This window comes from Microbacterium psychrotolerans (assembly GCF_031085295.1).
Lineage (GTDB): Bacteria > Actinomycetota > Actinomycetes > Actinomycetales > Microbacteriaceae > Microbacterium > Microbacterium psychrotolerans.
The window spans coordinates 228,744-343,710 of record NZ_JAVFWO010000003.1 but is presented as its reverse complement, the minus strand read 5'-3'; the positions used below and the strand labels follow the sequence as shown (position 1 = coordinate 343,710).

General features: G+C 69.2%; 101 protein-coding genes (2 of these 101 only partly in view). 50 read left to right on the top strand and 51 right to left on the bottom strand.

Translation table 11 applies throughout. The features are described 5' to 3' along the window. Positions 1–45, top strand: partial view of a helix-turn-helix domain-containing protein gene (locus Q9R08_RS10695; RefSeq protein ID WP_308867989.1) — the 3' portion only. It extends 291 nt beyond the left edge of the window; only the last 45 of its 336 coding nucleotides appear in the window; the start codon falls outside the window, past its left edge; it ends in the stop codon at positions 43–45. A gap of 52 nt (positions 46–97) precedes the next feature. Continuing rightward, positions 98–1,336 (top strand): non-homologous end-joining DNA ligase, encoded by a 1,239-nt coding sequence (gene ligD / locus Q9R08_RS10690; protein ID WP_308867988.1) that lies wholly within the window; start codon positions 98–100, stop codon positions 1,334–1,336. 10 nt (positions 1,337–1,346) lie between these two features. Here ligD and Q9R08_RS10685 read toward each other — a convergent pair whose 3' ends face one another. From Q9R08_RS10685 to Q9R08_RS10640, 10 genes are all read right to left on the bottom strand, one after another. Then, the gene (locus Q9R08_RS10685; RefSeq protein ID WP_308867987.1) at positions 1,347–1,940 is read right to left on the bottom strand and encodes a ClpP family protease; all 594 of its coding nucleotides are present in this window, start codon (positions 1,938–1,940) and stop codon (positions 1,347–1,349) included. Next, a complete protein-coding gene (locus Q9R08_RS10680; RefSeq protein WP_308867986.1) occupies positions 1,937–2,581 on the bottom strand; it encodes a ClpP family protease in 645 nt (214 codons plus the stop codon). Before Q9R08_RS10680 ends, Q9R08_RS10685 begins: the two co-directional genes overlap by 4 nt. Positions 2,582–2,739: 158 nt before the next feature. After that, on the bottom strand, positions 2,740–4,158 hold the full coding sequence (locus Q9R08_RS10675; RefSeq protein WP_308867985.1) for a glycosyltransferase: 1,419 nt from the start codon (positions 4,156–4,158) through the stop codon (positions 2,740–2,742). Positions 4,159–4,255: 97 nt separating this feature from the next. Then, positions 4,256–5,875, bottom strand: a complete 1,620-nt coding sequence (gene guaA, locus Q9R08_RS10670) for a glutamine-hydrolyzing GMP synthase (protein WP_308868480.1) — start codon at positions 5,873–5,875, stop codon at positions 4,256–4,258. 5 nt (positions 5,876–5,880) lie between these two features. Next, a complete protein-coding gene (locus tag Q9R08_RS10665; RefSeq protein ID WP_308867984.1) occupies positions 5,881–6,381 on the bottom strand; it encodes a DUF3817 domain-containing protein in 501 nt (166 codons plus the stop codon). 83 nt (positions 6,382–6,464) lie between these two features. Next, positions 6,465–7,271 carry an SURF1 family protein gene (locus Q9R08_RS10660; RefSeq protein ID WP_308868479.1) on the bottom strand — a complete coding sequence of 269 codons (807 nt, stop codon included), beginning with the start codon at positions 7,269–7,271 and terminating at the stop codon, positions 6,465–6,467. Positions 7,272–7,375: 104 nt separating this feature from the next. After that, positions 7,376–8,494, bottom strand: a complete 1,119-nt coding sequence (locus tag Q9R08_RS10655) for a GuaB3 family IMP dehydrogenase-related protein (protein WP_308868478.1) — start codon at positions 8,492–8,494, stop codon at positions 7,376–7,378. Positions 8,495–8,690: 196 nt separating this feature from the next. Continuing rightward, positions 8,691–10,379, bottom strand: coding sequence for an ABC-F family ATP-binding cassette domain-containing protein (locus tag Q9R08_RS10650; RefSeq protein ID WP_308867983.1), 1,689 nt, complete (start codon positions 10,377–10,379; stop codon positions 8,691–8,693). Positions 10,380–10,473: 94 nt separating this feature from the next. Then, entirely contained in the window at positions 10,474–10,758 is a 285-nt protein-coding gene (locus tag Q9R08_RS10645; RefSeq protein ID WP_308867982.1) for a DUF2277 domain-containing protein, read from the bottom strand. A gap of 59 nt (positions 10,759–10,817) precedes the next feature. After that, positions 10,818–11,474 (bottom strand): TetR/AcrR family transcriptional regulator, encoded by a 657-nt coding sequence (locus Q9R08_RS10640; protein WP_308867981.1) that lies wholly within the window; start codon positions 11,472–11,474, stop codon positions 10,818–10,820. An 87-nt stretch (positions 11,475–11,561) separates the two neighbouring features. On the opposite strand from Q9R08_RS10640, the gene Q9R08_RS10635 reads away from it, so the two are divergent. Next, on the top strand, positions 11,562–13,037 hold the full coding sequence (locus Q9R08_RS10635; protein WP_308867980.1) for an MFS transporter: 1,476 nt from the start codon (positions 11,562–11,564) through the stop codon (positions 13,035–13,037). A 130-nt stretch (positions 13,038–13,167) separates the two neighbouring features. Here Q9R08_RS10635 and Q9R08_RS10630 read toward each other — a convergent pair whose 3' ends face one another. Further along, positions 13,168–13,791 carry a TMEM175 family protein gene (locus tag Q9R08_RS10630; protein WP_308867979.1) on the bottom strand — a complete coding sequence of 208 codons (624 nt, stop codon included), beginning with the start codon at positions 13,789–13,791 and terminating at the stop codon, positions 13,168–13,170. A gap of 178 nt (positions 13,792–13,969) precedes the next feature. On the opposite strand from Q9R08_RS10630, the gene Q9R08_RS10625 reads away from it, so the two are divergent. Next, a complete protein-coding gene (locus tag Q9R08_RS10625) occupies positions 13,970–15,076 on the top strand; it encodes an FAD-dependent oxidoreductase (protein WP_308867978.1) in 1,107 nt (368 codons plus the stop codon). Positions 15,077–15,375: 299 nt separating this feature from the next. Here Q9R08_RS10625 and Q9R08_RS10620 read toward each other — a convergent pair whose 3' ends face one another. Together Q9R08_RS10620 and guaB are read right to left on the bottom strand one after the other, a co-directional pair. Then, positions 15,376–16,245, bottom strand: a complete 870-nt coding sequence (locus Q9R08_RS10620) for an endonuclease domain-containing protein (protein ID WP_308867977.1) — start codon at positions 16,243–16,245, stop codon at positions 15,376–15,378. 253 nt (positions 16,246–16,498) lie between these two features. Then, positions 16,499–18,001 carry an IMP dehydrogenase gene (gene guaB, locus Q9R08_RS10615; protein WP_308867976.1) on the bottom strand — a complete coding sequence of 501 codons (1,503 nt, stop codon included), beginning with the start codon at positions 17,999–18,001 and terminating at the stop codon, positions 16,499–16,501. A 360-nt stretch (positions 18,002–18,361) separates the two neighbouring features. Here guaB and Q9R08_RS10610 point away from each other — a divergent pair, with 360 nt between their 5' ends. From Q9R08_RS10610 to Q9R08_RS10595, 4 genes are read left to right on the top strand one after another with little or no spacing between them, the layout of a single operon-like run. Beyond that, a complete protein-coding gene (locus Q9R08_RS10610) occupies positions 18,362–19,609 on the top strand; it encodes a branched-chain amino acid ABC transporter permease (RefSeq protein ID WP_418001342.1) in 1,248 nt (415 codons plus the stop codon). Positions 19,610–19,619: 10 nt separating this feature from the next. After that, positions 19,620–20,600 carry a branched-chain amino acid ABC transporter permease gene (locus tag Q9R08_RS10605; protein WP_308867974.1) on the top strand — a complete coding sequence of 327 codons (981 nt, stop codon included), beginning with the start codon at positions 19,620–19,622 and terminating at the stop codon, positions 20,598–20,600. Next, the gene (locus Q9R08_RS10600) at positions 20,590–21,600 is read left to right on the top strand and encodes an ABC transporter ATP-binding protein (RefSeq protein WP_308867973.1); all 1,011 of its coding nucleotides are present in this window, start codon (positions 20,590–20,592) and stop codon (positions 21,598–21,600) included. The genes Q9R08_RS10605 and Q9R08_RS10600 overlap by 11 nt, the downstream gene beginning before the upstream one ends. Continuing rightward, a complete protein-coding gene (locus Q9R08_RS10595; protein WP_308867972.1) occupies positions 21,597–22,337 on the top strand; it encodes an ABC transporter ATP-binding protein in 741 nt (246 codons plus the stop codon). Before Q9R08_RS10600 ends, Q9R08_RS10595 begins: the two co-directional genes overlap by 4 nt. A 173-nt stretch (positions 22,338–22,510) precedes the next feature. Here Q9R08_RS10595 and Q9R08_RS10590 read toward each other — a convergent pair whose 3' ends face one another. Continuing rightward, positions 22,511–23,788 (bottom strand): ABC transporter substrate-binding protein, encoded by a 1,278-nt coding sequence (locus tag Q9R08_RS10590; protein WP_308867971.1) that lies wholly within the window; start codon positions 23,786–23,788, stop codon positions 22,511–22,513. A gap of 311 nt (positions 23,789–24,099) precedes the next feature. Here Q9R08_RS10590 and Q9R08_RS10585 point away from each other — a divergent pair, with 311 nt between their 5' ends. The 3 genes from Q9R08_RS10585 to Q9R08_RS10575 all read left to right on the top strand — a co-directional run bounded on the left by Q9R08_RS10585 (position 24,100) and on the right by Q9R08_RS10575 (position 27,057). After that, complete coding sequence (locus Q9R08_RS10585; protein ID WP_308867970.1) at positions 24,100–24,309, top strand: heavy-metal-associated domain-containing protein; 210 nt, start codon at positions 24,100–24,102, stop codon at positions 24,307–24,309. Beyond that, positions 24,309–26,639, top strand: a complete 2,331-nt coding sequence (locus Q9R08_RS10580) for a heavy metal translocating P-type ATPase (protein WP_308867969.1) — start codon at positions 24,309–24,311, stop codon at positions 26,637–26,639. The genes Q9R08_RS10585 and Q9R08_RS10580 overlap by 1 nt, the downstream gene beginning before the upstream one ends. Before the next feature lie 73 nt (positions 26,640–26,712). Further along, entirely contained in the window at positions 26,713–27,057 is a 345-nt protein-coding gene (locus Q9R08_RS10575; RefSeq protein ID WP_308867968.1) for a metal-sensitive transcriptional regulator, read from the top strand. Between the two features lie 2 nt (positions 27,058–27,059). Here the strand turns inward: Q9R08_RS10575 and rarD are convergent, their stop codons facing one another. Beyond that, positions 27,060–27,998: an EamA family transporter RarD gene (rarD, locus tag Q9R08_RS10570; protein WP_308868477.1), complete on the bottom strand. Its 939-nt coding sequence runs from the start codon at positions 27,996–27,998 to the stop codon at positions 27,060–27,062. A 257-nt stretch (positions 27,999–28,255) separates the two neighbouring features. After that, positions 28,256–28,552 carry a co-chaperone GroES gene (gene groES, locus Q9R08_RS10565; RefSeq protein ID WP_308867967.1) on the bottom strand — a complete coding sequence of 99 codons (297 nt, stop codon included), beginning with the start codon at positions 28,550–28,552 and terminating at the stop codon, positions 28,256–28,258. 412 nt (positions 28,553–28,964) lie between these two features. Between groES and Q9R08_RS10560 the strand changes: the two genes are divergently transcribed. The 4 genes from Q9R08_RS10560 to Q9R08_RS10545 all read left to right on the top strand — a co-directional run bounded on the left by Q9R08_RS10560 (position 28,965) and on the right by Q9R08_RS10545 (position 34,952). Beyond that, positions 28,965–30,716, top strand: a complete 1,752-nt coding sequence (locus Q9R08_RS10560) for an Hsp70 family protein (RefSeq protein ID WP_308867966.1) — start codon at positions 28,965–28,967, stop codon at positions 30,714–30,716. Between the two features lie 24 nt (positions 30,717–30,740). Then, on the top strand, positions 30,741–33,290 hold the full coding sequence (locus tag Q9R08_RS10555) for a LuxR C-terminal-related transcriptional regulator (protein WP_308867965.1): 2,550 nt from the start codon (positions 30,741–30,743) through the stop codon (positions 33,288–33,290). 124 nt (positions 33,291–33,414) lie between these two features. After that, on the top strand, positions 33,415–34,158 hold the full coding sequence (locus Q9R08_RS10550) for an IniB N-terminal domain-containing protein (protein ID WP_308867964.1): 744 nt from the start codon (positions 33,415–33,417) through the stop codon (positions 34,156–34,158). A 287-nt stretch (positions 34,159–34,445) separates the two neighbouring features. Beyond that, complete coding sequence (locus Q9R08_RS10545) at positions 34,446–34,952, top strand: hypothetical protein (RefSeq protein ID WP_308867963.1); 507 nt, start codon at positions 34,446–34,448, stop codon at positions 34,950–34,952. On the opposite strand, the gene Q9R08_RS10540 is transcribed toward Q9R08_RS10545, so the two are convergent. The 3 genes from Q9R08_RS10540 to Q9R08_RS10530 all read right to left on the bottom strand — a co-directional run bounded on the left by Q9R08_RS10540 (position 34,848) and on the right by Q9R08_RS10530 (position 39,612). Next, positions 34,848–36,404, bottom strand: a complete 1,557-nt coding sequence (locus tag Q9R08_RS10540; protein WP_308867962.1) for a dynamin family protein — start codon at positions 36,402–36,404, stop codon at positions 34,848–34,850. The genes Q9R08_RS10545 and Q9R08_RS10540 overlap by 105 nt on opposite strands. Further along, entirely contained in the window at positions 36,401–38,296 is a 1,896-nt protein-coding gene (locus Q9R08_RS10535; RefSeq protein ID WP_308867961.1) for a dynamin family protein, read from the bottom strand. Before Q9R08_RS10535 ends, Q9R08_RS10540 begins: the two co-directional genes overlap by 4 nt. A gap of 146 nt (positions 38,297–38,442) precedes the next feature. Further along, the gene (locus Q9R08_RS10530) at positions 38,443–39,612 is read right to left on the bottom strand and encodes a hypothetical protein (RefSeq protein WP_308867960.1); all 1,170 of its coding nucleotides are present in this window, start codon (positions 39,610–39,612) and stop codon (positions 38,443–38,445) included. A gap of 163 nt (positions 39,613–39,775) precedes the next feature. On the opposite strand from Q9R08_RS10530, the gene Q9R08_RS10525 reads away from it, so the two are divergent. Further along, a complete protein-coding gene (locus Q9R08_RS10525; protein WP_308867959.1) occupies positions 39,776–40,963 on the top strand; it encodes a THUMP-like domain-containing protein in 1,188 nt (395 codons plus the stop codon). Between the two features lie 18 nt (positions 40,964–40,981). Here Q9R08_RS10525 and Q9R08_RS10520 read toward each other — a convergent pair whose 3' ends face one another. From Q9R08_RS10520 to coaA, 9 genes are all read right to left on the bottom strand, one after another. Continuing rightward, entirely contained in the window at positions 40,982–41,587 is a 606-nt protein-coding gene (locus tag Q9R08_RS10520) for a DUF4190 domain-containing protein (protein WP_308867958.1), read from the bottom strand. Beyond that, positions 41,584–42,651 (bottom strand): tRNA (adenosine(37)-N6)-threonylcarbamoyltransferase complex transferase subunit TsaD, encoded by a 1,068-nt coding sequence (tsaD, locus tag Q9R08_RS10515; protein ID WP_308867956.1) that lies wholly within the window; start codon positions 42,649–42,651, stop codon positions 41,584–41,586. Before tsaD ends, Q9R08_RS10520 begins: the two co-directional genes overlap by 4 nt. After that, on the bottom strand, positions 42,648–43,235 hold the full coding sequence (gene rimI, locus Q9R08_RS10510) for a ribosomal protein S18-alanine N-acetyltransferase (protein WP_308867955.1): 588 nt from the start codon (positions 43,233–43,235) through the stop codon (positions 42,648–42,650). The genes tsaD and rimI overlap by 4 nt, the downstream gene beginning before the upstream one ends. Beyond that, positions 43,232–43,969 carry a tRNA (adenosine(37)-N6)-threonylcarbamoyltransferase complex dimerization subunit type 1 TsaB gene (tsaB, locus tag Q9R08_RS10505; RefSeq protein WP_308867954.1) on the bottom strand — a complete coding sequence of 246 codons (738 nt, stop codon included), beginning with the start codon at positions 43,967–43,969 and terminating at the stop codon, positions 43,232–43,234. Before tsaB ends, rimI begins: the two co-directional genes overlap by 4 nt. Continuing rightward, on the bottom strand, positions 43,966–44,433 hold the full coding sequence (tsaE, locus tag Q9R08_RS10500; protein WP_308868476.1) for a tRNA (adenosine(37)-N6)-threonylcarbamoyltransferase complex ATPase subunit type 1 TsaE: 468 nt from the start codon (positions 44,431–44,433) through the stop codon (positions 43,966–43,968). The genes tsaB and tsaE overlap by 4 nt, the downstream gene beginning before the upstream one ends. Positions 44,434–44,552: 119 nt before the next feature. Continuing rightward, positions 44,553–45,677, bottom strand: a complete 1,125-nt coding sequence (alr, locus tag Q9R08_RS10495) for an alanine racemase (RefSeq protein WP_308867953.1) — start codon at positions 45,675–45,677, stop codon at positions 44,553–44,555. Then, positions 45,674–46,087, bottom strand: a complete 414-nt coding sequence (locus Q9R08_RS10490) for a holo-ACP synthase (RefSeq protein WP_308867952.1) — start codon at positions 46,085–46,087, stop codon at positions 45,674–45,676. The genes alr and Q9R08_RS10490 overlap by 4 nt, the downstream gene beginning before the upstream one ends. Positions 46,088–46,144: 57 nt before the next feature. Next, a complete protein-coding gene (gene glmS, locus Q9R08_RS10485) occupies positions 46,145–47,995 on the bottom strand; it encodes a glutamine--fructose-6-phosphate transaminase (isomerizing) (RefSeq protein WP_308867951.1) in 1,851 nt (616 codons plus the stop codon). Positions 47,996–48,056: 61 nt separating this feature from the next. Then, complete coding sequence (coaA, locus tag Q9R08_RS10480; protein WP_308867950.1) at positions 48,057–49,025, bottom strand: type I pantothenate kinase; 969 nt, start codon at positions 49,023–49,025, stop codon at positions 48,057–48,059. A 41-nt stretch (positions 49,026–49,066) separates the two neighbouring features. Here coaA and Q9R08_RS10475 point away from each other — a divergent pair, with 41 nt between their 5' ends. The 3 genes from Q9R08_RS10475 to Q9R08_RS10465 all read left to right on the top strand — a co-directional run bounded on the left by Q9R08_RS10475 (position 49,067) and on the right by Q9R08_RS10465 (position 53,559). Then, a complete protein-coding gene (locus Q9R08_RS10475; protein ID WP_308867949.1) occupies positions 49,067–50,011 on the top strand; it encodes a Ppx/GppA phosphatase family protein in 945 nt (314 codons plus the stop codon). Positions 50,012–50,117: 106 nt separating this feature from the next. Then, complete coding sequence (locus tag Q9R08_RS10470; protein WP_308867948.1) at positions 50,118–52,703, top strand: ATP-binding protein; 2,586 nt, start codon at positions 50,118–50,120, stop codon at positions 52,701–52,703. Continuing rightward, complete coding sequence (locus Q9R08_RS10465; RefSeq protein ID WP_308867947.1) at positions 52,687–53,559, top strand: hypothetical protein; 873 nt, start codon at positions 52,687–52,689, stop codon at positions 53,557–53,559. Before Q9R08_RS10470 ends, Q9R08_RS10465 begins: the two co-directional genes overlap by 17 nt. A 26-nt stretch (positions 53,560–53,585) precedes the next feature. On the opposite strand, the gene Q9R08_RS10460 is transcribed toward Q9R08_RS10465, so the two are convergent. The 8 genes from Q9R08_RS10460 to Q9R08_RS10425 all read right to left on the bottom strand — a co-directional run bounded on the left by Q9R08_RS10460 (position 53,586) and on the right by Q9R08_RS10425 (position 63,051). Next, positions 53,586–54,356, bottom strand: coding sequence for a TetR/AcrR family transcriptional regulator (locus Q9R08_RS10460; RefSeq protein ID WP_308867946.1), 771 nt, complete (start codon positions 54,354–54,356; stop codon positions 53,586–53,588). A gap of 203 nt (positions 54,357–54,559) precedes the next feature. Next, entirely contained in the window at positions 54,560–56,590 is a 2,031-nt protein-coding gene (locus Q9R08_RS10455; protein ID WP_308867945.1) for a glycoside hydrolase family 32 protein, read from the bottom strand. Positions 56,591–56,669: 79 nt separating this feature from the next. Next, positions 56,670–57,638, bottom strand: a complete 969-nt coding sequence (locus Q9R08_RS10450; RefSeq protein ID WP_308867944.1) for a glycoside hydrolase family protein — start codon at positions 57,636–57,638, stop codon at positions 56,670–56,672. A gap of 101 nt (positions 57,639–57,739) precedes the next feature. Then, the gene (locus Q9R08_RS10445) at positions 57,740–58,684 is read right to left on the bottom strand and encodes a PfkB family carbohydrate kinase (protein ID WP_308867943.1); all 945 of its coding nucleotides are present in this window, start codon (positions 58,682–58,684) and stop codon (positions 57,740–57,742) included. Next, on the bottom strand, positions 58,681–59,634 hold the full coding sequence (locus tag Q9R08_RS10440) for a carbohydrate ABC transporter permease (protein WP_308867941.1): 954 nt from the start codon (positions 59,632–59,634) through the stop codon (positions 58,681–58,683). Before Q9R08_RS10440 ends, Q9R08_RS10445 begins: the two co-directional genes overlap by 4 nt. A gap of 1 nt (position 59,635) precedes the next feature. Further along, entirely contained in the window at positions 59,636–60,577 is a 942-nt protein-coding gene (locus Q9R08_RS10435) for a carbohydrate ABC transporter permease (protein ID WP_308867940.1), read from the bottom strand. 57 nt (positions 60,578–60,634) lie between these two features. Then, positions 60,635–61,924: a sugar ABC transporter substrate-binding protein gene (locus Q9R08_RS10430; protein WP_308867939.1), complete on the bottom strand. Its 1,290-nt coding sequence runs from the start codon at positions 61,922–61,924 to the stop codon at positions 60,635–60,637. A 41-nt stretch (positions 61,925–61,965) separates the two neighbouring features. After that, positions 61,966–63,051 carry a LacI family DNA-binding transcriptional regulator gene (locus tag Q9R08_RS10425; protein WP_308867938.1) on the bottom strand — a complete coding sequence of 362 codons (1,086 nt, stop codon included), beginning with the start codon at positions 63,049–63,051 and terminating at the stop codon, positions 61,966–61,968. A 195-nt stretch (positions 63,052–63,246) separates the two neighbouring features. Here Q9R08_RS10425 and Q9R08_RS10420 point away from each other — a divergent pair, with 195 nt between their 5' ends. Then, on the top strand, positions 63,247–64,863 hold the full coding sequence (locus Q9R08_RS10420; RefSeq protein WP_308867937.1) for a glycoside hydrolase family 68 protein: 1,617 nt from the start codon (positions 63,247–63,249) through the stop codon (positions 64,861–64,863). Between the two features lie 112 nt (positions 64,864–64,975). Next, positions 64,976–66,634 carry a glycoside hydrolase family 32 protein gene (locus Q9R08_RS10415; protein ID WP_308867936.1) on the top strand — a complete coding sequence of 553 codons (1,659 nt, stop codon included), beginning with the start codon at positions 64,976–64,978 and terminating at the stop codon, positions 66,632–66,634. Between the two features lie 12 nt (positions 66,635–66,646). On the opposite strand, the gene Q9R08_RS10410 is transcribed toward Q9R08_RS10415, so the two are convergent. The 6 genes from Q9R08_RS10410 to rplM form a co-directional block, all read right to left on the bottom strand. Further along, a complete protein-coding gene (locus tag Q9R08_RS10410; protein ID WP_308867935.1) occupies positions 66,647–67,696 on the bottom strand; it encodes a LacI family DNA-binding transcriptional regulator in 1,050 nt (349 codons plus the stop codon). A 51-nt stretch (positions 67,697–67,747) separates the two neighbouring features. Continuing rightward, positions 67,748–68,584, bottom strand: a complete 837-nt coding sequence (locus tag Q9R08_RS10405) for a universal stress protein (RefSeq protein WP_308867934.1) — start codon at positions 68,582–68,584, stop codon at positions 67,748–67,750. A 62-nt stretch (positions 68,585–68,646) separates the two neighbouring features. Further along, positions 68,647–70,293, bottom strand: a complete 1,647-nt coding sequence (locus Q9R08_RS10400; protein WP_308867933.1) for a coiled-coil domain-containing protein — start codon at positions 70,291–70,293, stop codon at positions 68,647–68,649. Between the two features lie 173 nt (positions 70,294–70,466). Next, entirely contained in the window at positions 70,467–71,825 is a 1,359-nt protein-coding gene (glmM, locus tag Q9R08_RS10395) for a phosphoglucosamine mutase (protein ID WP_308867932.1), read from the bottom strand. 16 nt (positions 71,826–71,841) lie between these two features. After that, positions 71,842–72,318, bottom strand: coding sequence for a 30S ribosomal protein S9 (gene rpsI, locus Q9R08_RS10390; protein WP_163617016.1), 477 nt, complete (start codon positions 72,316–72,318; stop codon positions 71,842–71,844). A 25-nt stretch (positions 72,319–72,343) separates the two neighbouring features. Further along, a complete protein-coding gene (gene rplM, locus Q9R08_RS10385) occupies positions 72,344–72,790 on the bottom strand; it encodes a 50S ribosomal protein L13 (protein WP_308867931.1) in 447 nt (148 codons plus the stop codon). A 304-nt stretch (positions 72,791–73,094) separates the two neighbouring features. Here rplM and galU point away from each other — a divergent pair, with 304 nt between their 5' ends. Beyond that, entirely contained in the window at positions 73,095–73,988 is an 894-nt protein-coding gene (gene galU, locus Q9R08_RS10380; RefSeq protein WP_308867930.1) for a UTP--glucose-1-phosphate uridylyltransferase GalU, read from the top strand. 165 nt (positions 73,989–74,153) lie between these two features. Here the strand turns inward: galU and Q9R08_RS10375 are convergent, their stop codons facing one another. The 3 genes from Q9R08_RS10375 to Q9R08_RS10365 all read right to left on the bottom strand — a co-directional run bounded on the left by Q9R08_RS10375 (position 74,154) and on the right by Q9R08_RS10365 (position 76,660). After that, complete coding sequence (locus Q9R08_RS10375) at positions 74,154–74,894, bottom strand: CPBP family intramembrane glutamic endopeptidase (protein ID WP_308867929.1); 741 nt, start codon at positions 74,892–74,894, stop codon at positions 74,154–74,156. A 69-nt stretch (positions 74,895–74,963) separates the two neighbouring features. Further along, positions 74,964–75,488, bottom strand: coding sequence for an LPXTG cell wall anchor domain-containing protein (locus Q9R08_RS10370; protein ID WP_308867928.1), 525 nt, complete (start codon positions 75,486–75,488; stop codon positions 74,964–74,966). A gap of 317 nt (positions 75,489–75,805) precedes the next feature. Continuing rightward, the gene (locus Q9R08_RS10365; protein WP_308867927.1) at positions 75,806–76,660 is read right to left on the bottom strand and encodes a CPBP family intramembrane glutamic endopeptidase; all 855 of its coding nucleotides are present in this window, start codon (positions 76,658–76,660) and stop codon (positions 75,806–75,808) included. 34 nt (positions 76,661–76,694) lie between these two features. Between Q9R08_RS10365 and Q9R08_RS10360 the strand changes: the two genes are divergently transcribed. The 19 genes from Q9R08_RS10360 (at position 76,695) to Q9R08_RS10270 (ending at position 99,218) form a co-directional block, all read left to right on the top strand. After that, positions 76,695–77,285, top strand: a complete 591-nt coding sequence (locus Q9R08_RS10360; RefSeq protein ID WP_308867926.1) for an arsenate reductase/protein-tyrosine-phosphatase family protein — start codon at positions 76,695–76,697, stop codon at positions 77,283–77,285. Between the two features lie 70 nt (positions 77,286–77,355). Beyond that, complete coding sequence (locus tag Q9R08_RS10355) at positions 77,356–79,032, top strand: tyrosine-protein kinase domain-containing protein (protein ID WP_308867924.1); 1,677 nt, start codon at positions 77,356–77,358, stop codon at positions 79,030–79,032. Positions 79,033–79,044: 12 nt separating this feature from the next. Then, a complete protein-coding gene (locus Q9R08_RS10350) occupies positions 79,045–79,926 on the top strand; it encodes a hypothetical protein (protein ID WP_308867923.1) in 882 nt (293 codons plus the stop codon). A 323-nt stretch (positions 79,927–80,249) separates the two neighbouring features. Beyond that, the gene (locus Q9R08_RS10345) at positions 80,250–83,165 is read left to right on the top strand and encodes a VWA domain-containing protein (protein ID WP_308867922.1); all 2,916 of its coding nucleotides are present in this window, start codon (positions 80,250–80,252) and stop codon (positions 83,163–83,165) included. A gap of 79 nt (positions 83,166–83,244) precedes the next feature. After that, positions 83,245–84,717, top strand: coding sequence for a SpaH/EbpB family LPXTG-anchored major pilin (locus tag Q9R08_RS10340; RefSeq protein ID WP_308867921.1), 1,473 nt, complete (start codon positions 83,245–83,247; stop codon positions 84,715–84,717). A 97-nt stretch (positions 84,718–84,814) separates the two neighbouring features. Continuing rightward, entirely contained in the window at positions 84,815–85,729 is a 915-nt protein-coding gene (locus Q9R08_RS10335; RefSeq protein ID WP_308867920.1) for a class C sortase, read from the top strand. Between the two features lie 563 nt (positions 85,730–86,292). Beyond that, positions 86,293–87,816 carry a sugar transferase gene (locus Q9R08_RS10330; protein WP_308867918.1) on the top strand — a complete coding sequence of 508 codons (1,524 nt, stop codon included), beginning with the start codon at positions 86,293–86,295 and terminating at the stop codon, positions 87,814–87,816. Between the two features lie 251 nt (positions 87,817–88,067). Continuing rightward, a complete protein-coding gene (locus tag Q9R08_RS10325) occupies positions 88,068–88,793 on the top strand; it encodes a WecB/TagA/CpsF family glycosyltransferase (protein ID WP_308867917.1) in 726 nt (241 codons plus the stop codon). Beyond that, positions 88,790–89,698 (top strand): glycosyltransferase family 2 protein, encoded by a 909-nt coding sequence (locus Q9R08_RS10320; RefSeq protein ID WP_308867916.1) that lies wholly within the window; start codon positions 88,790–88,792, stop codon positions 89,696–89,698. The genes Q9R08_RS10325 and Q9R08_RS10320 overlap by 4 nt, the downstream gene beginning before the upstream one ends. A 37-nt stretch (positions 89,699–89,735) precedes the next feature. Then, complete coding sequence (locus Q9R08_RS10315) at positions 89,736–91,070, top strand: flippase (protein WP_308867915.1); 1,335 nt, start codon at positions 89,736–89,738, stop codon at positions 91,068–91,070. A 176-nt stretch (positions 91,071–91,246) separates the two neighbouring features. Then, positions 91,247–92,074 (top strand): nitroreductase family protein, encoded by an 828-nt coding sequence (locus tag Q9R08_RS10310; RefSeq protein WP_308867914.1) that lies wholly within the window; start codon positions 91,247–91,249, stop codon positions 92,072–92,074. Further along, positions 92,071–93,210 (top strand): polysaccharide pyruvyl transferase family protein, encoded by a 1,140-nt coding sequence (locus Q9R08_RS10305; RefSeq protein WP_308867913.1) that lies wholly within the window; start codon positions 92,071–92,073, stop codon positions 93,208–93,210. The genes Q9R08_RS10310 and Q9R08_RS10305 overlap by 4 nt, the downstream gene beginning before the upstream one ends. 131 nt (positions 93,211–93,341) lie before the next feature. Next, entirely contained in the window at positions 93,342–93,659 is a 318-nt protein-coding gene (locus Q9R08_RS10300; protein WP_308867912.1) for a serine O-acetyltransferase, read from the top strand. A gap of 2 nt (positions 93,660–93,661) precedes the next feature. After that, the gene (locus Q9R08_RS10295; protein WP_308867911.1) at positions 93,662–94,498 is read left to right on the top strand and encodes a glycosyltransferase family 2 protein; all 837 of its coding nucleotides are present in this window, start codon (positions 93,662–93,664) and stop codon (positions 94,496–94,498) included. Further along, positions 94,495–95,628: a glycosyltransferase gene (locus Q9R08_RS10290; RefSeq protein ID WP_308867910.1), complete on the top strand. Its 1,134-nt coding sequence runs from the start codon at positions 94,495–94,497 to the stop codon at positions 95,626–95,628. The genes Q9R08_RS10295 and Q9R08_RS10290 overlap by 4 nt, the downstream gene beginning before the upstream one ends. Further along, positions 95,628–96,899 (top strand): O-antigen ligase family protein, encoded by a 1,272-nt coding sequence (locus tag Q9R08_RS10285; RefSeq protein ID WP_308867909.1) that lies wholly within the window; start codon positions 95,628–95,630, stop codon positions 96,897–96,899. The genes Q9R08_RS10290 and Q9R08_RS10285 overlap by 1 nt, the downstream gene beginning before the upstream one ends. Further along, positions 96,892–97,938 (top strand): GDP-mannose 4,6-dehydratase, encoded by a 1,047-nt coding sequence (gmd, locus tag Q9R08_RS10280; protein ID WP_308867908.1) that lies wholly within the window; start codon positions 96,892–96,894, stop codon positions 97,936–97,938. The genes Q9R08_RS10285 and gmd overlap by 8 nt, the downstream gene beginning before the upstream one ends. Beyond that, positions 97,935–98,918, top strand: coding sequence for a GDP-L-fucose synthase family protein (locus tag Q9R08_RS10275; RefSeq protein WP_308867907.1), 984 nt, complete (start codon positions 97,935–97,937; stop codon positions 98,916–98,918). Before gmd ends, Q9R08_RS10275 begins: the two co-directional genes overlap by 4 nt. A gap of 3 nt (positions 98,919–98,921) precedes the next feature. After that, positions 98,922–99,218 carry a Dabb family protein gene (locus Q9R08_RS10270; RefSeq protein ID WP_308867906.1) on the top strand — a complete coding sequence of 99 codons (297 nt, stop codon included), beginning with the start codon at positions 98,922–98,924 and terminating at the stop codon, positions 99,216–99,218. Here the strand turns inward: Q9R08_RS10270 and Q9R08_RS10265 are convergent. Continuing rightward, complete coding sequence (locus Q9R08_RS10265; RefSeq protein ID WP_308867905.1) at positions 99,199–99,837, bottom strand: DUF4916 domain-containing protein; 639 nt, start codon at positions 99,835–99,837, stop codon at positions 99,199–99,201. The two genes, Q9R08_RS10270 and Q9R08_RS10265, sit on opposite strands and share 20 nt — an antisense overlap. A 67-nt stretch (positions 99,838–99,904) precedes the next feature. Between Q9R08_RS10265 and Q9R08_RS10260 the strand changes: the two genes are divergently transcribed. The 5 genes from Q9R08_RS10260 to Q9R08_RS10240 all read left to right on the top strand — a co-directional run bounded on the left by Q9R08_RS10260 (position 99,905) and on the right by Q9R08_RS10240 (position 104,815). Then, on the top strand, positions 99,905–100,063 hold the full coding sequence (locus tag Q9R08_RS10260) for a hypothetical protein (protein WP_308867904.1): 159 nt from the start codon (positions 99,905–99,907) through the stop codon (positions 100,061–100,063). Between the two features lie 127 nt (positions 100,064–100,190). Next, positions 100,191–100,901 carry a hypothetical protein gene (locus Q9R08_RS10255; protein WP_308867903.1) on the top strand — a complete coding sequence of 237 codons (711 nt, stop codon included), beginning with the start codon at positions 100,191–100,193 and terminating at the stop codon, positions 100,899–100,901. A gap of 22 nt (positions 100,902–100,923) precedes the next feature. Continuing rightward, positions 100,924–101,970 carry an acyltransferase family protein gene (locus tag Q9R08_RS10250; RefSeq protein WP_308867902.1) on the top strand — a complete coding sequence of 349 codons (1,047 nt, stop codon included), beginning with the start codon at positions 100,924–100,926 and terminating at the stop codon, positions 101,968–101,970. Beyond that, complete coding sequence (locus Q9R08_RS10245) at positions 101,967–103,244, top strand: hypothetical protein (RefSeq protein WP_308867901.1); 1,278 nt, start codon at positions 101,967–101,969, stop codon at positions 103,242–103,244. The genes Q9R08_RS10250 and Q9R08_RS10245 overlap by 4 nt, the downstream gene beginning before the upstream one ends. Continuing rightward, positions 103,241–104,815, top strand: a complete 1,575-nt coding sequence (locus tag Q9R08_RS10240) for a lipopolysaccharide biosynthesis protein (protein ID WP_308867900.1) — start codon at positions 103,241–103,243, stop codon at positions 104,813–104,815. Before Q9R08_RS10245 ends, Q9R08_RS10240 begins: the two co-directional genes overlap by 4 nt. A gap of 84 nt (positions 104,816–104,899) precedes the next feature. On the opposite strand, the gene Q9R08_RS10235 is transcribed toward Q9R08_RS10240, so the two are convergent. From Q9R08_RS10235 to Q9R08_RS10215, 5 genes are read right to left on the bottom strand one after another with little or no spacing between them, the layout of a single operon-like run. Continuing rightward, on the bottom strand, positions 104,900–106,564 hold the full coding sequence (locus tag Q9R08_RS10235; protein WP_308867899.1) for a S8 family serine peptidase: 1,665 nt from the start codon (positions 106,562–106,564) through the stop codon (positions 104,900–104,902). A 43-nt stretch (positions 106,565–106,607) separates the two neighbouring features. After that, complete coding sequence (locus Q9R08_RS10230) at positions 106,608–107,171, bottom strand: acyltransferase (RefSeq protein WP_308867898.1); 564 nt, start codon at positions 107,169–107,171, stop codon at positions 106,608–106,610. Next, positions 107,171–108,550, bottom strand: a complete 1,380-nt coding sequence (locus tag Q9R08_RS10225; RefSeq protein WP_308867897.1) for a wax ester/triacylglycerol synthase domain-containing protein — start codon at positions 108,548–108,550, stop codon at positions 107,171–107,173. Before Q9R08_RS10225 ends, Q9R08_RS10230 begins: the two co-directional genes overlap by 1 nt. Next, on the bottom strand, positions 108,547–109,479 hold the full coding sequence (locus Q9R08_RS10220) for a glycosyltransferase family 2 protein (RefSeq protein WP_308867896.1): 933 nt from the start codon (positions 109,477–109,479) through the stop codon (positions 108,547–108,549). Before Q9R08_RS10220 ends, Q9R08_RS10225 begins: the two co-directional genes overlap by 4 nt. Continuing rightward, on the bottom strand, positions 109,466–110,737 hold the full coding sequence (locus Q9R08_RS10215; protein WP_308867895.1) for a glycosyltransferase family 4 protein: 1,272 nt from the start codon (positions 110,735–110,737) through the stop codon (positions 109,466–109,468). The genes Q9R08_RS10220 and Q9R08_RS10215 overlap by 14 nt, the downstream gene beginning before the upstream one ends. A 202-nt stretch (positions 110,738–110,939) precedes the next feature. On the opposite strand from Q9R08_RS10215, the gene Q9R08_RS10210 reads away from it, so the two are divergent. The 4 genes in view from Q9R08_RS10210 to Q9R08_RS10195 are tightly spaced (at most 27 nt apart) and all read left to right on the top strand, a layout consistent with a single transcriptional unit that may run on beyond the window. Continuing rightward, entirely contained in the window at positions 110,940–111,833 is an 894-nt protein-coding gene (locus tag Q9R08_RS10210) for a hypothetical protein (protein ID WP_308867894.1), read from the top strand. A 27-nt stretch (positions 111,834–111,860) separates the two neighbouring features. After that, entirely contained in the window at positions 111,861–113,435 is a 1,575-nt protein-coding gene (locus Q9R08_RS10205; RefSeq protein WP_308867893.1) for an O-antigen ligase family protein, read from the top strand. Continuing rightward, positions 113,432–114,289 (top strand): glycosyltransferase family 2 protein, encoded by an 858-nt coding sequence (locus Q9R08_RS10200; RefSeq protein ID WP_308867892.1) that lies wholly within the window; start codon positions 113,432–113,434, stop codon positions 114,287–114,289. The genes Q9R08_RS10205 and Q9R08_RS10200 overlap by 4 nt, the downstream gene beginning before the upstream one ends. Beyond that, positions 114,286–114,967, top strand: partial view of an SGNH/GDSL hydrolase family protein gene (locus Q9R08_RS10195; RefSeq protein WP_308867891.1) — the 5' portion only. 182 nt of this gene lie beyond the right edge of the window; 682 of the gene's 864 nt are visible here — the first part of the coding sequence; it begins with the start codon at positions 114,286–114,288; its stop codon lies off the right edge, out of view. Before Q9R08_RS10200 ends, Q9R08_RS10195 begins: the two co-directional genes overlap by 4 nt.

Here is a 114,967-nt window from a genome sequence, read left to right as displayed (position 1 = left end):
CGTGCGGTGGTCGGATGCCGCGCCACCTACGCCCTCGCCGCCTGAGTCGTCCCCCTCTCCCCTGGCCGATGTCCCGGGGCGTCGCTAGCCTGGCCGGGTGACGCCCGCGAAGTCCGAAGCCGAGACCCTCGAGATCGAGGGGCACGAGGTGCGCATCTCGAGTCCGGCCAAGATCGTCTTTCCCGCGCAGGGGATCACCAAGCTCGACATCGTCCGGTACTACCTGGCCGTGGCCGAGGGTGCGCTCCGTGGCGCGGGCGGCCGGCCGATGGTGCTCAAACGCTTCCCCAAGGGGATCGACGCCGAGCCGTTCTTCCAGAAGCGCGTCCCCGACAACCACCCCGACTTCATCGACACCGCGACCCTCCAGTACGCGCGGGGCACCTCCGCTGAAGAGGCCGTGATCCGGGATGCCGCGGGCCTCGCGTGGGTGATCAACCTCGGGTGCCTCGACCTCAACCCGCACCCCATCCGGGCCGAGGATCTCGACCACCCCGACGAGCTGCGCATCGACCTCGACCCGATGCCGGGCGTGGACTGGTCGCAGATCGTCGACGTCGCGTTCGTCGCCCGCGAGGTGCTCGACGACGTGGGACTCGTCGGCTGGCCGAAGACGAGCGGATCCCGTGGCATGCACATCCTGGTGCGCATCGCGCCGCAGTGGGACTACAAGCAGGTGCGGACCGCGGCCGAGACGCTCGCGCGCGAGGTCGAGAATCGCGCACCCGGGCTGGCGACCGCGCGCTGGTGGAAGGAGGAGCGCGGCGAGAGCGTCTTCGTGGACTTCAACCAGAACGCCAAGGACCGCACGGTGGCCTCCGCGTATTCGATCCGTCCGCTGCCCGACGCGCGGGTGTCGACGCCACTCGACTGGGACGAGGTCCGAGAGCGCCGGCCCGACGAGTTCACCGTGCTCACGGTGCCGCAGCGGTTCGCCGATCTCGGCGACCCGCACGCCGGCATCGACGACGCCGTCGGGACCCTCGACGGACTGCTGCGCCTCGCCGACGAACTAGGTCCCGCCGAGAAGCCCCCGCGCGGCGGCGACGGCTCGGGCCGGCGCCAGTCCACGATGCCGCTCATCGAGATCGCCCGCACGAAGGCGAAGTCGGAGTCGATCGCCGCCCTCGATGAGTGGACCAAGCGGTACCCCACTGTCGCCGCGCAGCTGCATCCCGCCGATGTGCTCATCGACGGGATGCGCGGCTCGAGCTCGCTCTGGTACCGCGTGCGGGTGAACCTTCAGCACGTACCCGAGGCCGAGCGCCCACCTCAGGAGGACCTGATCGCCGACTACGACCCGTGGGAGGGAAAGGTCTGGCCCGGCTTGCAGTGACGGCGCATGCTCACCTGCCGACCCGCTCGAGCACGTGGTCGGCGAGACCGTAGGCGACGGCATCCGTCGCCGTGAAGACACGGTCGCGATCGGTGTCGACCCGCAGTCTGGCGGCATCCTGTCCGGTGTGGCGGGCCAGGATCTCCTCGACCTCGCCGCGCACGCGCACGAGCTCGTCGGCCTGGAGGATGAGGTCGGGTATCGCGCCCCTCCCCTGCCCCGCCGGCTGGTGCAGCACGATGCGCGCGTGCGGCAGCACCGAGCGCTTCCCCGGCGCGCCCGCGGCCAGCATCACGGCGCCGACGCCGATGGCCTGCCCGACGACCGTGGTCGCGACATCGGGCCGCACGTGCTGCATCGTGTCGTACACCGCCAGCATGGCGGCAGGGTCACCGCCTTCGCAGTTGATGTAGAGCTGGATGTCGCGCTCGGGACTGTCGGCGTCGAGGTGCAGCAGCTGCGCGATCAGGGCGTTCGCGACGCCGGCGTCGATTCCGGTGCCGAGGTAGACGACGCGCTCGGTGAGCAGCTGCGAGTAGACGTCCATGATGCGATCGCCGCGCGGATGCTGGGCGACCACGTTCGGGATCGTGTACGAGCTCATGCCGCCACCTCCCTCGTCGCCGTCGCCTCTGCTCCCACGCCGAGGCCCGCGGGCCGACGGCGTCGCGGGACGACCTGGGCGAAGTCCTCGACGATCCCGTCGATGAACCCGTAGTCCTGCGCCTCGGCGGCCGTGTACCACCGGTCGTGCAACGAGTCGTCGAAGATGCGGTCGATGCTCTGCCCGGTGTCCTGTGCGATCAGGCCGAGCACGGTGTCGCGCATGTGCCGCAGGTCATCTGCCTGCACCTCGACCTCGACGGCCGACCCGCCGATGCCGGCGGAGCCCTGATGCATGAGGATGCGGGCATGGGGCAGCGCGCGCCGCTTGCCCTTGGCGCCTGCCGACAGCAGGAACTGCCCCGCGCTGCACGCGAGTCCGAGCGCGAGGGTCGCGACGTCGTTGGGGATCAGGTTCATGACGTCGCGGATGGCGAGCATCGAAGGCACCGAGCCTCCTGGTGAATGGATCCACAGGGCGATATCGGATGCCTCGTCCTCGGCCGCGAGCGCAAGCAGCTGCGTCGCGATCAGGGTGCCGTTGTCGTCGTCGAGGGGACCGTCGAGCACGAGCACGCGCTGGTGGAACAGCTCGCGACGCGCCTCGGCCCCGAACTGGGGAATCTTGCCTTCGTCTGCCATGACCCCAGCCTGCGCGGCCGCGTGAGCGCCGGCATCCGTTTCCGCTCGCGGCGGCTCTGCCGTCAGCGGAGCGCGTGGGGGCCCAGTAGTCCCTGAGCCATCGTCGACGTGGGCTGGATGCAGGCGGCGCGCCGGGCGTGCCGCACGTAGAGCGCACGTCAGCCGGGGTGGGATGACCCTCTGGTGCGACGGGACGGCCTCTCCACCGCCGAACGCAGCGCGGCGACCAGCGCCGGCCGCACCGCGTCCGCGGTGAAGGCAGCGGCCGCGGCACGCGCCCGCGACGACAGTTCGGCGCGGCGTGCGTCGTCCTGTAGGAGCGCGATCACTGCCTCAGCCAACGCGTCGACGTCCGCGGGGGGCACAAGGATCCCGGCGTCGCCGACCGCCTCCCTCGGTCCGTACCGGACGTCGGTCGACACCACCGGCAGCCCGCGCGCGAGCGCCTCGGCGATCGACAGGCCCTGTCCTTCGAACGCGGTCGAGGTGGCGAAGAGCGCGGCGCGGTCGAAGATCGCGTCGCGGTCGGCCGTCGCGCCGTGGAGGGTCACCGACGCCGCGAGACTCAGCTCCTCGATCAGCCCCTGCAGCTCCTCCCGCAGCGGACCGTCGCCGTAGACGTCGAGGCGGGCGTCGGGCAGCGCCGCCGCCACCCGCGCCCAGGCGCGGATCGCGAGGTCGACGCGCTTCTGCGGTGCCAGGCGGTTGAGCATCACGACCCGGCGCGGATCGCGGGACGCCGCAGCGGGAGGTTCCGTGCCGAGCTCGATCGTGTTCGGGACGACGTGGAAGGTGCCCGGGTCGCCGAACCGCTCGGCGACCTCGTCGCGCTGCGCGGCCGTCGGGAACAGGACGGCGTCATAGCGGTCGACCGTCGAGAGCCAGCGCTGCCACATGCCGGTCACCGGTGCGTCGGGGTCGTCGTGGGGGGCCGGCAGGTGGGAGTTGTGGACGGTGTGCACGAGCCGGACGCGCGGGTCGTCCCACTCGGTCATCGCCTCGCCGATCTGACGCGACTCGAAGATCACGACCAGCATCCGCTCGGGATCCCCGGCGGCCGTGCGCCGCTCCTCGGCGAGGTGGGTCAGCCACGCGGCGTACAGGCTGCGGAACCCGCGGAGGACGCGCTCGCCGCTCGGCGCGTGCGCGATGATCGCGGCATCCGAGAGATGCCATGTCGGGTCGTCCCGGAACACCGGCAGCGACACGATCGGCCCGCATGAGGGTGAGGTCACCTCTCGATACTCGACGCCCGGCTCGCGAGCGCCGTCTTCGGCGGGCTCACCGGCCGCGAAGAGCCAGGAGGGATCCGCGACGATGTCGTCGAAGAGGTTGCGGGCCGACGCGGTGCGCTCGAGCAGACCCGCGTCGACGAACGCCTGCCGCTGGGCGGCGTGCACCTCCGGTGAGGCCCCGTCGACGCTCAGCTGAAGCGGGTCCCGCGCCCCTGCGGATGCCAGCAGCCGCAGCCGGGTCGGGACGGCGACGGCGAAGCCGCCGTCCAGCCCCAGCGCGACGCGGCTGCCGACCAGCACGTAGTCGGCATCGGGCAGCGTGTCGTCGGGGGCGGCAGTCACGCGTCCATCCTCGCGCACGTGTCCGAAGAGCCGGCGCCCGTACGGCCGGGAGAATGCAGTGACGCCCCGGACCCGAAGGTCCGAGGCGCCCGCTGGATCACTCCCACTCGATGGTCCCCGGCGGCTTCGAGGTCACATCGAGAACGACACGGTTGATCTCCCGCACCTCGTTGGTGATGCGGTTCGAGATCTTCGAGAGCACGTCGTAGGGCAGACGCGTCCAATCCGCCGTCATCGCGTCTTCGGACGACACCGGACGCAGCACGATCGGGTGGCCGTACGTGCGGCCGTCGCCCTGGACGCCGACCGAGCGCACGTCGGCGAGCAGCACGACGGGGCACTGCCAGATCTCGCCGTCGAGGCCCGCCTTGGTCAGCTCTTCCCGGGCGATGGCGTCGGCATCGCGCAGAATCTCGAGACGGTCAGCGGTGACCTCACCCACGATCCGGATGCCGAGGCCGGGGCCCGGAAACGGCTGGCGGGCCACGATCGCCTCGGGAAGGCCGAGCTCGCGGCCGATGGCGCGCACCTCGTCCTTGAACAGGGTGCGCAGCGGCTCGACGAGCTCGAACTGCAGGTCTTCGGGGAGGCCGCCGACGTTGTGGTGCGACTTGATGTTCGCGGTGCCGGTGCCGCCGCCCGACTCGACCACGTCGGGGTACAGCGTGCCCTGCACGAGGAAGCGGATGGGCTCGCCGTCGGCAGCCGCCTCGGCGACGAGGTCGCGCTCGGCCGCCTCGAACGCACGGATGAACTCGCGGCCGATGATCTTGCGCTTCTGCTCGGGGTCGCTCACGCCCTCGAGTGCCGACAGGAACTGCTCGCGCGCGTCGATCGTGATGAGGCGCACGCCGGTCGATGCGACGTAGTCGTTCTCGACCTGCTCCCGCTCGCCCTTACGCAGCAGACCGTGGTCGACGAAGATCGCCGTCAGCTGGTCGCCGACGGCCTCGTGGACGAGCGCGGTCGACACAGCGGAATCCACGCCGCCCGAGAGGGCCGAGATCACGCGGCCCGAGCCGATCTGCGCGCGGATGCGCTCGACCTGCTCGGCGATGACGTTGCCGCTGTTCCAGTCGGCGGCGAGGCCCGCGGCCTTGTGGAGGAAGTTCTCGATGACGTTCTGCCCGTAGTCGGAGTGCTTCACCTCGGGATGCCATTGCACGCCGTAGAGGCGGCGCTCGTCGCTGCCGAACGCCGCCACCGGGGTGGCGCTCGTCGATGCGAGGACGTCGAAGCCCTCCGGCGCCTTGGCGACCTGGTCGCCGTGGCTCATCCACACGTTCTGCTCGACCGGCTGGCCGCCCAGCAGCACGCCGCCGTCGCCGGTGACCGCGGCATCCGTCGCCCCGTACTCGCGGAGTCCGGTGTGGGCGACCTCGCCGCCCAGCGCCTGTGCCATCACCTGGAAGCCGTAGCAGATGCCCAGTGTCGGCAGCCCGAGGTCGAAGACGCCCGTGTCGAGCGCCGGTGCCCCCTCTTCGTACACCGACGAGGGACCGCCCGACAGGATGATGCCGACCGGGTTCTTCGCGGCGATGTCGGCCGCGCTCGCGGTGTGGGGAACGATCTCGCTGTAGACGCCCGCCTCGCGCACGCGGCGTGCGATCAGCTGCGCGTACTGAGCGCCGAAGTCGACGACGAGGACGGGACGCTGCTCGGTGGCCGCAGCCGGCTCAGAGGAGGTCTGGGCCTCGGCCGCGGCAGAGGATGGCAGTTCGGTCAACGCTTGTTCTCCGTCGGGATCGCTTGAGTGAGGGACGAGTGCTCGGCGCGCGAGTGCAGCTCAGCGGCTTCGCGCTCGTACAGGTAGGTCTTCACCTCGCGCGCGACGCGTGCCTCCATGAAGAAGGACAGCAGCGGCACGATGCCGCCGGCGGCCAGCATGGCCAGGCGGCCGAGGTTCCAGCGCATGAGGCTCCACACGCGGAAGCACGAGACCAGGTAGACGACATAGAACCAGCCGTGGGCGACGAGGATGCCGAGCGACAGGTTGAAGCCGTCGCCCGTCGACTCGAGGCCCGAGGCGGTCTCGACGACCGGCGCGAACCACAGGAACCCGCCGGAGCCACCCAGGAAGAGCTCGTAGCCGACCGCGTACTTGGCGATCATCTCGGCCACCAGCAGGAGCAGCATCGTGCCCGTGATGATGGAGCAGACCTGGTAGAACTTCAGGGCTCCGCGGATCGCCGGAAAGGAAGCGAGCTTCGGGGCGCGGGGCATGACCCCAGTCTACCCGCGGGATTCCGCCGCGACCGTCGGGGCCGGGAGCCGCCCGGGCGCGCGCGGACCGGGCAGCTGTGAAGTCAGGATGCCGAGGGCTCCGGCTCGTCGCCCGGCTCGCGGCGAGCATCCTCGAAGTCCTCGATCTCCTTCTCCCAGGCATCCTTCGCCAGGCGGTACCAGAGATAGAACGCGAATCCGGCGAACACCGCCCACTCGAGCGCGTAGAAGATGTTGAGCCAGTTGATGCCCGACCCGTCCGCGGGCGCCGGAGAGGAGATCGCGTCGAGGCCGGCGGGGGCGTCCACGGACGCCAGGTACGGTCGGTACACGAAGAGCCCCGAGACGTCGTGCCACTGCCCCAGCAGCGCGGCGGGCGACATCCGTGTCAGCGTCTGCGGGTCGGCGCCGCGCGGCGGCAGCACCGGTCCCTCGTCCGAGATCAGGCGTCCCGTCACCTCGATGGTGTCACCCGCGGCCGCCCCGGTCTCGAGATTCTCGATGGCCGCGCGGGCGTCTTCCTCGGTGGCGGCCCACCCCAGCGCCACCGCGATCGATGTCGGGGCGGAGGTCTCGGTGCGCGTCGGGTCGATGCGCAGCTGACCGGTCACCCAGTAGCCCTCGACGCCGTCGTTGAACCGGGACGTGACGATGACGAAATCCTCGGGCACCCATCGCCCCGCGGTCTCGACCCGCTGACCCACGAGCGGCTCGGGGAGGTACTCGCCGGGTGCTGCGACGTCGGCGAGCTCCTGGACCTCTTCGGTCGCACCGGGCGGCAGCGGATTCGTCTGCACCGCCCGACCCAGCTGCCACTGCCCGAGCCACGCGAACACGGCCGCGACGACCAGGCACAGCAGCAGCATCCCGATCCATCGCGGGCGCAGCATCACCTCGCGCAGCGTCGGCGGGAAGACCTCGGGCGCGAGGTCCGCCGCACCGTCCGGGCCCTGGCCGCCGTCGCGAGATTCGGGCCGCTCGGTCATGGCATCCGTCATCCCGCGGCGTACGGCGCGACGACGACCTCGACGCGCTGGAACTCCTTGAGGTCGGAGTATCCCGTCGTGGCCATCGACTTGCGCAGCGCGCCGATGAGGTTCGCGGTGCCGTCCGCGACCGGTGCGGGCCCGTACAGGACCTCCTCCAGCGAGGCCACCTGGTCGACCTTCACGCGGCGCCCGCGGGGCAGCTTGGCGTGATGCGCCTCGGGGCCCCAGTGGAAGCCCCGGCCCGGGGCGTCCGTGGCGCGCGCGAGCGCGACGCCCAGCATGACGGCATCAGCGCCCATCGCGATCGCCTTGACGATGTCGCCCGAGGTTCCCACGCCGCCGTCCGCGATGACGTGCACGTAGCGTCCGCCCGACTCGTCGAGGTAGTCGCGGCGCGCTCCGGCGACATCGGCGACCGCGGTGGCCATGGGGGCGTGCAGGCCCAGGGTGGCACGCGTGGTCGACGCCGCTCCCCCGCCGAAGCCGACCAGCACGCCGGCGGCGCCGGTGCGCATCAGGTGCAGCGCGGCGGTGTAGGTCGACGCCCCGCCGACGATGACCGGCACATCGAGGTCGTAGATGAACTTCTTGAGGTTGAGCGGCTGATCGACGCTCGACACGTGCTCCGCCGACACCGTCGTGCCGCGGATGACGAACAGGTCGACGCCGGCAGCGACGACCGTCTCGTACAGCTCCTGCGTGCGCTGCGGCGTGAGCGCGCCGGCCACGGTCACGCCGGCGGCGCGGATCTCGGCCAGGCGGTCGCGCACGAGCTCTGGCTTGACCGGCTCGGCGTAGAGCTCCTGCATGCGGCGGGTCGCGGCGGTCTTGTCGAGCCCGGCGATCTCGGCCAGCAGCGGCTCCGGGTCGTCGTAGCGCGTCCAGAGACCTTCGAGGTCGAGCACGCCGAGCCCGCCGAGCTGACCCAGCATGATCGCCGTGCGCGGGCTGACGACCGAGTCCATGGGTGCGCCCAGCACCGGGATGTCGAAGCTGAACGCGTCGATCGTCCACGTGGTCGAGACGTCCTCAGGGTTGCGCGTGCGCCGCGAGGGCACCACCGCGATGTCGTCGAACGTGTAGGCGCGACGCGCGCGCTTGGCCCGGCCGAGCTCGATGTCCATGCTCACCCGACCAGCCTACCCGGCGGGCTTCGCGCGGCCGGATCCCACCAGATGCGTACGGTTTCCGGGGTTTTGGCGTACCGCGTTCGTCTGGGGCGCATGCGATGCGCCCCAACCGGGCCCGATGCGCCCCGAACGCGGCAGAGGGAGAGACGGGGTGGGGACGGATGCCGCGGGCCGGCGGCATCCGCCACCCCTAGCGCGCCCGCGCGACGCGGGTCTCGTCCCAGACCGGCTCGCCGGACTCGAACACCCGGCCGTCGGAGCCGAACACCAGGAAGCGGTCGAAGGACTTCGCGAGCCACCGGTCGTGGGTGACGGCGAGCACGGTCCCCTCGAAGCGGGCGAGCGCGTCCTGCAGCGCCTCCGCAGAGACGAGGTCGAGGTTGTCGGTCGGCTCGTCCAGGAGCAGCAGGGTCGCGCCCGAGAGCTCGAGCAGCAGGATCTGGAACCGCGCCTGCTGGCCGCCCGACAGGCTGTCGAACGTCTGCTCGGCCTGGCCGACGAGGCCGTAGCGATCGAGCGCGCTGCTCGCCGCCTCGCGCGGCAAGCCGGAGCGTGCGTCCTCGCCGCGGTGCAGGATGTCGAGCAGCGTCTTGCCGTCGAACTCGGGATGGCGGTGGGTCTGCGCGAACCAGCCGGGCACCACACGCGCGCCGAGGATCGCCCGCCCGGTGTGCGCGACCGGATCGAGCCCCGCACCCGTCGTCGTCAGGTGCCCCAGCCGACCGTCCGGATCGGTGCCGCCGCGCGCGAGCAGCCGCAGGAAGTGCGACTTGCCGGAGCCGTTGGAGCCGAGCACCGCCACCCGGTCGCCGAACCACACCTCGACGTCGAAGGGCCGCATCAGGCCGGTGAGCTCGAGCTGCTCGGCGACGACCGCGCGCCGCCCGGTGCGCGCGCCGCGCAGGCGCACGTCGAGGTCCTGCTCCCTCGGCCGCTCCTGCGGCGGGCCCGCCTCCTCGAACTTGCGCAGGCGCGTCTGGGCCGCGCGATAGCGCGACGTGAACGTGTCGTTCGCGGTGGCCTTCACCTTGAGCGTCGCAACGAGCTCTTTGAGCTTGACATGCTGCTCGTCCCAGCGCCGGCGCAGCTCGTCGAGTCGCGCCATGCGGTCGTCACGAGCACGGTGATAGGTGCCGAACCCGCCGCCGTGCACCCACGCGGTGCTGCCTGCGCCGCCGACCTCGAGCGTCACGATGCGGTCGGCGGCGCGCGCCAGCAGCTCGCGGTCGTGCGACACGAGCAGCACGGTCTTCTGCGTCTCGCGCAGGCGCTCCTCCAGCCACCGCTTGCCCGGCACGTCGAGGTAGTTGTCGGGCTCGTCCAGCAGCAGCACCTGGTCGGGTCCGCGCAGCAGCGCCTCGAGCGCGAGCCGCTTCTGCTCCCCACCCGACAGCGTCGTCAGCTCGCGGAACCGGGCACGCGAGAACGGGATGCCGAGCGCCGCCGTGGTGCAGGTGTCCCAGACGGTCTCGTACTCGTAGCCGCCCGCCTCGGCGTAGTCGGCGAGCGCCCCGGCGTACCGCATCTGCGTGTCGAGGTCGTCGCGCTCGATGATGGCCGCCTCGGCGTCCTCCAGCTCGCGCGCGGCGCGGCGCACGCGATCGGGTGCGACGGCGATCAGCAGATCGTGGACGGTCTGTCCCGGCCCGCCGTGGCCCACGAACTGGTCCATGACCCCGAGTCCGCCGTCGATCTGCACGACTCCGCCGTGCGCCGAGATCTCGTCGCGGATGATCCGCAGCAGGGTGGTCTTGCCGGCCCCGTTCTGCCCGATCAGCGCGGTCGTCGAGCCCTCGCCGACGCGGAACGAGACCTCGTCGAGGAGCGGCCGGCCGTCCGGCAGCGCATACGAGACGGCGGCGATGTCGATATAGCCCACGGTGTTCCCTGTCTGCTCCGGTGCGGCATCCGTCGCCGATCAGGGAGCCGACCAGCCTATCTCAACCCAGGCGCAGGGAAGACGGGTGACGCGCTCAGGCGGCCGGGGCGGCGTACCGGCCCGACCTGATCGCCCGCTCCCGCGCCTTCGCCGCCTCGACCTCGCGGTTCTTGGGCGGCGCCGTCGCGACGAGGTCGTCGAGCAGGTGCTGCGTGATGTGGGCGATCTCGTGGACGGCGCGGTCGAACGCCTCCTGGTTCGCCTTCGAGGGCTTCGTGGTGCCCGCGATCTTGCGCACGTACTGGAGGGCGGCCGCGTGCACCTCGTCGGAGCTCGCCGCGGGCTCGAAGTTGTGGAGCGTGTGGATGTTCCGGCACATGCCCCCGACGATACGCCGCGGCTCTGACGGCGGCCAGATGCGGCATCCGTCCCCCGCTGTCACCAGCGTTCGTCGCCCCGGGGGAGGACATCGAGCACGTGCGGAAGCTCGCTGGGGAAGCAGGAGCGGAAGAGCTCGGTGATCTGCGGGTCCGATCCGTAGTCGTCGACGATGCGCAGCCCGATCATCGTGCTGATCAGCATGCCCTCGGCCATGAAGGCGCGGGCCTCGTCGGCGTCGATCCCCATCTCCTCGCGGAAGAACCGCCACACCGCCGCGAACCCGCGGCGCGCGGCTGCGCCGATCACCGGGTTGCTGCCCAGGAGGTACGCGTGCGCGAGGGTCTGGTGCAGACCCCGCACCTCGATGAGGTCGACGTAGGCCTGGCCGATGCGCTTGGCGGCCGTGAGGCCGTCGTCCTCTTCCGCGGCGAGCGCGGCCCGGAACGCCGCGAGCAGCCGCGTCAGGGCGTCCTCGATCGTCGCGAGGAAGAGGTTCTCCTTGGAGCCGAACAGCCGGACGACGTACGGCTGGCTGACGCCGGCGGCGCGGGCGACCTCATCGGTCGTCGCGCCCTCGTATCCGCGGGTGCCGAAGACGGCGAGCGCGGCCACCAGGATCTGCCGGCGCCGCTCGTCGGACGACAGGCGCTTGCCGGTCTCGGCCGGTTCGTCGAGGGCGGTGGCGCCGCTGCCGTCCCGCTGCACAGAAGTCATGCCACGAGGTTATCAGCGAATGACTTGACTTTGTAATCAGTCGATTACTACATTGTGGTAATCATTCGATTACAACCGGAGCTTCTCATGACCGACACCTCCCTCGCCCCGCGCACGCGGCGACCTCGCCCGTTCGCGCTCGTGGTGGCCGCGGCATCCCTTCCGATGTTCATGGCCACGCTCGACAACCTCGTCATGACCAACGCCCTGCCCGTCCTGCACAGCGAGATGGGGGCGAGCGTCGAAGAGCTGCAGTGGTTCGTGAACGCGTACACGCTCGCGTTCGCCGGTGCGATCCTCATCGCCTCGGCACTCGGCGACCGCTTCGGCCGCCGCACGCTGTTCGCCATCGGCATCGCCGTCTTCGGCGCAGGCTCGGTGCTGGCCGCGCTCAGCACCGACCCCGGCCAGCTCATCGCCGCCCGCGCCGTGCAGGGCCTCGGGGCGGCGGGCGTGATGCCGCTGTCGCTGGCGCTCCTGAGCGGTGCTGTCCCGCCATCCCGACGGCCGCTCGCCATCGGGATCTGGGGCGGCGTCTCAGGCCTCGGCGTGGCCGTCGGTCCCCTTGTCGGAGGCGCGATCATGGAGGGCTGGAACTGGCAGGCGATCTTCTGGATCAATGTGCCCGTCGCCCTCATCGCGATTCCGCTCGCACTGGTCGTGCTCAACAACGACTTCGGCGCGCGCGCCCGCATCGACGTTCCCGGAGCCCTGCTCGCAGCGGCGGGCGTGCTGGCGCTCGTCCACGCGATCGTGCGCGGAAACGACGACGGCTGGGACTCGCCCGGCGTCATCGTCGAGATCGTCGCCGGCGCACTCCTGATCGCCGCGTTCCTGGTGTGGCAGATGCGGGCCAAGGCGCCGCTGATGCCGCTGCGGCTGTTCCGCGACCGCTCATTCTCGATCACGAACATCGTCGGCTTCGCGTTCAGCTTCGGCACCTTCGGCTCGGTGTTCATCCTCATCCAGTACCTGCAGCTCGTGCAGGGCTCCACCCCGCTCGAGGCCGCGGTGCAGACCACGCCGTGGACGCTCGCGCCGATGATCGTGGCGCCGATCGCCGGCATCCTCGCCCCCCGCGTCGGCACCCGGGTGCTGCTGGTGCTCGGCCTCGCCCTTCAGGGCGTCGCACTCACCTGGATCGCAGCGATCATGTCGACCGACCTCGACTACCCGGCGCTCATCGTCCCGTTCGTGATGGCAGGCGTCGGCATGGCGCTCGTGTTCGCCCCGTCGGCGACCGCCCTGCTCGCCACGCTCGGGCTCGTCGACCACGCGAAGGCGTCCGGCGTGAACTCCACCGTCCGCGAACTGGGCGTCGCACTCGGCACCGCCGTCATGACCGCCATCTTCGTGAGCGCCGGCGGCGAGCTCATGCCCGATCTCTACGTCGACGCGGCGCGTCCGGCGGTGTTCACGGGCGCGGCAGTGCTGTTCGCCGCGACCGTCGTGGCGCTGTGGCTCCCGTCCGGCAGGGCGACGGATGCCGTCACCGCCGGCACCGCGGACGATGGCGCCGCCGAGACCGACGCGGACGTGCTCGAGCCGGCCGTCGCTCGCTGAAGCCACGTGCCCGTCCACGTCGTGTGCTCTCGCCGAAACCACATGCTCCGCGCGTCGCAGACATGTGCACTCGGCGAGAGCACACGATCTCGTCTCCGGCGGGGCACCCCGGCCGACGGCATCCGCCCGCTCAGGCGCCCTTGCCGCGCAGCGCGCGCGTGAAGACGCCGTCGAACAGGAACAGCACGAACGCGATCGACCCGATCCACGGCGACAGGATGACCACGACGCCGCTGATCAGCAGGGCGCTGAGTGAGCCGCGACCATACGCGGCGGCATCCGCGGCACTCATGTCGGGCAGCATGGTCTCGCGATGGCGGACCGCCCACTGCCACTGCACCCAGCTGAACAGGATGGCGAGGAAGAACGTCACCGGCATCGCGAGCCGGCCCGCGTAGTACTCCTGGTACTCCGTCATCAGGCCGGTGGCGAACGGCACCAGCACGATGAACAGCAGCCGCGCGTTGTTGAGCCACATCATCATCGCGTCCACCCGGGCGATGTGCTCGAACTGCTGCACATGCACCATCCACAGGATGCACAGCAGCACGAAGCTGAGCACGAAGTTGATGAACAGCTCGTACATGCCGCCGAACGCCGCCCACATGCTCGCGTCGGAGTCCACCTTGCCGAACGTGTGCGTCGTCAGGTCGAGCACCAGAAGTGTCGCCGCGATCGCGAACACGCCGTCGGTGAACGCCTCGAGGCGCGTGGTGCGCTGTGTCGCCGCAGGATGCTGGCGCTGCCTGATCATGGCGCCAGGGTAGCGACACACGGCCGCCCATGCGGGGATCGCCGGACGTCATACTCCGACTCCCTGCCGGGCCTCCCCGTGCGCTGCGCGAGGATGGAGGACGGATGCCGCTGCCCGCGCCTGCGACCCGCTCCGCGTGGGGCCGCCGGCCGGGCCCGAGACCCGTGGAGGACCGCCCGTGACCGAGCACGTTCCGTATGTCGTCGTCGGCGCGGGCGCCATGGGGCTCGCGACGACCTGGCAGCTCGCCCGACGCGGTCACCGGGTGCTCGCCCTCGAGCGGTTCGCGCGCGGCCACTCGCACGGGGCGTCGCACGGCGCGACCCGCAACTTCAACAACGCCTACACCGCTGCGCACTACCTGGACCTCCTGGCCCTCGCACGCGCCGAGTGGGACGAGCTCTCGCGCACGACCGGAGAGCCGCTGCTGCGGCTGCACGGGCTGCTCACCCACGGCGACGATGCGGTGGTCGCGCAGGTGCACGACGCATTGGTCGCACGCGGCGAGCGCGCCGAGGTGCTCGGGGCGGTGGAGGCCGCGCGCCGCTGGAGCGGGATGCGGTTCGGCGGCGACGTGCTGTTCACCCCGGACGCGGGCGTGGTGCGGGCCGCGGCGGCCCTCGATGCCCTCGAGGTCGGCGCGCGACGCCACGGCGCCGACGTCCGTTACGGCCAGCGCGTCGTCGCCCTCGAAGAGCGCGGCGACGGCGTCTCGCTCACGATCGACGACGGCGAGCGCCGCTACGACGTCGTGGCCGACACGGCGGTGGTCACGTCGGGCGCCTGGACCCCCGGCATCCTGCCCCCGTCGTTCCCGCTCCCCCGGCTGACGGTGACCGAAGAGAGCCCGGCGCACTTCTCCCCGGTCTCACCCGACGCCCGGTGGCCGTCGTTCAACCATCTCGTGGCTCGCGGGACCTACCCGGGTCCGACGTACGGCATGCCGACGCCGGGCGAGGGCGTGAAGGTGGGCTTCCACCACGTCGGACCGGTCGTCGACCCCGACCACCGGACCTTCCGACCGGTGCCCGAGCTCGCAGCGGCGCTGCACGACTACGTCGCCGAGTGGTTCCCCGGGCTCGAGCCGGATTCGGCCGAGCCGATCAGCTGCACGTACACGTCGACGGATTCCGAGGACTTCGTGCTCGATCGCCGCGGCCGCATCGTCGTCGGAGCCGGCTTCTCCGGCCACGGGTTCAAGTTCACCCCGGCGGTCGGCTCGGTGCTCGCCGACCTCGCGACCGACGACACCGCCCGAGCCGCCGAGGCGTTCTGGATCCGCTGACCCTGCGCCGCGGGGTGTCCCGGCGACGGGCAGCCTGCTGGTCGGCGACGGCAGCCGGTGTGTCACGCTCGCAGAATCGCGCGAGCTTCGCAGGATCGGGGGCGGATGCTGCGAAATCGACGCGATGCTGCGAATCCTGTGAACCCGAGTCGCCGGGCTCTTCTCCATGCCGTGCGCGTGTCCGGCGCGAGCCGGCCCGCCCACGAACGTCGCAGAATCGCGCCAACCTCGCAGGATCCGGGGGCGGATGCTGCGAGATCGACGCGATGCTGCGAATCCTGTGAGCCGAGACCTGCCCGTCAACCCGCGCAGTGAAGTCCAGCGCCCACGGCCCTCCGAACGGTGCGCTCCACGAAGGGCCATTCGTGCACGATCTGCGCGTAGCTGAAACGCAGCACCGTATAGCCGCGCAGCCGCAGCTCGGCGTCGTGGGCGATGTCCTTCGCGCGCTGCGCGCTCGAGGAGTGGAATTCGTACCCGTCGATCTGGACGACGAGGCGGTCTCCGACGAGCACGTCGACGAGGTGCCCGGCGATGTTGACCTGCTGCCGCACCCGCAGACCCCACCGTCGCAGGGGCGTCACCATGAGCGTCTCGAGACCGGAGTCGGACAGGCCGGTGACCGCGTGAGCGAGCTCGCGTGCGACACGCGACGTCCAGCGGATCGCGCGGAGGGTCTCCGGAGCGATGCGCTCTGTGCGGGCCGCCGATTCCCAGAGCACGAGCGCGGTGTCGCGGTCGAGGCACGCCGCGATATGGAGCAATGCGTCCTCGACCGTTCCGATGAGTGAGCGCCCGGCCGGCACGAGGGGTTTCGTCCAATGCGTCACGCCGTTCCAGGCATTGTCGAGTCCCGTGGGCGCAGACCCCGGCCGGAGATGGAGGTGCAGCTGGGTGCCGACGACCTCTGGCATCCACCACCCCCGACGTCGTGCGAGCGAGGTGCAGCTGATCCGACCGCCGGCAAGCGCCGCGGTGCGGAGGTCTCGCGGGCCGTCAGGGAGGGCGAGCCACACGCGACGAACGAGCTCGGCATGGCCTTCCCGCACGAAGGTGCGGATGAGCGCGATCCCGAATCCGGAGCGCAGGGCCTCATCCCTGTGGGCGATCTCGCCCTGCGCGATGAGCCATTCCCGCAGTTGCTCGAGGGTCCTTTTCGTCACTGCCATCGCGCCAGCGTGCTGAGCTGACGGGTTCGCCAGATGCACGCGGGGCGCGAATGTGGACAGCCTGGGTACGCGCCGCACTGTGGAGGACTCGCATCCGGCACAGGCTTCGCAGACCTGTGTGAAGCTCGCAGGGAAGCGGCCAGACTCTGCGAACTTGACGCGGGTCTGCGAACTCTGGAGGAACGAAGCGGATGCCGCCACCCTCGCTCGCGCGTAGGGTGCGGCATCCGCTCGCGGGGCCTGACGGGGAGGGCTACTTCTTGTAGTTGGGCGCCTCGACGACGATCTGGACGTCGTGCGGGTGCGATTCCTTGAGACCGGCGGCGGTGATGCGCACGAACTTGCCCTTGGCCTTGAGCTCGTCGATCGTGCGGGCGCCGACGTAGAACATCGACTGGCGCAGGCCGCCGACGAGCTGGTACGCGACTGCCGAGACGGGGCCGCGGTACGCGACCTGTCCCTCGATGCCCTCGGGGATGAGCTTGTCGTCGCTCGGGACGTCGGCCTGGAAGTAGCGGTCCTTGGAGTAGGACGTCTTCTTGCCGCGCGTCTGCAGGGCGCCGAGCGAGCCCATGCCGCGGTACTGCTTGAACTGCTTGCCGCCCTGGAAGACGATCTCGCCCGGCGACTCGTCGGTGCCGGCGAGGAGCGAGCCGAGCATGACGGTGTCGGCACCCGCGACGAGCGCCTTGGCGATGTCGCCCGAGTACTGCAGGCCGCCGTCGGCGATCACGGGCACACCCGCTTCGCGAGCGGCCAGGTACGCCTCGTACACCGCGGTCACCTGCGGCACGCCGACACCCGCGACGACGCGGGTGGTGCAGATCGAGCCCGGTCCGACGCCGACCTTGACGGCGTCGACGCCCGCGTCGATGAGCGCCTGCGCGCCCTCGCGGGTCGCGACGTTGCCCCCGATGATGTCGATGTGGTCGAAGCTGGCATCGGCCTTGAGGCGGCGGACGATGTCGATGACTCCGGCCGACTGGCCGTTGGCCGTGTCCACGACGAGCACGTCGACGCCGGCGTCGCGGAGCGCCTCGGCGCGCTGCCACGCGTCGCCGAAGAAGCCGATCGCCGCGCCGACGCGGAGGCGGCCCTGCTCGTCCTTGGTCGCGAGGGGGTACTTCTCGCTCTTGTCGAAGTCCTTGATGGTGATGAGACCCGCCAGGGTGCCGTCCTCGTCGATGAGCGGCAGCTTCTCGACCCGGTGCTGGGCGAACAGGGCGATGACCTCACCCGCGCTGATGCCGACGCGGCCGGTGACCAGGCCCTCGGTCGTCATCACGTCGCGCACCTTGGTGGTCTGGCGCTCGAAGCCCGAGACGAAGCGCATGTCGCGGTTGGTCACGATGCCGACCAGGCGGTTGTCGTCGTCGATGACGGGCAGGCCCGAGATGCGGTACTGCGAGCAGAGGGAGTCGACCTCTTCGATCGTCGCGTCGGGAGTGGTCGTGATGGGGTCGGTGATCATCCCGGACTCGCTGCGCTTGACGCGGTCGACCATCGAGGCCTGGTCCTGGATGGAGAGGTTGCGGTGGATGATGCCGAGACCCCCTTCGCGGGCGATGGCGATCGCCATGCGCGACTCGGTCACGGTGTCCATCGCGCTCGAGATGAGCGGCGTGGCGACGGTGATGCGTCGCGTCACGCGGGACGACGTGTCGGCCTCACTGGGGATCACGTCGGTGTGGCCGGGCAGCAGCAGCACATCGTCGTAGGTCAGTCCGACGAAGCCGAAGGGGTCGTTGTGCTCCATGGGGTCTCCTCGCGCGGCGCGCGCGTGCTCTCGGGGGTGGACGGCGACGGCCGGTGCGCTCGTGACGCTCCGTACTCGATTCTAAGCGTCGGGCGGGGCCGTTTGTTCCCGCAGTAAACGGCACGCGCGGGCGCGCGACCCGGTGAGCCGTGCCCGGTTGCGATCGGGTCACTTATCCACATCGCACCGTATGCGAAACAGCGGCGACACATTACAGTCGTAGCGTCGTTCATCACGGCCGATGCGACCCGAGCTTCGGTGTCCGCGTGGTGCCGAACTGGAGGTTCTGTGGGTCCTACGACTGCTATCCCGAGACGCGTCCGAGCGCGTGTGGCAGCCGCTCTCTTCGCTCTGTTTCTCGTGGCACTGGGACTGTTCGCCACTGCGACGCCCGCTTCAGCCGCTGAAGACGATCCCTATCGGATCAGTGGCAACGTACAGCTCGATGGCGAGCCTCTGGAGGGCGTGACCCTCACCGTCGACGGCCCCGGCGGCCTCCAAGAGGTGGAGACCGACGAGAACGGCCAATGGCGGGTGGGCGTCCCCGAGCGGGGCGAGACCTACGTCGTGACGCTCGACGAAGACACCCTCCCCGAGGGCATCGCCGTCGTCGACCCCGAAGACGACACCCCGAACGTCAAAGAGGTCGAGGTGGGGCAGGGCGGGCGCGTGAGCGTCAACTTCTTCATCGGCGAAGGCGAGCGCAACGTCACGAGCTTCTTCGACCAGCTCGTCCAGCGCATCATCCAAGGCCTCAGCTTCGGCCTGATGCTGGCCCTCGCCGCGATCGGCCTCTCGCTGGTGTTCGGCACCACCGGCATCTCGAACTTCGCCCACGGCGAGATGGTGACCTTCGGCGCCATCGCCGCCTTCATGCTCGTCGGACCAGCGAGCCTCGCACTGCCGTGGTGGCTCGGCTATCCGGTCGCGGTGGTGCTCAGCGCGCTCTTCGGGCTCTTCCTCGACGTCATCCTGTGGCGGCCGCTGCGCCGGCGCCGGGTCGGCGTCGTGCAGCTGATGATCGTCAGCATCGGCCTCTCGCTCGCGCTGCGCTACACCTTCCAGCTGTTCATCGGCGGTGGCACGCTCCAGCTCCCGGGCTCGTCGGAGTCCAAGATCTCGCTGTTCGGCTCCGTCCAGTTGAGCGTCATCGACATGGTGTCGCTGGCGATCTCGATCGTGGTGATCGTCGCGTTCGCGCTGTGGCTCACGCGTTCGCGCACCGGCAAGGCGACGCGTGCGATCTCCGACAACGCCTCGCTGGCTGCGGCATCGGGCATCGACGTCGACGCCGTCGTGCGCGTCGTATGGGTCGTCGCGGGTGCGCTGGCCGGCCTCGCCGGCATCCTGTACGCCTACTACCGACCCGGCATCAAGTGGGACATGGGCGCGCAGATCCTGCTGCTCATGTTCGCCGCGGTCGTGCTCGGCGGACTCGGCACCGCCTACGGCGCCCTCGTCGGTGCGCTGATCGTCGGAATCCTGGTGGAGGTGTCGAGCCTGTGGATCCCGGCCGACCTCAAGTACGCCAGCGCTTTGTTCATCCTCATCGTCATCCTGCTCTTCCGACCACAGGGGATCCTGGGCCGACGCGAGCGGATTGGTTAGGGACACACTCATGGACTGGTTGCAGATACTCTCCAACACCCTCTCGTCGATCCTCAGCCCGGCGACGATGGGCTACGCCCTGGCGGCTCTCGGACTCGCCGTGCACTTCGGTTACTCCGGCCTGATCAACATGGGCATCGCGGGCTTCATGGCCATGGGCGCCTACGGCTACGCGATCTCGATCCTGTCGTTCGGCCTTCCCTGGTGGGCGGGTGCCCTGATCGGGCTCGGGGCGGCCGCGATCTTCGCGCTGATCCTCGGCATCCCGACCCTTCGCCTTCGCGGCGACTACCTCGCGATCGTGACGATCGCCGCGGCCGAGGTGCTGCGACTGATGTTCCTCACGACGGCGTTCGACGACGTGACCGGCTCGGCGGACGGGCTCAGCGGCTACCACACCAGCTTCCGGGCCTCGAACCCCATCCCGCAGGGCGAGTACGGTTTCGGGCCCTGGGTCTACAACGAGACCGGGTGGTGGGTGCGCATCATGGGCATCATCACGATCGGCATCGCGGTGCTCGTCGTGTGGATGCTGATGCGCAGCCCGTGGGGACGCACGCTCAAGGGCATCCGCGAGGACGAGGACGCCGTGCGCTCGCTCGGCAAGAACGTCTTCTCGTACAAGATGCAGGCCCTCGTGCTCGGCGGTGTCCTCGCGGCCGCGGGCGGGATCGTCTACGCCCTGCCCTCCGCGGTCAGCCCGGGCGTCTACGTGACGTCGCTGACCTTCTTCGTCTGGACGGCGCTCCTCCTCGGTGGAGCCGCGACCGTGTTCGGTCCGCTGCTGGGCTCGCTGATCTTCTGGGCGCTCCAGACATTCCTCTCGAATGTCCTGCCGGCGATGGCCGAAGCCGGCTGGCTGTTCGGTCTGTCGCAGATCCAGGCGGGCACGCTGCGCTTCATCCTCGTCGGCGTCGCGCTCATGCTGCTCGTGATCTTCATGCCTCAGGGACTCCTGGGCAACAAGAAGGAGCTGACCTTTGTCAAGTGAAAGCGCCCCGGTCACCGGCGCCGCGCCGGTCGCCCGGCCGAAGACCACCGGGCTCCATGTCGGCGAAGCGGTCCCCGGCGTTCCGAAGGTGGACCCGATCATCATCGCCGACGACGTGCGCCGATCGTTCGGCGGCGTGAACGCGGTCGACGTCGCGCACCTCGAGATCCCGCGCAACGCGATCACGGCCCTGATCGGGCCCAACGGCGCCGGCAAGACGACGCTGTTCAACCTGCTCACCGGCTTCGATCGCCCGGATCAGGGCACCTGGACCTTCGACGGCAAGTCGCTGTCGGGCGTGCCCGCCTACAAGGTGGCCCGCATGGGACTGGTCCGCACGTTCCAGCTCACCAAGGCCCTGGGCCTGTTGACGGTGATGGAGAACATGAAGCTCGGCGCGAAGAACCAGCGCGGCGAGAAATTCTGGGGCAGCCTGATCCCCGCCCTCTGGCGCTCGCAGGATGCCGAGTTCGAAGACCGCGCGATGGTGCTGCTCGAGAAGTTCAAGCTCGACGCGAAGGCGGACGACTTCGCAGCCAGCCTGTCGGGCGGACAGCGCAAGCTGCTCGAGATGGCACGGTCGCTCATGACCGAGCCGACGCTCGTCATGCTCGACGAGCCGATGGCAGGCGTCAACCCCGCCCTCACGCAGTCGCTGCTCGACCACATCCTCGATCTCAAGGATCTCGGCATGACCGTCCTGTTCGTCGAGCACGACATGCACATGGTGCGCCACATCGCCGACTGGGTCATCGTCATGGCCGAGGGAAAGATCGTCGCCGAGGGCGACCCCACGACGGTCATGAACAACCCCGCGGTGATCGACGCCTACCTCGGCGCCCACCAGGAGCTGGATCTGGGCGTCGTGACCGGCCGCATCGATGTCGTCGAGGCCGATCCGACGACGGACGCCTCCGCGTCCGCCGCGGCCGACGCGGCCGCACTCGTCGACCAGGGCGTGGCGGAGGAAGAAGTACAAGAAGAGGAGGACGGCAGATGACCGCTCCCATCGCGACGGGCACACCCGTCGTCGTCGTCGACGATGTCCACGCCGGCTACCTGCCCGGGGTGAACATCCTCAACGGCTGCAGCCTCGTCGCTCACGAGGGCGAGCTGATCGGCATCATCGGCCCGAACGGCGCCGGCAAGTCGACGCTGCTGAAGGCGATCTTCGGGCAGGTGAACGTGCGCAGCGGCTCGATCACCCTCGAGGGCGACGACATCACCGGCCTTCGCGCCAACAAGCTGGTCGCACGCGGCGTCGGCTTCATCCCGCAGAACAACAACGTGTTCCCGAGCCTCACCATCGAAGAGAACCTGCAGATGGGGCTCTACCAGCGCCCGAGCGCCTACAAGGAGCGACTGGAGTTCGTCACCGGGATCTTCTCCGAGCTCGGCAAGCGCCTCAAGCAGCGCGCGGGATCGCTCTCGGGCGGGGAGCGCCAGATGGTGGCGATGAGCCGCGCGCTCATGATGGATCCCAAGGTGCTGCTGCTCGACGAGCCGTCGGCCGGCCTCTCCCCCGTCCGCCAGGACGAGGCGTTCATCCGCGTCTCCGAGATCAACAAGGCCGGCGTCACCTGCATCATGGTCGAGCAGAACGCACGGCGCTGCCTGCAGATCTGCGACCGCGGCTACGTGCTCGACCAGGGTCGCGACGCGTACACCGGGTCCGGCCGCGAGCTGCTGAACGACCCCAAGGTCACCGAGCTGTACCTGGGCACACTGGGCAAGTAGCTCCCCACACCTCTCACGACGGGGGACGGATGCCGCGGCATCCGTCCCCCGTTCTGTATGTGTGTGCCGTCCCGTCGGCTCCGCGCGGCTCGTCCGCCGTCCGCCCACGCAGCGCCCGCAACGCCGAACGGCCCCGGGTCCGAGGACCCGGGGCCGTTCGCGTCAGGAGACGATCAGCCTTCGTAGGCCGCGTAGGTGTTGTCGTCGCCGAACTGGTAGATGCCGATCGACGCCTCGGTCGGGTCGCCGACCTCGTCGAACGTGATCGGGCCCGAGATGCCGTCGTAGTCGGCCGTGCCGCCACCGACGATGATCTCGGCGCACTCGGCGTACGTGGTGCACTTCTCACCGTCGCCCGAACCGCCCGACACCTCGATGAGCTTCTCGGCCATCGCGGTTCCGTCGGTCGAGCCTGCGGCGAGCGCCGCCAGCGCGAGCAGGATCGTCGCGTCGTACGACTCGGCTGCGTAGGTGAACTCCGTCAGCGGCTCGTTGCCCTCATCGGTGTTGAAGGTCTGGAGCGCGTCGGTGAAGTCCGTGATCGTGTCGAGCGACAGACCGGGGAACGTGCCCTTCGCACCCGTCAGCGAACCCGCCGGGAACTGGTCGCCGAAGTTGGCCAGGTTGCCGTCGACGAAGTAGAGGTTCTCGGCGGGGTACTGACCGAACAGGCTCGGGAGGATCGTCTTGACCTCTTCGAACGTGATCAGGGCGATCGCGTCCGGGTCGGCCGCGAGGACCTCGGAGATCTGCGCGTCGAAGCTCGTGTCACCCGTGTTGTAGGTGGGAGCTGCGACGACCTCGCCGCCGGCGGCCTCGAACGCCTCGGTGACGTACTTGGCGAGGCCGGTGCCGTAGGAGTCGTTCAGCACGATCATGCCGAGCGTCTGGTGGCCGTCCTCGGCGATCAGGTTGCCGAGCACCTCGCCCTGGAGGACGTCCGACGGCGCGGTGCGGAAGTACAGACCGTTGTCGTCGTAGGTCGTGAACGCGTCGGACGTGTTCGCCGGCGAGAACTGGATGACGCCGGCACCGGTGACCTGGTCGATGAACTGCAGCGACGTGCTCGACGACGCGGCGCCGATGATGGCCGAGACGTCCTCGCCGAGCAGACGCGGGATCTCGGTCTCGTACGCCTTGTTGTCGGTGTCGCCCGAGTCGCCGAAGACGACGTCGAGGTCGAGCCCGGTGTCGGCGGTCGCCTCGTTGATCTGCGACATGGCGTACGCCACGCCGGCCTCCTCGGGCGGGCCGAGGAATGCCAGGTTGCCGGTCTGCGGCAGAGCCGTGCCGACCTTGAGGCTGAGCTCGTCGACGGGCCCCGCACTCTCAGTGGGTTCGTCACCGCCGGTGCCGCCGCCGGAGCATCCGGCGAGGACGAGGGCGCTGGCGCCGATGAGCGCGATGCCACCGAGGACGGTGGACGTGCGCGAGCGGGTGAAGACGCTCATGTTGCTCCTTGCTGTGTGATGGCAAACGGGAACGGCTCGGGCGCCGACCCAGTGCACTAAACCTAATCGCCGTCGGGCTCGTGCAATGTTGCCTTTCGTTAACGATCTGTAACAGCTTGAAATCCGTGATCGGCGCGCAATTCCGCAGCTCCAGCACGCGCCTCTCCTGTGGACGGATCGGGCCGGTGTCCGCCTCGCCGGGCGGCGTCCGCCAGATCCCATCCGATCGGGCCTGCATACCCCTCGCCGGTATACACTGGTCCACGAGGTACCCCTCAGGGGTATGCCACCCTACGACGCGAGGAGAAGACATGGTTCAGGCCGAGTACAAGGTGACGGGAATGAGTTGCGGGCACTGCGAGGCCTCCGTGCGAGGCGAGGTGTCCAAGCTCGCGGGCGTCGAAGACGTTCGGGTGAGCGCCGCGTCCGGCACCCTCACGATCGTCGCCTCGACGGAACTGGCCGACGACGCCGTCATCGCAGCCGTCGACGAGGCCGGCTACAGCGCGGTCCGCGCCTGATGGCCGCGGCCTCGACTCCCGCCCGGGTCGAACTCGAGATCGGCGGGATGACGTGCGCGTCGTGCGCCGCGCGGATCGAGAAGCGGCTCAACCGGCTGGACGGGGTCGAGGCATCCGTCAACTACGCCACGGAGAAGGCGTCGGTGAGCGTTCCGGCGGGACTGGGCCTGCAGGCGCTCATCGACGAGGTCGTGAAGACCGGCTACACCGCTGCCCTTCCGGCCCCGCCTGCCGCCGAGGCCGCCACCGACGCGGCGGATCCCGAGCTCACCAGCCTGCGCCATCGGCTCATCGGGTCGATCGTGCTGACGACACCCGTCATCCTGCTCGCGATGATCCCGGCGCTGCAGTTCACGTACTGGCAGTGGGCATCGCTGGCTCTCGCCGCGCCGGTCGTGGTGTGGGGCGCCTGGCCGTTCCACCGGGCTGCGTGGATCAACCTCCGCCACGGCGCCGCCACGATGGACACGCTCATCTCACTGGGCGTCTCGGCCGCATTCCTGTGGTCGCTCTACGCCCTGTTCCTGGGCCACGCAGGCATGCCCGGCATGACCCACGCGTTCGAGTGGTCGGTGACCCCGAGCGACGGGGCCGGCGACATCTACCTCGAAGTGGCGGCCGGGGTCACCACGTTCGTGCTCGCGGGCCGGTACTTCGAGCAGCGGTCCAAGCGCCGCGCCGGCGCCGCGCTGCGCGCGCTCCTGGAGATCGGCGCCAAGGACGTGGCGGTGCTGCGGCCGACGGGTGACGAGGTCCGTGTGCCCATCGCCGACCTGCTCGTCGGCGACGAGTTCGTCGTGCGGCCCGGCGAGAAGATCGCGACCGACGGCGTCGTGGCCTCGGGCACGTCGGCGGTCGATGCCTCGATGGTGACGGGCGAGTCCGTGCCCGTCGAGGTCGCCCCGGGTGACGGGGTCGTCGGCGCAACCGTCAACGTCGGCGGGCACCTCGTGGTGCGCGCGACCCGCGTGGGCGACGACACCCAGCTGGCCCAGATGGCACGACTCGTCGAGGAAGCGCAGTCGGGCAAGGCGCAGGTGCAGCGGCTCGCGGACCGGATCTCGGGCATCTTCGTGCCCATCGTCCTGCTGATCGCCCTGGCCACGCTCGTGGGGTGGCTGCTCACCGGCGCCTCCGCGTCGATGGCGTTCACCGCGGCCGTCGCGGTGCTGATCATCGCGTGCCCCTGCGCGCTCGGCCTCGCCACTCCGACTGCGCTGCTCGTCGGCACCGGCCGCGGCGCGCAGCTCGGCATCCTGATCAAGGGTCCGGAAGTACTCGAGTCGACGCGCACCATCGACACGGTGGTGCTCGACAAGACCGGCACCGTCACCACCGGCCGCATGACCCTCATCGACGTCGTGCTCCCCGGCGGCGACGCCGTGACGGCGGCTGCCGCAGCCGGCGCCCGTGCCGAGCTGCTGCGTCTCGCGGGAGCCCTCGAGCACGCCTCCGAGCACCCCATCGCGCAGGCGATCGCACGCGGCGCCGACGACGAGACCGGACCGCTCCCCTCGGCCGAGTCGTTCCAGAATGTTCCGGGCAAGGGCGTATCGGGCATCGTCGAGGGGCACGCCGTGATCGTCGGGCGCGAGTCGCTGCTCTCCGACTGGGCGCTGGCGGTCCCTGCGAAGCTCGCCGCCGCGAAGGCGTCGGCCGAAGCGCGGGGGCGCACCGCGGTGCTGGCCGCGTGGGACGGCGAGGTGCGAGGGCTCTTCATCGTCGCCGACCAGGTGAAGCCCACCAGCGCCGAGGCGGTGGCCCAGCTGCGGGCGCTCGGGCTCACGCCGGTGCTGCTCACCGGCGACAACGCCGCCGCGGCACGCGCGATCGCCGACGAGGTGGGCATCGAACGGGTGATCGCCGAGGTGCTGCCAGAGGACAAGGTCGCCGTCATCTCGGAGCTGCAGTCCGAGGGGCGCGTCGTCGCCATGGTCGGCGACGGCGTGAACGACGCCGCCGCTCTCGCGCAGGCCGACCTGGGCCTCGCGATGGGAACGGGGACGGATGCCGCCATCGAGGCATCCGACATCACGCTGGTGCGTGGCGACCTGCGCAGCGCGGCCGACGCGATCCGTCTGTCGCGGGCGACGCTCGGCACGATCAAGGTCAACCTGTTCTGGGCGTTCGCCTACAACGTGGCGGCTCTGCCGCTCGCGGCCCTCGGCCTGCTGAACCCTATGATCGCGGGAGCGGCCATGGCATTCTCGAGCGTGTTCGTGGTGGGCAACAGCCTGCGGCTTCGGCGGTTCCGCAGCCACTCCGGCGGCCGTCCCGACCCCTCGCGGACGAAGGCGCCGGCTGCAGCGGAGGCGATCCCGGCCTCCTAGCCGGGTTGCGACGACCCCCCGGCTCCCGCCCACATACATAGAGAACGCTGTTCACGACGAAGGACTCACAGACATGACGCTCGACACACACAGTGAGACGGCCCTCGACCACGCGGCTTCGCCGGAGGGCGACGCCTCGCACCACGGCTACATCACCGACAAGGACAAGTACCTCAATCGCATGAAGCGCATCGAGGGCCAGGCTCGCGGCATCCACAAGATGGTGGAGGACGAGAAGTACTGCATCGACATCCTGACGCAGATCAGCGCGCTGACCTCCGCGCTCGAAGCCGTCGCGGTCGGCCTGCTCGACGACCACCTGCGCCACTGCGTGGTGGATGCGGCACGCCTGGGCGGCGAGGCCGCTGACGCGAAGATCACCGAGGCGACGCAGGCCATCGCCCGACTGGTGCGCTGACCTCAGGCGCCGGCGCGCGAGCGCCGTGCGTGCAGCACCGAGTCGACGGTGAGCACCATCAGCGCCACCCACACGAGCGCGAAGCCGACCCAGCGCTCGAGGGGCATCGGCTCGCCGAGCACGAGCCAGCCGATCAGGAACTGCAGGATCGGCGCCACGAACTGCAGCAGCCCGATCGTGGTGAGCGACACGCGGCGGGCCCCCGAGGCGAAGAGCAGCAGCGGCACGGCGGTGATGACGCCGGTCAGGCTCAGCAGCACGGTGTGCTGCCATCCGCTCGACCCCATCGTGAGGCCCTCCGTCGCTCCCACGATCGCCAGTACGACGACCGCGATCGGCGTCAGCCACAGCGTCTCGAGGGTGAGCCCGCTCACGGCGTCGACCGACGGACCGACCTTCTTCTTCACCAGGCCGTAGACGCCGAACGACGCCGCGAGGGTGAGGGCGATCCACGGGAATGCGCCGTAGCCGACGACGATCACGGCCACCGCCGCTGCGGCGATGCCGATGGCGACCCACTGCGTCGGGCGCAGGCGCTCGTGCAGAACGAGAACGGCGAGCAGCACCGTCGCGATCGGATTGATGAAGTAGCCGAGGCTGGTCTCGATGACCTGGTCGCTCAGGGCGCCGTAGATGAAGACCTGCCAGTTGACGTAGATGAGCAAGCCGGCGATCACGGTGAGCCCCAGCACGCGGGGCTGCCGGAGGATCGCCGCCAGCCGGGGCCACGTCCGCGTCACCGTGAGCAGCAGCGCGCAGAACGCGAGCGACAGCAGGATGCGCCACGCCACGATCTCCCACGGGCCGGTCGGCGCCAGCAGCAGGAAGTAGAGCGGCAGGAAGCCCCAGAGCAGGTACGCGCTGAACGCGTATACGCCTCCGAGCGTGCGCTCGCGCGCCGCGGCGGCGGCATCCGCGACCCGACGGCTGCCCGTCGTCACACCGAGGTCGAGTGCGGTCGAGGGGTCGAGCCCGTCCACGGCGCCGCGTTCCGACGGGGAGGACTGCTCGCGACTCACCGAGTCAGCCTACGCCCGCCCTGCGCGGTGCCGGCCCGCTGCGCCGTGCCCGTGGCATCCGTTCTCTGCCGTCCGTGGCCGGATTCCTGCCACGCGGAGCCAGGCCGAAGTCCCCGCACATGACGAGAGGGCCGGATGCCGAAGCATCCGACCCTCTCGGTACGCGCAGTGCGCGGAACTCAGCGAACGACGACCGCCAGGACGTCGCGAGCCGACAGGACGAGGAGCTCGTCACCGCCGAACTTCACCTCGGTTCCGCCGTACTTGCTGTAGATCACGCGGTCGCCGACGGCGACGTCGAGCGGGATGCGGTTGCCGTTGTCATCGATACGACCAGGGCCCACCGCCACGACCTCGCCCTCCTGGGGCTTCTCCTTGGCGGTGTCGGGGATGACCAGACCGCTGGACGTGGTCTGCTCGGCCTCGACCTGCTTGATGACGATGCGGTCCTCGAGCGGCTTGATGGAAACCGACACGGTCTACCTCTTCTTTCTTGAGACTAAGACTCGTTAGCACTCTGACGTTGAGAGTGCTGATGACAGTCTAGGCAACCGTCTGGCACTCATGCAACGTGAGTGCCAATCGCAGCGTCACACTCAGCACGGCGCACACCTGGCCGAAACACGACTGTTACATACCCTTGAGGCTTTGTGCGGTCGCGGCGTATCATCGGCGCAGCGGCTCACTCTCTTGGGGAGAGTGATCGCTGCGAGTTCGGGGGAGCTCGCACACGATGTGGGGGCATGCTTCAACATGGGTGAGCGGTATTTCCTGGCTGTGGATCTCGGGACCAGCCGGCTTGGGGCGGCGACAGCGCGCGTCGGTTCGGACGGCAGCATCACGTCTGCGGCGTTTCCACTCGGGCGTCGTGGTGACAGCGTCGCAACGGTGGTCTTCGTCGCTGAGGACGGTGATCTTCTCTTCGGGGATGCTGCGGAACGCCGCGGCGTCGGCGCGCCCGAGCGACTGATCCGCGAGTTCAAGCGGAGCATCGGCGACGACGTGCCGCTGGTCGTGGGCGATCAGTCGATCCCTGCCGAGCAGCTGTACGCGAGAACGGTGGCGGGCGTCATCGACGCCGTGACCGAACGCGAGGGTGGCGAGCCGGCAGGTGTCATCATCACGCACCCCGCGATGTGGGGGCCGCACCGTGTAGGAACGATCAGCTCGGCGCTCGCAGCCCTCGGCATCCGCGACGTGGAGTTCATCACCGAGCCCGAAGCCGCGGCGCGGCACTACGAGGCGTCACGGGTGCTCGAGCCGGGAGAGACGCTCGCCGTCTACGATCTGGGCGGCGGCACGTTCGACTGCGTGTTGCTGCGCAAGACCGAGACCTCGTTCGAGCTCCTGGGAGAGCCGATGGGGCTCGACAATCTGGGCGGAGCCGACTTCGACGACGCCGTGGTGCGCCACGTGCTGCGCTCTGCGGAGGTGTCCCCTGAGGCGCTGGACGACTCGTCCGCCGACGCGCGGGTCGCACTGTCGCAGCTTCGTCGCGAATGCGTCGACGCCAAGGAGGCGTTGTCGTTCGACTCCGATGTCGTCGTCCCGGTCCTGCTGCCGGCCGGCCGCTCGAGCGTGCGACTGACGCGCGCCGAGTTCGAGGACATGATCGATCCGTACGTCACGCAGACGGTCGACGTGCTCGAGGATGCCCTCGAAGCGGCCGACGTCGAGCCCGAGCAGCTCGAGTCCGTGCTGCTCATCGGCGGATCGTCGCGGATCCCACTGGTCACGCAGCGGATCTCCGAACGCCTGGACCGCCCGACCGCGATCGACGCGGATCCGAAGGCGTCCATCGCGCTCGGCGCGGCCTACACGGCTCTCATCCGCGCGATGGATCGCGAGATCGCCGCTCCGGGAGAGCTCGTCGTCTATGAAGGCGTCTCGGCCGGCGGGCTGGAGCTCGCCGTCCCCGCCGCCGCGGGGCTCGCTGCACCGGTCGCACCAGTCGCCGCATCGTCGGCCCACGGCGCGCGCCACTACATCGCCATCTCGGCGGCGGCCGCTCTCGTCGCCGCGGCGATCGTCTTCGGCAGCACGATGACGCTCGGCAACGGGAGCGGCACGTTCCTCTCACTGTCGGGCTGGGACCCGGCCGCTCCCGCACCCGCCGAGGTCGAGGCCGAGGCCGCCGCTCAGGTGGAGCCGGCCGCTGACGCGAACCCACCCGAGACGGCGACTGCGCCGGAGGCGGACACGGGGTCCGGTGGCACGGTGAACCCGAAGGCCGGGAAGCCGAAGTCGCGGAGCGACGCTCCGACCTCGAAGGCTGGGCCGGACCGGACCACCACGACCACCACGACGGCCACGACGAAGGAAGGCACGTCTACGCAGCCGGCCGCCGGATCGTCGGGCACCACGCCCACGTCGAGCGGCGACGACACGCCGGGGCAGACGACGCAGCCGCAACCCGACCCGACCACGCAGCCGGAGCCCGAGCCGACGACGCAGCCGGAGCCGGAGCCGGAACCGGAACCGACCACCCAGCCGGAGCCCGAGCCGGAGCAGGAGCCGGAGCCGCAACCCGAGCCCGAGCCGGAGACCACGACTCCCCCGGCCGACCCCGCGCCGGAGCCGGTCCCCGCTGATCTGCAGCCGGCCCCTGAGACCTCACCCGCTCCCGAGATCGTCCCCTGACGCCGGGATCGCCTGGGGAATCCCATGTCAACGCCGACTGCCGCATCGGCAGCGTTCTTCGACGCCGCCGACTTCACAGGATCGCGACACGCGCATCCTCTCATCGACGCGCTCACCACGCGCGAGACGCCGCCTCGCATGCTCATCTCGGGCAACGCCGGATCGGGCAAGTCGACGATCCTGCGCGGCGCGCAGCGATTCCTCACCCGCAGCCGTGTGCCGCTCCACCTGCTCGGCCCCGACACCGACGTGACGAGTGTTCCCGCCGCCAGCGTGCTGCTCGTCGACGACCTGCATCTGCTGCCGCCGGCGCAGATCGAGGGCCTCGTCGTGCGGTCCGCGGATCCGGATGCCGCGCTCGTCGTGACGAGCAGGCCCTGGTCGAGCTCGCACGAACTGGCGAGCATCGCACGACATCTGGAGCGCAGCCGCCCCGCGGTCGTCCTCGGACACGTGACGCGCTCTGACGTCCTGGATTACCTCGCGGGAACCGGTCGCGACATCCCGGCGCCGTGCCTGGATCACATCCTCGAGATCACGGGCGGCGTCTCATGGCTCGTGTCGGCGGCCCTGTCTGCACACGACGAGCGGGACTGCGCGGACGACATCGACCACTCAGCGCTCGGACGCATGCTCGAGCAGAGCGTCGCACACCGACTCGGGGTGGTGGACACCGACGTCAGACGGGCGGTCGAAGCGGCCAGCGTGGCGGCGGCCGAGGACAATGCTCTCGCATCCGAGGGGCGGGGCGACCCGGACGGGGTCGTCGTCCAGGCATATGCCGACGGCCTGCTCCTGCGCAACGGGCGACCGGTGCCCGTCGTCCGCGCCGCCGTCCGCGCAAGTCTTCCCACGCGCCGGCTCGTCGAACTCCTGACAACCCATCCCGGGGGCGTGGGCCCCGCCGGCCAGCAGGGAACCGACTGGCTGTCGGACGTGTCCGACCCTCGTCTGGGGGCTGCGCTCATCGGGCGCGGAGACCAGTTGATCGACGCGGATCCGGTACGCGCCGGCAGCTTCTACCGCGCCGCCGCCGAGGCGGGCGCATCGTCCGCCGACCTGCATGCGAAGCGGGCGCAGGTGGCCTGGGCGACCGGAGACGTCGACGGTGCGGCGCATCTGATCGACGAGGCCATGGCCTGCGGCGAGCGAGACGCCGGGGTGGACGCCCGGCTCGCCGACGTCGCCGCGGCGACCTGGTCGATGCGGGGGATGCTTCAGACCGGGTGCACCGTCTACGACGCGCTCCCTCCCGCTTCGGCCGAGGCATCCGCTCGTGAGTACATCGCCCGGATCGGCGTCGGGGACCCTCGGACGCAGGATGACGACGACCACACGACATCGGCCGCGCTCGCGGCGCCCTCGACCCTGACCGTCGCGATGAAGCTCGTCCATCGAGGTCTGCGTGCATCGCTGCAGGCAGACCGGGCCGACGCCGCCCTCGCCGACCTCGTTCGCGGATCTCACCTGTACACCGCCTCCCGGTCCTCGGCGCCGCTCCCGGAGCTTCCCGCCGTGATCGCCGTGGTCGCCGCGATCAGCTCCGGCGATCTTTCGACGGCGCGATCGGTCATCGACGCGGCCATCGATGGTCACACGGGAACACCGTGGATGCTCTCTCGGCTGTTGCTGTGGCGCGCGTGGATCGCGCTCGGTCTTGCCCAGGGCGGGAAAGCGCGCGAGGACCTCGACGCCGCCCTCGCCCTCGCACCGACGCCCGTGCCGCGGGACGACCTGCTGGCGCAGGCCATCCGCGTCGGTCTCGCGCGGCGGTACGAGGACTCCGCGGGCCTCGCCGCGGCATGGGAGTCCGGGCGCGACAGCCTGCTGGACGCCGACGTCGATCTCTACACCCTGCTTCCGGTCGCGGAACTCGTGACCGCCGGTGCACGCGTCGGCGACGAGTCGGCGACCCAGCCCCTGTTCGCACATGCCCTGCGCATCGTGGAGTCGCTGGGTTCGCCGCCGGTCTGGGCCGCGCACCTGAGGTGGGCCGGCATCCAGCGCGGGATCCTGCTGGACCACCCCGACTATCTCGGCCCGCACGCGCACGCACTCGTCGACGCCGCGCCCGGCAGCCGTGTCGCGGCGACGATGGCCGCTGCCGGACGTCTGTGGACGTCGGTGCTCGCGGGGACCGTGGATGCCGACGCCGTCGAAGCGTCTGCGCAGGGGCTCGGCGCCATCGGGCTGAGGTGGGACGCTGCACGTCTCGCGCGACACGGCGCCAACCGCTCGGACGACCGGAAGGTCTCCGCCCGCCTGCTCGCGTGCGCGCGCGAACTGCACCCGCAGGAGACCCGCGCGACCGACGCGTCGGTGGAGAATTCCCCGGCGTCGCGCGCGAGCGCAGCCGCCGGACTCAGTGAGCGCGAGACGGATGTCGCGCGCCTGGTCGTGCAGGGCAAGACGTACGCCGAGATCGGCGAGACGATCTTCATCTCACCCCGCACGGCCGAGCATCACATCGCGAGCATCCGGCGCCGACTCGGAGCGACGTCGCGCTCGGATCTGATCGCCAAGCTGCGTGTCGCGCTGAGCCCGACCGGCCCTACCTCGGACGGGGACAGCTGATGTCCTCGCCCGTACGCGCAGATCCCCGTGCCGCCCCCCGCCGGCATCGGGGAAACCCCCGATTCACCGAATACACCCACCACCTACTCTCGAGAATGAGCCTCGAAGTGACAGGAGCCGAGACATGACAACACCGCTCGCAACAATCGCCGACGCACTGATCGAGTTCATCCTCAGTCTGCTCAATGACCCCGCGGCAGCCGCGGAGTTCGAGGAGGACCCGCAGGGCACGCTGGCCCGCAACGGGCTCAGTGATGCCTGCGTCGACGACGTCCGGGCCGTCGCGCCGGTCATCGTGGACCGTCCCGACGTATATCCGAAGCCGGCGGGACCCCCGGCTCCTCCCGGACCTCCGAAGCCGACGACCGTCGAGAAGGAGATCACGAACATCACCCAGTCGTTCTCGATCGACAACCGGGCGACCATCGTCGACCAGTCGGTCAACCAGAACATCTGGGCGGACGGCGACGTCAACCAGATCTTCGACCAGGAGGCTGTGGTCAACAGCGGTGACAACGGCGCCGCCGCCGGCGAGGACGCCAGCGTGGACAACTCGAACGACACGACGACCGTCGGCGACGTGAACATCGGCAACGAGGACACGACGACGAACATCGACGGCTCGTTCAACGACGGTTCGACCAACACCGAGACAGACATCGAGGTCGGCGTCGAAGACTCCGTGAACGACAACTCGACCGACGTGGCGGTCGACGTCGAGGTGGAGGACTCGTTCAACGACACCACCACGACGGAGACGGCGACCGACGTCGACGTGTCGAACGAGGGCAATTACGAGTCCGAGGACGCGACGGCCATCTCCATCGACGAGACCTACATCGAGCCGGAGTCCGAGGAGGAGTTCTGAGGCCCGACGTGTCCGATCCGGAAGACGACGACCGCTCGCGCGCCTTGGCACACCCAAGGCGCGCGAGCGCACGCCCGAAGCCGCAACCGCCGAGCTTCGGAGATCCGCCGCCGGCGGCCACCGGCACGGCGATCGGTCGTGTGCCTGTGGCGAAGGTGCCCGCCTCCGAGGTGCCGGATCCGGCGCCGAGCCCGTCGCGCGACCGGACTCCGCCGCCACCTCCGCCGCGACAGGGACGTGAAGCGCCGGAACGTCCGCCGACGGCGAGCCCGAACGCCCCTCCCGTCTTGACGAAGCTTCCTCCGCCGTTCACGGTGCGCCTCAGTCAGTTCCTGTGGGTGCTGAGCCTTCTCGCCGGCGGCGTCGCAGTCGTCTACCTCTTCGTGATCCGCGAAGACCAGGTGCCGCTCATCACGGAGGTCGTGAAAGGCGTCGCGGAGGGGCGCAGCGAGGAGACCTATACGGCGGCCGCCGACATCGTCTTCTGGTCCGTCTTCGCCGTGGCGGTCACCCTGCTGCTGATCCAGATCGTGCTGCTGGTGTCGTTCTCGAATCGCAAGCCGAACGCCCGGTGGTGGCAGCTCGCGACGGTCGTGGGCCAGATCGGGCTCTTCCTGTTGTCGTCCGAATTCTTCGCCACCGGTGAGCACGGCCCCGTCCTTCGCCAGGTGCTCTTCGCACAGTGGTCGCTAGCCCTCCTGGCTCTCCTCTTCAGCTCGTTCCGCGGCGCTCTGCAGTGGACCGCCCGCAAGTACGACGTCCGTCGGGCCGGGAGTGGAGAGGGCGACTTCTGACGCCACCTCTTCGAGGCTCCGGATCACCTGACGGGCCACCTCCACCGTCGCCCGCTCCGCGATCGGAGACGCGCTGAGCCGTCGCCAGCGCGCCAGCAGCTCCTCGACCTTCTCGCGCAGCTCCGACTGCGTCGCCGAATCCGGCAGCCCGAGGCGGGCCGATGCGGACGGACCCTCCCCGCCGATGATCCGCTCCGCTTCCGTGGCGTCGGACCGGCTCAACGGCAGATCGGACGATCGCGCTCGGGCCAGGAGCGACAGCTCGCGCAGTGTGTGCGCGGAGGCGTAGATCCGCTCTACTCCCCCGACGATCGTCTCGGTGCCGGGCCGCGGGCTGTCGCGCAGCAGGGTCTGGAGAGCGTCGAGCACGCCTCGTACCTTGAGCGCCGCCGCTCGCGTACGGAACTGCAGGCGGATGAACTGCTGGAGCTCGTTCAGCCCGCTCTGCTGCACGAGCTGCTCCGACAGCTGTGTGGAGTCCGTGGCGCCGGTACGGATCAGCGCGCTCGCGAGACGCACGCCGAAGATGCCGAAGCGGCTCAGGAGTCGACGGCGAACGTCTTCGCTCAGCGACGTGGAATCGGCTGGTCGCACGAACCGATCGGCAGAGATCATGAGGGCCTCTCGTGCCTTGCGGTCGAGGGAGGCGAGCTCTTGGAAGGAACTGAACTCGTCCTCGCGCATCGTCCGTGCGCTCTCGGCGAGCAGTCCGGCGACCGGGACCACCCCGAGCGACAGCGCCGCCAGCTCGCCGTCCCTCTCGTAGCGCCGTGCGACCTTACCGGCCGACAGCAGGGAGTCGATGCGGCCGGCGCCGATCTCGTCGGCTCGGGACAGCACGGCCACGGCGTTGACGGTCTGTGAAGCTCCTGCTGCGGTGTCGCGGAAAGACTCCAGGAACTTGAGGTCGGACGCGTGCATATGGCGCATGAGGTACACGATCGCGTCGGCCGACGACGGCTCGGTCTCGGGAACGAGGAATTCCGTGGAGCGCGCCGAGACGTCCTTCGAGAGCGATGCGATGCCGGGCGTATCGATGAGGATGAGGTCGCGCAACCCGGTCGACGGCCACCCCACATCGATCCACGCGGTCTCCTCCGGTGAGATGTCGCCGAGCTCGAGGACGAGGCGTCCCTCCTCACGATGGATCGGCATGCGCCGCGGCGGACCGTCGTAGGGGTGGAGCGTGATGGTGGGTGTCGCCGAGTACCGGTACCACGTGACCACCCGGGTGCACTCTCCGGCGTCCGTCGGCGCGAGGCGCTCGCCCAGCATCGCGTTCAGGAGTGTGGACTTCCCGGCCTTCACCATTCCCGCGATGGCCAGACGCAGCGGCTCCCGGAGCCGCCGATCCAGGTCGGACAGCACGTCCATCGCAGCGGGGTCGTCGATATAGAGCTCCGACGCGGCGCGGATCAGAGCGGCCGTATCGTCTTGGGTGGTGGTCCTCACCGCTTCGCCGCCTCCACGGCCCGCGCCGGGGGCAGCGCGGGGATCCTGGCCCTGAGTGCCTCGAGCTGCTGCACCTGGGCGTTCAGTTCCTTCACACGCTTCTCGCTCTCGCCGGCATAGGCGCCGGCCGCCTGCTTGGCGGCCAGCACCGCATCGGACAACGAGCGGTGGATCTCATCGGCCATGCTGCCGAAGTGGTCGCGCGCCGCCCGCTGGACCAGGCGCAGGCGGTCTTTCAGCTGCTTGCCCACCTGGAACTGCACCTCGTCGAGGTACTTGCGGACGAGTGACTTCGCCTCGAACCGTCGGCGGGACAACCGCGAGCTCATGTCTTCGCGATACGCCCGGCGGCCGACGAGCACGCCGGCGAGGAGCGAGAGCGGATTGATGAGGGTCAAGCCGATGAGGCCGGTCGCGAGGCCCACCATGAGCACGCCGCCATAGGAGCCGCGGACGCCGATGAAGATCTTCTCGGCCGCGCCCATCTGACGATGGCCGAGGTCGGACAGACCCTCGACCGGGTCCAACACGCCCTCGGTGTCGCCCACGTCGATGATCGGGAGGCCGGCCTCACCTTCGCTGAACAGCTCAGCGACCTCTTCCGACAGCCACCGTGACCGCTCGTCGGTCCACACGAACGTCTCCGAGACAGCCGCCGACACCCGCTGATCGAGCCATTCGGTGATCTGGTCCCAGATGGGGCCGGGGTCGCCCTCGTCGATCGCATCCTCTGCCTCGCGCTGCACCTTGCGGAGTCTGTCGCGAAGGTCGTGCTCCATGTCGGAGATGAGGTCCGCGACGCCGTCGTTCAGCGTGATCTGCCACTTGGAAGAGCGACCGCGGAACTCGTCGGCGCGCGCTTTCGCATCCTCGAGCTGCGCGATGAGCCTCGGGGTGTCCTCCGGGTGGAGGATCGCCTCGAGTTCGGAGGTCAGCGACATCTTCAGCTGTTCGACCACCGACACCAGGTCGTGCACGGCGCTGCGGGCGTGGATGATCTCCGCGCGGCCGAGCACATCCTGCCGGAGGTGCGCCACGAGCGCGGGGAACCCGGACTCGCTGTTGAGCTCGCGGTCCTGCTCCTCGGCGGCGACGAGGCGCAGATCGCTGGAGACCGCGAAGATCGGGACATCCCCGATGTCGCCGAGATGGGCGCGATCGATGCGCTCGATGTCGCGCCACTGGGGGTACATGTCGGTCTTGGCGAGCACTGCGGCCACGTTCGGCGACACGCGCATGGCGTGCTTGAGGAACTGCACCTCCGGCTCGGTGTACTCCTGCGAGGCATCGGACACGAGCAGGACGGCGTGCGCAGATGACAGCGCCGCCAGAGTGGCGAGAGCGTTCGTCGAGTCGAGGCCACCCACACCGGGTGAGTCCACCAGTCTCAGTCCGCCCTTGAGCAGCTCGCGGGGGAGCACGACCTCGGCGCCGACGACTCTGCGCTCATTGGCGGGATTGCCACGCTCCGACACGAACTGCGCGATGTCTTCCAGTGGGATCTGCTGACGCACCGGCGCCGCCGACTCGTCCGCGGACTGGAGGGTCACCCATGCGTCGGGGGTTGCGGCATAGCCGACGGAGGTCGGGACGCTCGTGGCCACGTCATCATCGACGGGGCATACGGGGGCGTTCACGAGGGCGTTGATGAGCTTGCTCTTGCCCTGCTTGAATTCCCCGACGACGATGACCCGCACGTTGGGGTCCTGGAGTCGTTCGTGGGTCTGCTCCAGACGCCGCGCCAGGTCGGAGCGCCCCGTCGATGACGCGAATCGACCGACATTGTCGACGATCGTGACGAGCGTCTTGCTCGTCGAGCGTTCCACCGCGGACGGCACCACCGGCTCGGCATCCGCCTGGCTCGGCTTCTTGACGGCTGCAGCTTCAGACACCTGTGTCCCCCTCGACGCATCTCCCCGGCACCACGCTACGACATCGAAGCGGAGCTGGGGCCGCGGACCGGACGATCGATCCGCATCGCAAATTGGTCTTGCCCGGCCGCCTCGAGAGAGGCGACCGGGCAAGGGTTTGAGAGGGATCAGAGATCGATGAGGTTGTCGCCTGCGACGTCCCCACCAGGGCTGAAGTAGTTGCCGCTGTTCTCCCACTCGAAGTCGTTCTCGACCTCGGTGTTGAACTCCTCGTTGAAGGCGTCCTCGATCTCGACCTCGACGTTGGTGTGGTCGGAGTAGTCGTTGAACGAGTCGTCGATCTCGACCTCGAACTCGTTCCACTCGTTGGTCGAGTTGTCCTGGAACGAGTCGGTGATGTGCGTCTCGATCCAGGTGTTGCCGATCGAGACGTCGCCGACCTCGGTGTTGGTCCACGAGTTGTCGACGGTTGCGTCGTCGCCCGCAGCGGCACCGGCGTCACCCGAGTTGACGACGGCCTCCTGGCCGAACCCCTGGTTGACGTCGTCGCCCGCCACGATGGACTGGCTGACCGACTGGTCGACCACCGTCGCACGGTTGTCGAGCTCGAGGTGGAGCGCACCCGCACCCGCAGCCGCGGCCGCAGCGCCGCCGCCCAGGACACCGCCGATGTTCAGGTCGCCGCCGACGCCGGTGTTGTACTGGCGCACACCGACGGTGACGGAGTCGTCGTTCAGCGTGGTCTCGTTGAAGGAGTCCGTGATGTCGACGTCGATGTCCGTCTCGTTGTACGAGTCCTCGTTGCCGACGTCTTCGATGTCGACGTCGGTCTCGTTGTACGAGTCCTCGTTGCCCGAGTCCTCGATGTCGACGTCGGTCTCGTTGCCCGAGTCCTCGATGTCGACGTCGGTGTCGTTGTACGAGTCCTCGTTGCCCGAGTCCTCGATGTCGACCTCGAGGTCGTTCTCCGTCGAGTTGTCGGTGTTGCCCGAGAAGTTGCCGTTGCCCGAGTCGTCGATGTCGGTGGCGTCGCCACCCACGTTGTCGGAGAAGTTGCCGTTCCCCGAGTCCTCGACGTCGACGTCGGTGTTGCCGATCTCGTTGTCGGAAGCGATGTCGTTGCCGACGGCGCTGTTCACGTTGTTGTCGTCGTTGCCGACCGCGCTGTTGACGTTGTTGTCCTCGACATCGACGTCCGTGTCGTTGCCGACCACGTTCCCGTCGTTGCCGACAACGTTGTCCTCGACCTCGACGTCGGTGTTGCCGACCTCGTTGTTGGAGAGGACGTCTTCGATGTTCGTCTGAACACCCAGCACGTTGGTGTTGTCGTCAGCCATGATTGATCCTTTTCTCGCTGAGCCAGGTTGGCGGTGTATGAAGAGTCTCGGCCCGAGCGGTCGCGGCCACATCCGGAGGTTCCCCGCACTTCCCCCCCGCGCGGAGGGGGATCCGGTGGGGGTTTCGGGGATGCACCCCGTGGTCCCCCCGTAGGCTCGGCGGGTGGAACTCTCCGAATTCGAGGCGCTCCTGACGCCCGAGGGACTCCGGCTGCTCGACGCCATGCCGCCGGTCGACTCGTCCGACGACGTTGCGCGGGCGGTGACGCGGCTGCGTCGCGACGGTCACTCCCCCGACCTTGTGTCGGCGGTCGTCGGGCAGGCACGCCTGCGCACGCGGGCACGGCAGAAATTCGGCGAACTGGCCGAGCGGATGCTGTTCACGCGGGCAGGGCTCGAGCAGGCCACCCGCCTGCCCATCGCCGCGCGCCACGCGGCGCGCTTCCGGGACGCCGGCTTCACGCACATCGCCGATCTCGGCTGCGGCATCGGCGGCGATGCCCTCGGCCTCGCTGGGCTCGGGCTGCGCGTCACCGCCGTCGACGCCGACGAGGTCACCGCCGGGATCGCCGCGTACAACCTCGCCCCGTTCGGCGGCGACGTCGACGTGCGCCTCGGCACGGCCGAGACCACCGACCTCGACGGCATCGACGCCGTCTGGCTCGACCCCGCGCGGCGCACGGCCGGGCACACGGAGACGGCCCGCACCCGGCCGGAGGACTGGTCGCCGCCCCTGGAATGGGTCTTCGACCTCGCACGCCGGCTGCCGGCAGGTGTCAAGCTCGGACCCGGGCTCGACCGCGACGTCATCCCCGACGACGTCGAGGCGCAGTGGGTGAGCGCCGACGGCTCCACCGTCGAGCTCGTGCTGTGGTCCGGCGCGCTCGCGCGGGAGGGCGTGGGCCGAGCCGCCCTCGTCATCCGCGATGACAGGGCGCACGAGCTGACTGCGGAGTCGGATGCCGCGGACGAGCCCGCTCGCGAACTCGGCGCCTACGTGCACGAGCCCGACGGCGCGGTCATCCGCGCGCGGCTCATCGGCGACGTCGCGCGCAGCCTCGAGGCCGGCATGCTCGACGAGCACATCGCGTACCTCACGTCGGATGCCGCCCTCACGTCGCCGTTCGTGTCGACCTTCCGCGTGCGGGAGGTGCTGCCGGTGGAGGTGAAGGCGCTCGGCAAGGCCCTCCGCGAGCGCGACATCGGGCGCCTGGAGATCAAGAAGCGCGGGGTGGATGTCGACCCCGCGGCGCTGCGCACCCGCCTGAAGCTCCGCGGGACAGCGTCCGCCACCCTGCTGCTCACGCGCATCGGCAACCGGCGCACCGCGATCCTCGCCGACCGCGTCTGACGAGGCTGCCGACAGGAGTCAGCCGAAGAGGTCGGCCCGCATCGCGGTGTAGAGCAGCCAGCCCGCGCTGTACAGGATGGACAGCGTCCCGAGGGCGATGGCCCAGATCGCCACGGCGCGGTTCTCGAGCGGGCGACGCAGCGCGATGATCGCCGACACCACTGCGACCAGTCCGATGGGGAAACCCCAGCCGACGAACATCGACACGAGCAGGCCGACGACCGCGAACGCGAGCGCCCACCCTGCGAGACCGCTGTGGAAGGCGGAATCGGTCGCCTGCCACGAAGTGGCGTCGGGCGTGAACTCACCGCCGGGCTCAGCGGGAGCCGTCTCGACGGTGACCGCGACCGGCGCGGTCGGCAGGCGCTGGAACCCTCCGCGATGCGCCCCGGGAAGCGGCGAGGCGTCCTGCGCGATGTCGACGTCGGGCGAGACCGAGGTCACCGTCGGCTCGGCCGGACGCGGCGGCACCGTCGTGTCAGCCGGCGTTGCCACGTCGGCGGATGCCGGCGCTGCGGCGGGGGCATCGGGCGGCACCGTCGTGTCAGCCGGGCGCGGCTTCGCCGCGCCGGCGGGCTCGGGGGTCTCGTCGTCGCCGGGCACCGGCATCCGCTCGTCGGTCATCGCGACTCCGCGACCTGGATCTCGGTGACGGGCAGCGTCGAGTCGGCGCCGAACTCGAGCGTCGATGGCGCACGGCCCGACATGATGAGCTCGGACGTGAGGGCGGCGATCATCGCGCCGTTGTCGGTGCACAGCGACAACGGTGGGATGCGCACCGTCACGCCCTCCGCCTCGGCGCGCTCGAGCGCCACGTCGCGCAGACGCCGGTTGGCGATCACACCGCCGCCGAGCAGCAGCCGCGGCACGCCGTGGTCGCGGCACGCGGCGAGCGCCTTCGTCACGAGCACGTCGACGACGGCCTCGCGGAAGCTCGCCGCGACGTCGCCGACCGGAACCGGCTCCCCCGCCGCCTCACGCAGCTCGACCCAGCGGGCGACCGCCGTCTTCAGCCCCGAGAACGAGAAGTCGTAGCGGTGCGCCGCCATGTCGGACGCACGGGACAGTCCTCGCGGGAAGGGGATCGCCTTCTGATCTCCGGATGCCGCCGCCCGGTCGATCTCGGGACCCCCGGGGTACGGCAGCCCGAGCAGTCGTGCGACCTTGTCGAACGCCTCGCCGGCGGCGTCGTCCATCGTCTCGCCGAGAAGCTCGACGTCGGTGGTGAGATCGCGGACGAGGAGCAGTGACGTGTGGCCGCCGCTCACCAGCAGGGCCACGGTCGGGTACTCCAGCGGAGGCGCGTCGGTGTCGAGGATGTCGGCGGCGATGTGGCCGACGAGGTGGTTGACGGCGTAGAGGGGTTTCTCGAGCGACACTGCGAGCGCCTTGGCCGCGCCGATTCCGACCATGAGCGCTCCGGCGAGGCCGGGCCCGCTCGTGACGGCGACGGCATCGAGATCTGTGAGCGCGACGCCCGACTCGGTGAGCGCCGCCTCGATCGACGGCTGCAGCGCCTCGAGGTGCGCGCGAGCGGCGACCTCCGGCACGACGCCGCCGTAGCGGGCGTGCTCGTCCATCGAGCTCGCGATCGTGTTCGACAGCAGCGTGCGGCCGCGGACGATCCCGATGCCGGTCTCGTCGCAGCTCGTCTCGATGCCGAGCACCAGCGGTTCGGCGCGGTTCACGTGCACACCCCTCCGTCCCACGCGGGCGCTGCGCCGTCACCGGCAGTCGGGCCGCCGGCCGAGCCCGCGTCGGTCGCCCCGCCGGCACCGGGCACCGAAGCGGCACCGGTCGCTGACCTCGTCGACGCGCCGTGCCAGCCCCGGACGTCGAGCTTCATCACCACGGCGTCGACGTCGTCGGGCTGGTAGTACCGGGGTTTGCGGCCGATCTCGGCGAAGCCCTCCGAGGTGTACAGCGCCTGCGCGACCGGGTTGTCGGCGCGCACCTCGAGGAAGACGTGGCCGACGCTGCGACGCGCGGCCTCTTCGAGCAGCGCCCGCAGGATCGACCGACCGCGACCCCGCCCCCGGGACGCGTCGGCGATGGCGATGGTCTGGATGTCGGCATCCTTCGCTCCGGCCACCGCCCGCAGTCCGGCGTAGCCGACGAGTCGGCCGGCCTCGTCGTCCACGACGTACCAGCCGTGGGGCGAGTCGAGCTCTTGGCGCATCATCGCCTCCGACCACGCGTCGGTGGGGAAGGATGCGCGTTCGAGCGCCATGATGGCGGCGAGGTCGTCGCCGGTCGCCCTCCGGATGCTCATGCGTCGCCCCGCTGTCGCGGTGCCGGCGCCCGGCCGCCCGACCGTTCCGCCGACGCGGCGAGGTTGACCCGCTTCGGCGCGTGCGGCAGCGTGACGTCGGGCGCCCGCAGGTACAGCGCGTCGACCGAGCCGATGCTCCGCCCCGCGGCGAGTGAGCGTGCGGCCGCGAGCGCGAGCATCGCGGCGGGGATGCGGTCGGCATCGCGACGTTCGGCCGACGCCTGCACGAGCGCGGCTTCGAGGTCGTCGCGCGGGACGAGTGCCGGCTCCGCCACGCGGACCGGGAGCCCGTCGTCGTCGAGTCCGCGGTAGAGCGTGTACGCGAACTCGCGCCGGCGCGCGTCGGTCACGACCGCGAACGTCTCATCGTCGGGGTTCGCGTAGCCACCGGCCGAACCCCAGTCGGCCGTCAGCGCGCTGTGGAGGAGCAGCTCCAGCGCGACAGCGTCATGGCTGACGACGGGGATGACCGGCACGCCCCGGCCGAGCGCGAACGTGCGAGCCGCCGCGATGCCGACGCGCAGTCCGGTGAAGGGGCCGGGGCCCATTCCGGCGGCGACATGGGTGATGTCGGAAGGCTTCACGGATGCCTCGACGAGCGCCCGCTCGAGCAGCGTGCCGATGACCTCGGCGTGCCCGCGAGGATCGGGGCTGGAGGCTTCGGATCGGATGACGCCGTCGGGCTCGACCACCGCCACTGCGGAGCCGAGCGACGTGTCGATGCCGAGGATCACCCTTCCAGGGTAGTCGGCGCGTCGTGGCGTGAGATCTTCACGAGGCGGGGGGCTTCTGCGTCGAGCTCTGCCTCGTGCGCGACGCCGTAGCACGCGTCATCCTGCCCACGCCCGTGCCATTCGCGGTCGAGCTCCACCTCCCACCAGTGGTCGCGGATGCCGTCGACGAGGCCCCGCCCCCATTCGACGATCACGACGGAGCCGTCGAAGTCGATGTCGAGGTCGTCCAGCTCGGCGGCCGAGCCCAGCCGGTAGGCGTCGACGTGCACGAGGGGCGCGCCGCCGACGAGCGACGGGTGCGTGCGGGCGAGCACGAACGTCGGGCTCTGGATGGGGCCGCGCACGTCGAGCCCGCGGCCGATGCCTCGCGTGAGGGTGGTCTTCCCTGCGCCGAGCGGTCCGGTGAGAACCACCATGTCGCCGGGGCGCAGCATCCGTCCCATCTCCTCGCCGAGCGCCTCCATGGCGTCGGGTGAGGTGATCTCACGCGTTCCGACGAGTGCGTCGATCCCTTGCGTGCCGGTGTTCGAGGTCGCGGTATCCACGACCTGTTCAACAACGTCGGCGTCGTCGGCGTTCCCGCTCATTGGGCGACCTGCCGCCGGACGACGCGAGGGCCGACGCGCGTGACGATCTCGTAGTTGATCGTGCCCGCGGCATCCGCCCATTCCGTCGCAGCGGGCACACCAAGGGTCGGATCACCGAAGAGAACGGCCTCGTCCCCGACCACGACGGGCGCATCGCCCACGTCGACGACGAACTGATCCATCGCGATGCGCCCCGCGACGGTGAACCGGCGCCCGCCGATCATGACGGGACCCGCCCCCGAGGCCTGCCTCGGCACGCCGTCGGCGTAGCCGAGGGGCACGAGCGCGAGGGTCGTGTCGCGCTCGGTGCGGTAGTCGTACCCGTACGACACGCCCTTGCCGGCGGGCACGCGCCGGACGGCGGCGACGGCGCCGCGCAGGGTCATCGCCGGGCGAAGGCCCAGGTCTGCCGACGTGCGGTCGGCGAACGGCGAGAGACCGTAGATCCCGATGCCGATGCGCACGCACCCGAGCCGTGACTCTGGCAGGTCGATCGCGGCGTGCGTCGCCGCAAGATGCCGCAGCGGCGGCGCGAGTCCGAGCGAGGCGGCGACGCCGATGCCCTCCTCGAAGGCGCGCAGGGCCGCGCGGTCGTCCTCGACCGAGGCATTGGAGAGGTGGCTGAACAGCGCGATGACGCGCACCCGTCCGATCCGCTCCAGCCGCGCGGCCTCGGCGAACACCACACGGTAGTCGTCGGGCGCGATCCCGTTGCGCGACAGCCCGGTCTCGAGCTTGAGGTGCACTCCGACAGGACGGTCGGCGGATGCCGCAGCCGCCGCCCTCTGCAGCTGGTCGAGGTTCGAGATACCGAGCTCGATGCCGCGGGCGGCCGCCTCGGCGAAGTCCACGCCGGGGGCGTGCAGCCACGCGACGATGGGTGCGTCGATGCCGGCACGGCGGAGCGCGAGAGCCTCGGTGACGTCCGAGACGCCCAGTCGGGAGGCGCCGCCGGCGAGCGCGGCGACCGCCGAACGCACCGCCCCGTGCCCGTAGCCGTCGGCCTTGACGACGGCGATCACCTCCGAGTCGGTGAGCCGGCGCAGATGCCGCACGTTGTCCTCGATGGCGCCGACGTCGACCGTCGCCTCGCGCAGGGTGCCGGCGGGCAGACGGCTCATGCGATTCCCTCCGGGATGATCGCGGGTGCGCCGAGCTGCGCCGGTACTTCGGATGCCGGGTCCGCTTCGGCGACGACGTACGCCGTCGCGAGGCCGGCGTCGTGCGACATCGAGAGGTGCAGCGCCGTGATCCCCCGGCCCGCGACGACGGCGGCCGTCGATCCGCACAGCGAGAAGAGCGGCCGGCCGGATGCTTCGGAGGCGATCTCGATCTCGGTCCAGTGCACGCCGTCCGAGCCGCCGAGCGCCTTGATGAGCGCCTCCTTCGCGGCGTACCGCGCCGCCAGCGAGTGCGGCTTGAGGCGGCGCTCCGCCTCGGAGAAGAGACGCTCGAGGAGCCGCGGCGTGCGCGCGATGGTTCGCTCGAAACGCGGGATGTCGACGAGGTCGACGCCGATTCCGACGATCACGTGAACCTCCTGCCGCGCCGCGCGCGCGGCCTCCGACAGACTATCGCGCGGTCACCGCTACTCGACGGTGACCGACTTCGCGAGGTTGCGGGGCTGGTCGACGTCGAGTCCCTTGGCCGTGGCGAGGCCCATCGCGAAGATGTGCAGCGGCACGACGGCCAGGAGCGGCTCGAAGAAGGGCCCGGCGAGCGGGATGCGCAGCACCTCGTCGGCCTTGGGCAGCACGGCGGCGTCGCCCTCCTCCGCGATCGCGATGACGCGGGCCCCGCGCGCGCGGATCTCCTCGATGCTCGAGATGACCTTCTTGTGCATCTCCGCCGACTTGCGCGGCGACGGCACAATCACGAACACCGGCTGGCCGGGCTCGATGAGGGCGATGGGGCCATGCTTGAGCTCGCCCGCGGCGAAGCCCTCGGCGTGGATGTACGCGAGCTCCTTGAGCTTGAGCGCCCCTTCGAGAGCGATCGGGTAACCGACGTGCCGACCGAGGAACAGCACCGAGCGGGTGTCGGCCATCCAATGGGCGAACTGCTCGACACGCGGCTGCTCCCGCTCGAGGATCTGAGCGATCTTGCCCGGGATCGCCTCGAGCTCGCGCACGTGGTCGGCGGCGTCGGCCGGGGCGATCGCGCCACGGACGCGGCCGATGTGCAGGCCCATGAGGTACAGCGCGGTGATCTGCGCGACGAACGCCTTGGTCGAGGCGACGGCCACCTCGGGTCCGGCGTGCGTGTAGACGATCGCATCGGACTCGCGAGGGATGGTGGCGCCCTGCGTGTTGCAGATCGAGAGCGTCTTCGCGCCGCGCTCTCTCGCGTACTTGACCGCCATCAGCGTGTCCATCGTCTCACCCGACTGGCTGATCGACACGACGAGGGTGTCGGTCCCGATCACCGGATCGCGGTAGCGGAACTCGTGCGCGAGCTCGACGTCGACCGGGATGCGGGTCCACTGCTCGATCGCGTACTTGCCGACCTGACCGGCGTAGGCGGCGGTGCCGCATGCGATCACGATGATGCGCGAGATGCCGAGGAAGAGGTCGTCGAGGCCGTCGAGCTCGGGGATCACGACCTCGCCGTCGCGGACCCTACCGCGCAGCGTGTTGGCCACGGCGTCCGGTTCCTCCGAGACCTCCTTGGCCATGAACGACGACCAGCCGCCCTTCTCGGCGGCGGCGGCATCCCACGTCACCTCGAAGGGCTCCACCTCGACGGCGTTGCCCGAGAAGTCCGTGACCGTCACAGCCTCTGGGGTGATCGCGACGATCTGGTCCTGGCCGATCGCGAGGGCGTTGCGGGTGTGCTCGACGAACGCCGCCACATCGGAGCCGAGGAAGTTCTCCCCGTCGCCCAGGCCGATCACGAGGGGCGAGTTGCGGCGCGCGCCGACGACGAGGCCGGGCTGCTCCTGGTGCATCGCGAGCAGCGTGAACGCGCCCTCGAGTCGCGAGACGACGGCGCGGAAGGCGTCGACGAGATCGCCGGTCCGGTCGTACTCACGGCCGAGCAGGACGGCGGCGACCTCGGTGTCGGTCTCGCTGCGGAAGGTGAAGCCGTCCGCGAGGAGCTCGTCCTTGAGCTCGGCGAAGTTCTCGATGATCCCGTTGTGGATGACGGCGAGCTTGTCGTCGTCGGCGAGGTGCGGGTGCGCGTTGCCGTCGGTGGGGCCGCCGTGCGTCGCCCACCGGGTGTGGCCGATGCCGGTGGTGCCGTCGGCGAGCGGCCGGGCGGCGAGGTCGTCGCGGAGCACCTTGAGCTTGCCGGCACGCTTGCGCATGCCCAGGTCGCCGTTCGCATCGATCACGGCGATGCCCGCCGAGTCGTAGCCGCGGTACTCGAGCCGCGAGAGCCCTGAGATCAGGACGGCCTGGCTCTGCCGCGGGCCCACGTATCCGACGATTCCACACATGCCGACAATGGTAGGCGGGGGTTTTCGCAAGGAGCCCTTACGAATACGGATGCCGCGGCCGCTAGAGCTTGCGGAGCAGAACCGTCTCGACCGTGTGGTCCGCGCCCTTCTGCAGCACGAGGTCGGCGCGGTGGCGCGTGGGAAGCACGTTCTCCTGCAGGTTCGGCAGGTTGATCGTGTTCCAGTAGCCGAGCGCCCGCTCCACGGCCTCCTCGTCGGAGAGCTGGGCGAACACGTTGAAGAACGAGTTCGGGTTGCTGAAGGCCGCGCGGCGCAGGGCGAGGAACCGGTCCACGTACCACTGCGCGATGTGTCCGGCATCCGCGTCCACGAAGATCGAGAAGTCGAACAGATCGCTCACCGCCACGTCGTTGGGGGTGGGCGGCGGCTGCAGCACGTTGAGGCCCTCGACGATGACGATGTCGGGGCGGCGCACGGTGACGACCGCGTCGGGGACGATGTCGTACCGCATGTGCGAGTAGAAGGGTGCCCGCACCTCGGGGGCGCCGCTCTTCACCTCGGTGAGGAACGACACGAGGGCCCGGCGGTCGTACGACTCGGGGAAGCCCTTGCGGTCCATGAGGCCGCGTCGCTCGAGCTCGGCGTTCGGGTAGAGGAAGCCGTCCGTCGTGACGAGCTCGACGCGGGGCGTGCCCGGCCACCGACTGGTGAGCTCGCGCAGCAGACGCGCGATCGTGGACTTGCCGACCGCGACCGAGCCGGCCACCCCGACGATGAACGGCGTCGTCGTGTCGGCCTCGCCGAGGAACGCGGACTCCTCCGCGCCGAGCCGCTTCGTGGACTCGGCGTACAGCGAGAGCAGCCGCGACAGCGGCACGTACACCTGTGCGACCTCGGCCATGTCGAGTCGATCGCCGAGACCTCGGATCTGGACGATCTCGGTCTCGCTCAGCGGCTGCGTCAGACCGGACGCGAGCCGTGCCCAGTCCGCTCGATCGATCTCGCGATACAGCGAGAGGACTGGGGTGACCGCGCCCAGGTCATAGGTGGTCGCTTCGTCGGCGGACATCGCGCCCATCGTAACCGCTCTCGACCGCTAGCCTGAGACGCGTGCGCCTCGGAGTCCTCGACATCGGCTCGAACACCGTCCACCTGCTGGTCGCCGACGTCCGCCCCGGTGGCCGGCCGCTCGCGACGACGAGCCAGCGCACGGTGCTGCGGCTCATGCGCTACCTGGCGCCGGACGGCTCGATCACCGACGAGGGCGTCACGGCGCTCGTCGCCGCGGTGACCGAGGCGCGGAAGGTCGCCGCAGCCGAACGCGTCGACGAGCTGCTCGCGACGGCCACCTCGGCCGTCCGCGAGGCGAAGAACGGCCCCGAGGTCATCGCCCTCATCGAAGAGGCGCTGGGTCAGCCGCTCCAGGTGCTCGGCGGCGAGACCGAGGCGCGGTACACCTTCCTGGCGGTCCGCCGCTGGTTCGGCTGGGCCGCGGGGCAGATCCTGCTCTTCGACATCGGCGGCGGCTCGCTCGAGATCGCGGCCGGGCCCGACGAGCTGCCCGAGGCGGCGGCGTCCGTCCCCCTCGGCGCCGGGCGCATGACGATCCAGTTCCTTCCCGACGACCCGCCGGGCGAGGCGGCGGTCGAGCAGCTCCGTGCGCACGCTCGGACGACGCTCGCCCCGGTCGCCGGATCGTTCGGCCGGCTGGCGCGCCCGGATCACGTGGTCGGCTCGTCGAAGGCGATCCGCTCGCTCGCGAAGCTCGTCGGATACCCCGCTCCGGGATGGTCGGGCATCGAACGGATGCTGCTCCCCCGCGCCGCGCTCGGCTCGTGGATCCCGCGGCTCGCGCGCATCCCCGCGTCGGCCCGCCAGGAGCTGCCGGGGATCACACCCGACCGGACGTTCCAGATCGTCGCCGGTGCGGTCGTGCTGCACGAGGCGATGCGCGCTCTCGACGTCGACGAGCTCGAGGTCTCACCCTGGGCGCTGCGCGAGGGCGTGCTGCTGCGCTACATCGAATCGCTCAGCTGGAGCGCGCCGGCGGCCTGAGGGCAGCCGGCGGACCCTGCCCGCGCGACACCTCGCCACGCCGCTCGCTCACCGGGCTCGATCTCGACCCTTTGCGCCACGGCCCACCGAGCGCGAGGATCACTGTATGGATGGCGCGAAGCGACCGATTCGCACGCCCGATCAGCGCATCCGGGTCTTCATCAGCTCGACGCTGAAGGAGCTCGAACCCGAGCGTCGGGCGGTACGCGAAGCCGTCGAGCGCCTGCATCTCGCACCGGTGATGTTCGAGCTGGGTGCGCGGCCCCATCCGCCCCGCGAGCTGTACCGGTCGTACCTCGAGCAGAGCGACATCTTCGTGGGGCTCTACTGGGAGCGTTACGGATGGGTCGCACCGGGCGAGACGATGTCGGGGCTCGAGGACGAATATCGCCTGTCCGGCTCGCTTCCGCTGCTGATCTACATCAAGGAGCCCGCGCCGGAGCGTGAAGCGCGGCTGACCGAGCTGCTCGCGGCGATCCGCGGCGACGACCGCTCCTCGTACAAGACCTTCTCCCAATCCGAGGACCTCGCGGAGTTGGTGCTCTCGGATATCGCGACACTGCTCGCCGAACGCTTCGACGCCTCCATCACCTCGACGACACCAGCCGCGGCATCCGGTCGCGCCGTTGCGGGCGCAGGCATCCCCGCGCCGTACACCAGCCTGGTCGGGAGGCAGCGCGAGCTCACCGAGATCGCCGCCCTGCTGGCGCGTCACGACGTTCGCATCCTCTCGATCGTCGGACCGGGAGGCGTCGGCAAGTCGCGGCTGGCGATCGAGGTCGCGATGGATGCCGCGGCCACGGGGCGGGAGGTCGCCTTCGCCACGCTCGAGTCGGTGTCGCAGCCGGAACGCGTCATCACCGCGTTGGCCCGTGCACTCGGGGTACGCGACACCGGCGATGGTCCGCTCGACGACAAGGTCATCGAGGCGATCGCCGATCGGGACCTGCTGTTGGTCGTCGACAACATGGAGCACCTGCTCACCGCTGCGAGCCTTCTGGTTCGACTCGTCACAGAGTGCTCACGACTGCAGCTTCTCGTCACGAGCCGCTCGCCGCTGCGAGTACGCGCCGAGCGCGTGTTCACGCTGCCTCCGCTCGAGGTGCCGGCGACGGACGTCGATGCCGACTTCATCACGCAGGCGTCGGCGGTCGAGCTCTTTCAGCAGCGAGCCGTCGCGGTGAATCCGGCCTTCCAGCTGACTCCCGAGAACACCGCGGCGGTCGCCGCCATCTGCCGCGCCCTCGACGGCATGCCCTTGGCGATCGAACTCGCCGCGGCGCGCGTGCGCACGCTCTCGCCGGCGCAGATCCTCGCGAGGCTGGACTCCGCGCTCACGCTGCTGGTCGGCGGCGCACGGGATCTGCCCGAGCGTCAGCGCGCGCTCAGTCGGACGATCCAGTGGAGCGTCGACCTGCTCGACGCCGAGACCAGGCGTGCGCTCGCCCTGCTCTCCGTCTTCTCGGGGACGTTCGGCTTCGCATCGGCGGAGCGGGTGCTGAACGAGGCGGGGATCGGCGATCCGTCCGGTGCGCTCGAGGCCCTCGTCGACGCGAGCCTGCTCGGCCGCGATGAGCGCGGTCCCACACCGGCGTTCCGGCTGCTCTCCCTCGTCCGCGCGTACGCGGCGACCCTGCTCAGCGACCAGGAACACGCCCGGGCCATCGCCGCCTGGGTCGACGGCTATCGCGATCTCGGCGCGCGCGCCGCGGGCGGCCTGCGCGGCGCGGCGCAGTTGGAGTGGCTGGAGCGCCTCGAGTTGGAGACCGAGAACCTCGCGAGTGTGATGCGGGCGCTCCTCGACAGGCGGGAGCTGGACGAGGCGGCGGAGTACGCGTGGTCGCTGTACCTCTACCTCTGGATCGGCGGGTACCTGGGCCTCGTCCAATCGTGGATGAGCGAGCTGCTCACGACAGCGGCCTCCGGCGCGACGATCGAGCCCCACTCGCGAGCGATCGCCCTGTACTACGTCAACGCCGTCCGGTTCTGGCAGGACCCCGACTATGACCCGGTCCCCGGGCTCGCGTCGTCGCGGGACCTGTTCCTCGCGACCGACGACGACTTCGGCGCCGCACTGGCGAGCGTCTCTCTCGCGCTCGCGTATCTCGCACATGGAGATCGGCCCGACTTTCCTGCGGCCATCCAGTCGCTCGAGCACGGCCTCGACGATTTCCGGACCGCGCACGACGCCTGGGGCGAGGCGATGGCGCTGGTCATGCTGGGGCGAATCGACCTGCTCGCCGGTGACATCACGGCGGCGCTGCAGCGCTTCGAAGCCAGCTGCGCGCTCGCGACCGCGCAGGGCGAACGCCTGGGCATCGTCATCGCGCAGAACCACCGTGGATGGGCGAAGTTCCTCGCCGGCGACATAGCAGGCGGCATAGGCGACTTCGCGGACGGTCTCGACATCTCGCTCGCACTCGGCCACGACGAAGGAGTCGCCTACGGCCTGGAGGCATTCGTCGGAGTCCGCGCCGCGCAGGGCGATGCGGCCGCCGCGGGGCGTCTGCTCGGAGCCGCGCTGCGCCTGCGCAGACGAAAGGGCATCGTCAACCCGGGGGCCTTCGAGTTCTACATGGTGCCGTTACAGGCTCTGCGTGATGCCGGCCGCGGCGAAGAGATCGAACGGGCGACACTCGAAGGGCTCGAGCTCCCCGTCGAGGCGGTGCTGAACGATGCACGCACGCGATGACGGAGAGGATCCTGCGCCGTCCACTCTCCAGAGGACGCCGAGCGGCTACGACCGTGTGTTCGCGACGACTCGGTGGGTCGCCGTCGCGATCCTGCCCTTCCTGGCGATCGCCGCGTTCCTGCTGTTCGCATTCCCGACGCGTACCGGTGAGCTGTTCGCGTGGCCGATCAGTCCGCCGTTGTCGGCGTACCTGCTCGCGTCGGCGTACGTGGGCGGGATCTGGTTCTTCCTCCGGGTGGCAACAGCGCGGCGCTGGCACCACGTGAAGCACGGATTCCCGGCGGTCGTCGTCTTCGCCGGCGCACTGCTGCTGGCGACCCTGACGCACCTGGACCGGTTCTCATCCAACCTGTCGTTCTGGACGTGGATCGTGCTGTACGCCACGACGCCGTTCGTCGTCGCGGGGCTGGCGGTCGCGCAGCGCCGCGAGGATCCGGGCACGGCGGACGCCCCGGACTGCCGCATCCCGGGACCGATTCGCGGCGCGCTCGTCGCGATCGGTGCGAGCGCCTTCGCGTTCGGGGCGGCCGTGTTCGTGGCGCCGGGCGCCGCGACCGAGTTCTGGGCCTGGCAGCTCACTCCCCTGACCGCGCAGGTGACGGGCGCCGTGCTCAGCCTCACGGGCGTCGTGAATGTCGCGTTGGCGTGGGATACGCGCTGGAGCGCCTTCCGAGTGCTGTTCCAGGCTCAATGTCTGAGTCTGGCCGCGATCGTGGTGTCGCTCATCGCCCGACGGGATGACCTGCTGTGGGAGCGAGCGCTCACGCCCTTGTTCGTGAGCTTGGTCGGCGTGGCCTTCGTGCTCTACGTCGCGTTCACCGTGTGGTGCGAAAGGCGCACGCGGATGGCCGGCTGACTCGGTGGAGGCGCCGCGCCGAGCGCTCAGTCCGACGAGCTGTCGCCGATCTCGGTGAATGCCGAATAGATCCCCGCGACCGCGATGCCGGCGAGATGCCAATCGCCCGCGTCCTCCTCGCCGAGCGCGACCGTGCGCGGGGCGTCGATCATCCCGGGATTGATGCGGCGGTGGTCGCCCATCCCGTCGACCATCGCCATCACGGCGACGGCGAGGTCCTGCTCGGTGAGGCCCGCACGCATGCGCAGCCCGAACGCGGCATTGAGTCCCCGGTAGACCTCGGCCATGCGATCGAGGTACCTGCCGACGATCTCGGCGAGCTGCGCGCGGATGTCCTCCCCGCCCTGCGTCCCGTCGCCGCTCGAGAGCGCCGCCGAGATCGTGCGGTAGACGCGCCACGCGACCGTGCCCTCCACGGACGCCATGTTGTGTGCCACGGCGACGCGCAGGACTTCGCGCAGTGCGGCCTGCCGCCCCGCCGCCGTGTTCGCGGCATCGGGGCTCTCCGCAAGTGCGCGCTCGATGAGCTGCATCGTCTCGCCGTCGAAGCCGGTGTCGAAGCCGGGGTCCGCCTCGAACAGAGCACGGACGAGATCCACGACGAAGGCCGCTCGGTCGGGCCAGATACGGAAGACCGTGGACCGCGGTACGCCGGCGGCGCGGATCAGGTCCTCGAGCTCGATGTTCGCGTAGTCGAGCTGAAGGCCCTCCTCCTTGACGCGCTCGACGGCGGCGGCGAGCATGAGCACCCGCGTCTCACCCGCGGGTCGGCGTGATCGGGGTCCGGGATCCTGCACCCTTCGATTATCGCTGGCCCGCGGCGGCTTGTGGGCTCCGCCAGCGCGCGGAGGATCGCGGTGCCGGGTCCCCACAACCCGGCACCGACCTGGTCCTCCGCCCGACGACATGGGGCCGCCGACGGATCGCCGTGCTCGTTCCCCCCAGGGTTGAGCACGTGGCCACTCTAGAGACTCTGAGTCTCATGTCTCAAGTCGGCGTGTCAATCGCTGAGGAGGATCTGATCCACCATGAGGTGCCCCCACTCGCCCGTGGCGTCGTCGAGGATCTGGATCTGCGCGGTCCGTCCGGCGAACTCCCGCACATCCCACTCCACTGGGCGCAGGCGCGCCGAGTCGTCGCCCGTCGCGGTCCGGACCGGCTGGCCGTCGACGAGCAGCTGCACCGACGTGGCCGGCTCGACGCCCAGCGGATGATCGCCACCGCCGAGCAGCAGGTGGAGGAAGTTCCGGTCGACGGTGAAGGCCGGCGACGTGATGACGCCGGTCGCCGGGTCTCCCCCACCTGCGAAGGTGTCGGCGACCTGCGCTCCGACCTGCCCGATCAAGCTCGAGGGGCTGGGCGCGGCCGCGACGAAGCTGCCGGTCGCCGTCCATCCCGCTCCCCACGAGGTCCCCTCGAAGTCGCCGATGATCCGCGCCGGTCGCTGTACGACGCTGCCGAACTCGGTGATCGTCAGGTCGTGGAACATGGCCGGTCCGCCCGCCGAGTACAGCGCGACGCCGTCGTCGCCCGGAGGCGCGAACACCTGGCTCGAGTGCACATAGCGGCCGTCGTCGAGGAACACCTCGATCGTGGTCCGGTCCACGAGTATCCGAAGGTGCACACGGCCGTCGTCGGCCGAGAAGGGCGTGCGACTCTCGGACTTCCACGTGCCGGCCGGGTAGCCGGTCTGGCCGCGGTTGAGGTACGCGTAGGTGTCCGTCACGCCGACGTCTGCGTGGCGGCTTCCGTCCGCGGATCGTCGCAGCTGCAGTCCGATGTTGGATGCGGTCTGCCAGGTCACGTCCGTGTCCACCTGGTAGGCGTCCCCTTCGTAGGCAAGGGGGAGGAACCCGTCCACGGTGACATCGCCGAGGTCGGCGCGCGTCGTGGCGATGGCCGCCAGTGCGGCGACCGGCTGCGACACCAGACTGAAGGTCGAGCCGTAGCGCGTGAGCCGGATCTCGCGCGTGATGGAGTCCGTGCCGTTGAATCCGTCGGATCCCCACGTCGGCGTCGAGTGCGCGTAGTCCCAGTTGTTCATCCACCCGACGGCGTACCGCCGATCGAGCGGAGCCGTCGGGTCCTCCCACGTCACCGCCCCGTACCAGTCGAATCCGTGGTCGAGCCACTGCGGGGCATCGTGGTCGAATGCGAACGACGTGCCGTCGAACGAGCCCGTCCAGTACGCGAAGGTCGCCGGCTCGTTCGTCGCGTATCCGTTCGCGCTGACGCCGAACACCCACTTGATCGAGCCGTCGTCGGCCCGGATCCGGAACAGGTCCGGGCACTCGATCGTGCCGATGCCCGGATTCACGTACTCCCAGACGCGCGACCAGGTCTTCAGATCCGGCGAGGTGTAGAAGCTCACCCGATCGCGCTCCGCGATCAGCGCCACCCAGCGGCCCCGTTCGGCGTCCCAGATGATCTTCGGATCCCGGAAGTCCGCCCGACCTTCGTTGGGGATGACGGGCGCCTCGCCGTACGGCCGGAAGTTCCGGCCGCCGTCCGTCGAGTACCAGAGGAACTGCGCCTGAGGGCCGGACGCGTTCGCCTGCTGGGCGAGGGTCGGATGATCCATCTGCGTGGCGAGCATCACCACCGCGCCCGATCCGAAGCCGGCGGTGTTCGCGTGATCCACGACCGCCGACCCCGACCAGAGGTCGTAGTTGGCGTTGGTCTGCTTGGGCGCGGCAACGCCTTGATCGGCGAAGACGACGCCGTCGTAGGAGGTCGCCAGCCGCCACTCCGTCCCGAAGTTCGCTGTCGGATCAGCGTTGTAGTCGCCGTTGTAGAGGTAGTAGTAGTGGAACTTGCCGTCGATGAAGACCGGCCGCTGCGGGTCGTTCTTCCAGTGATCCGGCACCGTGAAGTGATACTGCGCGCGGTATTCGCCATCCGGATCCGCGGCCCGGGCGGCGTCGCCCTGGGCCCCGCCCATGAGACCGCCCGCCACACCGACACCCATCACGGCGAGCGCGCCGGCGGCCAGCCGCATCCGCCTGCGTCCTGCATCTGACACCATCGTCATCCCTTCTCCGTGCGGGCTGTGCACCCCGCAGTCGCGGGCGGGGCCGGCACCCGCCCGCGGGGTGCCGGCCCGACCGGTGTCAGGCGCTCGCCACCGCCTCGGCGGCGAGCTGCACGAGCCGTCCTCCTCGCCACTCCACTCGCATCGGATCCGTGATGCCTCCGACGAACGCACCGTCCTCGCCCGCGTTCCGGAAGGCGAAGAGGAGCCACTGGCCGTCCGAGCGACGGCGCAGCAGACGCCCGACGTAGAGCCGCTCGTCCGTCAAGGGGTAGGCGGCGTCCACGTCGAACGGGCCGAGCAGGCTCTCCGCCGGCACCGCCCACGTGCCTCCGCCGGCGTCGCGCCGCGCATCCGTGGCGTGCTCGGCGAGACACGAGAAGATCAGCACCGGTCGCCCGTCCACGACCTCCGCCTGCAGCACTTCCAGCTGGCCGAACCCGTGCTCGCTCGGCGCGGTCAGCGGTGCCCGCAGCTCCCACGTGCGCAGGTCGGGCGACCAGGCGTGCCCCACCACGCCGCGGCCGGCGACCGGTCCCTCCGGTGCGCGGGCGGTGAGCAGCATGTGCCAGCCGTCGCCGTCCGGGTCGGCGAACACCCAGGGGTCGCGGAAGGCCTCGTCGTGCCAGGCGCCGCTCGCGAGCTTCTCGTACCAGGGCTCGCGTGCTTCGAGCACCGGCCCGTCGGCTTTGGTCCAGATGAGGAGGTCGGACGACGTGGCATAGCCGATCCGCTGCACGTTCCGGCCGTCGGCCGTGAGTGAGGCACCCGTGTAGAACATGAACCACGTCCCGTCCGGATGCCGCACCACCGACCCCGTCCAGGTGGCGAGCTCGTCGAAGGCCGGAGCATCGCTGTGCACAAGGGCGTCCGCGACCTGCGTCCACTCGACGAGGTCGGTCGAGACCGCGTGGCCGATCGCCGCGCGGTGGTGGCGGGCATCCGGATCATGGAGCGCCCGCGAGGCGTAGAGGAAGAACAGGTGGTAGCGGTCGCCGTCGTCGGCGAACCAGAAGTCCCATACCCAGGAGCCGGGGAGGTCGAACAAGGGAGAAGCCTTTCGAGTCGGGCGCGATAGGGCGCGCCGGCTGAGATGGGCCGGCTGGAGAGCCGGAGACAGATCGTCGCGGATACGAGCAGCGGTCCGCGTCACGCGGTCCGCGCGAGCAGTTCCTCCCGCCGCGGCGGATCGGCGCCCGGTCGCGACACCGTGATCGCGGCAGCTGCTGCAGAGCGCCGCAGGAGCGCCTCGAGTTCGTCGGGACGGATGCCGCGACCCGGCGTCCGCACGCCGACACCCTCCTCGCGAGCGAGAAGGCCGTCGATCAGGGCGCCCATGAACGTGTCACCGGCACCCACCGTGTCGACGACGTCGGTGGCCACTGCGGGAACCACGACTTCGGCGTCAGCGCTGACCGCGATCGCCCCCTCCGCGCCGCGCGTGACCACGACCAGGGCTGGACCGCCGAGCACCCACTCGCGCGCGACCTCGATCGCATCCCGGCCGGGGTGCAGCCACTGCACATCTTCGTCGCTGGTCTTGACGACATCGGCGATGCCGATGAACTCCGCCACCCGCGCGCGGACCCCGTGCGGGTCGCGCACGAGCGACGGGCGGATGTTGGGGTCGTAGGTGATGATCGCGCGGCCGTGCACCGCGCGCACGAGTGCGGCGACCTGGCCCGCGCCGGGTTCGAGGAACGCGGCGACCGAGCCGATGTGCACGAGGTCGGCCGAGGCCGGCACGTCCTCTGCGAGGCGGGCGACGTCGTCGCCGAGATCCCACTCAAGGTCGAAGGTGTACGTCGCGGCACCGCTCGCATCGAGGACCGCGGTGGCGGTCGACGTCCGCGGTGCAGCGATGGCGTCGACGGCCACCCCGGACTGCTCGAGCCAGCGGCGCACGCGGCGCCCTCGGTCGTCGTCGGCGAGTCGTGTGACGAGGATCGGCGCGCGGCCGAGGCGTCCGAGCGTCAGGGCGACGTTCGCGGGACTGCCGCCAGGCGCCTCATCGACCGCCCCGCCGGCGCGGTGCACGATGTCGACCAGCGACTCGCCGACCACGACGACGCGCGTCGCGGCATCCGTGCTCATCCCTTCACCCCGCTCGCCGCGATGCTGCTCACGAATGCCCGCTGGAAGATGAGGAACACGATCAGCACCGGGATGGTGATGAGCGACGTGTACGCCATCACCTCGCCCCAGGCGGTGTTGAGCTGGAAGAAGTACTGCATGCCGACCATGACGGGTCGCAGCTCCTCCTTCTGCACCACCATGAGCGGCCACAGGTACTGGTTCCACGCCGGCAGGAAGGTGAGGATCGCGACCGTCGCGAATGCAGGTCCCGACAGCGGCACCAGGATGCGGCGGTAGATGGTGAACCAGCTGGCGCCGTCGATCCGAGCCGCCTCGTCGAGCGACTTCGGAATCGTCGAGAAGTACTGCGTGAACAGGAAGATCGAGAACGCGTTCGCGATGAACGGCACGATCTGCACCTCGTAGGTGTTGAGCCAGCCGAAGTCGTACTTGAGCACCCCGCCCTCGATCACGAGGGTCGGCAGCTGCGCGACCCAGTAGACCATCGGCACCGCGATCGTCTCGAACGGCACGATCAGCGTGGCGATCACCAGCGCGAGGACGACGATGCGCCCCTTCCACTGCAGTCGCGACAGCGCGAAGCCCGCCATCGAGTTCACGATGAGACCGAGTCCGACGGTGAGGACGGTGACGAACACGGAGTTGAAGAGGAACTGCGCGACGGGCACGCGATCGAAGACGCCGAAGTAGTTGTCGAGGCTGATGTCGCCGACCGGCAGGAACGCCATCGGCGAGTCGATGTCCTGCAGGATCTGGCTGTCGGGCTTGAGGCTCGACACGAACATGAAGACCAGCGGGAACAGGAAGATGACGCCGAACAGTGACATCGCGACGTAGAGGAGGATCTTCCCGCGGAGCCGGTGCTTCTTCTCGCTGCGGACAGGCTGTGCGGGCGCCGACGAGCGCCGCGATGCAGGCGCCGTGGTGAGCGTTCTGGTGGCGGTCATGTCAGTCCTTCTCTCGGGTGAGCCGGCGCTGGATGAGCGCGATCGCGAGCACCGCGACGAAGAAGATCAGCGAGATCGCCGCGGCATAGCCGATCTCCTGCTGCTCGTAGCCCTTGCGCACGGCGTGGAAGACGATCGTCGACGTCGAGTTGACCGGGCCGCCCTGCGTCATGACATCCACCTGCACGAACAGCCCGAGCGCCGCGATCGTGATGGTCACGAGCACGAAGACCATCGTGGGTCGCAGGCCCGGCCAGGTGACGTTGGTGAACTGGCGCCAGGGGCTCGCGCCGTCCATCTTCGCGGCCTCGTACAGCTCCTCGGGGATCGTCTGGAGTCCGGAGAGCCAGATGATCATGTGGAACCCGACGGCCTGCCAGATGGAGAGGACGATGATGGCGCCCAAGGCCGTCTTGGGGTCGTTGAGCCAGTCGACGCCCGACCACGCCCCGAAGGTCAGCGCATCGATCATCGAGTTGATCAGGCCGTCCTTCTGGTACATGAACTTCCACAGGATCGACACCACGACGATCGAGGTGACGACCGGGATGAAGAAGATCACGCGGAACGCGGTGACTCCTCGCATGCGGCGGTTCACGAGGACCGCCAGCAGCAGCCCGAGTCCCGCCTGCACGGGCACGACCACGAGCGCGAAGACGGCGGTGTTGCCCACGGACTGCACGAACACCGGGTCGGCGGTGAAGGCGCGGATGAAGTTGTCGAAGCCGACGAACCGCGGCGGGTTCGGCGAGATCAGCCGCGCGTTGGTGAACGACAGCGTGAAGGCGAGGATCACGGGGACGATGAGGAACAGGACGAGGAGGATGCCAGCAGGGGCGATCATGCCCAGTCCGGCCCAGGTCTCGCGTCCCTTGATGGAGCGGAAGCGACGGTAGGCGCGCCGAGGTTCTTCGGCGGCGACCGTCGGTGGAGTGACAGTCATGGCAGGTCTCTCTGAAGATGCGCCGGCGAGGGCTTCACGCCCTCGCCGGCGCGGGGATCACTGGAAGCCGTACCCGTCGTTCGACGCGATGTTCGCGTCGATCTCCGACACGGCGCGGTCGAGCGTCTCCTGCACGTCCGCGCCGTTCATGATGTCCTTGGCGGCGGTCTCGAACGTCGTCGAGATCACGGCGTAGGCGGGAGTCTCGGGGCGGAGCACGGCGTACTCCTGCGAGAACTCGACGAACGGGCGCAGCACGCCGTCATCCCCGAAGTACTCGGACGCCTGCGCGGCGGCATCCGTCGCCGGGATCACGACCTGCTTGTCGGCGAACTCGGTGATGTACTTGTCCTGGAAGCTGAACTCGAGGTACTCGCGAGCGCCGTCGGCGTCGTTGCACTCGGACGAGATCGCCCACTGCCACGAGCCGCCACCGATCTTGGGACCGGTGCCGAGGTCCGGCGGGGGCAGGATCAGCAGGTCGTCGCCGACCGCATCGAGTGCTGTGACCGCGTTCCAGACGCCCGTGTAGCTGAGCGCGACCTCGTCGTCGACGAACTCCTGGTTGCCGACCGTGCCGCTGTTGCCGGCATACCCGTCCGCGAACAGGCCCGCGAACCACTCGCCCCATGCGGTGGCCTCGGGGCCGTTGAGCGCGCCGTCGGCCGAGAGCATCGTCGAACGGTCGATCAGGTCGCCGCCGAAGCTCTGCAGGAACGGCGAGTACGCGTAGGGCCACCACTCGCCGGTGTCTTCGGCGCCGATGTCGATCGGGGTCTCGTAGCCGGCCGCCTTCAGCGTGGCCAGCGCGCCGTCGAACTCATCCTTGGTCCACGGCTCCTCGACCGTCGGGATCCGGATGCCGTTGCCTTCGAGCACCGATTCGCGGGCGAAGATCGCGAGCGCGGCATCCCAGTACCCGGCGGAGTAGATCTCGCCGTCCCACTTGCCGACCGCGGTGGGCAGCAGCGAGTCGGTGAGCTCGGTCGGCAGCTCGAGCGGCTGCAGATAGCCCGCCCACGCCCAGTTGGGCATGATCGGCCCGTCGAGATCGAGGAGGCAGGGAAGATCGCCGGATGCCGCGGCCGCGACGATCGCGTCGTTGTAAGCGCCCTGCGGGAACGACTCGTGGACGACCTCGTACTCGTCCTGCGAGTCGTTGAAGTCGGAGATGATCTGCTCGTAGACCTCCAGCTCGGCGGGGTTTCCCGCCGAGTGGGTCCACATCGTCAACTGTGTGCGGCCGTCCGCGGTGGTGGCGTCTCCTTGACCGGCCTGCCCGCAGCCGGTCAAGGCGATCGCCGTGACCAGCCCTGCGGACACGAGGATCGGGGTCCTTGTGCGCATTGTTGTGGTTTCCTTTTCTTGGTGACTCACGCCCGCGTGGGTCACCGATCGGTGGCCGCCTCCGGCGGCCTCTCGGTGTGTGAAGCCCGTCGCCGGTTCGGTTTGGCGACTTGCGCCGGCGGCGGGCCAACGGAGTCTCGTCGGATGACGGGACACTCCATGAGGTGCGTGGCGTCCTCGTCCCCCTCTGCGCGGACGCCGAGCGCGACCTCCATCGCCCAGCGGCCCATGTCGTAATGGGGCAGGGCGATGGTGGTGAGGGGGGGATCCTGTTCCGCGGCGACGAGCTGCTGGTCGTCGTAGCCGACGATCGAGAGGTCCCGCGGGATGTCGAGACCGCGACGGTGCGCGGCGATGTACACGCCGGCCGCCATGCGGTCGTTGAAGCAGAAGATCGCGGTGGGGCGCTGCTCCTCGGGGAGCTCGAGGAGCTGCTCGAAGGCGGCGCGACCGCCGCGGGCGGTGGTCTCGCCCTGCACGTGGAGCGCCGGATCGACCGGGATGCCGTGCTCAGCCAGCACTTCGAGGTAGCCCTCGTGGCGCAGATTGGACGCGATGGGAGTGTCGTCGGTGTCGATGTAGGCGATGCGCCGATGCCCGGCGGCGACCAGTTCCCGCACGGCCGCCGCTCCCCCGGCGCGATCGTCGGGGACGACGGAGCGGTACCCCCCGTTCTCGGGCCGGCAGTCGAGGAAGACCGCTCCCGCGGGCAGTCCGGCCGGAGCCGGGACCACCTGATGCCACATGCACGCGTAGATGAGCGCGTCGACCTGCTGAGCGGTGAGCGCGCGGATCGCGTCCGCTTCGATCGCACTGTCGCCGCCGGTGTCGATGAGGAAGACGAGGTAGCCGTTCTCTCGCGCCGCGTCCTGCGCGCCGGCGAGCATGTCCCCGGCGAACGGGGTCGTCGCGATCTGGTCGGAGATGAGGCCCACAGTGCGGGTCTGCTGCGTACGCAACCCGCGGGCGACGGAGCTCGGAGCGTATCCGATCGCTCGCGCGGCCTCGCGGACGCGCGTGCGTGTCTCCTCGGAGATCCGCGACTCCACATCGTTCATGACGAGCGACACGGTGGTCACCGAGACGCCGGCTGCCGCCGCCACGTCTGAGATCCGGGCCCTCGCCATGTGTCGCACTCCATCGTGATAAATCGATTTATCGGACGGGATCGATTATGAACCGACGAGCGGCGCCGCGTCAAGCGGGACATCCGGCACGCCCTGTCCCCCGAACGGCCGACATGCGCGATCCCCGGGTCCGTGTCACTATGGATAGGCGATGCAAATCGATTTGCATCGCCTGATCTCGAAGGAGCTCCAGGAATGAACACTCCCCCGAAGCACGTCAGGCGTATCCTGACCGGCGCCGTCACCGCCGCCGCCGTGGCGGCGTCGGCACTGGTCGGCCTACCGGCCGCTGCCGCTGTCACGCCGGCCCCCGCGGTGGCGTTGCCCGATCTGCAGGACGGCCCCGAGCCGACCGTCCACACCCAGCAGGCGTACGCCCCCGAGGACGACTTCACCGCCAAGTGGACCCGCGCGGACGCGCGGCAGCTGAAGCGCCTGTCCGATCCCACCGCCGGCTCGAAGCAGAACTCGATGCCCGCCGAGCTCACGATGCCCGCGGTCCCGCAGGACTTCCCCGACATGAGCAACGAGGAGGTCTGGGTCTGGGACTCCTGGCCGCTGACCGATGAGGACGCCAATCAGTACAGCGTCAACGGCCAGGAGATCATCTTCTCGCTCGTGGCCGACCGCAACCTCGTGTTCGACGAGCGGCACGTGTTCGCGAAGATCGGCTACTTCTACCGCCCTGCAGGCATCCCCGCGGACGAGCGCCCGGAGAACGGCGGCTGGACATACGGCGGCCTGGTCTTCGACGAGGGCGTGACCGGCAAGATCTTCCCCGACCAGTCGTACAGCCACCAGACCCAGTGGTCGGGTTCGGCGCGCATCTCGAAGGGCGGCGAGATCAAGCTGTTCTTCACGGATGTCGCTTTCTACCGCAACGAGGACGGCAGCAACCGCAAGCCCTACGACCCGCGCATCGCGCTGAGCGTGGGCAAGGTGCACGCCAACAAGAACGGTGTGAAGCTGACGGGGTTCGACGAGGTCACCGACCTGCTGCAGGCCGATGGCACGTACTACCAGACCGGTGCGCAGAACGAGTTCTTCAACTTCCGCGACCCGTTCACCTTCGAGGACCCGGCCCACCCCGGTGAGACCTTCATGGTCTTCGAAGGCAACTCCGCCATGCCCCGCGAGAGCGCGACGTGCAACGAGGAGGACCTCGGCTACCGCGAGGGGGATCCCTTCGCAGAGACGATCGAGCAGGTGAACGCTTCGGGCGCCACGTACCAGATCGGCAATGTCGGCCTCGCCAAGGCGAAGAACAAGGAGCTCACCGAGTGGGAGTTCCTGCCGCCGATCCTGTCGGCGAACTGCGTCACGGACCAGACCGAGCGTCCGCAGATCTATATGAAGGACGGCAAGTACTACCTCTTCACCATCAGCCACCGTGGCACGTTCGCGAACGGCATCGATGGCCCTGAGGGCGTCTACGGCTTCGTCGGCGACGGCATCCGCAGCGACTACCAGCCGATGAACGCCGGCTCGGGCCTCGCCCTCGGCAACCCGACGAACCTGAACTTCGCGGGCGGACAGCCGTTCGCCCCGGACTTCAACCAGCCGATCGGGCACTTCCAGGCGTACTCGCACTACGTGATGCCCGGCGGACTGGTGCAGTCGTTCATCGACACGGTCGGCACGGAGGGCGACTTCCGCCGCGGCGGCACTCTCGCCCCGACCGTCAAGATCGACATCGACGGCGCCTCGTCGGCGGTCGACTACTCGTACGGCGATGGCGGGCTCGGCGGCTACGCCGACATCCCGGCGAACATCAACGTCAACCCCGGCGGCAACGAGAAGACCCTGCGCTGACCGCAGCGACAGAGCAACGGATGCCTCGGCACGGCCTCGTGCCGGGGCATCCGTCCGCCGCATCCCCACACGACCGACAACGCCCACTCGACCGACAACGGAAGGATCCGTCATGCCCGCGGACGACACCCGCTTCACGACCCGCCACCGCCGCTCGCTCCTGATCGCCGTGGTGGCGATCGCGGTGCTCGTCGTCGCCGCGGTGACCGTACTGGCGGTCGGCGTGCCGTCTCACCGGGACGCCGGGCCGAGCCCGTCGCCGACGGAGCCGTCGGCCGGCGCGTCCGAGCGGCCGGCTGGCTGGTCGCCGCATCGGCCGGGGATCCACATCACGCCCGGCGAGAACTGGATGAACGATCCGCAGAAGCCGTTCCTCCTGGACGGCGTGTGGCACTACTACTACCTGTACAACGCGGACTACCCCGACGGGAACGGCACCGCGTGGTTTCACGCGACCTCGACCGACCTCGTGCACTGGCAGGATCAGGGCGTCGCGATCGAGAAGTACGCCAACGGGCTCGGTGACATCTGGACAGGCACCGCCGTGGTCGACGAGCACGGGACCGCCGGGTTCGGCGCCGGCGCGGTCATCGCGATCGTCACCCAGCAGGTGGACGGCGTGCAGCGACAGTCGCTCTTCTTCTCACGCGACGGCGGCTACAGCTTCGAGTCGTACGACGGCAACCCGGTGATGGACAACCCCGGCGTCGCCGATTGGCGCGACCCGCGCGTGTTCTGGGACGAAACGGCCGGGCATTGGGTGATGGCGCTGGCCGAGCACGACCGGATCGGCTTCTACACCTCGCCGGACCTGCGCGAGTGGACGTACGTCTCGGACTTCACGACGACGGGACTCGGAGTGCTCGAATGCCCCGACCTGTTCCCCCTCTCGGTGGACGGGGATGCTGACGACGTGCGATGGGTGCTCGTCGCCGGCGCCAACGGCGGGGCGGAGGGCATGACCACCGGCACCGCGTACTGGGTGGGTCAGTGGGACGGCGAGCGCTTCACGGCCGACGGAACCGGGCACCAGTGGCTGGACCATGGTCCCGACTACTACGCGGCCGTCACGTGGGACGACCCCCGGCTCGAGGGCGGCGACCGTCTGGCGTCGCGGTACGGCATCGGCTGGATGAACAACTGGGCCTACGCCGACCGCCTCCCCGGCGAAGACTGGCACGGCGGATCGGACACCCTCGTTCGCACGATCTCCCTGCGCGCGAACGGGGCGGGCGCCACGCTGCATTCGACGCCGGCCGCGGAGCTGGACGCACTGGCCGGCGAGCGCCGGCCGCTCGCGGACGGGCGGGTCGACGGCGACACGGCGTTCGAGGTCGACGTGCCGGCGTCGGGCGCCTATCGGCTGAGGCTCACCGCGTCTGAGGCTGTCGCAGACACCGGCGAACTCCGCGTCAAAGTGCTCACCGGGGACGGCACCTTCGCGACCGTCGGCTACGACTTCGCCGCGGAAGTCGCGTTCGTGACGCGCGACGCGGATGCCGTCGCCGACGGGATGCCCGAGGCGTACCGCGAGGTGCGCACGGCGAGGGTCGTACCGACGGATGGGCGGGTCGATCTCGACATCGTCGTGGATGCCGCGTCGGTGGAGGTCTTCGCCGGCGATGGCGCCGTGGCGCTGACCATGGCGACCTACGGGTCGGCCGGCGAGCGCGGGCTGCGCATCGAGGGCGCGGACGGCGCGGTGAGCGTCACCGATGCGAGCCTCACTCCTCTGAGCGTCGCCCCCGTCGATCGGATGGGGCGCCGCTAGGCGGCACGCGGCTCAGCGGGCGGCGGGCGCGGCGACGGAGCCGCGCTCGACGAGCCAGCCCCGCAGCTGGTGCACGCCCTCGCCGACAGGCGGTGCGGTGCCGTCGATGCGATCCAGCAGCCGCGTCATCCCCCACCGTCCGATCTCGTCGTGCGGAAGCGCGACCGTCGTGAGTCCGGGATCGAGGGCATCGGCGACCGGATGCAGGTCGTCGATGCCGACCACCGACAGCCCAGCGGGCACGGCGATCGCGCGCCGCGCCGCGGCCTGCATCACCCCCATCGCGATCTGGTCGTTGAAGCAGATGATCGCGGTCGGCGGACGCGACTGGTCGAGCAGGCGCCCGCCGGCCTCGCGGCCCCCGACGGCGTCCGAGGTGCAGAACTCGAGCCTGCCGTCGTCGATGGCGATGCCGGCATCCCCCAGAGCCGAGCGCACCCCGATCAGGCGGCCGCGAGCCGCCCGCGACTCATCGGTCGTGCCGACGTAGGCGATCTCGCGGTGCCCCTCCCGCGTGAGCCGCTCGCACGCCAGCGTCGCGATCTGCGCCTCGTCGGGCACGACGGCATCCACATGCCATCCCGGCTCGGGAGCCGCATCGACGAGCACCACCGGCACATCGTCGGGGACGGCGGGACGATCCACGCGCTGGTGGTACATGCGGGCGATGAGGAGGCCGTCGACACGCTGCGCGAGGAATCGCGAGACGAGGTCGCTCTCGGCGGCGGCGTCACCTCCGCTCTCGCCCACCATCAGCAGCACGTCGCGCTCGAGCCCGGCGCGACGGGCGCCCTCGATGATGCGCCCCGCGAACGGCGTCGCGGCGAGGTCGTCGCCGATCAGGCCGACGACCCCGGTGCGCCGTCGGCGCAGGCCGCTCGCCACCCGGTCGGGCACGTACCCGAGCTCGCGCGCCACCGCGAGGATCCGCTCCTTGGTCTCGGCGTTGACGGCGCGCGCGCCACTGAGGGCGTGCGAGACCGTCGTCGGCGAGACGCCTGCGGCCGCCGCCACATCGCTGACGCGCGGGCGTCCGCCTCCGGTCGTCGAGCGGTTCGCCATTGCTCCAGGTTAGGCCGAGCGGCGCTCCCTCCGAGTGCGCGGCGCCGAGGTTCAGCGCACGACGGCCGTGACGGTCGCAAGCCTGCCCAGCACGTCCTGGCTGACCGAGCCGAGCAGGAAGCGTGCCAGCGCGCCACGTCCGTGCGACCCGACCACCGCGAGTCGCGCCGAGGAGGCGAGGTCGTTGATGATCTGCGACGGATACCCCCGCTCGACGCGACGATCGATCTCGAGGTCGGGGTACCGGGAGCGGAGTCCGGCGAGCGACAGGCCGAGGGCTTCGGCGGTGAGCTTCTCCATGTTCTCGAGATACTCCGCCGGGTAGACGGCCATGTTCCGCGGCACCTCGAGCGGGGTCCACGCGGCCACGGCGATCAGCGGCTCACCGAGACGATCGGCCTCGGCGGCCGCGAACGCGATCGCCTTCTCCGAAGCCGGTGAGCCGTCGACGCCCACCACCACCCCGCTGCGCTTCGACACGTCCACGTCCGGCACGACCACGACAGGGCACCGCGCCCCGGCGGCGATCCGCTGCCCGTGCGCACCGCGCCGTCCCCCGGATCCGTCCTGGTGATCGCTTCCGATCACCAGCAGCGACGCGTGGGCCGAGGCATCCGTGAGCACGGCGACCGGGTTGCCGCGATCGACCCGCATGTACACCTTCAGCCCGAGGCGAGGCAGAGCGGATGCCGTGGCCTCGACGCGTTCACGGGCTGCCGCGACCGCGCGTTCGATGACCTCATCCTCGCCGATCGCGCCGACCGCGCCCCCCACGACCTCGATGAGCTTGAGGGGAAGACGATGGGCCGACGCGCGTTTCACCGCCCACTCCACCGCCCGGAGCGCGGCGGGGGCGTCTGTGATTCCGACGACGATGGGTTCGGTCACGATGTCTCCTGTCGAGATGCGCTCAGAGTGGCGCTGACGAGGTGCAGGGAAGGGGCGCCGCCTCAGCCCTGCCAGGGTGGCCACGGCCCCCAGGGCCATCCATCGCGAGGCCCGGGGTCTGGTTGCGGTTCCGGGTCCGGGTCAGGGTCCGGCTGCGGGTCGGGCCCGGGTTGCGGGCCGGGCTCGGGCTGCGGCGGGGGCTGCGGCGACGGGGCCGACGGAGTCTGCGGCGCAGAACCCTGGTCCGGCGCGGGTGCCGGATCCGACGTCTGCTCTGGGGACTGCTGCGACCGCGGCCGCTGCGCCGCGCGTTGCTGCTCCAGCTCGTGGAGTCGCTGCTGCTCGGCGGCGATCCGATCCTGTTCGCCGCGCAGCGCCGCCACCGCGCCGGCGTACGAGCCCATCGCCGCGAGGGCGTCGGCGTTCTCGCGTGCCGCAGCGGCCGCCGCCGCTGCGGTGAGCACCGCGTCTCGCAGCTCGGCCGCCGGCAGCGGGTTCTCGGCGGCGATCCGATCCGCGGAGGCCGGCAGCGACGCACCGAGCGCGAGGACGGCCGCGCGCAGCGCCTCGATCCGAGCCTCGAGCGCCGCGGAGGCGGTGCGAACATCGGATGCCGCCGCGACGAGGTCGGCGCGGACGCCATCGGCGTCATGCGTGGCAGCGGCGACGGCCTCGACATCCGCCGTGTCCACGGTTGTCCGCGTACCTGCGTCCGGGCGGGTGACGGGCGCTGCGCCGGCCGCTGCGATCAGCTCATCGACCGCTACCTGCGCTTCCTGAAGCGCAGCGTCGTCGCTGATCCCGGCGAGCTGGGCGAGCACGGGTTCGGCTGCGGCGACGGCGGCATCACTGTCCGCGCCGAGCGCGGCATCCTCGACGATCGCGGCGTCGAGGTCGGCTTGTGCCGCGACGACGCCGGCCGCGGCTTCATCGAGCTGAGCGACCGCGGCCGCCAGTCGGTCGCGGGCCATGGCCGACTGCACCGTGACGGTTCCGGTGGTGACGAGAGCTCCGACGACGATGACGGATGCCGCCACCAGCCCCCAGCGCGCCGCCGCACTCCGTCGCGCAGGGCGGCTGGTGCGCGGCGCGGTCTCGGCCGTGTTCGGCGATGCCGGCCGCTGCGCCTCGACGAGCAGTGCGACCTCGAGCGGTGCCGTGCGCGGAGGCAGGACCTGATGACCGACGGGGGTGGGCGCGCCCTCAGCGACCGTCGCGGCGAGCGCGCGGGGACTGTCCCCTGATCCGGGCGCGCTCGCCGCGGGTCCCCCAGTGGCGAGGGAATCGTCGCCGGCTTCGGCGAGTTCGGCAGTGGCCGCGGCTGACCCTGCTGGCAGGTTCGCAGCGACGACGGTGGAGGGAATCGGCGGAGCCGGCTTCGTCGGCCGAGGGATCGGCGCCTCGGGCGACGCCGGGACGGCCGCAGCCGGCGCGGGAACGGTGACACGGGCCGGCGGGACGGACAGCAGCGCGGCAACCGTCGGTGCGGTCGCCGGAACCGATGCCGCGGCGGCACCGTGGTGCGCCATGATGCGGGCGCTGGCAGCGGCGACAGCGGTCGGCTGCTGCCGTTCCCCCACGAGCAGCGGACCGAACAGTCCGGCGAGCGCCGCTTCTCGCTCGCGTTCCGCCTCGAGGTCGTCGTCGTGCTCGTCGCGTGGCCGCGGCGGACCGCCCTGTGGTGCGCCGGTCTTCCCCCGAAGTCCCATGCCCAGCTCCGTCCTCATCGCTGAGAAGACGGCCAGTGTACGTCGGCGACGGGGAGGGCGTCATGGGGGATTTCCCCTGGTCAGCGCGGTCACCGGATCGGGCCGGGTACCCTGTGCGGGGTCGGCCGCCCACCGCCGGCGCCGCCTCCGCCGCGCGAACCGAACCGCCGCGGTTACAGCGCGAGGCGCTTGCGCACGACGCCGGCGAGCTCGTCGGCGTGGCGGCGCGCTTCGTCCTCCGACGACGCCTCCACCATCACCCGCACGAGCTGCTCGGTGCCGGACGGACGCAGCAGCACACGGCCCGACAGGCCGAGCTGGGCGCTCGCGCGAGCCACGGCATCCTGAACACCCTCGTCGCTCGCCGCACGCGACCGGTCGACGTCCTTCACGTTCACGAGCACCTGCGGGTACACCGTCATGATCGAAGCCAGCTCGGCGAGCGTCTTGCCCGTTCGCGCCATCTCGGCGACCAGGTGCAGGCCGGTGAGCAGGCCGTCACCCGTCGTCGCGTAGTCGCTCATGATGACGTGGCCGGACTGCTCGCCGCCGAGCGAGTAGCCGCCCTCGTTCATGCGCTCGAGCACATAGCGGTCGCCGACCGCGGTCGTCTCGACGTGGATGCCGTGGGCCGACATCGCGCGGTGCAGGCCGAGGTTGCTCATCACGGTGGCGACGAGCGTGTCGTCCTTGAGGCGGCCGCGGTTCTTCATGGAGACCGCGAGGATCGCCATGATCTGGTCGCCGTCGACGACCTTGCCGGTCGCGTCGACCGCGAGGCAGCGGTCGGCATCGCCGTCGTGCGCGATGCCGACGTCGGCACCGTGCTCGAGAACGGCCTTCGACAGCACGTCGAGGTGCGTCGAGCCGACGCCGTCGTTGATGTTGAGGCCGTCGGGGTCGGCGCCGATGACGGTGACGCGGGCGCCGGCATCCTTGAAGGTCTCAGGAGAGACTCCGGATGCCGCACCGTGCGCACAGTCGAGCACGACGTGCAGGCCGTCCAGGCGGTGGGGCAGCGAGCCGAGCAGGTGCACGACGTACCGGTCTTCGGCGTCGGCGAACCGGCGGATGCGGCCGATGGCGCCGCCGGTGGGCAGCAGCTTCGGGCCCGACATCGCGCTCTCGATGCGCTCCTCGACGACGTCGGGCAGCTTCACGCCACCTCGCGCGAAGATCTTGATGCCGTTGTCGGGAGCGGGATTGTGGGATGCCGAGACCATGACGCCGAAGTCGGCATCGATATCGGCGATCAGGAACGCGGCCGCCGGGGTGGGCAGCACGCCGGCATCGAAGACGTCGACGCCCGACGAGGCGAGGCCCGCCTCGACTGCGGCGGAGAGGAACTCGCCCGAGACGCGCGGATCGCGCGCGACGACGGCGGTGAGGCGCTTGCCGGCGGCGCGGCGCGCCTCGGCAGTACGACCCTGGCCCAGGACGACGGCGGTCGCCTGGGCCAGGGACAGTGCGAGATCGGCGGTGAGGGGGCCGTTGGCCAGCCCCCTCACCCCGTCCGTGCCAAAGATCGGCATACGGAGATGACGCCGATCAGCGCTTCGAGTACTGAGGCGCCTTGCGGGCCTTCTTGAGACCGGCCTTCTTGCGCTCGATGACGCGGGCGTCACGCGAGAGGAAGCCGGCCTTCTTCAGGGTCGGACGGTTGTTCTCGGTGTCGATCTCGTTCAGCGCACGAGCGATGCCGAGGCGCAGCGCGCCGGCCTGGCCCGAGGGGCCACCGCCCGAGATGCGCACGATGACGTCGTACGCGTCCGTGAGGTTGAGCACCGTGAACGGGTCGGTGATGAGCTGCTGGTGCAGCTTGTTCGGGAAGTAGTCCTCGAACGCACGGCCGTTGACGGTGATGGTGCCCGAGCCGGGGATGACGCGCACGCGGGCGATGGCCTGCTTGCGGCGACCGACGGCCGCACCCGACACCGAGAGCACGGGGCGCTCGACGGGGGTCACGGTCTCGTCGAGCGGGGTCTCGGTCGAGTAGTTGGTGGTTTCTTCTTCGATGTTCGCCATCAGTGTGTCCTTGTCTCTGCGGCGCTTACTGGGCGACCTGGTCGAAAACGTACGCGGTGGGCTTCTGCGCGGCGTGCGGGTGCTCGGCACCGCGGTACACCTTGAGCTTCGACAGCTGGTCGCGGCCGAGCGAGTTCTTCGGGAGCATGCCGCGGACGGCCTTCTCCACGGCGCGGACCGGGTTCTTCTCGAGGAGCTCCGAGTAGGTGACCGACTTCAGGCCGCCCGGGTAACCCGAGTGACGGTACGCCTTCTTCTGCTCGAGCTTCTGGCCCGTCAGCGCGACCTTCTCGGCGTTGATGATGATGACGAAGTCGCCCTGGTCGACGTGCGGTGCGAACGTCGGCTTGTGCTTGCCACGGAGGAGGGTGGCGGCGTGCGAGGCGAGGCGGCCGAGAACGACGTCGGTCGCGTCGATGACCAGCCACTCGCGCTGGATTTCGCCAGCCTTGGGGGTGTAAGTGCGCGTCACAGTAGTGCTGCTTTCTTGATTCGAACGGAGGAGTTCGTGAATCCCACTCCGGGGTGGTTCTGCTCCGGATCGGAGGCGGAACACGCCAGTGGAGGGCTCACGTTCGTGGTGCCGGGTCAGCTGAGCCGCACACCAAAGATCAATACTACGCGACGCGGATGCCTCGGCCAAACCGGCGCATTACCCGCAGACCTCGTCACGTCGGGAGCGCCACGCCGTGCGCCTCACGCGCCGGCTCGTTCCCGCGACACATCGTGCGACATCTGTCACACCTCGTTTACACGATGTCTCTAACCTTCTTCTCATGAATGCACCGTCGATCAAAGCCGTGATCCCCGCCGCAGGCTTGGGTACGCGCTTCCTCCCTGCCACCAAGGCGATGCCGAAGGAGATGCTCCCCGTCGTCGACAAGCCCGCCATTCAGTACGTCGTCGAAGAGGCGGTGGCCGCGGGCATCGACGATGTGCTCGTCATCATCGGACGCAACAAGAACGCGCTCGCCAACCACTTCGACCGCGTGACCGAGCTCGAGGACACGCTTCACCGCAAGGGCGACATGACGAAGCTCGAGCGGGTCATGCATTCCAGTTCGCTCGCGGACGTCCATTTCGTCCGCCAAGGCGACCCGCGCGGTCTCGGTCACGCGGTGCTGCGCGCCCGCAAGCACGTCGGCAACGAGACCTTCGCCGTTCTCCTCGGCGATGACCTCATCGACGCCCGCGACCCGCTGCTCTCCCGCATGATCGAAGTCTCGCAGGGCCAGTCGGCGACGGTCGTCGCGCTCATGGAAGTGGATCCGAGCCAGATCCACCTGTACGGGTGCGCCGACGTCGAGACCACCGACGAAGTCGACATCGTGAGAATCAAGGCTCTGGTCGAGAAGCCGTCGGCCGACGAGGCACCGAGCAACCTGGCGATCATCGGTCGCTACGTGCTCAAGCCTGAGATCTTCGACGTGCTCGAGCGCACCGATCCCGGCAAGGGTGGCGAGATCCAGCTGACGGATGCCCTCGAGGTGCTCGCCGATGACGAGCAGATCGCCGGACCGGTGCTCGGTGTCGTGTTCGATGGTCGCCGCTATGACACCGGCGATCGCCTCGACTACCTCAAGTCGAGCATCCGGCTCGCCCTCGACCGGGAGGACCTCGGCCCGGAATTGGCCCAGTGGATCAAGGAACTCGCACCGCAGCTCGACTGAGCCGGACGCAGTGAGCACGGACACTGCCGGCTCGGATGCCGACTCAGGTGCCGGTTCTCAGTCCGCCGCCCCTGGCATGCCCCACGGGGTGTGACCCTTCGTGGGTCCACGCGCCCGGGCTGCGATCGCCCTATATAAGAGGAACGGATGCTGCGCCCCGCGGCCTCACCAGATCAGCAGCGCCGCCCCGACCGCGTTGAAGACGACGTGCGCCGTCAAGGCCCCGGCGAGCCTGCCGGTCAGCAGCGTCAGCACGCCGCACCCCAGCCCCACAGCCACGGTGCCGAGCAGCAGGCCGACGGGGACGAACGGTCCTACCGCAAGTGCGTGCAGTCCCGCGAACAGCGCCGTCGAGAAGAGCACGGACACCGGACCGGCGACCCACCGCCCCGCGCCCGCAAGCGCATCGGCCAACGAGCGCTGGAGCAATCCGCGGAAGAACAGCTCCTCTATCAAGGGAGTGACGAGAACGGCGCCTGCCAGGGTGACGATCATCGCGGCCATCACGCTCGAGTCATCCGGGATCAGCCCGCCCCCGAGGCCACCGGTGGAGGGCGCGACGAGCTCCACGAGCGCTCGCGCGACGAGCCCGACGCCCAGCCCCGCGACGACGTCGATCCACGAGAATCCGCGCAACCCCGTGGCCACAGTCAACCGCTCCTGTGTCACCCGGGCGGCCACGATGACCGCGCCGAGCAGCGGAGCCGACAGCAGCACCAGGTCGACGAGCGCGACCAGGATCAGCGGCCAGGCCCAGATCACCGCGCGCACCGACGGGAGCCAGAGGATGACCGCCGCGGCGAGCAATGCGCCGACGGCCGCCACCGCCAGTGCCACCCATGGATGTCGCCACGCGCGCCGGTGGCCCGGCGCATCCACCGACACATCGGCCCCGTCGTTCACCATCGCACCCTTCGTGCTGCGGAAAAGACGAAGACCCCGGGCCGGAGCCCGGGGTCTTCGTGATGTCGTAGGTCAGCGGGTGGCAGCCGCGCGACGACGGGCGACCGCAGCCGCGACGGCGATGCCGCCGAGGCCGATGGCGCCGACGCCGAGCCAGATGAACGCACCCGGAACCTCGCCACCCGTGGCGGGCAGCTGGGCCGAGCCACCGCCGGCAGCGGCCGTCCCGACGGTGAGCGTCTGCGTGGCAACCACGTTGCCCTGGCCGTCCACGGCGGTGACGACGTAGGTGCCGGTCTGGCTGGCCGTGAACTGGACCGAAGCCGAGCCGTCGACGACCTGCTTCTCCACCCCGCCGCTACCCGCGGCGTGGACCAGCGATGCGAGGGTGACGCCCTGGCCGGGGGTGACCGTGATGCGGACGAAGGGGACGTTCAGGTTGTTGAACGTGATGGTGATGGTCTGACCCACAGCCGGCGTGGTGTCGCTCACGACAACCGTCGGGGGGTCAGGCGTGTAGTCGGCGGATGCCGCACCGGCGCCGCCGAGAACCAGCAGGCCGGCGACAGCAATCGCGGCGAAAGTCTTCTTGAACATGGCAGAGATCTCCCGAGTAATTTGCACGTCATCGGCTGGGGGGATTTGTGTCGGGCAAGCGCTCCCCGGTCGCCCGACGTGTCACACGCTATCGCATTCTGAGAGTTTGGCGAGAGGGCCCAGGTTTCCAGAAAGTAACAAATTGTCGCACCTGTCCCCCGAACGGAGGACAAAACACAAACTGCGTGTCCCCCACAAGGGCGACAAAACGATCCAAGATGTCCCAATGTCCCCCTTTCGGGGGACATATTGAAGGCGAGATGCGAAATGTCCCCCATTCGGGGGACAAATTGAGCCCGCGCGAAATACCCAAAGACCTAGGTCATTGCGCCTACGAGCAGGCCCAAACCCACGTACGAGGCGTTGTAGACCGCGTGCACGAGCACGGCTCCCCAGATGCGCCCGGTCAGCAGCACCAGCAGCGCACACACCATCCCCAGAAGCGAGAGCGACACCACGCCGCTCGCATCGCCGTCGCCCGAGATGCCGTGCACCAGCACGAACAACGCCGTCGAGGCGAGCGCTGCCACCAGCCCGGCGGTGAGCTTGCCGAACGGGCGCCGCAGCACGGTGTAGAGAGCGACGAGCACCACGGCACGGAAGAAGAACTCCTCGACGAGCGGCGCGACCACGACGGGCGCCACGACGTCGAGTGCGACCGTCGAGAACGCCCATGAGCCGTCGACCTGCAGCAGGGTCGGGAGGGTCGCCGCGTTCCCGTCGAGCCCCTCGATCCATCCCTGGGTCGTGCGCAGGAGTGCGCCCAAGACCAGCCCGTAGAGCAGATCGATGGCGCGCAACCGCAGCAGGCCGATCGGTCGCGACCGGGTGAACGCCCAGACGATCGGGCCAAGCATCCCGATCCACAGGATGGCGGTGGCGGATGCCGCAGCCCAGGGCGAATCCCACACCGCGGCGACGAGCGACCCGAGAAGCACGGCGGCGCCGAGCGACACCAGGGCCACGGCGAGCAGGGCCTCGCGCCACCGCAGCACGGTGCGGCCACCCAGGCGCCAGTCGGTGCGAGCCTCGTGCGGGGAGCGCCGGGAGCGCTGCGGGGCCGGCTCGCCCACAACGGCGTCGCCGCCGTTCGCGTCCGCGGTCGCGGCGGCCGGTGGCTGGATCGCCCACACGTCGACCGTGGGCGTGGCGTCGCTAGGCTGGTCAGGCACGCGCCTACGTTACCCGCCCCGTGGAGGCATCCCCTTGTTCGCGATCCTCACGGTCTGCACGGGCAACATCTGCCGTTCGCCGCTTGCCGAGCAGCTGCTGCGCACGCGTCTCGCGGACCTCGACCCTTATGTCGCGAGCGCCGGCACGCGCGGTCTCCCCGCGGCCCCGATGACGGTCGAGGCGGCGCATATCGCCCGGGCGCTCGGCGTCCCCGACGCCGACACGGACGCACACCGCTCGCGGTTCCTCACCGAGCAGCACCTCGACACGCCCGACCTGATCCTCGCGATGACTCGCGAGCACCGCCGGGCCATCGCCGAGCTGGCGCCCTCCCGCCTGCGTTCGACGTTCACCATCCGTGAGTTCGCGCGACTGGCCGCGGCCGTTCCCGCCGACGAGGTGCGTGCGGCGGCAGATGCCGCCGCGGCACCGTCCGAGAAGCTGCGGGCCGCGGCATCCGTCGTCGCTTCGTACCGCGGTCTCGTCCCGTCGCCGGAGGATCCCGCCGACGACGACGTGGTCGACCCGTACCGGCAGCCCTGGGAGACATACCTGCTGTCGGCGCAGCAGCTCGAGCCGGCCGTCACGGCGGTCGCGGCGACCGTGCGCGCTGCGCTGACGTAACCCGTTCCGGGCCTCGACCTGGCCCTGTGTAAGAATTCACGGACCACACCGGCACCCCGCGAGAGGCGACATGGAGCTCACCGACTACATCCGGATCCTCCGCAAGAACTGGGTCATCATCGTCGTGGCGACCCTCTTGGGCCTCGGCATCGCCGGAGCCTGGTCGCTTACCCGCACCCCGCAGTACGAGGCGCAGAGCACGGTATTCGTGTCGACCCAGTCAGGTTCGACGATCCAGGATCTGCAGCAGGGATCGAACTTCACGCAGTCCCGCGTGCAGACCTACACGAACCTCGTCACGACGCCGATCGTGATGAACCCGGTGATCGCCGAACTCGGGCTCGGCATGACCGCGAGCGAGCTCTCCGCCGAGGTCGAAGCATCCGCCGCTCTGAACACGACCCTCATCACGATCACGGTGACGGGTGCGGATCCGGTGCAAGCGGCCGACGTCGCGAACGCCCTCGGCGCGTCGCTCAAGTCGACGGTCGAGCGGCTCGAGACGCCGAACGGCACCGATACCAGCCCCGTGCGCGTCGAGCGCGTGAAGGACGCCCTGCCGCCACTCAAGCCGTCGAGCCCGAACGTTCCCCTCAACCTCGCGCTGGGCGCGCTCGTGGGTCTCGCGCTCGGCATCGGCGTGGCGGTGCTCCGTGCCGTGCTCGACACGCGCATCCGCACGCCGCGCGATGTGGAGCAGGTCACCGACCGCCCGCTCATCGGCGCGATCGCCTTCGATCCGAAGGCGAAAGAACGCCCGCTCATCGTCCACGCGGATCCGCTCAGCCCGCGCTCGGAGTCGTTCCGTGCGATGCGCACGAACCTCCAGTTCCTCGAGACCGACGGCCGCGCGTCGTACGTGATCACCTCGAGCGTGCCGAGCGAGGGCAAGTCGACCACGACCATCAACCTCGCCATCGCACTGGCCGACGCCGGCAAGCGCGTGGCCCTGCTCGACACCGACCTGCGCAAGCCGAAGGTCGCCGAGTACCTCGGCATCGAGGGCGGTGCCGGACTCACCGACGTGCTGATCGGCCGGGCACGCCTGAGCGACGTGATGCTCCCCTGGGGCAACCGCAGCCTCTACGTGCTCCCCGCCGGCAAGATCCCGCCGAACCCCAGCGAGCTGCTCGGCTCGAAGAGCATGCGACAGCTGCTCGAGGCGCTCGAGCGCGACGTCGACATCGTGCTCTGCGACGCTCCGCCCCTCCTTCCCGTGACGGATGCCGCGATCCTCGCGAACGCGACCAGCGGGGCGATCCTCGTGGTGTCGGCCGGCCGCACCAACCGCCACCAGCTGTCGGGCGCGGTCGACGCGCTGAACACCGCAGGTGCGCACATCGCGGGCGTCGCGATGACGATGGTTCCGACGCGCGGCCCCGACTCGTACGCCTACGGCTACGGGTACGGGTCGTACGGGTATGGCTACACACAGGCCCAGGACAAGCCCGCCAAGAAGTCGAAGCGCGCGAAGGCGGAGCGCGCGAGGGCGGAGCAGGCCGCTCCCACGCCGTCAGGTGCGCCCGCTGCTGCGGCAGCCGCGCCGACGAGGCCGGCGACCGCCGACACGGCCACGCCCCCCGCGCGCGCCACCGCCACGGCCGAGCCGGTGCGGTCCATCCCAGCGCCCACCGAGCAGGCTCGCGCGACTGAGGCCGCACCCGGCCCCGGGCTGACGATCGACGACATCGTCCGTCAGGCGGGCGGAGCGTCGACGTCGCCGGGGCGCAACGACCCCCTGCCCTGAGCCACCGGCAGCATGCAACGGTTCGGCGCGGCGAGGTGGCTCGCCATTACCGGAGTGCTCGCGCTCGTCGTCGTGGTGACGGTGCTCGCGTGGGCTGCGTACCAGCACGCCAATCCTGACGCCCCACGCGGCGAGGCCCAGCCGGTGCCGACCTTCTCGCCGGGAGTCCAGACCCGGGCGCCGACAGCGACGCCCACGGCGAGCACCGTGGACCCTGCGCAGGCCCGTATGCTCGCGATCGGCTCCGAGGTCTGGTGGCGCGCGACCACCGGCTCGTGCAGCGGCCCCGCACCCGTCGTCGAGCGCTCGTACGACCAGGGCGCGACGTGGACCGACGTGACGCCCGCCTATCTCGGCATCGCTCAGGTGCAGACGCTCGAGGCCTTCTCGGGCCGTGACGCCGAGCTGGTCGGTGCCACGGCCGGCTGCGAGCCTCAGGCGCTGCGCACCTACACCCGCGGCGAATTCTGGGACTCCTACCCCGACGTGCTCGCCGCCTCGCGCTACGTCGACCCTCGCGACGCCGGGTCGGTGCAGCTGCCTTCGGGTCCCGTTCCCGCGCCATGCCCGGCCGCGTTCGGGCTCCACGCGTCCGGCGACGTCGTCGCGCTGGTGTGCGACGGGCGTGCGTGGTCATGGTCGGGCGAACAGTGGGCTCTGCTTGCCCCCGAGCGCGCGCTGGCGGTGGCGGTCGACGGTTCCGACATCCTGGTGGCGCATCACGCCGACGACTGCGCCGGCATCGCGATCGTGCGCCTGGCCGCCGACCCGTCCGGTGTCGCATCGGCGGTGGGCTGCGCGGCGGGAACGGATGCTTCGGGCTCCGTCGCGATCGCGGCCCGGGGTGATGGCGTCGTTGCGTGGATCGGTGATGCCCTCGTCGGCATCCCTTGACGTGACCGCCATCAGGCACGGATATATCCCCCATCCGGCATAGCTCCGGCCGGGTTGCGTTGTCCGGTTGTCGAGCGGCATCGTCGGACCCGGTCGAACCTCAAGATCACCTCGGTTTCTCCTCAAGTCGCGTAATGGACTTGAACCGTTTCGAACGGCACCCCTAGGTTCGAGAACGTCGCGTTTTCGCCGCGACGCCGGGTACCCGAAGTTCACCGGCGGTCTCGCGAAACACGACATCTCTGAGGGCAGAGCCCGTGCGCCGTGGGGGCACATCGGGTTTGGGGCTGCCTTCTTTAGCGATGCCTCTGGGGGGCACCGATATGAACAACGACGCTTCATCGCGCCGGGAAGTGCGCCAGCACGCCCGCAACCGCCGCCGTACGCGGCGCTCGGCAGCTGCGGTCGCCGCCACTGTGCTGTCGGCGGGGCTCGTGCTCGGAGGCCTCGCGCCCGCTCTCGCCGTGCCGTCGGCGGCGCCGGCGACGTCCGTCGACACGGCCGTCCAGGCGATCACGCCGCTCGCGGCGCCCTCGATCCCGTCCACCGGCGCAGCCGTCACGGTGAACCTGCGCACCCTGCGCGCTGCGTCGAGCGGACAGACGACGACGTCGGCCACCGCGGGCATCACGCTCGAGCTGCGCAACGAGGTCACCGTCGACAGCGGCGCGACGTACGGCAGCACGGTCGTCGCGACCTGCACGACCGACGCCGACGGCGACTGCAGCTTCGTGCTCACCAATGTCCCCACTTCCAACGGCTCGCGCTACTGGGTGGTGCCGACGGCGACCACCGGCCCCGACGCCTTCCTCAGTCAGTACCTCGTCACCGGCGACAACACCGACTCGGCGGGCGACAACGACCGCTTCGCCACGACGCCGTACGCGTTCCGCACGCCGGCGATCACCCGCTCGCAGACGCCGTACCAGGTACCCACCTCCGGCACCGGCAACATGCCCGGCAGCTCACGCGTCGGCAATCCGGGCGTGCCGCTGTCCCGCACCGTGTCGACCTCCAACCGGTGGAACCACTACGGCACCGAGATGGTCGCCACCATCGACAACCCGCGTTTCGCGCCGACCTGCACGCCGGGCCTCAAGGTCGCGCTGATCGTCGACACGTCGACCTCGATGACCTACAACGGCAACGAGGGTCTGAACGGGGCTCGCACCGCCTCCAGGGCCTTCGCAACGGCGTTCGCGAACAAGGGCGTGTCGCTGGGCATCTACCAGTTCGGCAACGACGCGGCGACGGTGATGACCCCGACCGTCGTGACCAGCGCCAACCTCTCGAGCGTCACGTCCAAGATCAACGGCATCTCGGTGTCGGGCACGCAGTACACCAACTGGGATCGCGGCATCGAGCAGGTCGCCGGCGCCGACTACGACATCGCCGTCATGCTGACCGATGGCAACCCGACCCGCTACCGCAGCAACTCGGGCAACGGCTCGTGGACCGACCTGCGCGGCATCGAAGAGGCCATCCTCTCGGCCAACCTCGTCAAGGCGCAGGGCACGCAGATGATCACGTTCGGCGTCGGCGACTACCTCAACCCGAACACGCCGTACAACCTCGCGTCGGTCACCGGCCCCGTGCAGTGGACCGCGAACGGCGGCATCCCGATCGGCCAGGCCGATTTCGCGATTCCGACCAGCTGGGACGTCGTCGCGACCCAGCTCGGCAACCTGGCCTCGTCGCTCACGTGCGAGGCGACGGTGCAGGTGCGCAAGCAGGAGCGCGCGGGCAACGGAGCACTGACGGATGCTGCGGGCTGGACGTTCACGCCCACGAAGACCGGTGCGGGCACGATGACGCCGGCGGGCGCGCAGACGACGGCGACAGGCGGCTCTCTTCCGCAGCCGTGGCGCATCGCCTTCACGGCCGCGAACCAGACCGCGAACGTCTCGATCACGGAGACGGCAAAGCCCGGCTGGTCGGTGGAGAGCGTGACGTGCCTGAAGAACGGCGCCCCGCTCTCCGGCATCCCGAGCGCCGCGACGTTCTCGTTGACCGGCCTCGTCGTCGGCGACGCCGTGGTCTGCACCGTCGTCAACGGCCAGGCCGCCACCGTGCAGGCGAACAAGACCTGGGTCGTGAAGGACTCGGCAGGCACCACCGTCGGCACGTACCACCAGCGCGGCAATGCGGGCGACGCGGCTGTGCCGGCAGGCCTCGCCGCGACGCCGGGGCTCGGCGCGACGCCGTCGGCGAAGTGGGGCACCGTGTACAGCGCGTTCTCGATCGGTCAGCAGCTCGCCCTGCGCGAGACCTCGACGATCGACGCCCAGCTGCTGCCGGGCTGTGTGCTGACGTCGCAGCAGCTGACGGCGGGCAACGGCCTGTCGACCGGACTGCCGTTCGATCTGACGAAGGGCGACTATATCGCGACCCTCGTGGGCGGCGCGAACGTCTTCGAGTTCACGAACACCGTGACCTGCACGCAGACGCTCGAGCTCGTGAAGGTCGTCGCGGCGCCCGGCACTGAGAAGACGTCGGCGTGGACGCTCGAGGCGAAGGCTCCGTCCGGCGCGCTCACCGGACCGAAGGGGACGTACAGCGCTTCGACGCCCGTGACCGCCAGCGTCTCGCCCGCCGCCGCCTACACGCTGTCGGAGTCGGGTGGGCCCGACACGTACGTCCCGGCATCCGCCGGCTGGCAGTGCGTGCTCACCGGCACGACCACCGCCGTCGGGGTGTCGAACGCCAAGGTCACGGTGCCGCTCGGCCAGAAGGTGACGTGCACGATCACGAACACCACCGCCACACTCACGCTGCTGAAGAAGACGGCCGACGGCTCGGGTCTGGCGCCCGCCGACTTCACGCTGACCGGCACGCCGGCGTCGGGTTTCACTCTGGCCGTGCTGCAGACGCCCGGCGCGACCGCGGCGAACGCGGGCAACTCGTTCGAGGTGCGTCCCGCGCACACGTATACGCTGGCAGAGACCGACGACTCGGGCACGATCGCCTACCGCAACCTCGGGCTGCAGAAGCTGAAGCCGGGCACCGACCCCGCCCTCGACGCGAACTGGGAGAACGTCGCGTCCGCCGAGGTCCAGGTCGCCGCCGGCGAGCAGGCGATCTACCGATTCGTCAACGACAAGGTGCCCGCGGTCGTGCTGCCGCTCACCGGCGGCACCGCGTCGGACGCCTTCCTGCTCCTGGGTGGGGCCATCGTCTCGGCGGTCGTCGCCGTGGCCGCGTGGCGAGCCGCCCGCCGAATGAAGCGAGGCACCGCCTGACCACAGCGTGACCCGACGACCCGAACCCATCCATCCATCCGAAGCACCATTTGACCAACTTCTGGGGAAGTAGATCAACATGAACACGTCCATTTCGAAGCGAGTGACCGCCGCCATCGGCGCACTCGCACTGGGGATCCTCGGGGCCGTCGCCGTGACGGCTCCCGCATCGGCGACCACGCCCAACGGCATCGGTGAGATCACCGGCCAGTCGGGCTCGCTGACCATTCACAAGTACGAGCGCACGGCCGACAGCCCGCTCGACCCTGGCACCGGCGAGAAGATCCCGGGCTTCACCGGCATCGGTCTCGACGGCGTCGAGTTCACCATCCAGAAGGTGAACACGCCGGCGCTCACCACGACGGCAGGCTGGGATGCCGTCGAGGCGATCGCCGACGCGGCCGACCCGGTCGCCGCCGCCACCACCGCCGGCCTCACGTCCGTCACCACCGTGACGACGGCGAACGGCGGCGTCGCCACGGCGACCCTGCCGTACGCGCTGTACCTCGTCACCGAGACGAAGTCGCCCTCGACGGTGACCGACGCGGCCGAGCCCTTCCTCGTGACGATCCCGTTCCCGACCGGTCCCGACGCCGAGAACCCGAACGAGTGGATCTACGACGTCCACGTCTACCCGAAGAACGCCGTGACCGACCTGCAGAAGACGGTCGTCGCACCCACCGCCGCTGAGCTCGCCTACGGCGACCTCGTGCGCTGGCAGATCGTCGCCGACGTGCCCGTGCTCGCCGACGGCGAGGAGCTCTCGGAGTTCGTCGTGCGCGACCAGGTCGACCCGGCGCAGCTCGGGTTCGTCACCGACGCGCAGGCCACGGCCTTCGGCGTCGCGCCCAGTGCGGTCACCGCGACCACCGCCGCCGACGCTCCGGTCGCGCTCGTCGCGGCCGACTACTCGATCGCCCCGGTCGGCGCGAACGAGTACGCCGTCACCTTCACCGAGGCGGGCCTCACCAAGCTCGCCGGCGCGCAGGGCGGGGCCGTCACGTTCACCGTACTCACGCAGGTCAAGGCGATCCCCGCGAACGGCGTCATCGAGAACGACGCGATCAGCGTGGTCAACGACAGCGAGCTGACGACGTCGACCACGACGACCGTGGGCCAGCTGCGCGTGCTCAAGTACGCCAAGACCGACACGAACCCCGAGGTGCCGCTCAAGGGCGCGAAGTTCAAGCTGTTCCTCGACGAAGCCGGCACCAAGCCCGTGACTGTCGCGGGTGCGAGCGAGTGGACCACTGCCGACGGCGGTCAGCTCACCATCCCGGCGCTGCGCCCGGGCACGTACTGGCTGGTCGAGACCGCGGCCCCCGCGGGCTACGTGCTCGACGGTGCGGCGCGTCAGGTCCAGGTCGCGGCCGGTCGGGCCACCACGACGGTCAACATCGTCAAGGTCGAGAACGAGCAGGTTCCCGCGTGGGAGCTGCCGCTCACCGGTGGTGACGGCGCCCTGTGGTTCGGCGTCGGCGGCGCGGCTCTCGTGGCCATCACTGTCGGGGCGGCGGCGCTCATCGCCCGTCGCGCGAAGGCGAACGCCTGACCCGATTCACCGCCGTCCCCCGACGGCGGTGAACCGGACGGTGGCGGGCCCCCTCCCCTTTGCGCCCGCCACCGTCCACCTCACCCGAAAGAACCGAGTGACCCTCCTCACCGAGCACCCGACGCGACCGGAACCGCCTCTGCGCGACCGGTCGCGTCGGCGTGCGCGCCGCCGCTTTCCCTGGTCGGCTGCCGCCCTCGCCCTGGGCTTTCTGCTCGGCATCGCCGTGCTGCTCTACCCGGCAACGGCGGCGTGGTTCACGCAGTTTCAGCAGTCTCAGCGCATCGACGCTCTCTCAGAGACGGTGCGAGATCTCACGGTCGAGTCGCGTCATGCCGCGATCAAGGATGCCGCGGCATACAACGACGCGCTCGTCGACGGCACGTCTGTGGTCGCCGCCGGCGAGAACAAGCCCGTCGCCGACCCGAGTGCCGACACAGGATACGAGCAGCTGCTCCACGCCGACGACACCGGCCTCATGGCCCGCATCAAGATCCCCTCGATCGACGTCGACCTGCCGATCTACCACGGCACCACCGACGAGACCCTCGCGAAGGGCGTCGGCCACCTCGAGGGCACCGCCCTCCCGATCGGCGGCCCGAGCACGCACTCCGTGCTGACCGGTCACCGCGGCCTCGCCGACGCCGAGCTCTTCACCAACCTCGACAAGGTCGCCGTCGGCGACACCTTCACGATCGAGGTCTTCGGTGAGGTGCTGACCTACCAGGTGACCGACACGAAGGTCGTCGAGCCCGAGCAGACCGAGACCCTCTACCCGCAGCGCGGCGCCGACCTCGTCACCCTCGTCACCTGCACTCCCCTCGGCATCAACACGCATCGCATCCTCGTGACCGGCGAACGCGTCCTCCCCACTCCAGTACGGGACATGGATGCCGCAGGCCAGCGCCCCGACATTCCCGCTTTCCCCTGGTGGGCGTTGGGGCTGGGTGGCTCCATGCTGGTGGCCGGCGCGTACGTGGTCTTCTCGGCGCGCCGTCGCGCTGCACGCTGACCCCGCCCCCGCCCTTCCGCCCCTTCCGGTCGTTGAGCGAGCGAGGAACGAGCGAGTCGAAACGCCCCGAGCCGCCGAGCTCCTCTTCCGGTCGTTGAGCGAGCTTGCGAGTCGAAACGCAGCCCCGAAACGCCGGCGATTCGCGTGTGGTCACAATCGCGGGCGCGTGAATATCACACGCCGCGAACCTGCGCAAATCGACCAACCGGGGAGGCGCATGGTGACCAACGACACCGACCGCCACCCCACGGCCTTGAGCGAATCCTGAGCCAGAGCGCCACGCAGCGAAACATGGACATGAGCAGGATGAGAGGGCTCTAATAATGGAGTCGGCGTTCTCCCCTCCCCCAAGGATGCGAATGCCGATTTCAGCTATTCGGCCGAAACAAACACCTGATACCCTGCCCGTGGTGGCCGGGTAATCCACCACAAAGCGAGAAGACATAGTGACGTCGAATCCCCACATCGACGCGCCAACGGAGACGCCGCCCAATCCCCAGGCACGGGCAGCCGCGCCTTCATCGAGCCTCGGCGCCGCCGTTCCCATCATCGCTGAGCGGGCGATGAGCACTCCGCCGGTCGGTGAGCGAACGACAAGCACTTTCCCGGTCGGTGAGCGAACGAGGAACGAGCGAGGCCAAGCGCCCCGCCGCACCCCGTGGCGCCGCGACTACGCAGCCCGTCTCTGGTTCAGCGACCTCTTCGTGCTCATCTGGGCGGTGTACGGTACCCAGCTGCTGTGGTTCGGGTGGGGCAACGCCCAGGTCGCGATCCGTGAGGACTCGCGCTTCAATGAGTTCTCTTACTGGGCCTTCTCAGCGGTTCTCGTGATCGCCTGGATGTGGGCTCTGTCACTCATCGACTCGCGCGACCACCGCATCATCGGCGCGGGTCCAACCGAGTATGTACGCGTCGCCCGAGCGAGCTTCACGTTCTTCGGCGCCATCGCGATCCTTGCGTTCCTTCTCCGGGTTGACGTCGCCCGAGGATATCTCCTGATCACGCTGCCGCTCGGCATCTTCGTCCTTCTGCTCGAACGCTGGCTCTGGCGCCAGTGGCTCATCGCGCAACGCTCGCTCGGGCGGTACTCGGCGAGAGTCCTCCTCGTCGGCTCGGAGGATTCGGTCGCCGCGATCGCGCGCGAGCTCCACCGCTCGCCGACTGCGGGGTACAAGGTGGTCGGCGCCTGCGTCCCCTCGGGCAGGATTGCCGACACGATTACCGGCACCTCCGTCCCGGTCATGGGCAGTGTCGACAACGTGGAACGCGCGATCGCTGCCACCGGCGCGGACACGGTCGCCGTGACCAGCACCGACGACCTGCCGACGATGAAGGTCAAGCAGATCTCGTGGGCGCTCGAGGCCGGCCGACAGCATCTCGTGCTGGCGCCGAGCATCGCCGACATCGCCGGTCCGCGCATACATACCCGTCCGGTCGCCGGGCTACCGCTGATCCACGTTGAGACTCCGAAGTTCAGCCGTGGGCAGCGCATCGCAAAGCGCACGATGGATCTTCTGATTTCTGTCGTGGGAGTGCTCCTCATCAGCCCGCTGCTCGCCTTCCTGGCGATCAGCGTCCGGCTGACGTCTGAAGGGCCGGTCCTCTTCCGCCAGGAGCGAATCGGCCTGAAGGGCCGCGAGTTCGAGATGCTCAAGTTTCGCTCGATGGTGGTCAACGCCGAGGAACTCCTCGCCGATCTCCGCGAGAAGCAGGACTCCGGCAACGAGGTGCTCTTCAAGATGGCCGATGACCCGCGCGTGACGCAGGTCGGCAAGTTCATGCGCAAGTACAGCCTGGATGAGCTCCCCCAGTTGTTCAACGTCATCGCAGGCAGCATGTCACTCGTCGGTCCGCGACCTCCGCTTTCCAGCGAAGTCGCGCAGTACGCCGAGCACGTGCACCGCCGATTCCTTATGAAGCCTGGAATCACCGGCGCTTGGCAAGTGGGCGGTCGGTCAGCTTTGTCGTGGGAGGACTCCGTCCGACTGGATCTCGCCTATGTCGAGAACTGGTCGCTGTTGAGCGACATAGTGATCGTCCTGAAGACGGGCAAGGCCGCACTCGCCCCAGGCGAAACGGCTCACTGATGCAAGCAAACGTTAGGCATCAAGCCGACACATATCGTGCCTTGAGCGATCGGGGATCCACACCGGCACTCGTCTCGGACACGTCGCCCCCTTCGAGATTCCGGTCGACCGGCGTAAACGCATGTGAGAGCCGCGTGGCGTTCACTCCGGTACTGGACGCACGTTCATCGAACCGCTCGAGCCGACCCACGAATTGAGGACCAGCCATCCGCACATTACATGTTGCCGGCGTGCCGTTCGAGTGCACGACCATGACTCACGCCGTAGAACGTCTGCTCGCCTCGGGCCGCGGCGATCGCCCGCCTGAGGAGTTCAGGCTTGCGAATGCATACTGTGTGGCGCTTGCTAACACGGAAGATTCCTATGGCACGCTCCTCCGAGGTCAAGGCGTGAACTTTCCGGATGGTCAGCCTGTGGCGCTGGTGCTAAAGGCGAGTGCCGGCAGCGCGTCCCCGCAACGAGTGCGTGGACCCTCATTCTTTCAAGCAGCCCTCCAACAGAGCGAGACTGACCCGAGCATTCGACACTTCTTTGTAGGCAGCACGGATGCAACTCTCACGAAGCTCCTCGACGAGGTCAAGCGTAGGCATCCGAACCTGACAATCGCTGGCTCTTACTCACCGCCGTTCGCGCCCCTCAGCCCGACGTACATGGAAGATCTACTTGCTCATATTCGCCCCGCGGAACCCAGCATCGTATGGGTAGGCATGGGCACTCCCAAGCAAGACTTCGTCAGTGCTGCGATCGTTGAGCACCTCGGCATATCTTCCGCCGGGGTGGGCGCGGCGTTTGACTTCGTGGCAGGGACAGTACGCGAGGCCCCACTGTGGGTTCAGAGGAGTGGGACGGAGTGGATCTATCGCTTGGTCCAAGAACCTCAGCGCCTCTGGAAGAGATACCTCATCGGCAACGCACAGTTCGTTCACTATGTCGTCAAGCATGCCCTCCTCCCAGAGCGACAGGCTGTCGAAGCGTGAGCCTGAAGCCCAATGACCAGCCGACTGTCAACCGAGCGTCAGTCAGCTGCGTCATTCCTACACACAATCGACCGATTGAACTTCATCGGGCGCTCGATTCCGCGCTCCTGCAATCCGTTCCGCTGCGAGAGATCGTCGTCGTCGACGATGCGGCTTCGGCTGAGGTGGCGAAGCTCGTCGACTTACAACAAGCCAAGACTCACGTTCGCATCATCCTGATCACTCTGTCTGAGAGCGAAAAGGGTGGAGCAAGCCGCTCCAGGAATGCAGGCGTCGAGCACGTCACAGCGGAGTTCGTAGCGTTCCTGGACGATGATGACTATTGGGACCCGGACTTCATCGCGCGAACTCTCCCAGATCCAACGCAGCACGATATCGGCTTCAGCTGGATGGACGTCCGCACTGAAGCGGGCGTAGTACTCTCCGAACGGCGCGGGTTTGCACCAACGGTAGCTCAGCAGATTGTCACGCGAAATCCTGGTTTCACAGGAAGCAATTTCATTATCCGACGAGATTGCTTCCACGGTCTCGACGGATTCGACGAGGACCTTCGCGCCTACAACGACATTGATTTTCTTGTCAGGGCAGTATCGCGTGGGCACCGGATCCATGTCGCTGAGGCCGTCCTCGTGCACCAAATGATTGGCGAAGGCGAGCATCTCTCGTCACGCAGCAAGCGGCGAGCGAAGGCCATCCGCGCGTACGCAAGAAAGCATGATTCTCTTCTTGACGGCGCGGACCGGCGCAGACTTCGGCGAGACTACCACCTCTCCCTCCGGGGATCGGACGCGTCGAGAGTCGAACGAGCGATGCACTTTGTGCTGATGTGGATGAATTCGACTCCAGTCGATCTTTCCCGCACATGGAATCAGCGTGCAGCCGGCGCAAAGCGGGCGTACGGATGATCGCCGGCGTCACTCACAGGTGTGAGGATGAGCGACTATGACAAATCTGCCCAAGCCGTCGTCGGTGCGCGGAAATGGCATCTGGGACGCCGCCCAACAAGGCATTAGCACGCTCGCAAACGCGGTCATTTCGTTGTTGGTTGTAACCGCACTGTCGATGGAAGACTACGGAGCCTACTCGTACGCGATCGCGGTGACCGGAATCGCGATGTCGATCATGAACGCCGGATTGGGCGGGTTGGTTGTTCGCTACCTCGTCGAGCACCGCAGCCAAAACCGGGCGCTGGTAACCGCGATGCTGATTTCACGATCAGCGCTGGCGTGTGCTGGCTACGCCTGCGCGGCGCTGCTTGCATTGACTGCGGGCAACGAGGTTGTTCTCGTGGCGACACTTGTTGCGCTCGTCGCTCTTTTTGGTAAGGCACTTGAGGGTCCCGAAGCATGGTTCCTCTCACAGCTCAGAAGCCGGCGCACAGCAACACTGCGCGTATCAGTGACGCTGGTGGCCTTTTCTGCACGATTGGCCGCGATCATCTTCTTTCCGAGCCTCTTGGTATTCGTGGCCCTGTTTGTGCTCGAAGCCATACTTTCGGGCATAGCTATACTCGTGGCTTACCTGAGGGAACCCGATTCCCCCGGTCTATCCCGTCCGGATATACGGACTTCGGCCGAACTGATCCGGGAATCTCTTCCGCTTCTGCTGTCAGGCGTCGCTAATCAGGTCACGTTGAAGGCCAATGTCATCATCGTGCAGGCTCTTCTCGGGGCGACCAGCGTCGCAGTATTCTCCGTCGCTGCGCGTATAAGTGAACTCGCGTACTTTCTGCCGGTTGTGTTTATGAATTCGCTCTTGCCCCACTTGATGAGCCTAAGATTTGAGTCTGAGGATCCTTCAGCCTACAAAGCGATGATGAAGAAGGCGTACGGTCGCGCGCTCTGGGCAGGTATAGGGGTCGGCCTCGTCGTCGGCGTGGTCAGCGCGTTTGCTATCCCCTGGATATTTGGACCCGAATACGGCGATTCGGTTCCGGTTCTGGCAATATATCTGTGCGCTACGCCGTTCGTCTTTATGGCTGCCGTCTACTCCAAGTGGATTATCGTCGAGAAGGTCCTGTGGGCCTCGCTTGTTCGGCATTGCATTGGCGCGATCGTTAGCATCGGGGCGAGCATTGCTCTCGTTCCAGTCGCCGGGGTTACGGGAGCCGCTGCAGCGACCGTGCTGGCCTATGTTTCGGCATCGTACGTTGCAGCCTTCTTTTCACGCCTGACCAGGGGTCAGGCCATTCTTATGTCGTCCGCTTGGCTTTACCCGTTGACGCTTATTGGCAGGCGGAGAGCTGGCGGCATGCAGCACCGAGGAGGACGCAGTTGACTGCAAAAGCTTTGATCCGAACCACCCTCGGCCGCGCGCGTCAGGCATGGCTTCGGCGTCGACAGGTCACGCTCATCTCGAGCGCGATGGTGCGGGAGCATCGTGCGGTCCGAGCGGGGCACGCCGCGTTCTCTAGGGATGACCGCCGACGCTACCTACTACGGCGGAATATCCACATGATTGAGAAGGGTCTCACAATGCGCCCGCGGCGAGAGACATTCGCGGCGGACTACATCACGGAGACATTGAGTGCGGCAGAGTTCGGTTTGCGCTTCCTTGAGGCCGAAGAAGCGGAATGGGTCATAAGCGTTCTGACAGAGTATTTCGCTGCCACCAGGAACTCCGACTCACCACAGATTCGTGAGGCGCATCGCGTCTTCATTTCTCTGGAAACGGCCGCACCCACTAGTCGTGCACGTGGTCCGCAACCTGCCTCGACCCCCAACCATCCGGGCGATATCGAAGTCCTCAGCCGTATCGCCAACGGCCGCCGGTCGGTGCGCTGGTTTAGCGATGAACCGGTCGACCGGCGGGCAGTCGACCGGGCAGTTGGTATTGCCTTGGAATCGCCCACCGCGTGCAACCGTTCGCCGTACCGCTTTGAAATCTTCGACGAACCTAGCGACGTGCGTCGAGTCGCCGACCTCGCTATGGGTACCCGCGGGTACTCGCACCAAATAAAGGGCCTGGTAGTGGTAGTTGGACTCTTGAACGCGTTCTTCGACGAGCGGGATAGGCACCTCATCTACATCGACTCTTCCCTTGCCGCGATGTCGTTCGTCCTAGGCCTGGAGAGCCAGGGTATTGCGTCTTGCATCATCAACTGGCCCGATATCCCTGAGCGCGAACTGAAAATGCGCAGGCTTCTGCAGCTATCCGCCGCCGAGAAGGTGGTGATGCTGATCGCGTACGGCCATCCGCTCGAAGGATCATTGGCGCCGTACTCAGGGAAGCAATCGGTGACTGAGGCGCGTCAGTTCCGCAATCTTGAGGGAGCGAAATGAGCAAGAATAGATTTGTCCTCATCACTGGGGTGGAGTTTACAAATCAGGGCGCGTTCCTAATGATGCGCGCCGCAATGCAGGAAGTCCGAGAGCGGCTTGGAGCGGTTCCTGTACTGGATTATCGTGTCGGGACTGCGGAAGAACGCGAAGCCGTCGGAGCGAGGACGTTCGTCCCCGTCCGACTGGAGCGCGTGGCCGGGCTTCCCGGCATTGGGCCCGCGATGAGCACGGCGACGCAGTGGATACACCCGCGCCAACTCACCGCCGTGCTTGATGCATCGGGGTACAGGTACGGGGATGCTTGGACTTCGCTCGATCTCAATTCGTCAGTGCTCCGCTACCGTCGATTTGCGGATCTAAACATCCCCGTCTATGTGCTGCCGCAAGCGCTTGGCCCTTTCGAAGAGACTCGCTCGGTCGCAGTGAGCATCCTTGGCACGTCACGACTGGTGTTCGCGCGGGATCCAGACTCATACCGGGCGATCGTTGACGTCGCACCCGCGTCCGCCCTGGACAGGCTCCGACAGTCGCCGGACTTCACCGGCGGGGTGAAAGGCGCGGAACCAGTTCCTTCTTGGGCCGAGGCTGGGAACGCGCCATTAGTTCCGAACTGGAACATTGCCGAGCGAGCGCAGAGCGTGGCCGCTCGGGATCAGTACATTCAGAATCTCGCTGATCTCGCGGTGGAACTACACCGCCGCGGGTTCGCCCCGTATGGCCTGAGTCACGAAGGCGCTCGTGACACGAGGCTTCTTCATGAAGTCCGCGAACGAGTTGACGAAGTGGACTTTCCCGTGGTGGGCGGCTTCAACGGTCTCGAGCTCAAGTGGATAATCGGGCGATCGGGGATCCTCGTCTCGGGGCGCTACCACGCGTTGGCGAGCGCGCTCTCACAGGATGTCCCCGTCGTCGCACACGGATGGAGCCACAAATATCGCTGGCTTCTCGAGGAGCACGGGTGCGCAAGCACACTCGTCGATCCCTACTCCCCTCGCGGCTCACAGTTTGCGGCACTCGACACGGCGCTTTCGATGGACCGCGCGACGATCTCGGCTGGCGCCGACGGCTACCGAGAAGCAAACCGGCGGATGTGGGATTCCATTTCCGCCGATCTAGAGATGGTTCAGACAGGATGAATGCTCCGACGCTCGCTCTTCGAATCAAGCGGTTTGCACGACATTGCAGAAACTCGCCCAACCCGGCGATGAAGATGCTGGGAGTTATCGCGTCGGTTTCGTACCGATCATTCGCATTGTACGTCCTAGGTATGGACATTCCGACATCTACGCGGATCGACGGCAACCCCATCGTGCATCATCCGGTCGGGCTCGTTATAAGCGACAACGCGCATATCGAGAACAATGTACAGCTACGACAGAACACCACAATTGGGGTACGCCGTTCTGGTGGCCCCGCGCCAAGACTGTGTGAAGGCGCCGATATCGGCGCGAACGTAGTGATCCTCGGGGGGGTTACGGTCGGCGAGCGCGCAACTGTTGGTGCGGGAAGCGTGGTGCTCATCGACATTCCCCCAGGAGCGATCGCGGTGGGGAACCCCGCACGTATCGTTCGGAAGGATCAGTAGTCATGCCCGGCCAGGTGACCGTCATCATGCCTGTGGCAGACTCCGGCAAGACCATTGAGGCGGCAGTCAGGACGACTCTGCTCTCGCTTGACCGGGAGGGTGTCGTGCTGGTCTATGACGACGCCAGTTCTGATGACACGGTGGACAAACTCAAGCGCATCATGTCGCGCGATCGCCGCGTGCGCCTCATTCGCGGCCAAACCCGAGTGGGTGTAGCTGTCGCGCTGAACGCGCTCCTATCTGAGACGACGACCGATCTGGTCGCACGAATGGACGGCGACGATCTGGTACTACCGGGGCGTTTCCGCCGACAAGTGCATGAACTCACCACCTCCCGGGTCGATGTAACGTTCACCTCCCGTATCAACTTCGGAAGCAACCTGAGACACTACCGACCGTATCTTCAGCGACGGATATCTCCCGACCGAATGCCGTGGTTGATGCTGAGTTCTAATCCCGTCCCGCACAGTTCGATGCTCGGCAGAACCCGCGTCCTGACGGGCGCAGGCGGGTATCGGCAGTCGGTCGCGGAGGATTACGATCTCTGGCTGCGCCTTCTCTCGTCGGGGCACCGATTGTCTTCGTCGGCGATCCCTGGAATCGCGTACCGTATGCACCCTAATCAGGTCACGCGAAGCGCTGAGTGGCTAGTCAGGTTCGAGAAGGATGAAGTACTCAGGGCGAGCTACAACCAGCTTGCGATCACTCTTGGCTTGGATGGCGACGCATGGGAACTTCGCCGTGCCCGCCCCGACGTTGCGGCAAACCGCATCAAGGCGGGGCTGAGATCTGGACGCCAGCCCGTCGTTCATGATTCCGCCGGAGGCACTGCCCTGTGAGCGCGCCCATCGTTGTGATCGAGCACCTCGACCCGCAAGACCTCGTCCCATCAGGTATCGATACGATCGTCAATGACGTCATTCAGTTCGCTCCTGACCGTGAGGTCTCAGTTGTAGGCATCACAGCCTCCGATATTCCCGTCGGTGTCTGGAGGCGAGTCAGCGTAGGCGACAGGGCAATCCAGTTTCTTCCCGTCGCTCGCTTTGATCGGCGGGCCCGGCGAAAGCTCGTGCCCCATTCGATCCGCTTCATTGCGGGGCTCTTCAGCCATCGCGTAGCGATCCGGAGTGCGCTTCTCGGAGCAGAGGTGCACACACATCGCCTCGAAACGGGTCAGGCAGCCTGGTTGTTCGGGTTCGGGGCCCCCGTGCAGTTCATCCACAACGCTGCTGCGAGCTTGACCGGGGACAACTCCGACTCCGTCTGGCGATTTGCCGGCCCCCTCTACCACGCGCTGGAACGGGCAGCGGTCCGGGGCGTGAGGGCTCTGGTCGTATTCAACCGCCGCGAGGCGGAGCGACTGACAGTGCTCGCACCGGGCCGATGCGTATCTGCCCGCACATGGTACGATCCCGCAGTTTTCCGTCCAATGGGCGCTACTCAATCCATAGAGAAAAACGGGATCGTGTGGGTCGGGAGGCTGGAAGAACAGAAGAACCCGCTGCTGGCGATTGACGTCGCGGCTGCCCTACGCGATCGTGGCTTCGACGCACATCTCTCGATGATTGGCGATGGCTCCCTTCGCCCGAACGTCGAACGAGCAATTGAGCGGCAGGGTTTGTCCGACCGGGTATCTCTCGTCGGCGCCCTAAGCAGGGAGGGAGTGGCCAACGAGCTGCAACAGTCGGCTCTGCTGCTCATGACATCGCACTACGAGGGGTCGCCGACAGCTCTTATTGAGGCGCTCGCTTGCGGCACCAAGGTCGTTGCCACAACGGCTAGCGACCAGGATGACCTATTGACAGACTCGTCGCGCGGCGCGACAGCGCCAGCAGACGTTGATGCGCTCGCATCAGCGGTCACCGAGCACTATCGGACGGAGATTGCCCCCGACCTGGCTATTTCAAGCCGGGCGGCACCAATTGCTGTCCCCCGACTGCTGAACCAAATCGACGCGATTGTCCGCTAATGCCGGCTGAACTACTACTGTTCATCGCTCCTGTTCTCCTTCTCGGCCTGCTCCTCCTGCGGGACCTCCCCGTTTTTGGCCTCCTTGCCTGCCTTATCCTGGCGCGTGCCGCGTTTGACGGCCCCTTCAACCTACAGGTCGCGGGAAATCCGCTAAGCGGCGTACTCGGGATCTTGATTCTCGGGCTGGGGATTGCCTCGGGCATCCGTGGATGGCGGGGATTCATCCCGGTGCTCGCTCTGGGTGGGGTGCTTTTCGTGTCTAGCCAATCAGCGCTGCTCTTCGACGCCGATGCGATAAGCGAGTACATCCGCCTGATGTCTGTGATCGCTGTCTTCGTGATTGTCGCGAACCTCCGGAGTCGTCCAGGCCCGCGCGCGGTCGTAACAGTCATCCAATTGACAGCGCTTACATCAGCGGTCTTTTCTTTGATTCAATTCGCGACGGGTGGCGGGTTGGTTGTTGACGGAGTACTCCGAGCCACGGGCACCATGGCGCATCCAAACTCGGCCGCACTGCTTTATTGCATGGCTATCTCCGCGTCGGTGATCGCATACTTCGAGCTGGGACGCCGGCGCCTCGACTTGGTAGTCGCAGCCGTGCTGTTTGTCGCGCTATTGAGCACGGGAAGCGTGGGAGGCATCGTAGCCCTTGCCGCGATGCTCTGCGCTTACATCCTGCTGTCTCCCCGCGTTGCGAGGAACGTTCGAATCGGGGTGCCAGTTCTGGCAGCGGCTGGCGTCATCGGATTCCTTCTCTCGCCTCTCGGTGCCGAGCGGGTATCCGAGTTCGTGAGTCTCGACTTGTCAGGAGCGTCCGGAGAGCGCAATTCGCTCGAATGGCGGATTGGCCGATGGCAGGATGTACTTACCTACTGGGAGCAGTCCCCAATTTTTGGCGTTGGCTACGGCGCGGCCGCGGGCGGAGCACTGCTGAACGGTTATCCGCCTCATAACGAATATGTGCGCGCGATCGTCGAACTGGGGCTGCTAGGCATTGTGGTGATCGCAATCCTCATTGTCGCGACGCTTCGCGCGCTTCGCCGGGTCGCACGGACGGGGGAGGCGGCGGGCGCCCTCGCGACGCTGGGGATCGCAATGCTTGGCGGCATGCTCGTGAATGCCATCGCGGAGAACACGTTCATGTACTCAGTACCTGGATACTTGCTCGCGGTCACTATTGCCTCTGCTCTTTGGCGCCCGCTGCGTTCAACGTCGGGAGCCTCACTTCAATCAATGAAAACCTACGAGAGGAAGTCTCACTTTGCCTAAGCGTGCGCTTATCACCGGTATCACCGGCCAGGACGGCTCCTACCTTGCAGAGCTCTTGCTGTCCAAGGGTTACGAGGTTCACGGGCTGATCCGTCGTGCCTCCACCTTCAATACCCACCGGATCGATCACCTGTATGTGGACCCGCATGACCCGAAGGCGAAGCTGTTCCTCCACTACGGCGACCTGAGCGACGGCGCGCGCTTGGTGACGTTGATGGCTGAGATCAAACCGGATGAGGTGTACAACCTGGCGGCGCAGTCGCATGTGCGGGTGTCGTTCGATGAGCCGGAGCACACGGCCGACACGACTGGCACCGGCACGATCCGCCTGTTGGAGGCGGTGCGGCTGTCGGGCATCGACACGAAGTTCTATCAGGCATCGACGTCGGAGTTGTATGGCGCGACGCCGCCGCCGCAGTCGGAGACCACACCGTTCTATCCGCGCTCGCCGTATGCGGCAGCCAAGCTCTACAGCTACTGGATCACCAAGAACTATCGCGAGGCTTACAACCTGTTCGCGGTCAACGGCATTCTCTTCAATCACGAATCCCCTCGACGTGGCGAGACGTTCGTGACGCGCAAGATCACACGCGCGGTCGCTCGAATCAAGGCCGGGGTTCAGAAGGACCTCTATCTAGGCAACATCGACTCCATCCGGGACTGGGGCTACGCCGCGGAGTACGTCGAAGGTATGTGGCGGATGCTGCAGGTCGACGAGCCGGAGGACTTCGTGCTCGCCACGGGCGTCGGCTACACGATCCGTGACTTCCTCGACACGTCGTTCGGGCACGTCGGCCTGGACTGGCAGGAGTTCGTCAAGTTCGACGAGCGCTACCTGCGCCCGACCGAGGTCGACGCCCTCATCGGGGACCCGACGAAGGCGGGCGAGAAGCTCGGATGGACCCCGACGATCGATGGAAAGGAACTCGCGAAGCTGATGGTGGACGCCGACGTGACGGCGTTGGAAGAGGGTCCGGAATGGATCGACGCAGTCGACCTCGCCTCCTGGACGACCGAGCCCTCGCTGGCGCTGCGGTGAGCACGGCGATCGACGGCGTCCAGTACACCCCGGCCGAGCTGGATCGGGATGCGACGTTCTACGTCGCCGGGCATCGCGGGCTGGTCGGTTCGGCGATCGTGCGCCGACTCGAGAGCGCCGGTTTCACCAACATCGTCGGCAAGACGTCGGCGGAACTGGATCTGAAGGACCGCGACGCGGTCTTCGACTACCTCCGTGAGATCAAGCCGAAGTATCTGGTGCTGGCGGCAGCGAAGGTCGGTGGGATCCTGGCGAACAGCACCTATCCCGTGGATTTCCTCAGCGACAATCTCCGCATCCAGTCCAACGTCCTGGACGCGGCGGTCGCGAACGAGGTCGAGCGGGTCGCGTTCCTGGGATCGTCGTGCATCTACCCGAAGTTCGCGGAGCAGCCAATCCGTGAGGATTCGCTGCTCACCGGGCACCTGGAACCGACAAACGACGCGTACGCGATCGCCAAGATCGCCGGCATTCTTAATGTCCAGGCGGTGCGCCGCCAGTACGGGCTGCCGTGGATCTCTGCGATGCCGACGAACCTGTACGGACCGAACGACAACTTCTCCCCCGAGGGCTCGCATGTGCTGCCCGCGCTGATCCGCCGGTATGACGAGGCGGCGAAGTCGAGCGCGGAGTCAGTGACGAACTGGGGCACCGGCACCCCGCGGCGGGAGTTCCTTCATTCGGACGACATGGCCGACGCTGTGCTGCACCTGCTCGAGCACTACGACGGACCGGAGCAGGTCAATGTCGGCACCGGTAGTGACGTCACGATCCGCGAGATCGCCGAGACCATCGCCGGCGTCGTCGGCTTCGAGGGCGAGACTGAATGGGACACAAGCAAGCCCGACGGGACCCCGCAGAAGCTTCTCGACGTGTCCAAGCTCGCCGACGCCGGCTGGACAGCGAAGATCGGCCTCGAAGACGGCCTCGACCGCACCGTCGCTTGGTACCGTGACCACGTCGACACCATCCGCGAGTAACCGATGACGTTCCGTCATATCGTGCTCTTCCGCGTGCACGATGATGTCGACATCGAGCTCCTCGACCGCACGGTTGAGGAGCTCGATCAGTTCGCGCATCATCCGGGCGTGGTGTCGTGGATCATCCGGCGCTCACTCGACGAACGAAAAGGTCGTGTGATCGTCGAAGATGCGACATTCGAGAACCAGGTAGCGTTCGAGAGATTTCGCACCGACCCGGCGCACGTCATGGCCGGGCGACGAATGTCGCAGATCTCGGACTGGTGGGTGGGCGACTACCTCACCGAGATCGGCGAGTGAGTTCTGCGATCAGTTCCGCCGACCCTGGCCAGATCCGATCGGGAAGCGCGCCGGCCACGACATAGCGAAAATCGAGAGCCTCATTGCGTGGGACTGGCTCACCGTCGATCTCGACAAGGAACGACAGCCCGATCGCGTGCTTACGCGGGTCTTTGCCGTGGGCGGTGCCGTCGTGCGGAGCCACGGCCGGCGGGAACCACTGGTAAACAAAGTCGGGCTGAGGGTCGTGATCGACAATCGCCGGTATTCCTAGTGTGTCCACCGCATGGCGGTCGATGGCCTGGCGGAGGGTTTCGCCGTGGAGAACGCGACCGCCGAGGTGGCACCACACCTGGCCGAAGGGCGATTCGCGGAGAATCAACCCGACCTCGAGACCGTGATCGCTGCGACGAATCGGGACGAAATCCACACATGCGATAGGGATCGATGCCTCGATCGTCGCGTACAGGTCGGCGGGAAGAAAACTCACCTTCTCATTCTCACGCGCGCGACGCCGGTCGGCGTCGCGCACCCAGACGCCGTGCGACGCCACCGCGAGCGTGGCGCTGACGTGATTGGCGCAGCATCCGTCCTTCATAAATGGCGTCCCGTTCGTACCCACACGGCGCCGCGGAACCATCGGCAAGAAGCCTAAGCTTGATGGGCACTCCCACCTCGCCCATTCGTCCCGGAGCCTCGCCCCCACCGTGATCCGAGTCATCGTCACCGTCACCCTCGCGCTCGTCGCGGTCGCCGCCACCGCGGCCGTCACGCTCTACGCGCTCCTCGTCATCGACTCGCGGGAATCCGTGCGCCACTACTACGGCGACACCTCGGCACCCCAAACTCCTGAACACGGGGCTTAACCGAGACGAAACGCGACAGTAACCCCCCGCCGGCCGGATCGCCGTAGCGTGGCACCTAGATGGGGCACTGCCGCCCGGAGCCGGAAGGGAACGGCCCCGGGCGTTCTCTTTGGGCTTGGGGAGCACAATGTACAGAGGCAGACGAGTCACAATCCTGGCAACCGCGATCACCCTCGGCCTCGGCGGAGGCGCACTCGCCGCCGTCCACGCAGCGTCGGCCGAGAGCAGCGGGATCATCGGCGAGGCGAGCGTGGTGATCGACTTCACGACGCCGGGCGAGGTGGACATCTCGGTGTACACGCGCAACCTGTCGTCCGTCACCGCGTGGGGCGCCGCGCGCGTCACCGCTCCCGGCGGCGAGGTGTACACCTGGGGGCCGAGCCGCTACGAACCGGGCGAGGTGCGCAACTACGACGCGACCGTGACCGGGTACACCTGCGACGACCTCGACGACGCGTCCGCGATTGCTTACGGGTACGCCGCCCGTGACGACGCCGAGCCGTCGTGGACCACCGGGATCGTCACGCATCCGAGCCCGCTCGTCACCGTCATCGGCTGCGCAATCACGCCGACGCCGACTCCCACGCCGACCCCCACGCCCACGCCCACCCAGACGGCGACGCCGACACCCACCCCGACGGCAACCGCTACGGCGACTCCCACACCGACCCAGACGGCGACGCCTGTGCCGTCGGCAGCCACGACCCCTGCGTCAGCCGCTGCCGACGACGCCCTTGCAGCCACCGGCGCCGCCGTCGGCTGGACCGTCGCCGCGACCCTCGCCGCCGTGGCGGCCATCACCGGCGGCATCGCGCTGAGCCGGCGACGGAGAACCTGAGCACGCCGAAGCTCGGAGACTGATGGCAGCGGTCGAGAAGTCGCGCATCGAATGGATGGACGTCCTCCGCGGGACGTCGATCATCCTCGTGGTGTTCAACCACGCCGTGCTCTTCGCGAGCTCCTCCCCTCTCGGCGCACCCGAGGTCGCGTGGGTGCTGAACACGGCGTTCTCCCCCGTGCGCATGCCGCTGATGGTGTTCCTCTCGGGACTGCTCGTCAGCGCCTCGCTCGCCCGCGGCCCGCGTGCCTACGTCACCGGCAAGGTGCGCCGCGTGCTGTACCCGTACCTCGTGTGGTCGGTCATCGCGCTCGCGCTGCTGTACACGTTCGGCATCCGTGAAGGGATCGTCGGCGGCGTCACCGCGCACGTCGTCACCGCCTGGGACCTGCTGCTGCCGCTGTACGACCCGGTCGAGCACCTGTGGTTCCTGTACGACCTGTTCCTCTTCTATATGGTCGCGCTCGTCACACCCCGTGTGCCGCCGCTCTGGATCGCCGGCGGCGCGCTCGTGGCCGCCGCGCTCGTGCCCGACTTCGGCGCCCGGCGATTCTTCCTGCTGCTGGTGTTCTTCATGATCGGCGTCTGGTTCTCGCAGCACGTCGGCGCCCTCGAGCGCACCCTCGCGCGCCGCTGGGTCATCTGGGCCTGCACGGCGCTCGCCCTCGCCACCGTCGCCGCGGCGGCGGTGGGCGTCGGTCTGCGGTACACCGCCGTGTCGGCGCCGTTCGCCGCCGGCGGCATCGGCATCGCGATCGTGATCGCGCGCCGCATCGGATCGGCACGGATGCTGCGACCCCTGCGCGCCGTCGGGCGCGACTCGCTGGTGTACTACATCGTGCACTGGTGGCCGACGAGCGCCGGCGTCGCCCTCGGCGCCCTCACGGGGAACGCCTGGATCGCCCTCGCCGTCGGCTTCGCGTTCGGGCTCGGCGCGGGCGTCGTCATGGTGCGACTGCTGCGCCTGCTGCCCGCTCTCGACCTGCTGTTCGCGTGGCCCGCCCGCCGGGTGAGCACCGCTTCGTCCTCCGGATCGCTGTCCACCTCCGACGGAAGGCCCTCACGATGAACACCGACCCGATCAGCCGCCGGTCCTTCGTCCGGCTGCTCGCCGTCGCCGCCCCCGCGGCGGCCACCGCAATGTGCGCACCCGCCCAGACCGCGGCGTCGCCGTCGGCGACGGCATCCGTCCCCTCCGCATCCTCCGTTCCGACCGCCGCGCCCGCGGCCATCGTGGGCACTGCTCGCCCCGCGGTGATTCGCTCGTTCGGACCCAACGGCACCCACTGGCCCGCCCACACGCCCTGGATCGGCGACGCCGTCACGACGGTCGAGGTCGACTGCACCTGGGCGGCCATCCGCACGGCGCTGCTGGCGGTCACCGCATCGAAGGCTGCCGCGGGTGTGCACATCAAGGTGCGTCCGGGCACCCTTCCCGGCTTGGGCGCGTCGTCGGGATCGAAGGCGGTGCTGCAGGGTCTGGGCAGCGCCCAGTGGAGCAAGAACGTGCTCGTCTCGCCGCGCGACGGCTGGGGCTCGGTCGTCATCACCGAACCGGCGCGCCTGCGCGAGGTCTACGGCGTCACCTTCGCCCGCATCAACGGCGTCGACGTGCTGCTGACCAACTGCACGCGCAGCGCCTGGGCGCAGTCGACCATGTCGGACGGCCTCAGCATGGCGTCGTCATACGGGGCGACCACGCGCGAGTGCGGCGCCTACGAGATCGTCATGAGCAACGCGAAGTCCGACATCTCGGACCCGCTCGGCTACGCCGCCGGCGCCGACTGCGTGCTCATCGACAGCGTGTGGGACGGATGCTACTCGGCACCGGTGTTCCGCCCCACGGGCGCCACCGACCACGTCGACACGATCCAGATGTACGGGTCGGGCTGGTACCGCGGGCTCACTGTGCGCGACACGACCTTCTTCGGCTCGCTCAACTGCGCCCTGCAGATCGGTGGCATGCGCAGCGACGACCCGAACAAGGGCACGCCGTTCCTCGTGCTGGACCACAGCATCATCACATCGCAGGCCACCGCGATCAATGCCCGCTACCCCAAGCCCGCCGATGCCGACACTCCGCAGCTCGCGCAGGCCATCAACGGGATCGGCGAGGACTTCCAGCTGTACGCCAAGGACTCGTACATCTTCGGCTCCATGTACCGCAGCAAGTGGGGCGGCGTCTCGAACACCAAGGTCTCGTACGCCGAGGCGACCACCCGCAACCCTGTCGCGTCGGGCCGCTGGACCTACGACAGCTCGATGGCTTCGTGGGGCACCAGCCAGTTCGACGCCCTGGTGCCCAGTCCCACCGACGCGTACCTGAAGTCGATCTGGAAATGACCGACCTCGCTCACCGCGCGTCGCGCGGCATCGTCGTGACCATGGGCGGGATGTGGGGAAAGACCCTCATCCAGATGGCCGCGATCGTGCTGCTCGGCCGCCTGTTGAGCCCCGAGGACTTCGGTCTGGTCGCGATGGTCACGGCGATCTCGGGAATCATCGACCTCGTCCGCGACTTCGGCCTCACCGGTGCGATCATCCAGGCGCGCGAGATCTCGGAGCGCGCCTGGCGGAGCCTCTTCTGGCTCGCACTGGGCCTGGGCGTGGTGCTGGGCGGCATCCTCGCGGCGTGCGCGCCACTCATCGCGAATCTCTACGGCGAGCCCCAGCTCGTGCTCATCACGCTCGTGATCGCGCCGAGCCTCATCGTCAACGGGCTCACCATGCCGCTGCAGGCCCGCGCGACCCGCGAGCTGAAGTTCGCGCTGCTGGCCCGCATAGACGTGGTCTCGATGGTGGGCGGCGTCGCGGCAGCGATCACCGCGGGCCTGCTCGGGTGGGGATACTGGGCGCTCATCCTCATGGTCGGCACCGGGCTGGTCGTTCGGCTCGTGATGCTGTGGCTCGCGATGCACCCCCGGCCCGGCTGGCCGCGCATCCACCGTGACGTGCTGCCCCTCGTCACGCGCGGCGGGAGCATCTTCGGCGCCGAGCTGCTCAACTACGTCGAACGCAACGCCGACACCGTGATCATCGGCCAGCAGCTCGGACCCGCCGTGCTCGGCCAGTACTCGCGCGCGTATGCGCTCTTCCTCATGCCGCTGCAGCAGCTCAACGGGCCGATCGGGCGGGTCGCCCTGCCCGTGCTCAGCAAGCTGCAGGATGACGGCGACCGCTACCGCCGCTACATCCGCGGCGCCCTGCTCGTGATCGGCTATCTCACGCTGCCCACCTACGCGATCCTCGCGACGGTTTCGGAGCCCCTCTTCGCGATCCTGCTCGGCCCCGGCTGGGAACAGGCAGGTGTGCTGTTCAGCATCCTCGCCATCGCGGGCATCGCGCAGGGCATCGGCAAAGTGCGCGGCTGGCTGTTCATCACCATGGGCCGCTCCCACCAGCAGCTCCTCTACGACCTCGTCGCGCGGCCGCTCGTGGTCGTCGGATTCTTCGTCGGGATCTGGTGGGGCGGGATCTACGGGCTCGCCCTGACCTACGGCATCCTGTCGGCACTGCTGCTGATCCCCGGCTTCGCGTTCGCCATCCGCGGCACCTTCGTGCGCGGCAGCGACATCGTCTACCCCGTGCTGCGGCCACTGCTGTTCGCGTTGCTCGCCTTCGGCTCGGCTTTCGCCGCGACGCGGGCCGTCGACCTCGTCCCGATCTTCGAGATCATCGTCGGGGGCGCCGCGGGCGCGCTCGTGCTGGCGCCCCTGCTGCTGATCCCCGCCTACCGGCGCGACGTGGCCCAGATCATGGGCTTCGTGAAGCAGATGCGCAAGCCGAAGGACCGCGCAGCCGCGCCGGAAGCCTCGGCCGTGGCGTACGAGGATGTGCTGCTGGAAGACGCCGCGACTCCCGGCGATGTGCTCGACGCCGAGATCGCGAAGAAGCAGCTCGAGCAGAACCGCTGACGCCGGCCCGACGTTGCCCCTTCCTCCGATCGTTGAGGGAGCGAGGAACGAGCGAGTCGAACGCGCCGCACCCGCGGGCCCCGGTCAGTTGAGCAGCGTCAGCGAGATCGTCGGGCTGTACCCTGTGTTGCCGGCGGCATCCACCGCCCGCGCATGCACGGGATAGGTCGCGTTCGGGTAGCTGCGCGACGACAGCGTGCCGCCCCACGAGCCGTCGGACTGCTTCGTCAGCGTGCCGAGCTTGGTCGCACCGGACCACAGCGTCACCCCGGTGACCGCCACGTTGTCGGTGGCGACCACCCGCACCGTGACGGTGCCCGAGACGGTCGATCCTGCCGCGGGCGCGGTGATCGTCGCATTGGGCGCCTGCGTGTCAGGGGTCGGCGTGGGAGTCGGCGTGGGCGTCGCCGTCGGCGTCGGGGTCGGCGTCGGGGTCGGGGTCGGCGTCGGGGTCGGGGTTGGAGTGGGAGTTGGGGTGATGCCCGTCGGCACAGTCGACGCCAGCCAGCCGGAGTACCGCCCGGAGATCGGGCTGAGCGGGTCGCCGGCGTAGCGCTTGCCGCGCGTGGTCGCGGCCGCCTGTGCCTGCGCCTCGAGGATCTCGAACACCTCCCGCGGCGTACGACCGTCGCACGAGCCCTCTTCGAAGCACGCCAGCACCACGCCCGACATGACCGCCGCCGACATGCTCGTGCCCGACGCGATGTAGCCGTACCGGTTGCCCTTCTTCGTCGTGTACGGGCACGTGCCCGGAGCCGCGATCGTGTGCGCGCGATCGGCCGCACTCACCGCCCAGTTGCTCTTCGGGTTGACTGTGTCGTCGACCGGAGCCGACGACTCGGTGCACAGCTTCGCGGCGCGCGAGCCCGACTTGCCGTCGTAGTCGGCGACATTCGTGACGGTGATCACCTCGTCGAAGTTGCCCGGCGAGTACTGCGCCAGGTCGCGCGTCGAGTTGCCCGCCGCCGCGACCACGACCACGCCATCGTCGACGAGCGCGCAGATCGCCTGGTGGATGACATCGCCGTTGGTGTAGCCGCAGTTGCCGTCGTCCGCCTGCCCGAACTGCATGCTCATGTTCATCACGGCGATGTCGTAGCGCTCGTGGTTGTCCATCACCCACTCGAGGCCGCACATGAGGGTCGCGAGCGTCCCCTGCATCTTGCTGTCGAGCACGCGTACCGATGTGATGGGCGCACCCGGTGCGATGCCGACCAGCCCCACGCTGTTGTTGATCGCCGCCGCGGCGCCGGCGACTCCCGTGCCGTGCCCGTTCGCGTCGGTGCCGTCGCCGCTGCCGAAGCAGTTGATCTGGCGGGCGACGTTGAGATCCGAGTGCACGCTCACGCCCGAGTCGATGATGGCGAGCCCGGGGCCGTCCCACGCTGCCGCCGACGTGACGCTCGTCGGCGGGAGATCTGCCTCCACCGTTCCCACCGCCGGCGTCACCGTCTGCGCGGCGCCCGTCACCACCTTGTTCGGCGAGATCCCCCGCACTGTCGGCGAGACCCGCAGCAGCGCGACCTCGTCGGCCGTGAGGTATCCCGTGAAGCCCTTCACGACACTGTCGTAGACGGCGTCGGGCTCTGCCGCGATGCCCGTGAGCGCGGCATCCAGCCCGTTCGTCGATCTGAAGCTGACGGTGTACACGCCCGCCGTCTCGCCGGCGGCGAACGATGCCGACGCCACCCCGCCGCCGATGAGCGACGCCACGACGGCGGTCCCCACCGCCAGCCCCGCGAACCGCATCGTCCGTGCCGAGTGCTTCCTCCCGTGCGCCGAAGACCTGGCGCTACTGCTGAGCTTCCCCACTGCTCATCCCCACTTTCTGGCCGGATGGCCTCTCGCCGATGACGCGCGCCGGAACCCCTCCGACGATCGAGAACGCCGGAACGTCCTTCGTCACCACTGCCCCCGCGGCGACGACGGCGCCCTCGCCGATCGTCACGCCCGCCAGCACCACCACGTTCGCGCCGAGCCACGAGCCCGCGCCGATCACGACATCGCTCTCGATCTTCGGCTGATCCATGATCGGCACCGGCCCGCGCTCGACGCCGTAGTTCGACGCCGTCACCATCACGTGCGGGGCGAACAGGCACTTCTCGCCGATGTCGATCCGGCCGGTCTGGTTGCCCGCCCAGATCAGGCTGAACTCCCCGATGTGCGTGCCGGCGCCGATCGAGATGCGCTCCCCGTTGCGGAACGAGACGTTCGGCGCCATCGACACCCCCGGCCCCATCCGGATCAGCGGCACCTGCCGCACGAACGAGTAGCCGTGGAAGTGCGCCAGGCGCAGGCCGTGCACCAGCGTGCGCGGGTCGAACACCGACGCGAGCGCGCTCCGGAGCCGGCTCATCACGACATCCCCGCGGCCGGGCCCACGCCGGCCGAAGCGCCGTTCGGGGCGCCGTTCGGCACGCCGGCGGCGACCGGCGCCGGCGCCAGCAGCTCGCGGTAGACCGCCATCAGCGCGGGCAGGTCGACCGACGAGCGCGCGGTGACGCTGACCACGAGCTCGCGACGATACGAGCACGCCAGGCACGCCACCTCGTCGCGCGGATCGCCCGCCGGCCAGCCGGTCACCGTCTCGACGGGGGCGGTGCCGAAGAACCGGTCGTCGCGCCCCCATGTCACAGAGGTGGCATAGCCCACCCAGTCCTCGGCACCCTCGACCACCGAGCCGCCGGAATCCACCGCGGCCTGCACCTGAGCACGCACGCTGGGCACGATCTGATCAAGTGGGGCGGATGCCGCCACCACCACCTTGACGACGCTGATGTCGTTGCGCACCACGCCGTCGCCCGCTCCGCGCCGCGAGATCGGCACGAGGATCGACAAGGTCTCGGCGTCGGGTCGCTGGCGCGCCATCGCGACGAGTGTCGCCGCCGTGACCAGGTCGTTCACCGTGCCGCCGAGCTTGTACGCGCGGCGGGTGGCCGCCGCGAGGTCGACCGCCTCGTAGGCGGAGCGGCGTCCTTCGCGCACGTCGGCGAGCAGCCCCGTCCGCGCGATGCGCGCGTTCTTGACCGGGCGCAGCAGGCGCCCGCCCCACCGGCGCAGCCGCATGCGGAACGACTTGCGCCAGTACGCCCGCCACGCCTGCCGCACACCGGGTTGCCGCGAGCGCCACTGCGCGAACGCAAGGGCGAGCACCTCGACACCGTTGCGGGGCGGGATGCCGAGTTCGAGGTACTGCTGCTCCCCCGGCTCGGGCGGCTCGGTCATCGCCGCAGTGCCGGCGATCACGTCGCCGATCCGCAGACCGTACATCGCATCGCCGACCACATGGTGGTAGCGCATGACGATCGCCACGCGCCCGGAGTCCAGCTCGACGAACTCGAAGTCCCACAGCGGGCGCGTCGGATCCATGGTCGGGCTCAGCCGCCCCGTGAACCGCTCCACGCGGGCCGGGTCGTCGGGCTCGACGCGGTCGGCGAACCGCACGTGATAGTCGAGGTCGAGACTCGTCACCGGCACCCACGCCGGCGTCGTGAGACGCAGCGGGGTCGGCACCAGGCGCTGCCGCATCGCCGGCGCGAACCAGCTCAGCCGCTCGACCCGCCGGCGGATCGCGGCGCGATCCAGTGCGCCGTCGGGTCCGCGCAGCGGAGCGCCGTCGACGATCATCGTGCCCGCCGCGTGCATCGCCGCGAACGTGACCGCATTCGACACGTACTTCTCGTCGAGCGAGCTGATCAGCTCGGCCCGGCGTGGGAGATCGGTGTGCGCGCTCATGAGTCGTCGCCTCCTCTGCGTGTCGCGACCCCGAGCGAGATCGGGGCCGGCGGGTCGCCGTCGACGAACACGCGCCCGTCGAGCGCGAAGCGCACGGCGATGAAGAAGCCCCCGAGGAATCCGCGGAACAGTGCGAGGTCGGCATCGCGTCGCCGGGGTTCCCGCCGATTGCGCACCGCGCGCGACAGCGTGCGCTTGGTCGCCACGGCGAACAGCCGCACCCCGACGACCGCGCGCAGGCGCACCCACTTCGCCGTGAGCGCCCCGAGCCCCAGCCCGTACCCGTGGTGCAGCACGGTGTAGGCGTCGTCCGCGCGGGTGTGCACGTGGTGCACGACGCAGGAGGGGTCGTAGACGATGTGCGCGCCGTCATCGAGGATGCGGCAGAACATGTCGAGGTCCTCCGCGCCGGCGAGCCGGCGCCCCGCGCCCAGCACGGGATCGAAGCCCCCCAGCGCGACGAGCCGCTCGCGCCGGAACGCCATGATCGCGCCGTGTCCGGCGTCGATGCCCTCGATCGTGCGGGTGAAGCGCCGGGGCGGCGGAGACGGCTGCGTGCCGACGAGCGTGTGGTCCAGCATCCGGCCCGTCACCGCTCCGACGGCGGGCGCCTCGAAGCCCTCGAGGATCGGCGCCATCCAGCCGTCGACGGCGGCGCAGTCGTCGTCGGTGAACACGATGATCGGGCGCCGACTCGTCGCCAGCGCCAGGTTGCGGGCGATCGACAGCCCCTTGATATCGCTGCGCACGTAGTCGACGCCCGCCGCCTCCGCCACGCTCCAGGTCGCGGCCGTCGTCGACGCCGAATCGACGACGAGGATCTGCACTCCCGGCGGAGTGACCGCCGTGAACGAGGCGAGCGCCGCTGTCAGCATCTCGGGCCGTTCGCGCGTGCAGATCGCCAGGGTCACATCTTCAGGCCGCGGCATGCGACGACCTCCCCATCAGGCGCGCTGCCTCGCGGTACGCCGCGAGGGTCGCCTGGATCGCCGCCGCCCAGCTCAGCTCGTCCGCACGCGCCATCGCGGCGCGCGACATCCGGGCGAGCATCTCGGGTCGCGCAGCCAGCAGGTCGAGCTGCTCCGTCAGAGCGTCGAGGTCGCCGACGCGGTGCGTCAGCCCGGTCACGCCCTCGTCGATCACCGCGCCCGCGGCGGTCGAGACGAGTGGCACGCACCCGGCCACCTGCGCCTCGTAGGTGACGAGGGCGCTGCCCTCCTCCACCGTCGGGAGCAGCAGCACATCCGCCGCAGCCAGCACGCTCATCGGCTCGGGCGTGACGCCGCGCACCTCGACGCTCGGGTGTGCGAGCAGCGGCGCCAGGAACGCCGCGTAGTCATCGTCGAGGAGGCCGTACACGAGGAAGCGACCGCCGGCGGCCGCCCGCGACGCGGTCCACGCCTGCAGCGCGGTATGCAGGCCCTTGCGGGGAGACCCGCGGCCGAGGAACACCGCGGTGAACGGCCTGCCGCCGTCGCCGCGGGCAGGTGGCGCGGTCACCGTGCAGCCGTAGCGGTGCCGCAGCAGCCGGTCGTTCTCGAATCCGCGATCCAGGAAGGATCCCGCGACGGCCTCGCTCGGCACCAGCAGCCCGACCGCGGCAGCGTACTCGCTCTCTTCGGTCGCCAGTCGTCTCGCGTCGCCGGTATGACTGCCCCCGCGCGGGGGCTCGAGGCCGAGCGCCGCATACTCACGCGCCACGACCTCGTACGCGTGCGCCGTGTGGGTGTTGGGCACTTCGCGCACACCCGGGATGCCGCGCCGCCGCGCGGCTCGCAGCGTGCGGGCCGACGCGAGCGGCCATGCGTGCACGACGTCGTCCGCGCTCCCGTCGAGCAGCCGGCCGACGAGCCTCGCGGTGACGGCGTCGTGGATGCGCATCGCGCGGTCGCGGCCGATCGCGCGATGCGGCACGCGCCGGCCGCGCACGGTGAGGGTCGTACGCACGGATGCCGCACCTTCGATCGGCTTCTCGACCGACGCGACGACGATGTGGACGTCGACTCCGGCGCGCACCAGTTCGTTCGCCTGGTTCCAAGCGGTGAAGCCGATGCCCGGCGCGCCGAGCGCAAACGGGAAGCTGTACAGGACTGCCAGAACGCCACCTCCCCCAGGATGCGGCCCGCCTCCATCGGAGCCGTGCCGGGCTCTCGCTGACCACTCTGTGGGAGCCGTCAAGACGGACACAACCCGGGCTGGCGAATGTCGCCCAGTCTTTACACCCGTGCAACAAACGCACAGGGCGCCGTTAACAATGCGGGGCGACTATGGCAGAGCAAGTCTTGTCGCGACACCACATCTGGGACCCGGTGCGCGACGTGGACGGCCCGATGGCGTGCTGGGGGTTCGGACGGTCTACGTCCGGAAGCACACGGAGAGAGGGTGTCTCATGGAGACTCCGAAGTATCTGCAAGTCCTCTGGAACTACAAGTGGGTGCTGGCATTCGGTGCGCTCGTCGCCGCCGTGGCCGCGTTCTTCGCCGGCTTCGCGATCGTCGAAGGGCAGGTCGTCTCGCGCGCGCAGCAGACGTGGACGGCCGCCACGACGATGCTGCTCACCAGCGAATCCGACCGGCTCTACCAGTCGCAGGTGCCGGGTGTCCCCATCGAGCAGGGGACGTCCGACCCGCAGGTCATCGACATGGCCTCGACCGCGCTCGTGTACGCGTACATCCTGTCGAGCGACATGATCCAGGACACGGTCGAAGCCGAGATCGGTCCGCTCGACCCCGACACCGAGTCGATCACGGCGCTGCGACGCACGACGCAGCCCACCGGAGACGAACGCTTCCCCGGTCGCTACGACCTGCCCGTGCTGGAGGCCGTCGGCACCGCCGGGACCGCCGCGCGCGCCGAGGAGATCTCGCGCGCTGCCGCAACCGCCTTCACGGCCTACGTCGTCGCCCAGCAGGACGCGCAGGAGATCGCACCCGAGTTGCGTGTGCTCATCGAGCCGCTCGGCGCGAGCGACGCCGTCGAGGGCGACTCCTCGAACCCGGCGATCCCCGTCGTCGTCACTTTCGTGGGCGTGTTCCTGGCCTTCGTGGTGCTGGTGTTCATCATCGCCGGACTGCGCTCGCGCTCCGCCCGGCGCAAGGCCGCACGCACGAAGGCGGCCGGCGACGCGGCAGAAGAGCCGGCGAGCGGAACGGATGCCGCCCCCGGCGTCGCCGCATCCGACCCCACCGGCATCGCGCTCGATGCCGAGGTCGGCGAGCTCGTGGGCGCCGGCCCGCCCTCGCGCCGATCCGGGCGCGCCGTCAACGAGAACGAGACCGCGTAGGCGTCGGCCCGGGTTCGGAGCCACGACATGTCGTCCGGAAGCGCACCGCCCGTCACACCCGCCGACAAGACCGACGCTCCACCCGCTGAGGTCGCGCCCGGCGACGGAGCACGGCCCCGGTGGGCCACCGTCGCCGGGATCGCGATCCTGTTCGCCGCGATCGTGATCGCCGGGGTGATCCTGCTCCCGCCCATCGCGGTGGGCGCCGCCCTCCTCGGCATCGCGCTGATCGTGCTGCTGCGTCGCATCCTGTTCACGTGGCCGGCGCTGCTGTTCCTGCTCGCGGCGACCATCATGTTCATCCCGGCCCGCCGCTACGCGCTGCCGATCCCCCTGCCGTTCGCGCTCGAGGCATACCGCCTCATGATCTTCGTCGCGATCGCCGCGCTCGGGCTCGCGTTCCTGTTCGACCGGTCGCGGCGCTGGCGGCCCGTCGCCTTCGGCTGGCCCATCGGCATCTTCCTCGCGACCCTGCTGGTGTCGTTCATCGCGAACGGCACGCGGCTGGTGAACGAGGGGCTGGCCACCACGGCGCTGTCGGGCTTCTTCCAGCTCGGCGTCCTGCTGTCGGTGTTCTTCTCGGTGCGCCAGCTGCTGACCAGCGAGCGCATGGTGATGGGCTTCCTCATGGTGCTCACGTGGATGGCCGTGATCGTGGCCTTCTTCGCGATCCTGGAGCGCGTAGCGCGCACCAATGTGTTCCTGATGCTCGCGAACTTCCTGCCGTTGGTGGTGCTTCGTGACGACGGCGGCGACGCCACCCGGGCAGGGGTGAACCGCGCGTACGGCTCGGCGCAGCATCCGATCGCCCTCGCGGTCATGCTGTGCATGTTCCTGCCCATCCTCATCTACCTGGCCAAGTACGCCATCTGGCCGCGCAACGTGTGGAACCGGCGCATCGCCTACGGGATCGGCACGGTCCTCGTGTTCGGCGGCATCATCGCCGCCATCTCGCGCACGGCCGTCGTGGTGATGGGCGTGATGTTCCTGCTCACCCTGGTGCTGCGCCCCAAGGTCGCGCTGCTGCTGGCGGCGTTCGCGGTGCCGGCGCTGCTGCTCGCGATGTTCCTCGTGCCGGCCCAGGTCGAGTCCATGCTGCTGTCGTTCCTCGACGTCGACACGCTCATCGCGTCGCAGTACACATCGGCGGGGATGACGGGTGCGGGGCGTCTCGCCGACCTGGAACCCGCCTTCGTCGAAGTGCGCCAGTACCCCTTCTTCGGTCAGGGCTTCGGCAGTCGCATCGTCGTCGGCGACGACGCGAACTCGTTCATCCTCGACAACCAGGTGCTCAGCGTCCTGATGGAAGGCGGCGCCCTCGGCGTGATCGGCTACGCGGTCTTCATGCTCGCGCCGGTCGTGATGCTCCTCGTCTACGCTCTCCGCTGGGCGGCCGAGCCGCGGCACGCGCTGCTCGCCTTCGCCCTCGCCGTCTCGATCGCCGGCTACAGCGCGGCGCTGTTCTTCTTCGACGCGTTCGGCTTCTTCCAGTCGTTCCTCGTGCACATGATGCTGCTCGCGGTCGCCGCGTGGGTCGTCACCGAGGGATCGCGCACGGCCGCGGCGCCGAAGCCGGCATGGACCCCGGAGGCCGGCCGATGACCGCGCGCCTGAGCATCGTCATCCCCGCGCACGACGAGGGCGCGGTGATCGACCGCATCCTCGGCGTGCTGTGCGCGTCGGAGCGGCGGGACGAGTTCGAGATCGTCGTCGCGGCGAACGGATGCACCGACGACACCGCCGCCCGCGCACGCGCGTACGACGGCGTCCAGGTCGTCGAAACGCCGGAGGCCTCGAAGATCGGGGCGCTGCAGGCCGGTGACGACGCCGCGTCCGTCTTCCCCCGCGCCTACGTCGACGCCGACGTGCGGATCGGCCCCGACGCCCTGCTGGCACTCGCCGACGCCCTCGACGCGCCCGGCATCGAGGTCGCATCTCCTCGCCTGCACGTCGACACCTCCGGAGCGTCGTGGCTCGTGCGTCAGCATTACCGCATCTGGGAACTCAGCGACTACCGCCGCAGCGACCACATCGGCTCGGGGGTGTACGCGCTGACGCGGGCCGGCCGCGCCAGGTTCGACGCGTGGCCCGACGTCGTCGCCGACGACCGGTTCGTGCAGCAGCTCTTCGCCCCCGCCGAGCGCGCGATGCTCGTGGACCACTCGTTCAGTGTGCGCTCGGCGGCCGACATGCGCGCGCACCTGCGCCGCTCGGTCCGCATCGCCCGTGGCAACCGCGAGCTGCCCGACCGGATGCAGCACGAGGACGCCGCACGGCCCTCGGCCGCCTCCCGCGGCGGGCTCGCACGACGGGTCGCGGCACGGCCGGGCCTCTGGGTGTCCTTCGCCGTGTACTGCGTGAGCTGGACGCTGCCCAACGTGCTCGCCCGTCGCGACATCGCTCGCGCGCGCACACGGACCTGGAACCGAGACGACACGAGCCGGGTGATGGCATGAGAAGACCAGCCGCGACGACCGCCGCGATCGCACTCCTCCTGGCGGTGCTCACCGCCTGCGCGGGGGCGCCCGCACCCGAGCCGGTCGACCTCGACGAGCTCGAGTCGAGTCCCACGCTCTCGCAAGTCGCCACGATCGGCGCGCTGGGAGACTCGATGACCCTGGGCGTGAACGCCTGTGCCGAGCCCGGGCGCTGCACCGCCGCGAGCTGGGCCACCGGCGACGAACCCGCCGTCGGCTCTGTCGCGATGCGCATCGGCGCAGCCAACGGCAGCGTTCCCGACACCGTCAACGCCGCGAAGGACGGCGGCACGGTCGCGGACGCGGTCGCGCGCGTCGACGAGGTGGTCGCGGCCGGGCCCGAACTCGTGCTGGTGCTGCTGGGCGGCAACGACGTCTGCGCCGCCGACGTCGACGGCATGACGAGCGTCGAGGACTTCCGGGCGTCGTACACAGCCCTGCTTGCCGCACTGAGCGAGGGCCTGCCCGACGCGCGCGTGCTCGCGCTGTCGATACCCGACCTCCACCGGCTGTGGGAGGTCGGCCGCGACGACGAGGGGACCCGTCAGATCTGGGACAGCAGTCCGTCCTGCAGCAACCTGCTCGGCGACGCCGCCGCGACCGACGCGGCCGCCACCGAGCGGCGCGACGCCGTCGCCGCGCGCACCGACGAGCTCA

What these genes read in the sequence shown, in the direction of transcription:
- Q9R08_RS10355 (WP_308867924.1), top strand. Translation starts at nt 77,356, where the DNA reads ATGGAGCTCACCGACTACATCCGGATCCTCCGCAAGAACTGGGTCATC.
- Q9R08_RS10210 (WP_308867894.1), top strand. Translation starts at nt 110,940, where the DNA reads ATGGAGACTCCGAAGTATCTGCAAGTCCTCTGGAACTACAAGTGGGTG.
- Q9R08_RS10255 (WP_308867903.1), top strand. Translation starts at nt 100,191, where the DNA reads ATGTACAGAGGCAGACGAGTCACAATCCTGGCAACCGCGATCACCCTC.
- Q9R08_RS10325 (WP_308867917.1), top strand. Translation starts at nt 88,068, where the DNA reads ATGACTCACGCCGTAGAACGTCTGCTCGCCTCGGGCCGCGGCGATCGC.
- Q9R08_RS10305 (WP_308867913.1), top strand. Translation starts at nt 92,071, where the DNA reads ATGAGCAAGAATAGATTTGTCCTCATCACTGGGGTGGAGTTTACAAAT.
- Q9R08_RS10265 (WP_308867905.1), bottom strand. Translation starts at nt 99,837, where the DNA reads ATGGTTCCGCGGCGCCGTGTGGGTACGAACGGGACGCCATTTATGAAG.
- glmM (WP_308867932.1), bottom strand. Translation starts at nt 71,825, where the DNA reads ATGCCGATCTTTGGCACGGACGGGGTGAGGGGGCTGGCCAACGGCCCC.
- Q9R08_RS10645 (WP_308867982.1), bottom strand. Translation starts at nt 10,758, where the DNA reads ATGTGCCGGAACATCCACACGCTCCACAACTTCGAGCCCGCGGCGAGC.
- Q9R08_RS10465 (WP_308867947.1), top strand. Translation starts at nt 52,687, where the DNA reads ATGCACGCACGCGATGACGGAGAGGATCCTGCGCCGTCCACTCTCCAG.
- Q9R08_RS10580 (WP_308867969.1), top strand. Translation starts at nt 24,309, where the DNA reads ATGGCCGCGGCCTCGACTCCCGCCCGGGTCGAACTCGAGATCGGCGGG.
- Q9R08_RS10685 (WP_308867987.1), bottom strand. Translation starts at nt 1,940, where the DNA reads ATGAGCTCGTACACGATCCCGAACGTGGTCGCCCAGCATCCGCGCGGC.
- Q9R08_RS10375 (WP_308867929.1), bottom strand. Translation starts at nt 74,894, where the DNA reads ATGGTGAACGACGGGGCCGATGTGTCGGTGGATGCGCCGGGCCACCGG.
- Q9R08_RS10665 (WP_308867984.1), bottom strand. Translation starts at nt 6,381, where the DNA reads ATGCCCCGCGCCCCGAAGCTCGCTTCCTTTCCGGCGATCCGCGGAGCC.
- Q9R08_RS10555 (WP_308867965.1), top strand. Translation starts at nt 30,741, where the DNA reads ATGTCAACGCCGACTGCCGCATCGGCAGCGTTCTTCGACGCCGCCGAC.
- Q9R08_RS10575 (WP_308867968.1), top strand. Translation starts at nt 26,713, where the DNA reads ATGACGCTCGACACACACAGTGAGACGGCCCTCGACCACGCGGCTTCG.
- Q9R08_RS10420 (WP_308867937.1), top strand. Translation starts at nt 63,247, where the DNA reads ATGAACACTCCCCCGAAGCACGTCAGGCGTATCCTGACCGGCGCCGTC.
- Q9R08_RS10445 (WP_308867943.1), bottom strand. Translation starts at nt 58,684, where the DNA reads ATGAGCACGGATGCCGCGACGCGCGTCGTCGTGGTCGGCGAGTCGCTG.
- glmS (WP_308867951.1), bottom strand. Translation starts at nt 47,995, where the DNA reads ATGTGTGGAATCGTCGGATACGTGGGCCCGCGGCAGAGCCAGGCCGTC.
- Q9R08_RS10470 (WP_308867948.1), top strand. Translation starts at nt 50,118, where the DNA reads ATGGATGGCGCGAAGCGACCGATTCGCACGCCCGATCAGCGCATCCGG.
- rpsI (WP_163617016.1), bottom strand. Translation starts at nt 72,318, where the DNA reads ATGGCGAACATCGAAGAAGAAACCACCAACTACTCGACCGAGACCCCG.
- Q9R08_RS10225 (WP_308867897.1), bottom strand. Translation starts at nt 108,550, where the DNA reads ATGAGCGCGCACACCGATCTCCCACGCCGGGCCGAGCTGATCAGCTCG.
- alr (WP_308867953.1), bottom strand. Translation starts at nt 45,677, where the DNA reads ATGAGCCGTCTGCCCGCCGGCACCCTGCGCGAGGCGACGGTCGACGTC.
- Q9R08_RS10585 (WP_308867970.1), top strand. Translation starts at nt 24,100, where the DNA reads ATGGTTCAGGCCGAGTACAAGGTGACGGGAATGAGTTGCGGGCACTGC.
- Q9R08_RS10630 (WP_308867979.1), bottom strand. Translation starts at nt 13,791, where the DNA reads ATGATCAGGCAGCGCCAGCATCCTGCGGCGACACAGCGCACCACGCGC.
- Q9R08_RS10285 (WP_308867909.1), top strand. Translation starts at nt 95,628, where the DNA reads ATGCCGGCTGAACTACTACTGTTCATCGCTCCTGTTCTCCTTCTCGGC.
- Q9R08_RS10370 (WP_308867928.1), bottom strand. Translation starts at nt 75,488, where the DNA reads ATGTTCAAGAAGACTTTCGCCGCGATTGCTGTCGCCGGCCTGCTGGTT.
- Q9R08_RS10350 (WP_308867923.1), top strand. Translation starts at nt 79,045, where the DNA reads ATGCAACGGTTCGGCGCGGCGAGGTGGCTCGCCATTACCGGAGTGCTC.
- Q9R08_RS10430 (WP_308867939.1), bottom strand. Translation starts at nt 61,924, where the DNA reads ATGCGCACAAGGACCCCGATCCTCGTGTCCGCAGGGCTGGTCACGGCG.
- Q9R08_RS10250 (WP_308867902.1), top strand. Translation starts at nt 100,924, where the DNA reads ATGGCAGCGGTCGAGAAGTCGCGCATCGAATGGATGGACGTCCTCCGC.
- Q9R08_RS10605 (WP_308867974.1), top strand. Translation starts at nt 19,620, where the DNA reads ATGGACTGGTTGCAGATACTCTCCAACACCCTCTCGTCGATCCTCAGC.
- Q9R08_RS10520 (WP_308867958.1), bottom strand. Translation starts at nt 41,587, where the DNA reads ATGACCGACGAGCGGATGCCGGTGCCCGGCGACGACGAGACCCCCGAG.
- Q9R08_RS10595 (WP_308867972.1), top strand. Translation starts at nt 21,597, where the DNA reads ATGACCGCTCCCATCGCGACGGGCACACCCGTCGTCGTCGTCGACGAT.
- Q9R08_RS10440 (WP_308867941.1), bottom strand. Translation starts at nt 59,634, where the DNA reads ATGACCGCCACCAGAACGCTCACCACGGCGCCTGCATCGCGGCGCTCG.
- Q9R08_RS10345 (WP_308867922.1), top strand. Translation starts at nt 80,250, where the DNA reads ATGAACAACGACGCTTCATCGCGCCGGGAAGTGCGCCAGCACGCCCGC.
- Q9R08_RS10240 (WP_308867900.1), top strand. Translation starts at nt 103,241, where the DNA reads ATGACCGACCTCGCTCACCGCGCGTCGCGCGGCATCGTCGTGACCATG.
- Q9R08_RS10230 (WP_308867898.1), bottom strand. Translation starts at nt 107,171, where the DNA reads ATGAGCCGGCTCCGGAGCGCGCTCGCGTCGGTGTTCGACCCGCGCACG.
- coaA (WP_308867950.1), bottom strand. Translation starts at nt 49,025, where the DNA reads ATGTCCGCCGACGAAGCGACCACCTATGACCTGGGCGCGGTCACCCCA.
- Q9R08_RS10530 (WP_308867960.1), bottom strand. Translation starts at nt 39,612, where the DNA reads ATGGCTGACGACAACACCAACGTGCTGGGTGTTCAGACGAACATCGAA.
- Q9R08_RS10295 (WP_308867911.1), top strand. Translation starts at nt 93,662, where the DNA reads ATGCCCGGCCAGGTGACCGTCATCATGCCTGTGGCAGACTCCGGCAAG.
- Q9R08_RS10410 (WP_308867935.1), bottom strand. Translation starts at nt 67,696, where the DNA reads ATGGCGAACCGCTCGACGACCGGAGGCGGACGCCCGCGCGTCAGCGAT.
- Q9R08_RS10635 (WP_308867980.1), top strand. Translation starts at nt 11,562, where the DNA reads ATGACCGACACCTCCCTCGCCCCGCGCACGCGGCGACCTCGCCCGTTC.
- Q9R08_RS10300 (WP_308867912.1), top strand. Translation starts at nt 93,342, where the DNA reads ATGGACATTCCGACATCTACGCGGATCGACGGCAACCCCATCGTGCAT.
- tsaE (WP_308868476.1), bottom strand. Translation starts at nt 44,433, where the DNA reads ATGGAGGCGCTCGGCGAGGAGATGGGACGGATGCTGCGCCCCGGCGAC.
- Q9R08_RS10315 (WP_308867915.1), top strand. Translation starts at nt 89,736, where the DNA reads ATGACAAATCTGCCCAAGCCGTCGTCGGTGCGCGGAAATGGCATCTGG.
- Q9R08_RS10550 (WP_308867964.1), top strand. Translation starts at nt 33,415, where the DNA reads ATGACAACACCGCTCGCAACAATCGCCGACGCACTGATCGAGTTCATC.
- Q9R08_RS10640 (WP_308867981.1), bottom strand. Translation starts at nt 11,474, where the DNA reads ATGACTTCTGTGCAGCGGGACGGCAGCGGCGCCACCGCCCTCGACGAA.
- guaB (WP_308867976.1), bottom strand. Translation starts at nt 18,001, where the DNA reads ATGGAGCACAACGACCCCTTCGGCTTCGTCGGACTGACCTACGACGAT.
- Q9R08_RS10205 (WP_308867893.1), top strand. Translation starts at nt 111,861, where the DNA reads ATGTCGTCCGGAAGCGCACCGCCCGTCACACCCGCCGACAAGACCGAC.
- Q9R08_RS10655 (WP_308868478.1), bottom strand. Translation starts at nt 8,494, where the DNA reads ATGGACATCGAGCTCGGCCGGGCCAAGCGCGCGCGTCGCGCCTACACG.
- Q9R08_RS10200 (WP_308867892.1), top strand. Translation starts at nt 113,432, where the DNA reads ATGACCGCGCGCCTGAGCATCGTCATCCCCGCGCACGACGAGGGCGCG.
- Q9R08_RS10310 (WP_308867914.1), top strand. Translation starts at nt 91,247, where the DNA reads ATGATTGAGAAGGGTCTCACAATGCGCCCGCGGCGAGAGACATTCGCG.
- Q9R08_RS10425 (WP_308867938.1), bottom strand. Translation starts at nt 63,051, where the DNA reads ATGGCGAGGGCCCGGATCTCAGACGTGGCGGCGGCAGCCGGCGTCTCG.
- Q9R08_RS10235 (WP_308867899.1), bottom strand. Translation starts at nt 106,564, where the DNA reads ATGCGGTTCGCGGGGCTGGCGGTGGGGACCGCCGTCGTGGCGTCGCTC.
- Q9R08_RS10245 (WP_308867901.1), top strand. Translation starts at nt 101,967, where the DNA reads ATGAACACCGACCCGATCAGCCGCCGGTCCTTCGTCCGGCTGCTCGCC.
- Q9R08_RS10270 (WP_308867906.1), top strand. Translation starts at nt 98,922, where the DNA reads ATGACGTTCCGTCATATCGTGCTCTTCCGCGTGCACGATGATGTCGAC.
- Q9R08_RS10220 (WP_308867896.1), bottom strand. Translation starts at nt 109,479, where the DNA reads ATGCCGCGGCCTGAAGATGTGACCCTGGCGATCTGCACGCGCGAACGG.
- Q9R08_RS10415 (WP_308867936.1), top strand. Translation starts at nt 64,976, where the DNA reads ATGCCCGCGGACGACACCCGCTTCACGACCCGCCACCGCCGCTCGCTC.
- rimI (WP_308867955.1), bottom strand. Translation starts at nt 43,235, where the DNA reads ATGAGCATCCGGAGGGCGACCGGCGACGACCTCGCCGCCATCATGGCG.
- Q9R08_RS10400 (WP_308867933.1), bottom strand. Translation starts at nt 70,293, where the DNA reads ATGGGACTTCGGGGGAAGACCGGCGCACCACAGGGCGGTCCGCCGCGG.
- Q9R08_RS10455 (WP_308867945.1), bottom strand. Translation starts at nt 56,590, where the DNA reads ATGACGATGGTGTCAGATGCAGGACGCAGGCGGATGCGGCTGGCCGCC.
- Q9R08_RS10620 (WP_308867977.1), bottom strand. Translation starts at nt 16,245, where the DNA reads ATGGCAGTGACGAAAAGGACCCTCGAGCAACTGCGGGAATGGCTCATC.
- Q9R08_RS10590 (WP_308867971.1), bottom strand. Translation starts at nt 23,788, where the DNA reads ATGAGCGTCTTCACCCGCTCGCGCACGTCCACCGTCCTCGGTGGCATC.
- Q9R08_RS10330 (WP_308867918.1), top strand. Translation starts at nt 86,293, where the DNA reads ATGAGCACTCCGCCGGTCGGTGAGCGAACGACAAGCACTTTCCCGGTC.
- Q9R08_RS10660 (WP_308868479.1), bottom strand. Translation starts at nt 7,271, where the DNA reads ATGCTGCGCCCGCGATGGATCGGGATGCTGCTGCTGTGCCTGGTCGTC.
- Q9R08_RS10680 (WP_308867986.1), bottom strand. Translation starts at nt 2,581, where the DNA reads ATGGCAGACGAAGGCAAGATTCCCCAGTTCGGGGCCGAGGCGCGTCGC.
- Q9R08_RS10435 (WP_308867940.1), bottom strand. Translation starts at nt 60,577, where the DNA reads ATGACTGTCACTCCACCGACGGTCGCCGCCGAAGAACCTCGGCGCGCC.
- galU (WP_308867930.1), top strand. Translation starts at nt 73,095, where the DNA reads ATGAATGCACCGTCGATCAAAGCCGTGATCCCCGCCGCAGGCTTGGGT.
- Q9R08_RS10340 (WP_308867921.1), top strand. Translation starts at nt 83,245, where the DNA reads ATGAACACGTCCATTTCGAAGCGAGTGACCGCCGCCATCGGCGCACTC.